At 38.3% G+C, this 101593-nt stretch carries 82 protein-coding genes; 71 read left to right on the top strand and 11 right to left on the bottom strand.

Going from position 1 to position 101593, the window contains the following annotated elements; genetic code table 11:
• Positions 1-116 precede the first annotated feature (116 nt).
• From araA to NQ185_RS15690, 12 genes are all read left to right on the top strand, one after another.
• Complete coding sequence (araA, locus tag NQ185_RS15745; protein WP_257582945.1) at positions 117-1601, top strand: L-arabinose isomerase; 1485 nt, start codon at positions 117-119, stop codon at positions 1599-1601.
• 30 nt (positions 1602-1631) lie between these two features.
• Positions 1632-3197 carry a glycoside hydrolase family 43 protein gene (locus tag NQ185_RS15740; RefSeq protein WP_257582944.1) on the top strand — a complete coding sequence of 522 codons (1566 nt, stop codon included), beginning with the start codon at positions 1632-1634 and terminating at the stop codon, positions 3195-3197.
• A gap of 39 nt (positions 3198-3236) precedes the next feature.
• Positions 3237-4724 carry an alpha-N-arabinofuranosidase gene (locus NQ185_RS15735; protein ID WP_257582942.1) on the top strand — a complete coding sequence of 496 codons (1488 nt, stop codon included), beginning with the start codon at positions 3237-3239 and terminating at the stop codon, positions 4722-4724.
• A 10-nt stretch (positions 4725-4734) separates the two neighbouring features.
• Positions 4735-4995 (top strand): DUF6171 family protein, encoded by a 261-nt coding sequence (locus tag NQ185_RS15730; protein ID WP_257582941.1) that lies wholly within the window; start codon positions 4735-4737, stop codon positions 4993-4995.
• 45 nt (positions 4996-5040) lie between these two features.
• Positions 5041-6546 (top strand): arabinosylfuranosidase ArfA, encoded by a 1506-nt coding sequence (arfA, locus tag NQ185_RS15725; RefSeq protein WP_257582940.1) that lies wholly within the window; start codon positions 5041-5043, stop codon positions 6544-6546.
• 464 nt (positions 6547-7010) lie between these two features.
• On the top strand, positions 7011-8375 hold the full coding sequence (locus NQ185_RS15720; RefSeq protein ID WP_257582939.1) for an ABC transporter substrate-binding protein: 1365 nt from the start codon (positions 7011-7013) through the stop codon (positions 8373-8375).
• Between the two features lie 223 nt (positions 8376-8598).
• Positions 8599-9543: a carbohydrate ABC transporter permease gene (locus tag NQ185_RS15715; protein ID WP_257582938.1), complete on the top strand. Its 945-nt coding sequence runs from the start codon at positions 8599-8601 to the stop codon at positions 9541-9543.
• Positions 9544-10383 (top strand): carbohydrate ABC transporter permease, encoded by an 840-nt coding sequence (locus tag NQ185_RS15710; protein ID WP_257582937.1) that lies wholly within the window; start codon positions 9544-9546, stop codon positions 10381-10383.
• Positions 10384-10455: 72 nt separating this feature from the next.
• Complete coding sequence (locus tag NQ185_RS15705) at positions 10456-11088, top strand: YesL family protein (RefSeq protein ID WP_257582936.1); 633 nt, start codon at positions 10456-10458, stop codon at positions 11086-11088.
• A 114-nt stretch (positions 11089-11202) separates the two neighbouring features.
• On the top strand, positions 11203-12699 hold the full coding sequence (locus NQ185_RS15700) for an alpha-L-arabinofuranosidase family protein (protein ID WP_257582935.1): 1497 nt from the start codon (positions 11203-11205) through the stop codon (positions 12697-12699).
• Positions 12700-12877: 178 nt separating this feature from the next.
• Positions 12878-14779 carry a glycoside hydrolase family 127 protein gene (locus NQ185_RS15695; RefSeq protein WP_257582934.1) on the top strand — a complete coding sequence of 634 codons (1902 nt, stop codon included), beginning with the start codon at positions 12878-12880 and terminating at the stop codon, positions 14777-14779.
• Between the two features lie 205 nt (positions 14780-14984).
• Positions 14985-17810, top strand: coding sequence for a lipocalin-like domain-containing protein (locus tag NQ185_RS15690; protein WP_373370819.1), 2826 nt, complete (start codon positions 14985-14987; stop codon positions 17808-17810).
• A 133-nt stretch (positions 17811-17943) separates the two neighbouring features.
• Here the strand turns inward: NQ185_RS15690 and NQ185_RS15685 are convergent, their stop codons facing one another.
• The 5 genes from NQ185_RS15685 to NQ185_RS15665 form a co-directional block, all read right to left on the bottom strand.
• Complete coding sequence (locus NQ185_RS15685; protein WP_257582933.1) at positions 17944-19002, bottom strand: anti-sigma factor domain-containing protein; 1059 nt, start codon at positions 19000-19002, stop codon at positions 17944-17946.
• Positions 18999-19751, bottom strand: coding sequence for an RNA polymerase sigma-I factor (gene sigI, locus NQ185_RS15680; RefSeq protein ID WP_257582932.1), 753 nt, complete (start codon positions 19749-19751; stop codon positions 18999-19001). Before sigI ends, NQ185_RS15685 begins: the two co-directional genes overlap by 4 nt.
• Positions 19752-19841: 90 nt before the next feature.
• On the bottom strand, positions 19842-20681 hold the full coding sequence (locus tag NQ185_RS15675; protein ID WP_257582931.1) for a hypothetical protein: 840 nt from the start codon (positions 20679-20681) through the stop codon (positions 19842-19844).
• A gap of 399 nt (positions 20682-21080) precedes the next feature.
• The gene (locus tag NQ185_RS15670; RefSeq protein WP_257582930.1) at positions 21081-21518 is read right to left on the bottom strand and encodes a hypothetical protein; all 438 of its coding nucleotides are present in this window, start codon (positions 21516-21518) and stop codon (positions 21081-21083) included.
• 16 nt (positions 21519-21534) lie between these two features.
• Positions 21535-22023 (bottom strand): hypothetical protein, encoded by a 489-nt coding sequence (locus NQ185_RS15665; RefSeq protein WP_257582929.1) that lies wholly within the window; start codon positions 22021-22023, stop codon positions 21535-21537.
• Between the two features lie 307 nt (positions 22024-22330).
• On the opposite strand from NQ185_RS15665, the gene NQ185_RS15660 reads away from it, so the two are divergent.
• The 8 genes from NQ185_RS15660 (at position 22331) to NQ185_RS15625 (ending at position 29629) form a co-directional block, all read left to right on the top strand.
• On the top strand, positions 22331-23410 hold the full coding sequence (locus NQ185_RS15660) for a family 4 glycosyl hydrolase (protein WP_257582928.1): 1080 nt from the start codon (positions 22331-22333) through the stop codon (positions 23408-23410).
• Positions 23385-23660: a family 4 glycosyl hydrolase gene (locus tag NQ185_RS15655; protein WP_257582927.1), complete on the top strand. Its 276-nt coding sequence runs from the start codon at positions 23385-23387 to the stop codon at positions 23658-23660. The genes NQ185_RS15660 and NQ185_RS15655 overlap by 26 nt, the downstream gene beginning before the upstream one ends.
• Before the next feature lie 308 nt (positions 23661-23968).
• Positions 23969-24916: a carbohydrate ABC transporter permease gene (locus NQ185_RS15650; RefSeq protein ID WP_257582926.1), complete on the top strand. Its 948-nt coding sequence runs from the start codon at positions 23969-23971 to the stop codon at positions 24914-24916.
• Positions 24917-24936: 20 nt separating this feature from the next.
• Complete coding sequence (locus NQ185_RS15645; protein ID WP_257582925.1) at positions 24937-26268, top strand: ABC transporter substrate-binding protein; 1332 nt, start codon at positions 24937-24939, stop codon at positions 26266-26268.
• A gap of 47 nt (positions 26269-26315) precedes the next feature.
• Positions 26316-27176: a carbohydrate ABC transporter permease gene (locus NQ185_RS15640; protein ID WP_257582924.1), complete on the top strand. Its 861-nt coding sequence runs from the start codon at positions 26316-26318 to the stop codon at positions 27174-27176.
• Positions 27177-27269: 93 nt separating this feature from the next.
• Complete coding sequence (locus NQ185_RS15635) at positions 27270-28046, top strand: helix-turn-helix domain-containing protein (RefSeq protein ID WP_257582923.1); 777 nt, start codon at positions 27270-27272, stop codon at positions 28044-28046.
• 117 nt (positions 28047-28163) lie between these two features.
• Positions 28164-29060: a phytanoyl-CoA dioxygenase family protein gene (locus tag NQ185_RS15630; protein ID WP_257582922.1), complete on the top strand. Its 897-nt coding sequence runs from the start codon at positions 28164-28166 to the stop codon at positions 29058-29060.
• Positions 29061-29230: 170 nt separating this feature from the next.
• On the top strand, positions 29231-29629 hold the full coding sequence (locus NQ185_RS15625) for a VOC family protein (protein WP_257582948.1): 399 nt from the start codon (positions 29231-29233) through the stop codon (positions 29627-29629).
• A 76-nt stretch (positions 29630-29705) separates the two neighbouring features.
• Here NQ185_RS15625 and NQ185_RS15620 read toward each other — a convergent pair whose 3' ends face one another.
• Positions 29706-29840, bottom strand: coding sequence for a YuzL family protein (locus NQ185_RS15620; protein ID WP_257582921.1), 135 nt, complete (start codon positions 29838-29840; stop codon positions 29706-29708).
• 142 nt (positions 29841-29982) lie between these two features.
• On the opposite strand from NQ185_RS15620, the gene NQ185_RS15615 reads away from it, so the two are divergent.
• From NQ185_RS15615 to NQ185_RS15460, 32 genes are all read left to right on the top strand, one after another.
• Complete coding sequence (locus NQ185_RS15615; protein WP_257582920.1) at positions 29983-31440, top strand: alpha-L-fucosidase; 1458 nt, start codon at positions 29983-29985, stop codon at positions 31438-31440.
• 33 nt (positions 31441-31473) lie between these two features.
• Complete coding sequence (locus NQ185_RS15610; protein ID WP_257582919.1) at positions 31474-32571, top strand: mandelate racemase/muconate lactonizing enzyme family protein; 1098 nt, start codon at positions 31474-31476, stop codon at positions 32569-32571.
• Between the two features lie 12 nt (positions 32572-32583).
• Positions 32584-33399: an SDR family NAD(P)-dependent oxidoreductase gene (locus NQ185_RS15605; RefSeq protein ID WP_257582918.1), complete on the top strand. Its 816-nt coding sequence runs from the start codon at positions 32584-32586 to the stop codon at positions 33397-33399.
• Positions 33396-34169 (top strand): SDR family NAD(P)-dependent oxidoreductase, encoded by a 774-nt coding sequence (locus NQ185_RS15600; protein WP_257582917.1) that lies wholly within the window; start codon positions 33396-33398, stop codon positions 34167-34169. The genes NQ185_RS15605 and NQ185_RS15600 overlap by 4 nt, the downstream gene beginning before the upstream one ends.
• Before the next feature lie 21 nt (positions 34170-34190).
• A complete protein-coding gene (locus NQ185_RS15595; RefSeq protein ID WP_257582916.1) occupies positions 34191-35081 on the top strand; it encodes a fumarylacetoacetate hydrolase family protein in 891 nt (296 codons plus the stop codon).
• A 4-nt stretch (positions 35082-35085) separates the two neighbouring features.
• Positions 35086-35499 (top strand): RbsD/FucU family protein, encoded by a 414-nt coding sequence (locus tag NQ185_RS15590; RefSeq protein ID WP_257582915.1) that lies wholly within the window; start codon positions 35086-35088, stop codon positions 35497-35499.
• A 475-nt stretch (positions 35500-35974) separates the two neighbouring features.
• Positions 35975-36934, top strand: coding sequence for an AAA family ATPase (locus NQ185_RS15585; protein ID WP_257582913.1), 960 nt, complete (start codon positions 35975-35977; stop codon positions 36932-36934).
• Positions 36935-38032, top strand: coding sequence for a DUF58 domain-containing protein (locus tag NQ185_RS15580; RefSeq protein WP_257582912.1), 1098 nt, complete (start codon positions 36935-36937; stop codon positions 38030-38032).
• An 18-nt stretch (positions 38033-38050) separates the two neighbouring features.
• On the top strand, positions 38051-39346 hold the full coding sequence (locus NQ185_RS15575) for a DUF4129 domain-containing protein (protein WP_257582911.1): 1296 nt from the start codon (positions 38051-38053) through the stop codon (positions 39344-39346).
• A gap of 52 nt (positions 39347-39398) precedes the next feature.
• Positions 39399-40361 (top strand): acetylxylan esterase, encoded by a 963-nt coding sequence (locus NQ185_RS15570; RefSeq protein ID WP_257582910.1) that lies wholly within the window; start codon positions 39399-39401, stop codon positions 40359-40361.
• Positions 40362-40439: 78 nt separating this feature from the next.
• A complete protein-coding gene (locus NQ185_RS15565; protein WP_257582909.1) occupies positions 40440-41330 on the top strand; it encodes an AraC family transcriptional regulator in 891 nt (296 codons plus the stop codon).
• Between the two features lie 115 nt (positions 41331-41445).
• Entirely contained in the window at positions 41446-42954 is a 1509-nt protein-coding gene (locus tag NQ185_RS15560) for an alpha-glucosidase/alpha-galactosidase (protein ID WP_257582908.1), read from the top strand.
• 527 nt (positions 42955-43481) lie between these two features.
• Positions 43482-45275 carry a sensor histidine kinase gene (locus NQ185_RS15555; protein WP_257582907.1) on the top strand — a complete coding sequence of 598 codons (1794 nt, stop codon included), beginning with the start codon at positions 43482-43484 and terminating at the stop codon, positions 45273-45275.
• The gene (locus tag NQ185_RS15550; protein ID WP_257582906.1) at positions 45253-46842 is read left to right on the top strand and encodes a response regulator transcription factor; all 1590 of its coding nucleotides are present in this window, start codon (positions 45253-45255) and stop codon (positions 46840-46842) included. The genes NQ185_RS15555 and NQ185_RS15550 overlap by 23 nt, the downstream gene beginning before the upstream one ends.
• A 54-nt stretch (positions 46843-46896) precedes the next feature.
• The gene (locus tag NQ185_RS15545) at positions 46897-48234 is read left to right on the top strand and encodes an ABC transporter substrate-binding protein (protein WP_257582905.1); all 1338 of its coding nucleotides are present in this window, start codon (positions 46897-46899) and stop codon (positions 48232-48234) included.
• A gap of 313 nt (positions 48235-48547) precedes the next feature.
• Positions 48548-49513 carry an ABC transporter permease gene (locus NQ185_RS15540; RefSeq protein WP_257582904.1) on the top strand — a complete coding sequence of 322 codons (966 nt, stop codon included), beginning with the start codon at positions 48548-48550 and terminating at the stop codon, positions 49511-49513.
• A 16-nt stretch (positions 49514-49529) separates the two neighbouring features.
• Positions 49530-50435 carry a carbohydrate ABC transporter permease gene (locus tag NQ185_RS15535; RefSeq protein WP_257582903.1) on the top strand — a complete coding sequence of 302 codons (906 nt, stop codon included), beginning with the start codon at positions 49530-49532 and terminating at the stop codon, positions 50433-50435.
• Between the two features lie 71 nt (positions 50436-50506).
• Positions 50507-52057: an ABC transporter substrate-binding protein gene (locus NQ185_RS15530; RefSeq protein WP_373370820.1), complete on the top strand. Its 1551-nt coding sequence runs from the start codon at positions 50507-50509 to the stop codon at positions 52055-52057.
• Positions 52058-52077: 20 nt separating this feature from the next.
• Positions 52078-53514 carry a glycoside hydrolase family 32 protein gene (locus NQ185_RS15525; protein WP_257582947.1) on the top strand — a complete coding sequence of 479 codons (1437 nt, stop codon included), beginning with the start codon at positions 52078-52080 and terminating at the stop codon, positions 53512-53514.
• Between the two features lie 67 nt (positions 53515-53581).
• Entirely contained in the window at positions 53582-54559 is a 978-nt protein-coding gene (locus NQ185_RS15520) for a carbohydrate kinase family protein (RefSeq protein ID WP_257582901.1), read from the top strand.
• 45 nt (positions 54560-54604) lie between these two features.
• Complete coding sequence (locus NQ185_RS15515) at positions 54605-56155, top strand: glycoside hydrolase family 32 protein (protein WP_257582899.1); 1551 nt, start codon at positions 54605-54607, stop codon at positions 56153-56155.
• A gap of 746 nt (positions 56156-56901) precedes the next feature.
• Positions 56902-58065 (top strand): MFS transporter, encoded by a 1164-nt coding sequence (locus tag NQ185_RS15510; RefSeq protein ID WP_257582898.1) that lies wholly within the window; start codon positions 56902-56904, stop codon positions 58063-58065.
• Between the two features lie 54 nt (positions 58066-58119).
• Positions 58120-59727: an extracellular solute-binding protein gene (locus NQ185_RS15505; protein WP_257582897.1), complete on the top strand. Its 1608-nt coding sequence runs from the start codon at positions 58120-58122 to the stop codon at positions 59725-59727.
• A gap of 70 nt (positions 59728-59797) precedes the next feature.
• Positions 59798-60811, top strand: a complete 1014-nt coding sequence (locus NQ185_RS15500) for a zinc-binding alcohol dehydrogenase family protein (protein WP_257582896.1) — start codon at positions 59798-59800, stop codon at positions 60809-60811.
• A 156-nt stretch (positions 60812-60967) separates the two neighbouring features.
• Positions 60968-62146: a sn-glycerol-1-phosphate dehydrogenase gene (locus NQ185_RS15495; RefSeq protein ID WP_257582895.1), complete on the top strand. Its 1179-nt coding sequence runs from the start codon at positions 60968-60970 to the stop codon at positions 62144-62146.
• A gap of 41 nt (positions 62147-62187) precedes the next feature.
• Positions 62188-64098: a glycoside hydrolase family 127 protein gene (locus NQ185_RS15490; protein WP_257582894.1), complete on the top strand. Its 1911-nt coding sequence runs from the start codon at positions 62188-62190 to the stop codon at positions 64096-64098.
• A 295-nt stretch (positions 64099-64393) separates the two neighbouring features.
• Positions 64394-65089 (top strand): ABC transporter ATP-binding protein, encoded by a 696-nt coding sequence (locus NQ185_RS15485; protein ID WP_257582893.1) that lies wholly within the window; start codon positions 64394-64396, stop codon positions 65087-65089.
• Positions 65058-66107, top strand: a complete 1050-nt coding sequence (locus NQ185_RS15480; protein WP_257582892.1) for an efflux RND transporter periplasmic adaptor subunit — start codon at positions 65058-65060, stop codon at positions 66105-66107. The genes NQ185_RS15485 and NQ185_RS15480 overlap by 32 nt, the downstream gene beginning before the upstream one ends.
• 13 nt (positions 66108-66120) lie before the next feature.
• Complete coding sequence (locus NQ185_RS15475) at positions 66121-68994, top strand: ABC transporter permease (protein WP_257582891.1); 2874 nt, start codon at positions 66121-66123, stop codon at positions 68992-68994.
• Positions 68994-69893, top strand: a complete 900-nt coding sequence (locus tag NQ185_RS15470; RefSeq protein ID WP_257582889.1) for an ABC transporter ATP-binding protein — start codon at positions 68994-68996, stop codon at positions 69891-69893. Before NQ185_RS15475 ends, NQ185_RS15470 begins: the two co-directional genes overlap by 1 nt.
• A 475-nt stretch (positions 69894-70368) precedes the next feature.
• Complete coding sequence (locus NQ185_RS15465; RefSeq protein WP_257582887.1) at positions 70369-71538, top strand: AGE family epimerase/isomerase; 1170 nt, start codon at positions 70369-70371, stop codon at positions 71536-71538.
• 103 nt (positions 71539-71641) lie between these two features.
• On the top strand, positions 71642-72655 hold the full coding sequence (locus NQ185_RS15460) for a substrate-binding domain-containing protein (RefSeq protein ID WP_257582886.1): 1014 nt from the start codon (positions 71642-71644) through the stop codon (positions 72653-72655).
• A gap of 29 nt (positions 72656-72684) precedes the next feature.
• Here the strand turns inward: NQ185_RS15460 and NQ185_RS15455 are convergent, their stop codons facing one another.
• On the bottom strand, positions 72685-74850 hold the full coding sequence (locus NQ185_RS15455; protein WP_257582885.1) for an alpha-galactosidase: 2166 nt from the start codon (positions 74848-74850) through the stop codon (positions 72685-72687).
• A gap of 204 nt (positions 74851-75054) precedes the next feature.
• On the opposite strand from NQ185_RS15455, the gene NQ185_RS15450 reads away from it, so the two are divergent.
• The 10 genes from NQ185_RS15450 to NQ185_RS15405 all read left to right on the top strand — a co-directional run bounded on the left by NQ185_RS15450 (position 75055) and on the right by NQ185_RS15405 (position 87225).
• Entirely contained in the window at positions 75055-76017 is a 963-nt protein-coding gene (locus NQ185_RS15450) for a glycoside hydrolase family 113 (protein WP_257582884.1), read from the top strand.
• A gap of 18 nt (positions 76018-76035) precedes the next feature.
• The gene (locus tag NQ185_RS15445; protein ID WP_257582883.1) at positions 76036-76650 is read left to right on the top strand and encodes an SGNH/GDSL hydrolase family protein; all 615 of its coding nucleotides are present in this window, start codon (positions 76036-76038) and stop codon (positions 76648-76650) included.
• 23 nt (positions 76651-76673) lie between these two features.
• Positions 76674-79145: a beta-mannosidase gene (locus NQ185_RS15440; protein ID WP_257582882.1), complete on the top strand. Its 2472-nt coding sequence runs from the start codon at positions 76674-76676 to the stop codon at positions 79143-79145.
• Positions 79146-79251: 106 nt separating this feature from the next.
• Positions 79252-80871 carry a spore germination protein gene (locus NQ185_RS15435; protein WP_257582881.1) on the top strand — a complete coding sequence of 540 codons (1620 nt, stop codon included), beginning with the start codon at positions 79252-79254 and terminating at the stop codon, positions 80869-80871.
• Positions 80872-80886: 15 nt separating this feature from the next.
• Positions 80887-81999, top strand: a complete 1113-nt coding sequence (locus NQ185_RS15430) for a GerAB/ArcD/ProY family transporter (RefSeq protein WP_257582880.1) — start codon at positions 80887-80889, stop codon at positions 81997-81999.
• Complete coding sequence (locus NQ185_RS15425) at positions 82000-83235, top strand: Ger(x)C family spore germination protein (protein ID WP_257582878.1); 1236 nt, start codon at positions 82000-82002, stop codon at positions 83233-83235.
• 24 nt (positions 83236-83259) lie between these two features.
• Positions 83260-83454, top strand: a complete 195-nt coding sequence (locus NQ185_RS15420) for a CLC_0170 family protein (RefSeq protein WP_257582875.1) — start codon at positions 83260-83262, stop codon at positions 83452-83454.
• Positions 83455-83568: 114 nt separating this feature from the next.
• On the top strand, positions 83569-84369 hold the full coding sequence (locus tag NQ185_RS15415; RefSeq protein WP_257582874.1) for an SDR family NAD(P)-dependent oxidoreductase: 801 nt from the start codon (positions 83569-83571) through the stop codon (positions 84367-84369).
• A 21-nt stretch (positions 84370-84390) separates the two neighbouring features.
• Positions 84391-85593 (top strand): enolase C-terminal domain-like protein, encoded by a 1203-nt coding sequence (locus NQ185_RS15410; protein WP_257582873.1) that lies wholly within the window; start codon positions 84391-84393, stop codon positions 85591-85593.
• Between the two features lie 459 nt (positions 85594-86052).
• Positions 86053-87225, top strand: a complete 1173-nt coding sequence (locus tag NQ185_RS15405) for an MFS transporter (protein WP_257582872.1) — start codon at positions 86053-86055, stop codon at positions 87223-87225.
• Positions 87226-87313: 88 nt separating this feature from the next.
• Here NQ185_RS15405 and NQ185_RS15400 read toward each other — a convergent pair whose 3' ends face one another.
• Complete coding sequence (locus NQ185_RS15400; protein ID WP_257582871.1) at positions 87314-88684, bottom strand: APC family permease; 1371 nt, start codon at positions 88682-88684, stop codon at positions 87314-87316.
• A 20-nt stretch (positions 88685-88704) separates the two neighbouring features.
• Entirely contained in the window at positions 88705-89607 is a 903-nt protein-coding gene (locus tag NQ185_RS15395) for an acetamidase/formamidase family protein (RefSeq protein WP_257582869.1), read from the bottom strand.
• Between the two features lie 275 nt (positions 89608-89882).
• Between NQ185_RS15395 and NQ185_RS15390 the strand changes: the two genes are divergently transcribed.
• From NQ185_RS15390 to NQ185_RS15375, 4 genes are all read left to right on the top strand, one after another.
• Positions 89883-90299: a VanZ family protein gene (locus NQ185_RS15390; protein ID WP_257582868.1), complete on the top strand. Its 417-nt coding sequence runs from the start codon at positions 89883-89885 to the stop codon at positions 90297-90299.
• A complete protein-coding gene (locus tag NQ185_RS15385) occupies positions 90292-90753 on the top strand; it encodes a low molecular weight protein-tyrosine-phosphatase (RefSeq protein ID WP_257582866.1) in 462 nt (153 codons plus the stop codon). Before NQ185_RS15390 ends, NQ185_RS15385 begins: the two co-directional genes overlap by 8 nt.
• A gap of 14 nt (positions 90754-90767) precedes the next feature.
• The gene (manA, locus tag NQ185_RS15380; protein ID WP_257582865.1) at positions 90768-91715 is read left to right on the top strand and encodes a mannose-6-phosphate isomerase, class I; all 948 of its coding nucleotides are present in this window, start codon (positions 90768-90770) and stop codon (positions 91713-91715) included.
• 151 nt (positions 91716-91866) lie between these two features.
• Positions 91867-91971, top strand: coding sequence for a YjcZ family sporulation protein (locus NQ185_RS15375; RefSeq protein WP_257582864.1), 105 nt, complete (start codon positions 91867-91869; stop codon positions 91969-91971).
• Between the two features lie 78 nt (positions 91972-92049).
• On the opposite strand, the gene NQ185_RS15370 is transcribed toward NQ185_RS15375, so the two are convergent.
• Both NQ185_RS15370 and NQ185_RS15365 read right to left on the bottom strand, forming a co-directional pair.
• Complete coding sequence (locus tag NQ185_RS15370) at positions 92050-93231, bottom strand: M14 family metallopeptidase (protein WP_257582863.1); 1182 nt, start codon at positions 93229-93231, stop codon at positions 92050-92052.
• Between the two features lie 91 nt (positions 93232-93322).
• Positions 93323-94534, bottom strand: a complete 1212-nt coding sequence (locus NQ185_RS15365) for an ROK family transcriptional regulator (protein ID WP_257582862.1) — start codon at positions 94532-94534, stop codon at positions 93323-93325.
• 147 nt (positions 94535-94681) lie between these two features.
• Here NQ185_RS15365 and NQ185_RS15360 point away from each other — a divergent pair, with 147 nt between their 5' ends.
• The 5 genes from NQ185_RS15360 to NQ185_RS15340 all read left to right on the top strand — a co-directional run bounded on the left by NQ185_RS15360 (position 94682) and on the right by NQ185_RS15340 (position 101355).
• Positions 94682-95854 carry a galactokinase gene (locus NQ185_RS15360; protein WP_373370818.1) on the top strand — a complete coding sequence of 391 codons (1173 nt, stop codon included), beginning with the start codon at positions 94682-94684 and terminating at the stop codon, positions 95852-95854.
• A 12-nt stretch (positions 95855-95866) separates the two neighbouring features.
• Positions 95867-96856, top strand: coding sequence for a UDP-glucose 4-epimerase GalE (gene galE, locus NQ185_RS15355; protein WP_257582861.1), 990 nt, complete (start codon positions 95867-95869; stop codon positions 96854-96856).
• A 524-nt stretch (positions 96857-97380) separates the two neighbouring features.
• On the top strand, positions 97381-98907 hold the full coding sequence (gene galT / locus NQ185_RS15350; protein WP_257582860.1) for a UDP-glucose--hexose-1-phosphate uridylyltransferase: 1527 nt from the start codon (positions 97381-97383) through the stop codon (positions 98905-98907).
• A 95-nt stretch (positions 98908-99002) separates the two neighbouring features.
• On the top strand, positions 99003-99878 hold the full coding sequence (locus tag NQ185_RS15345) for an ROK family protein (protein ID WP_257582859.1): 876 nt from the start codon (positions 99003-99005) through the stop codon (positions 99876-99878).
• Positions 99879-100092: 214 nt separating this feature from the next.
• On the top strand, positions 100093-101355 hold the full coding sequence (locus NQ185_RS15340; protein ID WP_257582858.1) for an ABC transporter substrate-binding protein: 1263 nt from the start codon (positions 100093-100095) through the stop codon (positions 101353-101355).
• Positions 101356-101593 lie beyond the last annotated feature (238 nt).

The raw sequence follows: 101593 nt of genomic DNA, 5'->3' as shown, positions 1-101593 counted from the left end.
GCCAGGCACTCAAACAACTCCCAATCAATTCCCGCAATTGCAAATAGATAGAATTGTTTCAGAGTTGTTCCGGTGCCTGGCACTCAAACAATTACAAATTAGAAAGGGTGAAGTTTATGTTGAAAACGAGGTCTTATGAGTTTTGGTTTGTGACCGGCAGTCAGTTGCTTTATGGGGAGGATGTGCTCGTGCAGGTAGAGGAGCATTCGAAAACAATAGCTGCTGGAATTGATAGTGATGGGTCTGTTCCGTATAAGGTTGTTTTTAAATCGGTCGTTAAGGAATCTGATGCGATTCGCAGGTTGTTTTTGGAGGCGAATGCGGATGAAAATTGTGCAGGTGTCATTACGTGGATGCACACTTTTTCACCAGCCAAAATGTGGATTGCTGGATTGAAGGCATTAAAAAAACCACTTCTCCACTTACATACTCAATATAATCGTGACATTCCTTGGGACAGCATCGATATGGATTTCATGAATTTGAATCAATCGGCTCATGGTGACCGTGAATATGGTTTTATCGGTTCGAGAATGAATGTAACTCGAAAAGTCGTTGTGGGGCATTGGGAAAGCGAAGATGTGTGCAAACGTATTGGCGGTTGGATGGGAACGGCAGTCGCCTTTAATGAGAGTCAACACTTAAAGGTTGCTCGTTTCGGGGACAATATGCGCCAAGTAGCCGTTACTGAAGGCGACAAAGTGGAAGCTCAAATTCAACTAGGCTGGACTGTGAATGGTTATGGAATTGGTGATTTAGTCCAGCTTATCAACGCTGTGACAGAACAACAAGTAGATGAACTGATGACGGAATACGAAGATCAATACAATATTGTTGAAGAAGGAAAGCAAGATGGTCAGATTCGAGATGCTATTCGCTATCAAGCAAAAATTGAAATCGCTTTAAAGGCATTTCTAGTTGAGGGCGGCTACACAGCATTCACGACTACGTTCGAAGATCTGCATGGCATGAAGCAGCTTCCGGGTCTTGCTGTCCAGCGTTTAATGGAACAAGGCTATGGTTTTGCTGGTGAAGGTGACTGGAAAACGGCTGCCCTCGTGCGCTTAATGAAAATCATAGCAGGCGGGAAAGGAACTTCCTTTATGGAAGATTATACGTACCACTTTGAGCCTGGAAATGAAATGGTCCTCGGTTCTCATATGCTTGAAGTATGTCCAACGATCGCGGAGACAAAACCGACGATTGAAGTTCATCCACTGGGCATTGGCGACAGGGAGGATCCTGCCCGTATCGTATTCAATGGAGCGAGCGGCCAAGCGTTAAATGCATCGATCATCGACTTAGGACATCGTTTCCGACTTGTAATCAATGAAGTAGACGCTGTAAAAGTAGAAAAAGAAATGCCAAAACTCCCAGTTGCTCGTGTTCTTTGGAAGCCACAGCCATCACTCAGCCAAGGTGCTGAAAATTGGATTATGGCTGGTGGAGCCCATCATTCAGGCTTCTCATACATCGTGACGGCAGAGCAATTAAAAGATCTTGCCGCATTGCTAGGGATCGAATCTGTATTAATTAACAATGAGACAAAGACTTATGCCTTTGAAAATGAACTTCGTTGGAATGGACTTCTCTATAAATAATAACAATTCGCATAGAAAAGGGTTGTTGCAATGGAAAAACAAGGCTATCAAGGTTTTGCATTAAAGGTTGAAAATCCCATTCTCTGGTCAGATGTTCCGGATATAGATGTCATTAGAGTTGCCGATGTTTATTACATGTCTAGTACAACCATGCATATGAATCCTGGTGTTCCGATTATGAAATCCGAAGACCTCATTCAATGGGAAATTGTCAATTACGTATACGACATCTTGGAAGAAAATGATGAACAACTTCTTAACTATGGAAAGAATGAATATGGACAAGGCTCATGGGCGAGCAGTCTCAGATTTCATAACGGTACATTTTATTTAGCAGTCGCGTCCTTCAGTGCTGACCAAACTTATATTTTTCAAACGAATGATATTGAAAATGGAAAGTGGAAAAAGTCCTCCCTTACAGGCGTATATCATGACATGTCCCTGCTTTTTGATAAGGGACATGTGTACATGATTTATGGAGGTGGAGATATTAAGGTAATTGAGCTTACTTCTGATGCCACTGCGGTAAAAGAAGGTGGGCTTAATAAAGTAATTATCCCGAATGCTAGTTTGATTACAGGGCCAAATATTGGGTTGCCTGCTGAAGGAGCCCACATTCAAAAGATAAATGGACAATATTATGTCTTCCTCATTACTTGGCCAAAGGGAGAAGGGCGCACGCAATTAATGTTCCGATCAGACAGTATTGATGGGAAATATGAGGGACGCATTGCTTTAGATGATGCTGGAATTGCACAAGGTGGAATTGTCGATACCGTCAATGGGGATTGGCATGCGATGTTGTTTCAGGATTGTGGGGCGGTAGGGCGAACCCCTTTTATCGTTCCTGTTGAATGGCAAGATGGGTGGCCGATCCATAAAAATGTTCATGATATAAAACAAGCTTCCGCAAACAGTGTCATACCAGATATTGTATCATCTGATGAATTTGATCAAGCCATAGAAAATCGTAATCCTTCATATCTAAAAAATATTGAAGTTTTACAAGATCAAGGATTAAAACTCCCGCTTGTATGGCAGTGGAATCATAATCCAGATCCCGCATACTGGTCCTTAACGGAACGACCTGGTTATTTAAGACTTAAAAATGGAAGATTAAGCGGCAGTATCCTTCATGCTAGAAACATATTAACCCAGAGAACGTTTGGGCCTGGGTGCTCGGGGCAAGTTGCTGTAGAGATTAACCATATGAAAGATGGGGACTTTGCGGGTCTCGCAGCATTACAAGAAAACTATGGGTTTGTTGGTGTGAAAACTACTTGTGGTGGACATCATATCGTTATGGTTTTAGGAAATTCCAACGAAAAACAAGAAGTCGAAACGATACCCATTGATAGTGATCGGACCTACTTAAAAGTAGATTTTGATTTTAAAAATATGATAGATCAGGCTTATTTCTATTACAGTCTGAATGAAGAAGAATGGCATTCGATTGGAAACCCTTTGCAGATGAAATATACAATCCCGCATTTTATGGGGTATCGATTTGCATTATTTAATTATGCAACGAAAACGAGTGATGGATTCGTTGATTTTGATTATTTCCGTGTGAATGAAACGATCACAAAGAAATGAAATACTATTAAACAATACGTTTTCGAAAAGGAGAAATCAATGGGAAACAACGTCATTATTAACGCTGATGTAGAAAAAGCTACGATTAACAAAAATATTTACGGTCATTTTGCAGAACATTTAGGAAGAGGAATTTATGAAGGGATCTGGGTTGGAGAAGATTCACCGATTCCGAATACAAATGGAATACGAGAAGACGTGCTTGAAGCTTTGAAAAATTTAAACATTCCTGTTTTACGTTGGCCTGGCGGTTGCTTTGCAGATGAATATCATTGGAAAGATGGTATTGGTCCACGTGAAAATCGTAAACGTATGATCAATACGCACTGGGGCGGTGTTGTAGAAAATAATCACTTCGGAACGCATGAGTTCATGATGCTTTGTGAAATGCTTGAAACGGAACCTTATATTTGCGGAAATGTTGGAAGCGGTACCGTACAAGAAATGTCTGAATGGGTTGAATATATGACATTTGACGGAGAATCTCCGATGGCGAACTGGCGAATAGAAAATGGCCGCGAAGAGCCTTGGAAATTAAAATATTTCGGTGTTGGAAATGAAAACTGGGGCTGCGGCGGTAATATGCGCCCAGAATATTATGCAGATTTATACCGTCGTTATCAGACGTATGTACGTAATTATGGAGATAACCGCATTTATAAGATTGCAGGCGGTGCCAATGTTGCCGACTACAATTGGACAGAAGTGTTAATGAAAAATGCCCACTGGATGATGGATGGATTAAGCCTTCATTATTACACTATTCCGGGTGAATTTTGGACAGGGAAAGGATCTGCAACTGATTTCCCTGAAAGTGAATGGTTTACAACATTAAAGAAAGCACTTCATATGGATACACTCATCACGAATCATAGCACTATTATGGACAAGTATGATCCGGCGAAACGAGTGGGCTTGATTATCGACGAATGGGGTACATGGTATGATCCAGAGCCAGGTACAAACCCAGGATTCCTTTATCAACAAAATACAATTCGTGATGCTCTTGTAGCTGGAATCCATTTTAATATTTTCCACTTGCATGCAGACCGCGTACAAATGGCAAACATTGCCCAAACGATTAACGTATTGCAGGCGATGATCTTAACGGAAGGCGAGAAGATGCTGCTAACGCCGACATACCATGTATTTGAAATGTTCAAAGTTCACCATGATGCTTCCTTGCTATCGGTTGATTCAACATTTGAAAATTATGAACTAGATGGAGAGACTTTGCCGCAAGTTACGGTTTCCGCTTCAAAAGATTCCAATGGAAAAATTCATATAAGTCTATGTAATCTCGACCATCAAAGTCAATCAGATATTGACATCGATCTGCGCGGAATTGATTTATCATCCGCTACTGTAAGCGGACGTATATTAACAGCTGATAAAATGAATGCTCACAATACATTCGAACAGCCTGAAAATGTAATACCATCAGAATTTACGAATGTTAAAAAAGAAGAACAATCCTTATCTATCACACTTCCACCAATGTCTGTCGTTGTCCTGGCAGTAGAATAAGATAGTACTGATGAGTATTTGTAAAGGTTGTACTCATAATGTCATAGTTTCACAGGAAATCCTGCAAGAATTGGTACAAGACGCCGAAAAAGAAGGCAGAAAAATAGTTTCAGAAGAAGTATTTGAAAAACGTCTCAACATGTGTAATAGCTGCCCTTCTCTACAATATGGAACAACTTGTATGCATAGCGGCAGTCTCATTCATTATAGAGCAAAGCTCGAAGCAAGCACTTGTCCATATCCACACGGTTCAAAATGGCTCGGGGCGTAAAATACGCCCATGAGTCTTGCTAATAAAAAGGAGAGGATGAAAAAAATGAGCAGTAAAAAAGCTAGTATGATCGTTGAAAAGGATTTTAAAGTGTCAGAGGTAGATAAGCGAATTTATGGTTCTTTCGTAGAGCATCTTGGACGAGCTGTCTATGGCGGGATTTATGAACCAGATCATCCAGAGGCTGATGAAAATGGATTTCGTAAGGACGTTATCGAACTAGTGAAAGAACTGGATGTGCCTCTAATCCGTTACCCAGGCGGAAACTTCGTATCAGGTTATAACTGGGAGGATGGGATTGGACCAAAGGAAAATCGCCCTCGCCGTTTAGAGCTTGCTTGGCGTACGATTGAAACGAATGAACTTGGTACAAATGAATTTGTTGATTGGGCAAAGCTTGCGGGTGCAGAAGTAAATATGGCTGTTAACCTTGGAACGAGAGGAATTGAAGAAGCTAGAAATCTACTGGAATACTGCAACCATCCATCAGGTACATACTACAGTGATTTGCGTATTTCTCACGGCTACAAGGAGCCACATAAAATTAAAACATGGTGTCTCGGAAATGAAATGGACGGTCCATGGCAAATTGGCCATAAAACCGCACATGAATACGGAAGACTAGCAAATGAAACGGCAAAGGTTATGAAGCTTGTCGACCCATCCATTGAGCTAGTCGCCTGCGGCAGCTCGCACCGTAATATGCCGACATTTGCCGAATGGGAAGCAACTGTCCTTGACCATACGTATGAAAACGTCGAATTTATTTCTCTTCATCAATATTACGGAAATCGTGACAACGATATAGCTAACTACCTTGCACAATCGCTTGGAATGGATGATTTTATTAAATCCGTTATTTCAATTGCCGACTATATTAAAGCGAAAAAACATAGCAAAAAGACAATCAATCTTTCATTCGACGAGTGGAATGTTTGGTATCATTCCAATGCGGCAGACCGTAAAATTGATCCTTGGACGATCGCACCGCCTCAACTTGAAGATATTTATAATTTTGAAGATGCTTTATTAGTAGGTTCAATGTTGATTACTTTACTTAAGAATGCTGACCGTGTCAAAGTTGCATGTATGGCTCAGCTTGTTAATGTTATTGCACCAATCATGACAGAAACTGGAGGGCCTGCTTGGAAACAAACAATCTTCTATCCGTACATGCATGCTTCAAAATTCGGAAGAGGGGTTGTATTGAATCCAATTGTTTCAAGTCCGAAATATGATAGTAAAGACTTCACTGATGTGCCTGTTCTTGATACGACGGCTGTTTATAACGAGGAAAATGAAGAACTTACAATTTTTGCAGTAAACCGCGATCTAGAAGATAGTCTTTTATTAGAATGTGATATTCGTAACTTCGAAGGCTATAAAGTGGCAGAACATATCGTGCTTGAAAATAATGATTTAAAACAAGTCAATACTGCAACATCACAGGCAGTTTCTCCTCACAATAATGGCAATGCGACTAACGATAATGGTCGAATAACAGCAACCCTGCCAAAACTGTCTTGGAACGTTATTCGTTTGAAAAAGTAAATTTTACAGAGGAAGGGATATCCCCTTCCTTATTAAACTTTTTGATGCCCCTTGGTTGCCCTAGCCTTCCATCTTTGCATTTACCTATTATGTATGGGCAATGATACATGATTAGACTCCCTGAAAGACTTCTACCAATCTATTATTTATTTTGAAATGTATACTGTTACGTATAAGTTTTCATTTATTAAATTCTTTTTCCTAATATTATTAAATAATATTAACCCTGGATTTCTGCAGTAAAAGTTTGAAAATGTCGAAATAAGTTATATCTAAATTGCCTGATTATTACCTATAAATAGTTGACTGAATTTCCGTCAAGTGATAACATGTTCGTACAGGTTATAATATCATCTTTGCTACTTGTACACCTTTATGATGAAGAAACAACTGAAAAGGAGGAGGAGTTAACCTTAAATTATTATGTAAGTGCTTTCAGTCGCTTAAAAATAGGGGGGGAAATGATGAAAAAGAATAGTCTGCTAGCATTGTTTTTTGGAGTAATGGCTTTGTTATTAGTAGCTTGCGCAGGTGAAGGTTCAAGTGGATCAGGTGATTCAGGTGGTTCAGGTGGTTCTGAAGGCGCTGAAGAATCGATTGTTATTGGAGATGACGTTGAGGATGCGACTGAATTATCATTCTGGACATTCGCATCATTGCACATGGAATTTTTTGAGGATGCAGTTCCACGTTGGAATGAAGCGAATCCAGACAGGCCCATAAAATTGAAGGCGGAAACCTTCCCTTATGATCAAATGCACAACAACTTACTACTAGCCTTGCAATCTGGCACAGGTGCCCCGGATATCGTTGATATTGAAATTAGCCGTTTCCCTAACTATTTGCAAGGGGAACCACAACTGCTGCCAATGAATCAATTTGTCGAACCTGAAATAGATAATTACGTTCAATCTCGTTTTGAAATTTACAGTAAAGACGGTCAGTATTATGGTATGCCAACCCATGTCGGTGCTTCCGTAATGTATTATAATACTGAAATTATGGATGCAGCTGGTGTCGATATTGATTCAATCAAAACTTGGGATGATTTTGTAGAAGCTGGTAAAAAAGTAGTCGCTAATACAGATTCTATGATGTACAACGTTGTGACTGATGACTATATTCCGTTATGGTCAATGATTAGTCAACGTGACTCGGATTGGTTTGATAAGGATGGCAAACTTACGCTTGATAATCAAGCTAATATTGACACACTTCAATTCTTACATGACATGCTTTATGTGCATAAAATTGCTGAAATCACCCCAGGTGGTCAACCACATGCTGAAGAATTTTATGCGTATTTTAATGAGGGTGGAGCGGCTGCTATTACAATGCCGATGTGGTATATGGGTAGATTTATAGAGTATATGCCAGACCTTAAAGGTAAAATTGCAGTTCGTCCAATGCCAGCTTGGGAACCAGGCGGAAAACGTTCAGCTGGTATGGGTGGAACAGGTACAGTTGTAACAAACCAAACAAAGCACCCTGACCTTGCAAAAGAATTTTTAGCTTTCGCGAAACTATCTAAAGAAGCCAATATCAAATTATGGACAGTTCTAGGTTTTGATCCTCCTCGCTGGGATGTTTGGGAAAGTGATGAAGTTAAAGCAGATAATAAGTTCTATCAATACTTCGGGGACAACATATTTGATGTATTGTTAGAGGTTAAAGATGAAATTAATCCGGTTAAAATCACGGAATACACTCCTGATGTCGCAACAGAAATAAATACCAATACAGTAAACAATGTAATTCGACAGCAAACACAAACGGCTGAAGAGGCATTAAAACAGTCGCAAAAAACGATTGAAGCTAATATGCAGTAATAAAAAACTAAATTGCAAGGCACATATTAATGTACCTTGCAATTTTGCTGATTTGTGAAGAACCCTAGAAATAGTTTATCCATAAACTTTACGTTGGGAAATTCAGAAGAGACAAATGTAATTTAATTTAAATAACTTATCCGTACAATGTGAAAAATGTGCGTGTAAAAATGAGAGCGTATTCAATTTGAGGTCCGATTAATCTATCTAAGGAGGGATATCCATGTTGGAAACATCAAGAGGTACAGCGACTCAATTACCACCTGTTAAAAGTCCTAATAAATTCCTAACCTTTTTAAACTCCAAGAAAGTCGTCCCATATGTATTTATTGCACCATTTGTCCTTTCGTTTTTAGTTTTTACCTTTTATCCATCAATTAAGGGAATTATGATGAGCTTTCAAAAAGTGTTGCCCGGGCAGGTGACATTTGTTGGATTAAGCAATTATCGCAGAATTTTTAATCCAACTTTTTATAAAGCACTTTCCAATACGTCCATTTATGTAGTCCTAACCGTAGTAATATTAGTCATTGTACCAATTATATTAGCTGTGTTGCTAGATTCAAAGTTTGTTAAATTTAAAACCACTTTCCGAGCTTCCTTATTTCTCCCAGCCTTAACTTCAACGATTGTCGCGGGTATGATTTTTCGGTTAATGTTCGGGGAAACGAATTCTGCAGTAGGTAACCAAATTATTGGTTTATTTGGATTTGCACCTATCGAATGGAAATATCATGCTTGGTCAGGAATGTTTTTGATGGTTGTCCTTTGTTGTTGGCGCTGGATGGGGGTTAATATTCTATATTTCCTAGCTGCATTGCAAAACATTCCAGATGAATTATATGAAGCGGCCGATATAGATGGTGCAACAAGATTACAAAAGTTTCGATTTGTTACACTTCCCTTCTTAAAACCAATCACTATATTCGTTGCGACGATTTCAGTTATTGGCGGGTTTCGAATGTTTGAAGAAAGTTTTGTTTATTGGACGTCTGGATCACCGGGTAATATTGGTTTATCAGTAGTCGGTTATATTTATCAACAAGGAATTCAACAAAATGATATGGGATTTGGTGCTGCAATTGGTGTTGTCCTGATGATCATTATTTTTATAGTAAGCGTGATTCAATTGTTACTTACCGGAGCGTTTAAAAGGAGTGATGAATAGATGAAGAAAAACAATAATATGGGACTAAAATGGGTCGCCAATATGAGCTTTGTTATCATTTCCTTAATCGCGTTGTTTCCGATTCTGATTTTATTGCTATCCTCCTTCAGACCATCATCAGAGTTGATGCGTAACGGGATTAGCTTAACATTCGACGTCAGTTCATTAAACTTAGCAAACTATACTTACATATTTTCACAAGCAGGGACATATTGGGGATGGTATGGAAATAGTTTAATTATTTCAGGCCTGACGATCGTACTTTCGTTATTTTTCTCAAGCATGGTTGGATATGCATTAGCTATGTATGATTTTAGAGGAAGGAACTTTTTCTTCATCCTTGTTTTGTTTATATTGATGGTGCCATTTGAAATTTTGATGTTACCTCTTTATCAAATGATGATTGGCTGGAAATTAATTAATACATATACGGCCGTTATGTTACCAGCTATTGTTTCGCCAATTGCCGTCTTTTTCTTTAGACAATACGCACTTGGTCTTCCGAGGGAATTAATGGACTCGGCTAGAATTGATGGATCAACTGAATATGGTATTTATTTTAAGATTATGTTCCCATTAATGGGACCTTCCTTAGCTGCGATGGCCATCCTTCTAGGATTAGGGAGCTGGAATAACTTCCTATGGCCATTAATTGTGCTGCGCTCGAATGCTATGTTTACGTTGCCAATTGGTCTTGCTACACTTCTAACACCATATGGAAATAACTATGATATTCTCATTGCGGGCTCGATGATGACAATCGTTCCTATCATTATATTGTTTATTTTCTTCCAACGTTATTTCGTTGCTGGGCTAACTGTTGGAGGAGTAAAAGGATAGAAATTATGAATAAAAGTATAAATTCAGATGCTAATTTTCATTTAATTAAAACAATTTAAGGGGTAATAAGGAGTGAAAGCAACCATGGATGGTAAACGGATTGTATCTACACTTGATCGTTTATTTCAATGGATTATGCGCCTCGCAGCAGTGAATGGGCTATGGATTCTGTTTACTATTTTTGGCCTTTTTGTAGGTGGGATTTTTCCGGCTACAGTGGCAGCATTAGGAGTATCCAGAAAGTGGATTATGGGGGAACAAGAACTAAAGCTTTGGAAAACATTTAAACAAATATATTTCCAAGAGTTTGCAGGTGCAAATATATTAGGCTGGATTTTGTTGGTTGTCGGGGGCTTGCTGTATCTTAATTACAAGGTGCTTGCTGAAGCAGCAGGTGAAATCTTATTTATCATACCATTCATGTTCTACCTTATTCTCTTTTTCTATTGCATTATCATTTTATGGACATTCCCATTACTTGTCCATTATAAGGCTTCATGGTTTCAGCATTTGAGGAATGCTCTTATCATTGGATTATCTAAAATACATTATACTGCTGCAAGTGGGCTAGTCATTGTAGGCGTCATTTTCTTTTCTTTGGAGTTCCCTGGAATGATTCCGTTCTTTTCAATTAGTATTGCCGCTTTAGGCTGCATGTGGTTTTCGTTGCAAATATTTCAAAAAATGGATACTAGGGTTTCTTGAATCGAATTTCAAACATCAAGAGAATTAAATATGTCATGAAACTAGCAATCCTTTTTTTGTTTTAAAAAGGTGGAATAGCATTCATACTCCATTTAATAAACTCGAGGTGAGAAAATGAAAAAAGAGACAATTATTGAAGTGAATACAAAGCGAGTATGTGGGAAAACAAATCCAATGATTTATGGCCATTTTATTGAACACTTTCATCGACAAATTTATGGAGGTATTTTTGACCCGAACACTCCCCTATCAGATGAAAGAGGGTTCCGTAAAGATGTGTTGGATGCATTAAAGAATATTGGTACACCAATTGTAAGATGGCCCGGTGGGTGTTTCGTTTCTAATTACCATTGGAAAGATGGTGTTGGTAAGCGAACACCGTTTTTTGATAAGGCATGGAGAGTCGAAGAACCTAACCTTTTTGGAACGGATGAATTCATTATGTTCTGCCAAGCGATAGGAGCAGAACCATATATTTGTACGAATGCTGGTACAGGCACAGCGGAAGAAGCTAGTAACTGGGTTGAATACTGCAACTTAAGGAATGAAGGAAAGTTTGCAAAAATGAGAATCGAAAATGGTCATTATGAGCCTTATAATGTGAAATATTGGAGCATCGGGAATGAAAATTATGGCTATTGGGAAATAGGGGCTAAGGAACAAAAGGAATGGGGGCGTTTTGTTCTAGAATCAGCTAAAATGATGAAGCGTGTCGATCCTAGCATTGAATTACTTGCAGCCAGTATTTCTGATTTGGATTGGAATATTAATCTACTCAAAGAGGCCGGTGAGTATTTAGATTGGATTTCAATCCATGGTTATTGGGACAGCTTACAACAAGTAGATAACCCATCCTCTTATGAATCCTGTATGGTTTATACGTTACAGATAGAGGAACAGATTTTAAAAACTAAGTATATCCTTGGATCTTTAGGATATTTAAATAAAATAAAAATTGCGTTTGACGAATGGAACCTTCGGGGGTGGCACCACCCCAATATACATGGAGGGGATTGGTTAGCGGATAACATCATTTCAGCCAGGGATCGGAATGACATTAACGCTACTTATACCATGGCAGACGCAATCTTTAATGCGTGCTTTTTGAATCTTTGTTTAAAATATAGTGATCTTGTTGGAATGGCAAACTTTGCCCCTGTTGTTAACACTCGCGGAGCCATTTTCACACATAAGGAAGGGATTGTACTGCGTTCAACCTATTATGTATTTGAATTATATTCTAAATACATGGGTGATACCATTATAGATTCTTGGACCTCGGATTCGGACTTTTTTGAAGTTAATCATGGTGGGAAAACGTACAAAGTGCCATCAATAGACGTAATTGCGACTACTAAAAAAGGATCGGAAAACCTACGGATTTCTATCGTAAATAGAAATCCAAATCAAGCACAGGTCGTAAGGATTAAAAATAATTCAAAATTTGAAAAAGGAGTGATGTACTCCTTAATCTCCTCTTCCAAAGATAGCTATAATGATGTTGGTCAACCGGAAAGCTGTAAAACAGTTGAATATTCAATCCAAATTAATTCTTTTGAGGCAGCGGTCGAAGTAGGGCCTCATTCAGTAAATGTTTTAGTGCTTAGCTAGACATAGCTATGTTACCCAATTGTCACTTCATCATTGCCAAAACTATCAAAGCGCGTGGTTCGTTGCAAAAATAACTAGTATACCAGATTTTCACTATTTTTGTTAGCGCATACAAATTTCTAATATAAGTCAGAAATGGAGGAGCTAAAAGGTGCAAACTAAGCAAAGGGGATCCCAAGTGAAAATTTCCGATAAGTTTTGGCGCAGATACATGGATATTGTGAGAGACGAGGTGATTCCCTATCAATGGGAGGCATTGAACGATCGGATTGAGGGAGCGGAACCAAGCCATGCTGTGGAAAATTTTAGAATAGCTGCTGGAGATACAGAAGGTGAATACCATGGATTTGTTTTTCAAGATAGTGATATTGCAAAATGGATCGAAGCAGTCGCTTATAGTTTAGTATCCGATCCCAATCCGGAACTTGAAAAAACAGTTGATGACTTAATCGCATTAATTGGCAGGGCGCAACAAAAAGACGGCTATTTAAATACTTATTTTACAGTAAAAGAACCCGATGCACGATGGACAAATTTACGAGACCAACATGAGCTATATAGTGGCGGCCATATGATAGAAGCTGCAGTCGCGTATTTTGAAGCAACTGGAAAACGTGAATTACTTGATATAATGGTAAGATTCGCGGAGTATGTTGACTCGGTCTTTGGAGGAGGGGAAGGGAAAATAAAAGGGTATGACGGTCATCAGGAAATTGAATTGGCTCTTGTTAAATTAGCTGAGACAACAGGTGAGGATAAATATTTGAAACTCAGTAAATTTTTCATTGATGAACGTGGAAGACACCCGCACTTTTTTGATCAAGAGGCAGAGTCTCGAGGAGATACGAAACCATTTTGGTATTATGGACATGAATATAGTCAATCACATCTGCCGGTTCGGGAACAAAAAGAGGCAGTGGGACACTCTGTTCGGGCCGTTTATATGTATTCGGCCATGGCAGATCTTGCTGTAAAAACAGGTGATGAATCACTTGCTGAAGCATGTAAAACGCTTTGGGAAAATGTAACGAATCGACAAATGTATATTACGGCCGGTATTGGATCCAGTGCATTTGGCGAGTCATTTAGTTTTGATTATGACCTTCCGAATGATACTTCTTACACCGAAACATGCGCTTCGATTGGATTAGTCTTTTGGGCAAAAAGAATGTTAAATCTCGATAAAAATGCTAAATATGCAGATGTGATGGAACGTGCTCTTTATAATGGCACTATTAGTGGAATGGACTTAGACGGGAAGAAGTTTTTCTATGTCAATCCACTGGAAGTTTGGCCAAAGGCATGTACTCGACATGATCATGGTCATGTAAAATCGGTACGACAAAAATGGTTTAATTGTGCATGTTGTCCGCCGAACTTGGCAAGATTGGTTGCTTCAATTGGGAAATATATTTACACCCGATCGGAAAATGAATTGTTTATCAATCTATATATGGGGAACGCGGCGGAATTTGAATTTGGCGATGAAAAAGTAAAAATCACTCAAGAAACCAATTACCCATGGGATCAAAATGTAAAAATGATCATATCCACAACAAATCTAGTTGAATTCACACTGGGGCTTAGAATGCCTGGGTGGTGCAGAAAAGCCCAATTGACCGTCAATGGAGAACATATTGATGTAGAAGATGTACTTAAAGACGGCTATATATATTTAAAAAGGCAATGGAAAGATGGGGACACAGTTGAATTAGCATTATCAATGCCGGTCGAAAGAATTAAGGCACATCCACAAGTAAGGGAGAATGCTGGAAAAGTTGCATTACAAAGAGGCCCGATTGTTTATTGCATTGAAGAAGTGGATAATGGCCCCAACTTGCCAAATATCTTTTTACCAAAAAGTTCTGACACTGAAATGTTTTTTGATTCTAGTTTACTAGGTGGTGTGACAATAATTAAGGCACAAGCAAACCGTACAGATGGGTCCAATTGGGGACAGCAACTCTATACATTTGATGAACAAAAATTTGAATCTACTACAATAACTGCTATCCCTTATTTTGCCTGGTGTAACCGTGAACCGGGAGAAATGCTTGTTTGGATTAATGAAACACTATAAAAGGATTGTCCTAAATGAGGCTCCAGTTCAGAAACTGATACGAGGGGTATTGACGAAGCTAGGAACCTACTTGAATACTGCAACTTTCCATCACGTACATACTACTGTGCTTTGCGTTAGAGAGGGGAGTTCACTTTCTCCTAATAACTTCTCCAGTCATAATTCCGTCACAAATATTTAAAAAATTATATCAAGGAGGTTTCCTATGTTAAAAAAATCAGTGTACAAACTGATGCTTGTTTTCCTAACCCTTTTATTAGTAATTCCAAGCAGTGTAATGGGAGAGGAAACGGAATCCAATCAAATCGAAGGGGAAGCGCCAGTGTTTAATAATGTATCAGTTCACGATCCTTCTATTATAAAAGAAGGTGATATGTATTATGTTTTTGGGACACATATTGAAGCAGCTAAATCAAAAGATTTAATGAGTTGGACACGTTTTACGAATGGGTATAGAACTCCGGGCAACGCACTTTATGGCGATCTTTCCGCTAACCTCGCAGAATCATTTAAGTGGGCTGGTGAAAATGATTCAGATAGTAAGGGCGGCTTTGCTGTCTGGGCTCCGGAAATCTTTTGGAATGAGCATTACATTAATGAAGATGGATCGAATGGTGCTTATATGATGTACTATAGTGCATCTTCCACATATATTCGTTCCGCCATAGGCTATGCCGTTTCTAAAAATATTGAAGGACCCTATACGTATGTCGATACAATAATGTATTCCGGTTTCACGAGAGACGAGGCTTACGATATTGATAGTGAAGTCAATAAAAAATGGGATAATACGAATATTAAAGATTTGATTGATGATGGTAAGCTATCGGGCATTAGAACAGGATGGTTTAATAGTAATGGAGCGTATAATAACGGAAACTTTCCAAATGCTATCGATGCGAATCTTTTTTATGACGAATCCGGTAAGCTTTGGATGACCTACGGTTCTTGGTCCGGAGGAATTTTTATCCTCGAAATTGATAAAACAAATGGAAAAGCAATCTACCCAGGCGAGGATGGCACTACTTCTGATGGAAGATTGATTGATCGCTATTTCGGGACAAAAATATCAGGTGGGTACGGGAAATCGGGCGAAGGTCCTTATGTTGTGTATGATCAGAAAATGGACTACTACTATTTGTACTTGACGACTGGATGGCTTGCAGCTGACGGCGAGTATAATATGAGGGTGTTCAGATCAACGAGCCCAACTGGCCCTTATGTAGATGCAATCGGGCAAAACGCGGTCCTGCCAGGAAACGTCGACCATTCTCCTTATGGCAACAAAATTATGGGACATTTCCTGTTTGAGAGAAATGTTGGAGACCCTGGTACAGGAATTGGCTATGGATATTTATCGCCAGGACATAATTCGATCTTCTATGATAAAGACATAGATAAGCAATTTTTAGTATTCCATACACGATTCCCACAACGCGGGGAAACTCACGAGGTGCGCGTACATCAATTATTTATGAATAAAGATGGCTGGCCAGTTGCGGCACCTTATCGCTATACTGGAGAAACACTTGAAAAGGTTAATAGAGAGGATATCGTTGGGGATTATCAATTTATTAACCATGGAAAAGATATCTCCAAAACGTTGAAAAAGGCGATTACGATTACTTTAAACGGGGATGGCACTATTTCCGGAGCAAATGGTTCGTGGGAGTTATCGGATGATAATCGTGCAACGATTACCATCGATGACAAATCTTATAATGGTGTATTTTTGCGTCAATGGAACTCGGTCGTTGATAAAGTAGGAATGACATTTACTGCGTTGTCTGGCGAGGGTGTTTCCATATGGGGAATCAAAACGATCGAGCGAACTGACGAGGAAATAGTCGAGATTATTAAAAATCAATTAAATCTTGGTGATACAAATGCCGTGATCGCCAATCTAGAATTACCGACAGAAGGTGCTCGCGGTACAGAAATCTCTTGGCAGTCTTCCAATCCTGATGTCGTATCGGCACAAGGAGTTGTGAATCGCCCAGCCGCAGGAGCTGGGAATGTAACAGTCACCTTGACTGCTACCATTACGAAAGGTGAGGCAGCCGCAAGCAAAACATTTACGATTATTGTGCTGGCTGAAAAGGATGCTCGATTAGTTGCTTATTATCCTTTTGAAGATGACTTATCTGATCGCACTAAAAATGCAGCGGCAGGAACTGTTACAGGGAATCGAATCGATAACAGTGGCGGAGAAATTTCATATGGGGACGGAATTACTGGAAAATCTGCTGTTTTTGATGGAGTATCTGGTGTCAGGCTGCCTAATGGTTTAATATCTAGCAATCAATATTCAGTCTCTCTTTGGCTCAATCCAGAAGAGCTCACTAATTTTACAACAACCTTCTTCGGCTCGAGAACAATTGATAGCTGGGTGAGCATTGTACCGAAAGGGCCAGTTCGTGATGAAACGATGGTTTGGTCTGGATCTGCATGGTACGACGCAAATACTGGAATGCAGATTCTGGAAAACGAGTGGTCTCATATCGCCTTTACAGTGGACGAAGGTAAAATCAATGTGTATGTAAATGGTGTAAACAAATTTTCAGGAGCAGGCTTCCCGAATGTGTTTACTTCAACAAACGCCGCCTTTGCCTTAGGTGTCAATTATTGGGATCTTCCATTTAAGGGCTTAATGGACGAGTTGCTCGTATACGATGGAATCGTTTTATCAGAGGAAGAAATACGGGCATATTATGAAACGGGTGATATCCCGGGATACGAGAAACCAAGTATCAAATTGATCCAAGAACGAATCCAACAATTTGTTGCGAACGAGGGAATTCGGCAATCATTAACAGTTCAATTGAAAAATGCCCAGCGTGACTTTGAGCAAATGGTCAAGTTTCAGAAAGAGGGCAAGGAAAAACAAGCGGAGCAAGCAAAAGGTAATGGTTGTAAAAAATTAGAACTTGTTAAAGAGCGGATTGAACAGCATTCTGGAAAACATATTGACGTGGAACATGCAAAGCAGTTGATCAGTATGTTGGAATATATTCTAGAAAATCGGGACTGAATCCTTAAACAGACCTAAATAAATCAGGTGGAGAAAAAACATATTGTTTTTCTCCACCTGATTTTATCGTTAGGAATAGACGCTTTTCTCGGTCGAAACCGTCTAGTTAAAAGATTATATAAATTATTTATTATTACGGGTTTTTATTATTATTTGGGTTATTCTCTCGCCCTTTCCCTTTAGGTGGAAGGTCTGGTTTTGTCTTTTTTGCTTTATTTTTTGCTTCAGGCGGATCTGGTTGTGGCACTTTCTTCTTAGGAGGAACATCTTGATTCTTAGCTTTATCTACTTTAGGATTATTCTCTTTAGTATTTTGAGCCTTTGTTACTTTTGAATTGCTCGGCTGCTCGTTTTCTTTCTCACTTTTACTAGATGGAATATCTAGATCTGTTTCCTTATTTGATTGTTCCTGGATGTCTTGTTCCTTCTGCAGTTTTTCAGAATGTTGCTTGTTCTCTTGTCCCTTTTTTTGAATTACTGGGTTTATCTTCTTTTGTTGTTCGGTTTCCGGTAATGCATCTTTTTCTACGGGTATATCAACTTGTTGTTTACTTTTTATAAATTCGTGGACGGACATTTGCTGCTCATCCGCCATTAACCTGTCTTCAGAAGTGCTTTCTTTAATTTCCAAGGTCAATTCTTTATGCGATTTTTGAACACCGCTTACTGCATTATCCACAATTTCATGAACTTTATCGTTTCTCTCACTGTCGGGAAAAATCGTCGTAATCATAATTTGTACGTCACTCGGTTGTTTCGATGATTCCTTTAATGCATTTTCCAATACAGTGCGTATAGGTTTACCTTTCCACTCATCAAAGCTGTCCCAAAATTCAGTAGACGCATCATTCAATTGTCGCAAGGAAATAACATGCCCTTTTTGATTAACACCAAATTCCAAAGCCCTATCTGTATCCAATTGGACATAAGCCATCACCTTGTCTGTATTCGGAACTAAAGATGCAACGATGAAAAAGAGAAACACTGCAGCCATCATAAGCGATCCTAGTAAAACGGGCTTTGTTTTTCTAACGAATAAAGAAGGGCGAGAAACTTGGAGAAATTCCACTTCATCTCCTATTTCTGCTTTACCAGCCAATGGGGTCCCGGGTAAAAATTCCCCGTTATTCGTTAAGAATATCGTATAATACTTTTTCTTTTCGCAAACAATGCCTCTCTTTTTCCGCATCATATAAGTTCCTCTCGTATGTATTCCTTTAAGTACACAAAATCACTATTGAATAGCAGTGTAACCGCAATAATATATCTTCTATGTCGTTCAATCGTCTTTCTTGAAACCTTTGCGATAGACGCAAGTTCCTTTATAGGTAATTTTTTCTTTTCCATAAGATAAGTATAGTACTTGGGTGTTTCAGCGATGATTTTTGCAATCTGAAAAGCTGTTTTTCTTGAATCAGCATGTTTCGGTGAAGAAATGGCTAACACTTGAAACGACATGCCATAGTCTTTTAATAGTTTAGAATACTCCTTTATTTCTTCACGGCGTTCTGCTGCTTGCTGTTCTTTTAAAAATGAAGAAATCGAAATTTCATTGAATACATGATGCTGATCAACTGCACCTGCTTCCCCGTTTTCCTCTTTTAAAGTAAAAAACGTTTCATTTCTCGTTGATTCACTTCGGATATAATCAATGAGGCGTCTCCTCATGATCAGATGAGAAAAAGTCTTCAACGACGTATTCTCTTTAGGATTAAAGTGTAGTACAGCTTCATGAAAACCTTTTAAGGCTACACTAAATTCATCATCATGCTCATTAATGAATCTTTTACAAACTAATGAAGCCGTTTTTTTCATGAACGGAGTATATGCGATAAGAAGCTCATTCATGACCTTCTCATCGCCTTTCTTTGCCTCCAATACAAGCTCATTCAATGTTGTATCAGACTTCTTGTTGAATCCTTGTATGATAGACAAAAGCATAAGTACCTCTCCGTTCTCATTAGATCAATACAACTTAACTGTAAAGGGTGAAATGAAAATTGAAAAGCTGTTTGCTGAAATAAGTCGATATTATTTCTTTTTTTCTTGCTTTTGTTGTTCCTTTTTTGCCTTGCGCTCAACCTTTAAAGCTTCACGCTCAGCTTTTTGGGCCGACTTTAATTCTTTTCTCTCTTCTAATTGCTTTGCATTAAATTGTGCTTGCGGAGCTTTCACCTGATTTTCTTTAGCAGGCTTTTCCTGTTTTACTGGTGATTCGTCCTCAATGGTTTCTTCTTTTTCTTCTGTTTGCTCAGGGGTTTCAGCTTTCGGTTGCTTGCTTTCCCATTTTTCAACAGAACGTTCCATATTACGTTTAATGGCAGCTTTTGCTGTTGGATTTTTTACTTTTTCATACGCGTTTCCAAGAGCAGCAAGATTACCAGCCTTATACCCTTCTGGAGTTGCCGGAAGTGAATCTTCCTCAGTATCAGTTGCTCCTTCTTCTACTTCGCCATCTTCTTTATCTGTTTCCTCTAAGTCTTCTGTTTTTTCCTCAGTTTCTCCTAAGTCTCCTGTTTCTTCCTCGACTTCTCCAATGTCAGCTTCCTCTGTTGAATCGTCTTTCTGAACCTCTTCATCATCGGCATCTTCCGTTGTTCCTTGCTCGTCGTCCGCCTCATCCACTGCTGCATCTGAATCATTCTCTACTTCTTCTGTACCAATTTCTTCATCTACATCTACTTCATTTTCAATAACTTCATTTTCTTCTGCAGGTAGGTTCACTGTTTCAGGTAATTCTGCGACTACATAAGAAGAATCTTTTTCATATGAATCTAGCGCTTGTCCATTTGCCCAAGCATAGCCTGTTCCTGTTACAGTAAATCCCGCGACTAGCAAAGCCGCACCAGTTTTTTTCAATTTGTTTTTCATCCATAATCACCTCGTCATTTTTTGTCCATTTTTGTAGACATATAGTTATTCGGAAGAACAACTTTTTTTGAGGGGGTCGACAAAAAAATATGTCGAGATGAAATTATTACTAGTTGGCTTAACTTTTAGCAAAGTTGTTAGCTAGCTTCCAAGATTATTTAATCAGTCCTTTTTTACTAGAAAAAAAATTTCATTAAATTAGCACGGAGTGTTTTTAAACCAAAATCACCGTCTTTTTCGCGCTATTCAGTTTGACTTTGCTATTCTGGGTTGAATCGGCTAGTCTCCAGTTTGCGCTTGTGATTTTATCGCTGGGTTGAACGTTGTTTTGATATTGATTATTTTGGCGATGAATATCAAGCCAATGTGAACATACTGTTCCTTGATAAGAGGACAGCATTATCTCTCGTTTTGGAAAAATGCTTCAAAGCAGGACTGAGATGATAAAAAATATAGGTTTCCGTTTGGATTCGGAGCTAATCGCACCGGTAAAAGAATACAAATAAGCTTTCCGTTGCGATACGGTGTCAATCGCCCCGATAAAAGGATAAAAGTCATCATTCCGTTGCGATACGGGGTCAATCGCCCCGGAAAATGGATAAAAGAAGTCCTTCCGTTGTGATTCGGTATCAATCGCCCCGATAAAAGGATAAAAGTCATCATTCCGTTGCGATACGAAGTCAATCGCCCCGATAAAAGGAAAAAAGTCATCTTTCCGTTGTGATTCGAGGTCAATCGCCCCGATAAAAGGAAAAAAGTCATCTTTCCGTTGTGATTCGAGGTCAATCGCCCCGATAAAAGAATAAAAGTCATCTTTCCGTTGTGATACGGAGTCAATCGCCCCGGTAAAAGGTTAAAAGTCATCATTCCGTTGCGATACGGGGTCAATCGCCCCGGAAAATGGATAAAAGAAGTCCTTCCGTTGTGATTCGGTATCAATCGCCCCGATAAAAGGATAAAAGTCATCATTCCGTTGCGATACGAAGTCAATCGCCCCGATAAAAGGATAAAAGTCATCTTTCCGTTGTGATTCGAGGTCAATCGCCCCGATAAAAGAATAAAAGTCATCTTTCCGTTGCGATACGGAGTCAATCGCCCCGATAAAAGGAAAAAAGTCATCTTTCCGTTGCGATACGGAGTCAATCGCCCCGGTAAAAGGATAAAAGTCATCATTCCGTTGCGATACGGAGTCAATCGCCCCGATAAAATGAAAAAAGTCATCATTCCGTTGCGATACGGAGTCAATCGCCCCGGAAAATGGATAAAAGAAGGGATTAATGGTATTTGGATACTCATTTTTTAAGTATTTAATATAATCATAAAAAAGAAGATTTGCATTCAAAAAATGCTGTTTCTCTAGTATGGAGGAACAGCATTTTTTGTTAAAAATAGTTTAAACTTTCTCTGCATAATCTGCATCACAGAAACTGCTTTTTTAAAAGACTATATATATTGGGACTAATTTACCAAATTAGAAATATGCTGTTTTTCAATAAATAAAATGACGTTTCGAGCAAATACAAAAGATTGAGACTTATTTATAATTAGGAATAATTGCAAAAAATTGCAAAAAGACTAAAAACTCATCAACATTTATTTTCCATCTATAAAAGCAATTATAATAATTTAGTTTTGGGGGTCAAACTATAATGGCAAAAATAACTTTTATAGGAGCTGGCAGTCTAGTTTTCACTAAAAATTTAGTGCGCGATTTATTAACATTCCAGGCATTTGAGGATATTACTATTTGTTTAATGGATATCGACGAGGAAAGACTAGGTTTTGCCAAAAAGATGGTTGAAGGGATTTTTGAAGCAGGTAATTATCATTCGGCAAAATTAGAATGCACGATGGACCGTCCCGAAGCATTAAAGGGGGCGAATGGTGTTGTATGTACCATTCTAGCCCATGATCTTGAAGTTTGGAGAAAAGACATAGAAATACCTAAGGAATATGGTGTGGATATAAATATTGGGGATACAAGGGGCCCTTCAGGAATATTCCGCTTTTTACGCACAGTCCCAATAATGTTAGAAATTTGTAGGGACATTGAAAGGTATTGTCCGGAAGCAATATTTCTTAATTACACTAATCCAATGGCTATGCTTTGTAGGGCAATGCAGGGTGAAACACAAGTTCAAGTAACTGGATTATGTCATAGTGTACAAGGCACTGCGCAAATGTTGGCAAGGTGGATTGGTGCACCAATGGAGGAAATTACATATGAATGTGCCGGAATCAACCATCAGGCATTTTATCTAAACTATAAATGGAACGGAAAAGATGCTTATCCACTTATTCGAAAGAGTATAGAAAATAACCCGGAAATTTATAATGAGGAACAGGTTAGGAATGAGATGTTCCTCCATTTAGATTATTACGTTACAGAATCTAGTGGGCATAATTCCGAATATAATGCTTGGTTTAGAAAACGTCCAGATTTAATAGAAAAGTATTGTACTCATGGAACGGGATGGAATCCTGGTTTGCATGCTATGATCGTTAAATCTTATGAAGCAAATAGAAAGAACTCAAAAAAACAACTGATTTCTTGGAGAGATGAACCGATTGATTTAAATAGAGGAAATGAATATGCCTCCTATATTTTTAATGCCGTTTTTGGAGATCAAACAATGTTTGATCTCCAAAAACGGCAATGTACGCAATTTAGGACTAATCGACAATTTGCCGGAAGGATGCTGCGTGGAAGTGCCTGTAATAGCTTCTAAACGTGGATTAAGTCCACTTAAGGTAGGAAATTTACCTGAGCAATTAGCCATTTTAATCAATACAAGTGCCAGATGCGAGGAATTAGCTGTAGAAGGAGCCTTAACTGGCGACCCACGTAAAATTTTCCATGCTATTTGTTATGATCCCTTAACTTCTGCAGTTCTTAGCCTAGCCGAAATTAAATCAATGGTGGATAAGATGTTTGAAGTAAATAAGGATTGGTTACCCCAATTTCAACATCTCACATAAAATTATGGATAAAAGGTCATAGGGAATTTATACTATTTTCCGATAAAATAAATAACTTTAAAAAACTCGATAAATTCCTGTTAATGCGAGTTTAAACATGTGTTTTCAACCCAAGTATTTAGGTTTTTTGACATATTTCCCTATCATGATTTGTCGATATAAAAATACAGGATTAAATCTATTATTATCGAAGTATTTTATAACAAATTATTCTTTAGTTTAGGAGGAGAGGCTTTAAATATTGAGAAAGGAATATCCAGTTCAAAAATCTCATTAACGGATTCTGATTGCATACTGGGGGTATAACTTTGACTAGTCCGCAGAAATTTTCGTTAGAAAAGACATCAAAAGAAATGGTTGTTAAACAAAATAGGCTTACACATCAAGAGAAGCAAAATTTAAAAAAAGGCTTAATTTTTATTTCACCTTGGTTAATTGGTTTCCTTGCATTTACTTTAACGCCATTTGCGATGTCTCTATATTATAGTTTTACAGATTACGATATTATCCAGTCACCCAAATGGGTGTGGTTTAAGAATTTTAAAGAACTGATGCACGATCAATTATTCTGGAAATCTCTTTATAACACATTTTATTATACTCTGTTTTTTTGCCCTTTAGGCGTCGTTGTAGGTGTTGGGATCGCATTATTACTTAATCTAAAGATAAAGGGAATGGCGATTTATAGAACAATATTCTATTTACCATCCATAGTACCTTTTGTCGCATCCTCTATTCTTTGGTTGTGGTTGCTAGACCCGCAATTTGGAGTAATCAACGCTGTGCTGGAGTATTTTGGCATTATGGGGCCGGGATGGTTAGTTGATCCACAATGGTCAAAACCCGCCTTGATTTTGATGGGGTTATGGGGGGTTGGAGGACCAATGATTATTTACTTGGCAGCATTACAAGATATTCCGAATGATTTATATGAATCAGCAGATATTGATGGAGCAACCTGGTGGCATAAAATTTTATTTATCACCATACCAATGCTTACTCCTGTCATATTATTTAATCTAATAATGGGCTTAATAGGCTCCTTTCAATACTTTACACAAGCTTATATTATGACGGGCGGCGGCCCAAATGATTCCACATTATTTTATGCACTGTACCTATATAATAACGCTTTTTCTTATTTCCATATGGGGTATGCGTCGGCAATGGCTTGGATTTTATTCGCTATTATCATGTTAGTTACCTTATTAGTATTTAAATCTTCAGCACGCTGGGTTTACTACGGTGGAGAATAATAAAATTTGGGGGGATTAAAGTGGGAATACGCAAAAAAAATCTTTTCTTCATAGTAATAATGAGTGTCATGCTATTAAGCTTAATGGCTTGTAGTTCCAATGGTTCGTCGAAAAACACAGCTAAAGATGGAGTAGTCGAAGTTACATATTGGCATATGTGGACTGGTGATTGGAAGAAGCTGATTGATAGTCTAGTAGATGAATTCAACGAAAGTCACCCAGATATTCATGTAAAGGCATTGTCCATTGCGGGTGACGCAAATTCAAAATTTTTAACTGCGCAGGCGGGCGGGGATCCACCTGATGTAATGACCCAATGGAATCAAGTTATTCCGTCTTGGGCAGAAAAAGGAGCAATCAAGTCCCTAGATCCATATATCAAAGCCAATGCTCCCGATTTAGAGGATTGGATGTACCCAATAGTAGCCGAAATTGGAAGATATAAAGATGAAATGTATGCGGTTCCGTTTTCGATGAATTCTTTTATGCTTTATTATAACAAAGATGTATTTAAAGAGGTTGGGCTCGATCCTGAAAACCCTCCAAAAACAATTCAAGAGCTGGATGCGTTACAGGACAAATTATGGAAAATGGATGATAGGGGCTTTATTGAGAGAATAGGTTTTATGCCAGGATGGTTAACTCAATGGTATACAGCTTTTGGTGGTCAATGGGTTGATGAAGAAGGAAACCCAACTGCAACAAATGAAAAAAATCTGGAAACATTAAAATGGTTTGAATCATATGCGAAAAAGTACGATCCCAAAAAAATTGCTTCTTTTCAAAAGAGTTTAGAGTCTAATACCACAAACAGTACTTGGCCATTTTTAACTGGAAAAACAGTATTTTCTGTTGACGGAATGTGGCGATTGTTAGACTTGCAGAATTACGCTCCCGACCTTGATTACGGTGTTGCTCCCTTGCCTTACCCAGAAATAGATGGAAAACCTAACGCATCTTGGATTAATGGAAATTATAACATTATACCAGAAGGTGCAAAACACCCTGAAGAAGCATGGAAATTTATCCTTTGGCTGACAGGATATAAAAACGAAGAATGGGCAGGTAATATGTTAGCAAAAGGTGGTTGGATTCCTGCCTCACCAAAAATTACTGAACAAGCAGGCTACCAATCATATTTAGATGAAATTCCATACAGAAACGGATTTGTTGATCTTTTCAATAGTGAGAATGTTCAAATTACCCCTGTGATACCTGTACAGCAGTATTATTGGGATCGCATAGGTGCGGCGGAAGAATCGGTAATGACTGGAAGTAAATCCCCTGAGGAAGCATTAGAAAATGTCCAAAAAGAAATAGAGAAAGAAATCGAAAAGATAAAATCTGAATAAATAAGAAAGGGAATGATTTTCCCTTTCTTTTAAAAGGAGATGGGTGAATGGGGTCTTACAACACGGGACTAAGCAAGAAAAAAAGACAAGCCATAAAGCAAGCAATAGCACACCTTTGTTTAATAATATTTGGTATTTCTTTTTTATTTCCGTTTGTCTGGATGTTGTCAACTTCCTTAAAACCTGAGGCTCAGATTTTTAAATGGCCGCCAGAATGGATACCAGATAAATTTATGTGGGGAAACTTTCCGGAGTCATTAACTTTTGTTCCTTTTGGTCTATACTTCCAAAATACTATGGTTATCTGCATTTTTACGGTATTAGGCACTATTTTATCGGCTGCAATTGTTGCCTATGGTTTCGCAAGAATTGAGTGGAAGGGCAGAAATGTTTTTTTCTTTATTATGCTAACAACGATGATGTTGCCATACCAAGTAATTATGATACCTCTTTTTTTAGTTTTTAAAGAAATTGGCTGGGTCGGTACATTTAAACCATTAATTATTCCCGCATTTTTTGGTACCAATGCCTTTTTTATCTTTTTACTAAGACAGTTTTTTTTAACCATTCCTTATGAGTTGTCAGATGCCGCACGAATTGACGGCTGTTCAGAATTTCGTATTTTTTGGCAAATTGTTCTACCATTATCAAAGCCTGCTCTTGCTACTGTTGGTTTATTTACTTTTATGAATAGTTGGAATGACTTTTTGGGACCATTAATTTACTTGAATGATGAATCTAAATATACAATAGCCCTTGGTTTACAACAATTTATTGGGCAATATGGAACTCAATGGGGGATGTTAATGGCTGCTTCAACAGTTGCGACCCTACCAATAATACTAATCTTCTTCTTTGCACAAAAAACCTTTATTCAAGGTATATCGACTACCGGAATAAAAGGTTGAATTGGACGGGATTTTATTGTGCAATCGCCTAGATATTGTGAAATCGTTAATAGAAATTTATTAGATCATCCAATATGGGAAGGTGAAGCATTGGTGTTAATAAATAGTAGTATAAATACTCACTCATCTAGATGGGATATGGGATTCCATAAACATCAGGCTTATGAAATATCGATATTACTTGAAGGGGATGCTGTGTTTCAATTTGAAAATACAGAGTATTTTTTACAAGAAGGTAATGTAGTGATCATTCCTCCAAATGTACCGCATCGTTTTTATGCGACTACTCCTGTTCGATGGGGCGTTATTGAGGCAACATTTATCCCAAAAGAGTTAAAAAAATTATTTTATCAATTAACTCATACAGAATTTCCACGAATTATAACGTTATTACAAATTTACAGGGAACAGTATGAAGTGCTGTTTAGGAATTGGCTGAAAATGAAATCACAACCTTTAATAGAAGAAAAAAAAGTAGTATGTACATGGGTAGAAATTTTTTTGCTGTTTTTACTACAACATTCTAAGACTAGTCATGTTCCAATTACGATAGAGACCACGGCAACATATATCCGCTCAAATCTTCATCAAGAAATACGAATGCGTGATTTAGCAATTCTATCTGGTTTTTCTGAATCAAATTTCAGGCGTAAGTTCAAAGACTTATACGGGGTTACCCCAAAACAATTTCATCAATATTATAGAATGGCAGAGGCAAAATGGTTATTAGTTTATACTAAAAAGTCTTTGCAAATTATATCTGAGCAAATTGGCTTTTCAAATATACATTCCTTTTCATCTTGGTTTAAACAAATTGAAGGATTATCACCTTCAGAGTGGAGAAAAAATAAAGGAGAGCTCGTTGTTTAATTAAAGTTCAACAATTAGGATAGTTGTATTAGATTTTTAGATTCGTAAGTATTTGACTATTATTTGATAGGGCAACATATACATATATAAAATAAATGAAGGGATAGGACAATTAAAATGATATTAAAAATGGGAAAACATGAATTGGAAATGGGAAGTAAATACCTAACAAATTTAAGAGATTCAAATGATATCTTAGATCAAACAGACAAGCTTCGAAAAAGGATGGAAGAGGAAGGGTATTTATTGTTTCGGGGATTTCATGATAGGGAAAAGGTATTAGCTGCTCGAAGGAATATTCTAGAAAAGTTGCAACTTGAAGGGAAATTAGCGGATGGCGAACCTATTGATGAGGGGATTATTGGACCACAAAATAAGGGAGGATTTTACGGAGGGGGAGGACTAGACTTCGCTTTAGAATTCCCTGATCTTCTTGAACTTGTCAATTCCCCAAAAGTTATGAGTTTTTTCAATGATTTTTTAGAAGGAACTGCAACCACTTACAATTATAAATGGCCACGTGCTGTGGGACGGGAAGGATTTACAGGAGCTCATTATGATATTGTCTACATGGGTAGAGGAACAAGAAATCTCTATACGATGTGGACACCATTAGGTGATACCCCCTTAGAACAGGGGCCTTTAGCAATTTGCTTAGGCTCTCAAAACTTTGAAAAAATAAAAGAAACGTATGGAAAAATGGATGTAGATCGGGATAGAGTTTCAAATGGTTGGCTATCAACAAATCCAATAGAGATTGTAGATAAATACGGTGGGCAATGGGCTACTACTCCATTTAGTGCTGGTGATGTTATCATTTTTGGTATGTTTACACTACACGCCTCCATTAATAATACTACTAATCGCTATCGAATTAGTGTTGATACACGTTACCAGCTAAATACAGAGCCTATGGATGAGAGATGGGTTGGAACTGAGCCTTTAGGACATACGAAACAGGATCCAAAAGAGCAGGTTACAATGGAAGAATCCCGTATTAAGTGGGGAATTTAAACGCTTGTTTTCCACCTGTTTTGCTTATGAAAAAAGACAGCTTTTTGATTCCGGGTTTTTCATATACAGACAAAACTCTTTTAAGAGAAATTGGAAAATACCAAGGATTCTAGTAAATGATGAAGAATATTATATATAGCTTAATTGGAAAGGAAGACTAATTGAAAATTATGGAGAAATTTAATGTTTTGGGATTCGGTCATGTGGGATTAAGTGTACGAGATGTTGAAGTATCCCGAAAGTTTTATGAAGATATGTTGGGTTTCAGTGTTGTTTGGGAACACTTCAATGAAGATGGTAGTCGAAGTCTTCTATTTATGGGGAATCAGTCCTGTGTTATCGAGTTTCTAGATGCGAAGCATGATAGGGTAGACGGGCTCAATGGGCCTATCAACCATTTATCTATTCTTGTAGATGATATAGAGGCAGCAGTGGCAGAACTTAAGAGTAAAGGCATTGTATTTGAATTAGACATAACTTTAGATCCAAATCTTTATCAAAATGGGGAGAAGTTCGCCATTTTTCGTGGACCAGACGGGGAGCGCCTCCAGCTAGAGCAAATTTTGTAAGGAATCATTTTTTAAAAATAAGCAAAACAGGCAGAATACATTTCCGCCTGTTTTACTTATGTAAATGATATACATATTAAAGTTCTTTCTTATTTTTCTTTCTTGCTGAATCCTTTTTGATCCCAGTTTCCCTTGCTGTCGTTCCTTGTCCCATCGTTTGTGATGATCCTAAACCGATTGTTGATGGGTCAGCTTTTCTTCCTTTCGACACGCTCCTCACCTCCAAAGAGTAGTATTCCTTAAAAATATTTACGTATACAGACAAAACTCTTTAAAGAAAAGTCGTAAATTATCAAGGATTCTAACAAAATATGAAGAATACTATATATAGTTTAATAGGAAAGGATGACATAATGGATAAACGCGAATATTTACAGAGGATTGACGACACGATTGCCAAAGGACGATTCAAAAATGATTGGGACTCATTATCGCAAATTCAAGTTCCGGAATGGTACAAAAATGCGAAATTCGGGATATTTATCCATTGGGGAGTATACTCGGTTCCTGCTTTCAACAACGAATGGTACCCGCGAAATATGTATATTCAAGGGTCAGATGAGTATAAGCATCATCTCGAAACGTACGGAGCGCATAAAGATTTTGGCTATAAAGATTTTATTCCGATGTTTCAAGCGGAAAACTTCCATGCTGTAGAATGGGCGGAGCTTTTTAGGAAATCTGGTGCGAAATATATTATGCCTGTTGCAGAACATCATGATGGATTTCAACTATATAGAAGTGAAATTTCCTCATTCAATGCACATGAAATGGGCCCAAAACGAGATCTGCTTGGGGAAATGAAGGAGGCCTTTGAAGAGCAAGGTTTAGAGCTTACGGTTTCGTCCCATCGAGCAGAACATTGGTTTTTTATGTCAGGCGGGAAGGAATTTGACTCTGATATTAAAGAACCTCTCGTTTGTGGGGATTTGTATTGGCCATCTATGCCAGAAACGGATCTTCATGATGTTCATTCACCAAAACCAACGGAAGAATTTTTAGAAGATTGGTTGATTCGCTGTTGTGAACTCATCGATCACTATCAACCAAAAGTTTTTTATTTTGATTGGTGGATTCAAACGGAAGCATTTAAACCGTATTTGAAAAAATTTGCCGCCTACTACTATAACCGCGCGGAGGAATGGGGCGTACAAGTCGCAATTAATTATAAATTTGATGCCTTTGTTTTCGGCAGTGCGGTGCCTGATATGGAAAGAGGCCACTTTGCAGAACAAAAGCCTTATTTTTGGCAAACATGTACGTCCGTCGCCCGGAATTCGTGGTGCTATACTCCAGGCAATGATTATAAGTCATCTATTGAAATCATTCAGAATCTAGTTGATATCGTTAGTAAAAATGGGGCGCTTTTATTAAATATCGGTCCAAAAGCGGATGGGACGATTCCAGAAGAAGATAAAGAAATTTTGTTGGCTGTTGGCGATTGGCTTAAAGTGAACGGCGAAGCGATTTACGATACGACTTATTGGAAAACGTTCGGAGAAGGACCGAATAATATTGAAGAAGGGCAATTTACGGATCAAGCGGCTAAATTTTTTACGAGTGAAGATATCCGTTTTACGAGAAAAGGAAGTCATTTATATGCAACCGTGCTCGTATATCCAGAAGATGGCCAAGTTCAAATCAAGTCGTTAGGAAAAAAATCATCATTTTTCCATGGATTGATTGAAGATATATCTATTCTAGGATTTGATGAAAAGCCAATATGGAATCAGGAAGAAGATGCGTTATTGCTGCAAACGTCAACAGTAAAAAGTGCAACCCCTGTCGTTTTTAAAATTGAATTAAACTAAAAAGTGAAGGCGTTAACTAAAGGAGGAATTTTATTGAAGATTACTCACGTTGAAACGTATTTACTTGATGTCCCTTTAAAGCAACGAGCCATTACCGATTCGCAAACTAGACTTGAGGGTGTTGAATTTATCGCGATTCGCATTGATACAGATGAAGGGATCAATGGCTGGGGTTTTAACTGGAATTATACGAAGGGAACAAGGGCCGTCCAAGCGATTATCGATGATACATATGCTCCAAGATTAATAGGTAAAGACCCAGCTCTCTATAAAAATGTTTTAAAAGAGCTTCATTATACGAATCATTTTATTGGGCAAGTCGGTGTTACCCGCGTTGGGCTCTGTGCCGTTGAAATGGCTCTATGGGATATAAAATTAAAGGTTGCTAATTTGCCGTTATGGAAATACCTCGGACCAGTCAAAGATAAGGTGAAGGCATACAACACGGATGGCGGCTGGCTCCAAGTGACGCAAGATGAACTGATTCGTGATATGACGGCTTTGATTGAACGCGGATTTGATGCTGTAAAAATGAAGGTCGGATTGCCTAATCCACGAGAGGATTACGAAAGAGTGAAGGCGGTCAGAAAAGCGATTGGCGATGACATCAAATTAATGGTCGACGTCAATACAGTGTGGGATCTTAAAACATCGATCGTATGGGGCCGAAAGTTTGAGGAGTTCGATGTGTACTGGCTGGAAGAACCGATGAATCCATTTGATAAAAAAGCCCATGCGGAATTGGCTCGCACTCTAGACCTGCCAATTGCTGTCGGTGAGACGATTTATACGAAATATGATTTCCGTGATTATATTGAGATGGGAGCGGTCGATATCGTCCAAGCGGATGCTACGAAACTATCAGGAATTGATGAATGGCTCGATGTTGCAGCTCTCGCTCGTTGTTATAATCTCGAGGTTATCCCACATACAAATGTACAGCAAAAATTGCATGTACAGTTAGCGGCGGCTTCAATGAATGTTCCGATGGTTGAATATTGCTATGAGTCGATCGCCGACATTTGGGAAAATCCCATTTCAGTTGTAAATGGCTATTATACTTTGCCGGAGGAGCCAGGATTAGGGTGTAAATTCACGGATAAGGTGCTTTCGGAATGCCGAATTGGGTAAGGAGGATTACAAGTGAAAAGACTAGAAAACCGGGTGGCGCTCGTAACAGGAGCAAGTAGAGGAATTGGTGCGGCCATTGTAGAGCGGCTTGCCGAAGAAGGTGCTTATGTCGCCATCAATTATAAATCGCCGGAACAGAAAGAAGAAGCGGAAAAGGTCCTTTCCAGCTTACAAACTCATTTTTCAGGAAAATATATGATCGTTGAAGCAAATGTAGGCGTGAAAGATGAAGTAGATCGTATGGTTAACGAGGTTGAAAAGACACTCGGTCCAGTAGAAATTTTAGTAAATAATGCAGGTATTGCTCCCTTTCAGCCATTTTTAAATGTCACCGAAGATATATGGGATGCGACATATCAAACAAATGTAAAATCCATTTTTCTTACCTCTCAGAGAGTAGCACCTCAGATGATACAAAAGCGATATGGCAAAATCATTAATATCGCATCAACGGCTAGTTTACTGGTGACGAGCCCAATTGTACCTCATTATATTTCATCAAAGGCAGCAGCGCATCAATTGACAAAGGCTCTCGCCATTGAACTTGGCCAATATAATATTAACGTGAATGCAGTCGGACCGAGTACGATCGATACAGAGATGTGTCGTGAATATTTAGCGGATCCAGCTATACGTGAAAAAGAAATTGAAGCAAATCCAATGAAAAGATTAGGAACCGAAAAGCAAATCGGCGATGCCGTCGTTTTCCTAGCATCTGAAGAAGCGATGCAAATTAATGGTCACCTTTTAATGGTGGACGGAGGTTTAACGGTAAAAGCAGCGCAACCGGAAGATCATATGCAGCAGGAGCGGGAGGCGTTAACGTGAGATTAACTGGAAAAATTGCTGTTATAACCGGTTCAGGAAGCGGAATCGGGAGAGCAACGGCTCTTCGTTTCGCCTCTGAAGGTGCTCATGTGATTGTCAATGATATTAATCAGAAGCATGGTGAAGAGACAGTCGAGGAAATCAAACAGAATGGCGGAAATGCATCATTCTTTTTGGGAGATGTGACAAAGCCTGACGATGTTCAAGCTTTAACCCAATTCGTGATGGAGAAGCATGGAAAAATTGATATTTTATTCAATAATGCAGGAATCAGTAATGTAGGAAGGGTAGATGAGGTCGAACCAGATGTATGGGATAAGGTGATGAACGTCAATGTAAAGGGCGTTTATTTGCCAAGTAAATATATTGTGCCTCATATGATGGAACAAAAAAGCGGGTGCATCATTAATATGTCATCGTGCGCTGCGGAGATTGGGCTTTTAAGAAGAGCTTTATACTCAGCGACAAAAGGAGCGGTTCTTGCTCTGACAAAAGCGATGCAGGTCGACTACGCCCCATATAATATTCGTGTGAATGCGATTCTGCCAGGTACAATTTTCACACCATTTGTAGAAAACTATTTAAAATCCGCCTACGATGACCCGACAGAAGCAATTGCTGGGATTAAAAAAAGACAATTAAGCGGTGATCTAGGAAAACCAGAGGATGTTGCAAATGCTGCATTATTTTTAGCGTCAGATGAAGCATCATTCATGATGGGCTCACCCCTTTATATTGATGGCGGAGCAACTTTTGGTAAAAATGCATAAGATTTGAGAGGAGAATGTAAAGTGAAACTATTAACTTTTGTAGACCAAGGGGAACAAAAACTAGGTGTAAAAACGGATCATGGAATCATCGATATTTCTGCATCCGTCAAAAATGGCATTAATTTTGATATAAAAACGGATATGATGGATGTTATTTCCGGTTTTAAGGAAGAAGTGGCAAGACTTCAAGATTTTATTGACTATTCGATTAGTGAAAATAAAGCTGTTTTTGTGGATGAGGAGGAAATCACTTGGGGGCCAAGCGTCACGAGGCCGCATAAGATTATATGCATCGGCTTGAATTACAGAAAACACGCCGATGAAACGAACGCTCCTTATCCGGAAGTCCCTATTTTATTCAATAAATTCGACAACACGTTAACGGGACATAAAGACGAAATTCCAGTTCCGAAAGTGACGAAGAAACTAGATTACGAGGTAGAGCTCGGAATCGTCATTGGTAAAAAAGCAAAGTACATTAATGTAGATTCTGCATTGGACCACGTTTTTGGGTATTGTACCGTAAACGACCTGTCAGCAAGGGATTTGCAATTGAGAACACCACAATGGCTGCTCGGAAAGTCATGTGATAAATTTAGCCCGGTCGGACCTTACTTAGTTACGGCGGATGAAGTAGGAAATCCCAATGACCTTTCATTAAAAACATATGTAAACGGGGAATTGAGACAAAATTCCAATACATCGGATATGATTTTTAATTGTGCAGAAATCGTGAGCTATATTTCGCAGCATATGACATTGGAGCCTGGTGATATTATTTTAACAGGTACACCAGAAGGCGTCGTCATGGGCTATCCAGAAGGCGAGCAGCATTATCTTAAGCCAGGCGACGTTGTTACAGTTGAAATAGAAAAACTAGGTTCACTTACGAATTACTTTACCCGGGAGTGAGAAAATGCTAAAAGGGATCCCTGCCATTCTTTCGCCCGACTTAATGAAAACGTTAATGGAAATGGGCCATGGTGATGAAATCGTATTGGCGGATGGAAACTTTCCATCTGCCAGCAACGCCAAGCGACTTATTCGCTGCGACGGTCACGGTATACCAGAATTATTGGAAGCCATAATGCAGTTCTTTCCTTTAGATACATATGTTGATCGCCCTGTAGCGTTAATGGAAGTCGTACCCGGCGACCCATATGAGGCAACGATTTGGAAGGAATATGAGAAAACAATCGGGTCAACCATTTCCATTGAATACGTTGAAAGATTCGCCTTTTACGAGCGGGCGAGAAATGCATTTGCCATCGTGGCAACAAGTGAAAAAGAACTGTACGCGAATATTATATTGAAAAAGGGTGTTATTTAGTTGAGGGCTTGCATGTAGATGCAAGCTTTTCTAATTCGTGGTCTGTTCTGGCATGCTCTGCTAGATGATTCGGCGATTCTATTAGAAGATTGGTGACTTCTATTAGACGATTCGGCGATTCTATTAGAAGATTGGTGACTTCTATTAGACGATTCGGCGATTCTATTAGATGATAGCGGGCTCTTATTAGACGATTCGGCGATTCTATTAGATCATAGCGGGCTCTTATTAGACGATTCAGCGATTCTATTAGATGATTGGGACTCCTATTAGACGAATCAGCAATTCTATTAGATGATTGCCGCACTCTATTAGCCGTCGCGCGAATCTATTAGCCGTCCCGGCGAATCTTTCGCCTATCTGAATCTATCATTATTCCTGAATCACATTCAATAAAAAAATAGTGTATAATTAAAATAATCTAAAACTTTCGTATAATAATCTCAATACAGGTATGGAAAAGGAGTCGTGTTTCATGGAATTATCAAAAATAAAAGATCTTGCCGATCAGGTAAAACAGAATATTCAACAAGTAATTGTCGGGAAGGAAGAAACGATTGACCAGCTGCTTGTAGCGTTGATTTCCTCAGGACATGTGCTGCTTGAGGATGTGCCGGGTACAGGAAAGACGTTGTTGGCGAAGTCATTGGCGCAATCGCTTTCTTGTTCTTGTAAACGCATCCAGTTTACCCCCGACTTACTTCCGTCCGATGTGACAGGGATCAATTTTTATAATCAAAAAATAGGAGAATTTGAATTCCGCCCAGGACCTATTTTTTCGAATATCATTCTTGCCGATGAAATTAATCGGGCTACTCCTAGAACGCAGTCGAGCCTTCTCGAATGTATGGAGGAGCAGCAGACGACGATTGATGGTGAGACGCATATACTAGAAAAGCCTTTTCTCGTCATTGCGACTCAAAACCCACTTGAGAGCCAAGGAACGTTTCCTTTGCCGGAAGCTCAGCTCGATCGCTTCTTATTAAAATTAAACTTAGGCTATCCTTCTAAAGAAGAAGGCATTGCCATTTTAAAACGGTTTAAGGAAAAAAATCCGATTCATGAATTGTTGCCGATTGCAAGCAAGGAAGCGATTGTTGACGCGCAAAGACTGTATTCAAAAGTATATGTAAGTGACGATATGCTGAGCTATATCATGGAAATTATTGATAAAACACGAAATCACGAGCATATTGAATTAGGTGTCAGCCCGCGGGGAAGTCAGGCACTGCTCAAAGCTGTCCAAGTATATGCATTATTAAAAGGAAGGGACTATGTCATTCCGGATGATGTAAAAGCGATGGCTAAGCCAGTTTTAGCGCATCGACTCATTTTAGCCCATACGATGAGGCTGCGGGAAAATCAAGCCCACCTATTATTAGATGAAATCATTGATCAGGTGGCGGTTCCGGCAGAAGAATTGACGGTGAAGTAAATGAATATTGCGTGGTTTATTTTGATTACGTTTGCGGTAGTCGGCATTCAAGCGTATATCTACCATAAATGGGGTCTACTGCGAATTGAATATACGCGGTCATTTAATGAAAAAGCAGTTTTTGAAGGCGAAAAAATTGAAATGATTGATGAAATTTCCAATAAAAAGTTGCTTCCGATTCCGTGGCTTCGGCTTGAATCGAAAATAAGTGCAAACCTGCAATTCCAAAGAAATTCCGCCACTGATAATGAAATCGATAGCGGTGATTACCACCGAACGTTATTTAGTTTAATGCCCTATCAAAAAGTGAAGAGAAGACAGTTTTTGACGTGTACGAAAAGAGGGCATTACCAATTTAAAACGGTGTCCTTATCAACGGGCGATGCATTCGGAATAAGTGAAAGGTTTAAAAGTGTCTCATCTGCTGCAGAAATTATTGTATATCCTCGTTTAGTTCCGATGGATCATATTCCGTTGCCCGCCCATAGCTGGTTAGGAGATATTATCGTGAGGCGTTGGATTATTGAGGATCCGTTTTTGACGGCGGGTGTTCGTGATTATGCGTATGGGGATCCTTTAAACTCGGTTAATTGGAAGGCGACCGCACGGACGAATCGTCTTCAAGTGAGTAAAAAAGATTATTCTGCAGATCATCACTTAATGATTTATGTGAATTTTAATCAAACAGAAGATTTTCGGATTCCGATTATCGATGAAACCGTGATGGAAGAAGCACTTTCCTATGCTGCCTCCATTGCCCAATATGCGATTGCAAATGGGATTGAGACTGGCTTTGGCTGCAATGCCTATTTTGATGAAATGGATAAAAAGCCGATTCGAATTGAACCTGAAAATAGTAAACAGCAGCTTAACTATCTATTTGAAACACTGGCAAAAGTAAAAATAGGGACAAGTACATTTTTTGACTTTTTCTTTCAAGAAGACGTAGATCGTCATTTGGAAGGAACGGATATTCTCCTAATTACAGCGATCGTAACAGATGGAATGAGAGAAACAATCAAAAAGCTAGAGGCGCAAGGAAATTCTGTGGAAGTTCTTCCTTTGGAATCTGACATTTTATTAAAAAAGGCGAATTGATAAGGAGGTATACGACTTTTGAAAACATTTATCATTACTATCATTCAAGGTTTATTTGAATACCTTCTTTTCTTTCCGCTTGTTCTAATGGCTGGAATTTTAATTATGCCTGAAAGGTTATGGACTTGGATCCCTGTTCTTTTTTGTTTGTTTATAGTTGGTGTTCTATTTCGAACGCTTTTTTCTGAGCAAAAATGGTGGGTATATGCTGTTTGTGCATTTGTATTTGCACTGATACCAACTATTATGTTTGGTGAGCATATTTTTACATACATATTATTAGGAATCATTCATCCTATTTTTATTTACCGGGGAATGATGTACGTGGGCCGTAATTGGGAAACAATACTCCCTACATCCTTTATGTGGTATGGAGGATTTGCCATCTATTTTGTCGGCTATCTTCTTTTTCGGTATGTTGATAAATTCCAATCCTATTTGTCTATTATTTCAATATGTGGAGCGGCAATAGTCATCATGATTCTTTTTATATCGAACGGCGAGCAATTGCGTGCTTCAACGCTCTCAAAAGAAAAGAAACCATTTATAAGCCGAGCCATCAAAAACCAAAACAGGGTTTATCTTCTATTGACGACTGTTGTTATTCTTCTCTTGACGAATGGAAAAGTGGTGCAAGAAGCTGTTTTTCATGCATTTAAAGGTTTGATTCAAATGATTTTATGGCTAGTTGGGACGGACGAAGGGAAGTCTGTCGCCCCCGAATCAAAGCCTCCTGCTCAGATGGGGCTCGGATTAGAGAAAGGTGAGGCTAATCCCTTTTTGAAGTTTTTAGAAATGCTGTTCATGTATGTATTTTATGTTGTCTTGGCGGCACTAGCAATTGGAGTTCTGCTTTTGTTTATAAAAAAGGTGAGGATGCTAGTAAAGCAATGGATCAGCAAATTCATCGCATTTTTGAAAACTATCATTTTCAGGTCAACTGACTTAGCGGAATCAACGCAATATATAGATGAAAAAGAGAGTGTCTTTGATTGGAAAGAATGGAAAGAGTCGCAACAAGAAAAAGCAAAAGGACTTTTTGAGCAAATATTTAAACGCGAACCACGGTGGGATTCCTTAACAAATGAACAAAAGGTCCGGTATGTATATAAACAATTTTTAAAGCAAAATAAAAAAGAGGCGGAATTCAAGCCCTCGAAAACTCCTCGGGAAACAATAGAGATATTAAAGACCTTGGTGAATGAAAAAACAACAGCTGAGGAATTGCGGGATGCATATGAGCAGGTAAGATATGGTGAGCGTGATGTGGAAGAGAGTAGAATTAAGGATTTGCGATTGCTTATTAAGGAGTAGGGCAGGAATGCACCTAGCATACAATAACAATATATAGATGGAGGCAAAAGATATGCATATAGATATGCCGATACATGAATTAGAAACGTATATGGGGAAAAACCCGAAACCATCCGACCACGAGCAATATTGGGGACGAGGTCTCGCTGAACTGGACGAGCTGCCGCTTCAATATGAGCTTGTTCCTGCTGATTTTCAGTCCAATATTGCGGATTGTTATCATTTATATTTTACGGGTGTAGGCGGTGCAAGGGTACATTGCAAATACGTCAAACCGAAAAATGTGATGCAAAATGGACCCGGTTTAGTTATTTTTCATGGATATTCCGGCAGCAGCGGAGAATGGATGGATAAAATCTCCTTTGCTGCAGAAGGCATTACCGTTTTAGCGATGGATTGCCGGGGGCAAGGAGGCTTATCGGAGGACAATTTGCAAGTACAAGGTCCGACGATAAGAGGACATATTATTCGTGGCTTGGAGGATGCAGATCCTGATCGTCTTTATTATCGAAACGTCTTTTTAGATACAGTGCAAACAGCAAGAATCTTAATGTCGATGGCCCACATCGATCCGAATCGAGTCGGTTCATACGGTTATTCCCAAGGTGGTGCACTTGCAACAGTTTGTGCGGCATTGGAACCAAGAATAAAGGAACTCGTTGCAGTTTATCCGTTTTTATCAGATTACAAGCGTGTATGGGAAAACATGGATATTAGTAATTCTGCATACGAAGAGATCTCCTACTATTTTAGAGTATGCGATCCCAACCATTTAAGAGAAAAGGATATCTTCGAGAAGCTTGGATATATCGACATTCAACATTTAGCTGACCGAATAAAAGCCAATACCCTTTGGGTGACAGCACTTAAAGATAACGTTTGTCCACCATCTACACAATATGCAGCCTATAATAAAATAAAGGCAAAAAAAGAAATATTATTATTTCATGAGTTCGGCCATGAGCATTTATATGGTTTAGCAGATAAGGCATTTCAAATTTTTCGTTCGTTATAATAAGGAAAATGTTAAGGCAGGTTCTTCCGGGGCCTGTCTTTTCTAATAGTAGATACACTAATCAAGGGAGGGTTGCACATGTCCATCACCAGCATCTTTCACCCAGAATTAGTACAAGAACACTATTTCCCTAAAGTGAATGCTTACTATTTTAAGCAATGGGAAGATTATGAAATGGATTATCATGCACATAAAGATGTGGAGATCATGTATGTCATTAATGGAGAATGCATTGTAGAAACATTATCGGAAGCAATTTCTTTAAAAAAGGGCGATTTTATTTTGCTGGATTCGAATATACCTCATCGGCTCATTGTTGCTGCAGGCCTACCGTGCAGAATGTTAAACGTGGAATTTACCTTCATAAATTCGAGCGGGAGTTTTCCATCCATTAAAGAAGTGGCTCTTGAAGACACAGCTTTATCCGATTTTTTAAACATGAATATTCCTTATATCGTATTAAAGGATCCGAACGAGATCTATCATACTCTTAAAAATCTTGTTCTTGAAAGTGATAAAAAAGAAGAAAAGCAGATGATGGTTCAGCTGCTTTTATCTCAACTACTTATCCAGATTGCGAGGATGGCTGTTGAAGATAGCGAAATCAAAAAGGGAAATCAGCAAGCGAATGCATATGTCAACCAAGCGATTGAATTTCTTCACCATAATTATGACTGCGATTTGAAACTGGAAGACATCGGGCGTGAAGTCAATTTGCACCCTGGTTACCTACATAGGATTTTTAAAAAAATCATGAAATGCACGATTATGGAATATTTATCTACATTGCGAATGGAGAAGGCGAAGGCACTTTTAACTCATACAGACATTCCTATTATTGAAATCTCGCAATATGTTGGGATCAATAGCAGTCAATATTTTAGTCAACTTTTTAAAAGATATACGAGGATGACACCTATTGATTTTAGAAGAAATTTCTCAAGTCAAATAGAAAAGTATAGAACGTAGGAAGTTAAGATTTTAAACATTACGACCGTTAAAAAAGTTATAATCCTGCAATATTTTGAATTGAATGATTGTTATGATGAAAGAGTCTTATTTTTATGAAAAGGAGATATGCCTAATGTCATTTAAAGTAGCTTTCATTGGTGCAGGTAGTATTGGCTTTACGCGGGGACTATTACGCGACCTTCTCTCAGTGCCTGAATTTCATAATATTGAGGTAGCTTTTACAGATATTAACGAGCACAATTTGGACATGGTAACTCAGCTTTGCCAAAGGGATATTGACGAAAATGGACTGAATATTAAAATCCAACCAACACTTGATCGCAGAGAAGCGTTTAAAGACGCAAAATACATTTTTTCGGTTGTGCGCATCGGGGGACTTGAAGCGTTCCAAACGGATGTCGATATTCCATTAAAATACGGTGTTGACCAATGTGTAGGTGATACATTGTGTGCAGGTGGAATTATGTATGGGCAGCGTGGAATTGCGGCAATGTTAGATATTTGCAAGGATATACGCGAAGTAGCGGATCCGAATGTGTTGCTGCTCAATTATGCGAATCCAATGGCGATGATGACATGGGCTTGCAATAAATACGGCGGGGTAAGGACGATCGGCCTTTGCCACGGTGTACAAGGCGGACATTGGCAAATCGCGACGGCTCTTGGTTTGAAAAAAGAAGAAGTAGATATCATTTGTGCAGGAATTAATCATCAAACATGGTATATCAGTGTTAAACATAATGGAGAAGATTTGACGGGAAAAATCCTGGAAGCGTTTGAAAGCCACCCTGAATTTAGTCAAACGGAAAAAGTTCGTATTGATATGCTTAGACGATTTGGCTATTACAGTACAGAATCGAATGGTCATTTAAGTGAATATGTTCCTTGGTACAGGAAACGTCCAGAAGAAATCAATGACTGGATTGATTTGGGCGTTTGGATTAACGGTGAAACCGGTGGATATCTCCGCGTCTGTACGGAAGGAAGAAACTGGTTTGAAACCGACTTTCCCAATTGGTTAAAAGAAAAACCAATGGAGTACAAACCGGAGAGCCGCAGTGAAGAACATGGCTCATGGATTATTGAAGGGCTTGAGACAGGACGAGTTTACCGCGGGCACTTCAACGTCGTCAATAATGGAGTTATTTCCAATCTTCCGGATGACGCCATCATTGAAGCACCTGGGTATGTCGACCGCAACGGAATTAACATGCCACATGTCGGCGATTTGCCATTAGGCTGTGCAGCGGTTTGTAACGTAAGTATTTCTGTTCAAAGACTCGCGGTGGAAGCTGCCGTTCATGGGGATGATCTTCTGCTTCGTCAAGCAATGATGATGGACCCTCTGACTGGTGCAGTCTGCAATCCGAAAGAAATTTGGCAAATGACAGACGAGATGCTCGTGGCCCAGGAAAAGTGGTTGCCGCAATACGGTAAAGCGATCGCGGAGGCAAAAGAGCGCCTTGCATTAGGCAATCTTCTTCCAACGAAAGACGATTATAAAGGGGCTGCACGCATTAAGGTAAAAACGGTTGAAGAAATGGCGCAAGACCGAGAAGCCTCAAGTAAAAATGCCGTGGAAGCGGATAAGGCGAAGGAGCGGCCGGCTGAGGTGAAGTAAATATATAGTTATTTATAGAGTGATACGCAGAAATATACTGCGATCACTCTTTTTTATCGTTTACCAAGAAACTAAGGTAAACTATAAATCGGGAAGTTTGTGGATAACTTTCATAGGCTCCTATCACTTTGCTTGTTTTAGGGCGAACCTAAGAGAAGAAGTTCTTTCGGTAAAAAAAGTATAGGAAAAGTAGACGTGTAAGAATTTATTTCACGTTTAACTCATCATATGCCAGATGAGCGTTTTAAATAATCAAACCTTATGGAAAGTACTAAAGGTGAACGGAAAATGATTTAGTGTACTTTTATTCGACAAGAAGGAATTTTTTTAAAACAGTAATTTTAATTGAAGAAAAAAATGACCATTGTAAATATAATAAATAATTTATAATATATGTGATTGTGAGTATATAATTTAACTTGAAAAATACTATTTTTGTCATGGTCGCTATTTAATCATATGGTGAGCTATAAAAGATAATTGTTGGCTTATAAGTAAAAATGCCTTCCCTTTTAGGAGGAGATAATATGCTATATTCACTAAGGAATCGCTTTTTAATTATATTTACTTGTCTATTAACAATTCCGTTTGTTATTTTATCTTTAATCATTCCTGCTTGGTTTATGTCCTATATTAAAGACCAGACTCAACAATTAACAATAGAAAAGATGGAACAGTATTCTTTTTATGTGGAGTCAATCACTGCACAAGCACAAGATATTGGTAAGCAAGTCCTTTATAATCAAACAACTCAGGATTGGATCAAAATGGAAGCAGAGGGTAGTAACGTATCTAAAGAAGAAAAATTATTAATGAAAAATAAACTGAATACTTTTCTTTCTAGCATTAGGATAAATAACTCATATAATATGTATATTTCAGTGTTTTTAAATAAAGACTTGATAGATTTGCAAAATAAAGAACCTTATATAGCAGATTGGTATATAGATTATCTGAAAAATGAACAATCATTTCCTAAATCTCATAAGGAGCACAAATCTTCAAGCGGTCCTTATATTAATAGTTTTATTATCCCGCTTTTCAACATAAATACATTAATTGAGAGCGGTATTATTAAGGTGAATTTCCCTTCCTCATTGTTTGAATCAGCAATTAATAACATTTCAGTTGGGAATAAAGGAAACGCATATTTGATTGATAGTCAAGGGTCTAATGTTTTACATGGAAAAATAAATACACCTAACAAAGTGCTTAGCCAAGCCTTATTCAAAATATTAAATAACCCTGATCAAAAAGGCGGCTTAACAGAAACATCTTATGATAAGGATAATTACTTTATTTTTTTTCAAAAGTTACCTATAGGAAACTGGGTTCTGATTAGTGAGGTAAAAGAATCAGATTTATTTTCGAAAGTAAATCATTTAAAACGCAACTTACTGTTTATTAGTGCTATGGTTTTTCTTTTGACTATAATTTCTTCTTTTTTACTATCATCAAATATAACAGGTCCTTTGGAGAAACTCACAAAGGGAATGAGTTATATTGAACGTGGGGACTTTTCAGACGCAAAAAAATATATGTCAACTATTAAATCCCATGATTATGAGGTTGATTACTTGATAAAGGTGTTTGCCCATACCATTGACCAATTAAAAAAACTCATTGAAACCGAGTATGAATCAAATATTAGGCGTAAAGATGCGGAATACAAAGCTCTATTGCTTCAGATAAACCCTCACTTTCTTAATAATACTCTTGAAATTGTTGGTGGATTAGCTGCTCAAGGTAAAAATAAAGAAGTAATGAAGATTAGCGTTTATTTGGGACGAATGATGAGATATTCCTTAGATACAAAACGTAATCTTGCTCCATTAGGAGAAGAACTAAACTATATTCGAAGTTACACCGATATACTAAAACTTCGGTATGAAAATAATATAATAATAAAAATAGAAGAAGATCAGAATGCGAGTCAATTCCCAATCATTAAGTTTATATTACAGCCCCTAGTTGAAAATGCAGTGAAATATAGTTTTCTAGAGAAGAATATTGCTGAAATTTATATAAGTATTCAAAAAGTTAAAGATAAAGTCTTTATTATTGTAGAAGATAAAGGAATTGGGATGTCCGACGAAGTCATTAAAAACTTACCAAAACATGGCCAAAATAATGAATCAAATAATGTATTAGAGAGTAAAGGAAGTAGTATTGGCTTGAAGAATGTAATTGGACGATTAATGATCTACTATGGTCAAAATTTTTTCTACCAGATTGAAACAAAAAAAGGTATTGGAACAAAAGTTATTTTATGTATTCATTTAAAAGAGGATGATACAGATGTTGAAGGTAATTATTACTGATGATGAGATACAAATTCTTAAAGGCTTAAAAATGAAGGTGGACTGGGAACAAGAAGGATTTCAAATTGTAGGAGAAGCACTTAATGGGCAAGAAACATTAGATTTTTTGCAAACAAAAGAGATAGATATAGTGATCACAGATATTAGAATGCCTGTTATGGATGGGATGGAATTGGCTAAGCGTTGTCATGAGGATTACCCAGATATAAAGGTAATCGTATTATCAGGTTACTCTGAATTTGAGTATGTACGCCATTCGATGCAGGAAGGGGTTAAGGATTATATATTAAAGCCTGTTGACCCAGACGAACTTTTGGAGACGCTAAGAAAAGTACGGATGGAGATTGAGGAAGAGAAAAGAAAAGAAAAAGAGACTGCCCGTATTCGATGGGTTGCAAATAGTCGTATTCAAGAAGTACAAGAACAATATATTCTTCATATAGCAACAGGTGAACTGTTAGAATTTCATATGATTCAAGACAGGCTATTGCAGTTACAATTAGATCATCTTGCAAATGATGATATTAATGTCATTTTTCTAACTGTAGAGGTAAGAGAAGGAAATGAGGATATTTCCTATTTAAAGAGTCGATGGCTTCCCTTTCAAATGTTATGCAAAGAATTAGCGACATATTATCCAGGAACCTATTACTTTAATAATCCTAGTTACAGAAATCTAGTTCATTTTATGCAAATAATTGAACCAGAACAAGAAAATTTGGTTACCCATTTTATAAGAGATTTTCAGATAAAGGTGAAAACCTTATTGAAATTGGAAACGGTTATTGGAGTAGGTAGTGTTGTTACCGGTCTAGTTAATTTTAAATCTGGTTATATTTCAAGTCTTTATTCATGGGGGCAAAGTAAGCTGGGACCTATGTCGCAAGTAATTGATGAAAAGCAACTTCAAAAAGAGGTATTGCAAATATCTGAAGATATTGAAAAGAAATTGACGATTGCAATTGAAGGTCTAGATATAGAGATGTTTAAATCAACCCTTGAGTCAGTAACGGGGGTAGAAAATCAATCCATATTTTCATTTTATTTTGTTGCTAATAGAGTTTTAATTCTTGTAAGCTCCTTTACAAAAAAATATGACATAGAAACAAGAGAAATCCAAAAAACAATTTGGGATTGTCAACAAAGTATTTCAGGGCTTGATGCACCTCAAAAAGTAATTGCCTATCTTGTTGAATTGGCTCTCATTATAATAGAAAAGATTCGCTTAACACGTTTTTCTAACGGAAAGATAATGATTGATAGCATACAACATTATTTGGATGTCCATTATGCAAATGAAATTTCATTAACTTTATTATCGAAGACTTTTCATATAAATAGTTCCTATTTATCTGAGATATTTAAAAGTCATGTTGGGCAAAATTTTAGTGAGTATCTTGTTGAGTTACGAATGAAGAAAGCAAAAAAGTTCCTTGAGGATCGGGAGCTTAAGGTAATTGATGTAGCAAATTTAGTTGGTTTCTTAAGTTCGGGTTATTTTAGTACAGTATTTAAAAAACAATTTGGACAAACTCCAGTGGAATATCGTGATCAACTGATAAAGTAATATATTTGTTGTGAGATATGGAATATCTGTAAAAAACTGAAAGAAGGAAAGTAGATGAAAAAAGGGTCTATTCTTATTATTCCAACACTGATTTCTATAAGTATTATAGGTGCTGTTTTTATTTTCATTAATCAGTTTTTCGGTCAGCAGACAGAGAAAAAGGATACAACAGATAGCGTTGAAAAAAAAATTGAATTAACATTTTGGAGGAATTCAGGCAATCAATCGGAAAATAAGGCGTATGAAGAATTAGTTTCAAAATTTCAAATGTCTAATCCGAGTATTAAAATTAATATGGAATCTATTCCTTACGGTGACTATGAAGTGAGATTGCGCACCGAATTTGCTGCGGGATCTCCTCCGGATATTATGACGATAGATAGTCCCAACTTGGGATTGTATGCAAATGCAGGTTCATTATTATCTATAAATGATTATATGAAAGAAGAAGGGGGAATTTTTGATTTTCCTAAATCAACAATTAGCGGTATGAGCTTTAATAACGAAATTTATCTTGCTCCAATCGTAGAATCTAGTATTGCCTTATTTTATAACAAAAAAATATTTAAAGAGGCGGGTATCCCTTTACCCTCTAAAGATCCGAATAACCCTATGACGTGGGATGAAGTGTTAGAAATAGCCAAGCAATTACATAATCCTGATGAAGGAATTTATGCTATTGATCCAGCCCAAGGTTTTGGTGATGGCGAAGGTCCTGCCTATTTTAAAATTCCATTGTTGTGGCAGTTTGGTGGGGATGTATTAAGTCCTGATGGATTAACGGCAAAAGGATATTTAGATTCCCTTGAATCTCTGAAGGCACTACAGTTTTACCAAGAATTATATAATAAGTATAATATAGCGGAAGTAGAATTACCTCCGGAGTCATTTGAAACAGGACAACTTGCAATGACTGTTCTTGGCTCTTGGGTTTTAGAAGACTTGAAAAAAAATTATCCAGATTTTATTTTAGGTGAAGATTTTGATGTTGCTCCCTTACCAAAAGGAGTTAAGCAATTAGCCCCTAATGGGGGTTGGGCTTTAGGAATATCCGCCAAAACTAAGTATCCTGAAGAAGCATGGAAATTTGTTAAATACATTACAAGTTATGAAGGGGTAAAAACTTACGTTAGTTTTACAGGAGACCTTCCTGCAAGGCAATCAGTTGCTAAAGAATTTCCAGAATTAAATGAGTACCCCAAAAATATCTTTCTACAACAATCACAAAAGTTCTCGAAAAACAGGCCAGTTTCTCCTGTATATCCGGTAATAAGTGAGACAATAAAAGTATTGTTTGAGGACGTGGGAATTGGAAACAAAGATGTAAAAAAATCAGCCGAGGAAGCTGTAAAGAAAATTGATTCTAGTATCTCGAAAATATCGAAGCCCTAAATAAAGAGAAATTGGAATTAAAATTAATTTAGGATTTTACTAATTTCTAACATAATATTTCATTATTAAAATCGAATCTTTTTAATGCTTTACAAAGCATTAAAAAGATTTTTTTATTTGTTGCACTATAGATACCAAAAATATTAAACGTGTTGACCCAATAATATTGAAATAGTTCTGTAAAATCATCTGCTATATTATTTTACAGGTAACGTGTTTGTAACTAATACGTTTCATTACTTTGTTTGAAAGCAGGTAGATAACAAAAAAACTAACTAAATAGACATACAGAATCAATGAAGGAGGAAAATTCATGGAAAAGGCATTGGGCTCTGCATCAGATAAAACTAATATAATTGCAAAAAAAAATAAGAAAAAGCAAAGCTTCTTACAGTATTTCAAAAATAATTATATATTATATCTGTTTCTAGCACCCGCAGTTATATCAGTCTTTATCTTTAATTATGTGCCGATGTACGGAGTGCTAATCGCATTTCAAGATTTTAGTGTGACAAAAGGGATATGGGAGAGTGATTGGGCTGGGCTTTCTCATTTTACCGGTTTCCTAACTTCTCCTAATTTCCTGCAAATCTTTTCAAATACAATAAAACTTAGTGTATATGGTCTCATTATTGGATTTCCTGTTCCTGTTATTTTGGCAATTATGTTAAACCAGGTTAGACGAGCAGGTATTAAAAAAAATATTCAATTAATCATTTATGCACCTAATTTTATTTCGACGGTTGTCATAGTGGGTATGATCTTTATCTTTTTATCACCTGCTGGTCCTATTAATGGAATTATTACTGCATTTATGGGCAAGCCAATCTCATTTATGTCGGATCCAGAATATTTCCGGACTATTTTTATTGCATCGGGTATATGGCAAGGAGCAGGATTTTCTTCAATTGTTTATGTAGCGGCGCTTTCGAATACTGACCCTCAACTACATGATGCAGCAACAATTGATGGCGCATCACTTTTGCAAAGAATATGGCACATTGATGTCCAAACTCTTAAACCCGTAATGGCTGTATTATTTATTTTAGCCATTGGAGGCATTATGGGTGTAGGTTTTGAAAAGGCATACTTGCTCCAAACAGTTAGGAATATCCCAACATCTGAAGTTATTGATACTTATGTTTATAAAAGGGGTTTATTAGCAGGTGATTGGTCGTTTGGAGCGGCAGTTGGTTTGTTTAATACGATTATCGGTTTAATACTATTAGTCACTGCAAACCAGGTTGTTAAGAAATTGAAAGGAGAGACCCTTTATTAAGGAAGGAGGTAGCAAGTTGAGAAAAAAAAATTATAGAAACCAAATAATTAATAATTCAAAAACAGATAGATTCATACTTTTAATCAATAAAATTTTATTAAGCATAATCGTGATTGTTGTTATAGTTCCTCTATTGTATGTATTACTTGGTTCTTTTTTACAGCCCAATATTTTATTGACAAAAGGTATATCACTGAATCCTGACCATTGGACCCTTGATGGCTATATACGTATTTTTCAAGATGGCTCAATTATAAGGGGTTTTTTAAACTCCATTTTTTATGCAGTTGGGTTCACTTTCGTGTCTATCACATTTACAGTTTTAGCTGGTTATTCATTATCAATTGACAATTTAGTCGGCAAGAAATTCTTCACCATCTTTTTTCTCTTTACAATGTTTTTTAACGGTGGAATGATTCCTTCATATTTGGTTATTAGATCGTTAGGTTTACTTAATACACCATGGGCGATCATTTTACCAGGAGCAGTTAGTGTATGGAATATTGTTTTGACTAGAACATATTTTAAAGGGTTGCCAAACGAGCTAAAAGAGGCGGCAAAGATAGATGGAGCATCAGATTTAATGATTTTTATAAAAATTATTCTACCATTATCAAAGCCTATTATTTTTGTAATCGCTCTTTTTGCTTTCATCGGACAGTGGAACGCTTATTTCCAAGCTATGATATATCTTGATGATCGTTCACTATATCCGTTGCAGTTGGTTCTCCGTGAAATCTTAATCCAAAATGAAGTACAACCTGGAATGATTGCGGATCAACTTGCAAGGGCTGAGATGCAAAGGATTGCTGAAATGATTAAATACTCATCCATAGTTATAGCAAGTCTTCCATTATTAATTATGTATCCTTTCTTCCAAAAGTATTTTGAGAAAGGTGTAATGGTTGGTTCATTAAAATAAATTTAAATGAGGGCTTAAAATTGAAAAAGACAATTAAGGTAATTTCTACAATTTTGTTAGTAAGTATTTTAATGTTAGTGGGATGTGGTAAAAAATCCGAACAAACATGGTCTGATGATTATGGTTTATCGAACATTAAATTTCCGCTAGAAGAAAAGGTATCATTGAAAATCATGACGTCTAGTTCTCCTTTAGCACCTGATAATCCTAATGAGAAGTTGATCTTTGAACGTTTAGAAGAAAAAACAGGTGTTCATATCGATTGGTTAAACTTTGTAGGCGATACATTTGGTGAAAGAAGGAATTTGGCTATGGCTACTGGTGAAATGCCAGATGCTATTATGAATGCTGGATTCAGTGATTATGAATTATTGAACTATGCAAAAGACGAAGCAATCATTCCACTAAATGATTTGATTGATAAGTACATGCCAAATTTACAAAAAGTACTCGATGAAGCACCTCAGTATAGAGCTATGATGACGGCTCCGGATGGAAACATATACTCATTCCCATGGATTGAGGAATTAGGGGAAGGCAAAGAAAGTATTCACTCTGTTGATAACTTCCCTTGGATAAATGTGAAATGGCTCGATGAATTAGGGCTGGAAATGCCGACAACTACTGATGAATTAAAAGAAGTGTTAATTGCATTTAAAGAAAATGATCCTGCTGGTGATGGGCAGACAATCCCAATGTCATTCATCATTAATGATGGTGGACAAGATCCCGGCTTTTTATTTGGCTCTTTTGGATTAGGAGACAACTGGGACCGCACCGTTGTAACAAATGATGGAGAAGTAAAGCTAACGGCTGCTGATGAAGGCTACGTAAATGCAATCAAATTTATGAATGAGTTATATGAAGAAGGACTTATTGATATTGAGGCATTTGAACATGATTGGCCGACGTATGTTGCCAAAGGTCAAGAAGGCCGATATGGTTTATATTTTACGTGGGATAAAGGAAATATTACGGGTATGGATGACACATATGATTTAATGCGCCCTTTATATGGTCCAGATGATCATATTAATGTGACACGAACTAATGGAATGGGATTTGATCGTTCTAGAATGGTCATTACCAGTGCAAATAAAAACTTAGAATTAACAGCTAAGTGGATTGATCAACTCTATGATCCTCATCAATCCGTCCAAGATAACTGGGGAACGTATGGCGATGAGGAAATTCAAAATATTTTTGAATGGGATGATAGTGCCCAAATGTTAAAACATCTTCCTTTAGAGGGCACGGCGCCTGTTGAATTGAGGGAAAAGACTTCTGTAGGCGGTCCTTTAGCAATATTAGATAGCTATTATGGCACAAAAACTACAAAACCTGATGATGCGGCTTGGCGATTGGATCTGATGAAGAAAGTGATGGTTCCTTATATGTCAGCTGATAATATTTATCCAAGAGTATTTTTTAATAAGGATGAACTAGATAAACTTTCTAAGATTGAAGCTGACTTTTATCCTTATATTAATCGAAAAAGAGCAGAATGGATTACAAATGGAAAAGTAGAAGATGAATGGGAAGATTATTTAGAGGAACTTGATCGTTTAGGTTTTAAAGAGTGGTTAGAAATCAAACAAGCTGGCTACGATCGCTCAAAATAAGGGAGGTTAGTAGATTGACAATGATTGATTTAGAAAAATATAGACCCAAGCTTCACTTTGCTCCTGAAAAAAATTGGATGAATGATCCAAATGGTATGGTTTATTTTAAAGATGAATATCATTTATTCTATCAACATAATCCTAATGATAGTATATGGGGGCCTATGCATTGGGGACACGCTGTCAGTAAGGATTTAATTAAATGGGAGAACTTGGATATTGCGCTCTATCCCGATGAACATGGTACTATTTTTTCCGGAAGTGCCGTTGTAGATTGGAATAATTCAACTGGTTTTTTTCCAGATGAACCTGGGATTGTTGCTATTTTTACTCACCATAAAGATGAGACTAAAGGGAAGCCAGCAGTTCAAACTCAAAGTTTAGCCTATAGTCATGATCAAGGAAGAACTTGGATTAAGTATGAAGGAAATCCTGTTCTTGGTCATGAATCAAAAGTAGATTTTAGAGATCCTAAAGTGATTTGGCACCAAGATAGTGAAAAATGGATCATGGTGTTAGCGACGGGTCTAACTATATCCTTTTATTCTTCACCCAATTTAATTGATTGGAAATTTGAAAGTGAATTTGGAGATAATAATGGCTCCCATGACGGAGTTTGGGAATGTCCTGATCTGTTCAAATTGAAAATAGAAAATACTAATGAAGAAAAATGGGTTCTATTTGTGAGTATTGGAGATAATCCAAAACTTGATGAGGGATCACGAACGCAATATTTTATCGGGACGTTTGATGGTTCAACATTTTTACCTGAGCATGATGATATTAGATGGTTAGATTTTGGAAGGGATAATTATGCAGGTGTGAGTTTTTCAGATATTCCTATAGAAGATGGCCGACAAATTTATTTAGGGTGGATGAGTAATTGGCGCTATGCAAACCAAGTCCCTACAGAAGGTTGGAGAAGTCAAATGACTCTTCCTCGAACACTCACCCTTCGAAAAACAAATAAGGGATATAAGGTTATCCAAAACCTTGTTAAAGAATTAGATGCTTATTTTTCTGAACGCAAGGAAATAAATGAGGAAATAACAAACCAAACAATACATGTTGAAGCAGAAGGGGACTACGTAGATATTCTATTAAATATTGAGAATATAGATGCCTCTACCTATGGTTTTACTTTGCAACATACTGAAAATCAATATACAACAGTCACTTTTGATGTAAATGAAAATAAATTAATATTAGATAGACATGCATCAGGCAATGTGCAATTCTCAGATATGTTTGTAAATAAACAGGTCGTCAACATAAATAATTTAGAAAAAGTACAATTACGTACGATAATTGACTCTTCCTCTATTGAACTACTTGTAAATGAAGGGGAATATGCTTTGACTAGTTTAGTCTATCCAGATCGTCCTTGTGAAAGAGTTTCTTTGTTTGCCTCTGAGGGAAAAATAATAGTAAAAAACAGTTATATATCAGTGCCCTAAAAGATAAGGGGGAAGCAGTTAATTACTTGTTTCCCTCTTTTTTTTACAGAAAGAAGGAGATGAAAATATGAATCACAACTCATCAGTTATTTGTATCGGAGAATTATTAATAGACTTTTACTGTACAGATATAGGGAATGATCTATTAAATGGTAGTAACTTTGAGAAACAAGCGGGAGGAGCACCTGCAAATGTGTGTGCAACAATTGCTAGATTAGGTGGTAATGCGTTATTTGCCGGAAAGGTAGGCAATGATCCTTTTGGCCACTTTCTTAAAAATACGCTAGATTCAGAAAAAGTTGATACATCCATGTTGCAATTAGATAAGAATTATCCAACCACACTTGCATTTGTTTCTTTAAAGGAAAATGGTGAAAGAGACTTCGTTTTTAATCGTGGAGCGGATGCCTTTTTATTAGATGATGAGATAAATTATGAGAAATTGAAAAATGCATCAATCCTTCATTTTGGATCTGCTACCGCTTTATTAAGTGATCCATTCCAATCAACTTATTTAAACACAATGAAGTTTGCTCAGGAAGAAGGAAAGCTAATATCCTTCGATCCTAATTTCCGAAAAGATCTCTGGGGCGGCCACCAAAATGAATTTGTAAACCTTGTCAAAAAATGTTTATCTATTGCTAATTTTGTCAAAGTGAGCGATGAAGAATTAAGTATTATCTCTAGTGAAAAGAACATATCAAAAGGTGTGGAGTTTTTCCACAATTTAGGTGTTAAAGCTTTAGCAGTTACATTAGGAAAAGATGGAACTCTAATTTCAAACGGAAATCAGGAAGAAATAATTCCAAGTATCAATGTGAATTCTATTGATTCAACTGGCGCAGGGGATGCTTTTGTCGGTGCGATGTTGTTTCAACTAGCTAAGGAAACGGAACCTGAACTAATATTAAATGATTTTTCTAAAATGAAAGAAATCACAACTATGAGTAATAAAGTCGGAGCACTAGTTTGTACTAAAATTGGAGCAATTACCTCCATACCAACAATTGATGAGGTTATTAATATTAAGCATATTATTCTGTAAAAATTACTTGATGGCATTGCACTTTTCATAGGGGGTTTTCAGACAATGAAAAAGATTTATTCAATTATAGGATTGTGTATTTTAATTATAGGTGTGAGTCTTTCTATACTTTTTATAAATACCGCTAAGTCTAAAAGTTATTATACAGAAGACTATCGCCCACAATATCACTTTACACCTGAAGAAAATTGGATGAATGATCCCAATGGTATGGTTTATTACAAAGGGGAGTATCATCTATTTTATCAGCATAATCCACATGATAATAAGTGGGGACCCATGTATTGGGGTCATGCAGTTAGCAAAGATATGATATCTTGGGAGCACTTCCCAATTGCTTTAGAACCGGATGATTTAGGAACTATTTTCTCAGGTAGTGCTGTTGTAGATTGGAATGATACCTCGGGATTCTTTGATGGTGATGAGGGTTTAGTTGCTATTTTTACACATAATGGTGATGGTCAAAAACAAAGCATTGCTTATAGTAAAGATAAAGGTAGAACATGGAAAACGTATGAAGGCAATCCGGTAATTCCAAGTGACCCTGAGATTAAAGATTTTAGGGATCCGAAAGTATTTTGGCATGAAAAAACGAATAAATGGGTAATGGTTTTAGCAGCCGGGAAAAAAATAATGTTTTATGGGTCACCCAATTTAATAGATTGGGAATATTTAAGTGAATTTGGTAACGAAGGTGCACTAGGTGGAGTATGGGAATGTCCAGATTTATTCGAATTGCCGGTGGATGGTGATCCGAATAATACGAAGTGGGTCTTAGAGGTAGATATTGGTGATGGTGCGATTGCAGGAGGATCAGGTGCCCAATATTTTATTGGTGAATTTGACGGAACCACCTTTGTAAATGATAGTGATCCAAAAAATGTTAATTGGCTAGATTATGGTGCTGACTTTTATGCTGCACAATCTTTTTCTGATATCCCCGAAAGTGATAATAGAAGAATTATGATTGCATGGATGAGTAATTGGTTATATGCCAATCAAGTACCTACTGAAAATTGGCGAGGAGGAGCTTCTTTTCCAAGAGTTATGGAATTGAAAACAACCATAGATAACCAAATTAAACTTTTTCAAAGGCCAATAGATGAAATCCAATCAATTGTTGGTGAAGAAATATTAAAAATCGAAAACAAAGTGATAAGTAGTTCAGATGCTTCAAACCTATTATCGGAAATTGAAGCAGATTTATATTTATTGAATGTGGAAATAGAATTAGATAAACCAGCAGATTTTGGTTTTAAAATAAGAAAATCATCAGAGAATGATGGAGAAACTACTTTAGGGTATACACATTCAAAAAATGAACTATTTGTCAAAAGAATTCAAGCAAAAGTTGATTATTTCAGTCCTTATTTTAATGGTCGTCATTTTGTTGATATTGGAGAAGCTTCTACGATAAAATTAAATGTATTAGTAGATAAATCATCTATAGAAGTATTTGCCCAAGACGGTGAATTTGTTATTACGGACCTTATCTTTCCATCAGACAACGATAGAGGGCTTGAATTTTTTATTGAAGGTAATGAAGTATTGATCCGTCATCTTGAAATACATGAACTAAAAACGACATGGAGATAAAGAAGGTATTGATAGGCATACACTTTATAAATTTGGACCGGATTCGATAAGATAAGCAGTAATTATACAGTTTATTGGTGATTGTTTACTTCTTTGAGCTAAAACGAAGAAGCCAGTTCTTAAACAGAATTCATTTGCTCCTTAAATAAACCTTTAAAATATTGAAGATTAATTATTAACTTCGGAAAAGATAGACTACCTCATCAATCATACTTAAAGGTAGTCTATTTTTTCATGTCAACCCGCTACTCCTAAAATCCTTATATCCAAATTCTTGCACTACTTCAACACCTTCATCAACAGTAATTTAAAACAGTAGCAGCCAAATTAACTCCTTTCAATCTATTAGTATTTATTTTCGTCATAGTATATTTTCATTCCCATATAAGGCTAATTATGAGATTCAATGGCATCAATATGCAATAAATACATGCATTATTATTGGGATTTCCAATATAATTTATGTTTATACTTGGAATGGTTATTTTATTAAAATGAGCTATATATTTTTCATTATAAATTTCCGCGATCAATTTATTCTTTAATGACAAGTTTGATGTGGGTTTCCATGCAAGTTTTTAAAATTATGGATAAGAACACAGAAGCTGATTATTCTCCCTTTCCTTATCGACTTTCTTCTGCTATCCTAAAATTAACTAAATTCAAAAAATTAAATAAACATAAATGAAGTCAGTCCCTTCCGATTGTTCGGTAAGGGGCTGACTCCTATGTATGGGGGAAAATGTATGAACAGAAAATTATTTACGTACGCCATTAATTTCACCATTTTAGTATTTGGCTTGCAAATGACGATGCTTGGCCCACTTATTGAAAAAATGTCTGATTCTTTCCATCTATCTATTGCGCAAATGGGTTCTTTCTTTTCAGTTTCTGCCGCTGGATTTACGGTGGCGATTATTTTTGGCGGCATCCTTTCGGACCGTATTGGGAAAAAGCGGGTCGTTGTCTGGTCAGGATTCGGATTTGCAACTGCACTTCTATTATTCTCTATTTCTCCGTATTTTTCACTTTCAATCGTAATGTTCTTTCTTGTAGGAGGGTTTGGGGGAGTCATCGAAAGTACACTTAGTGCCATTGTAGCAGATGTCAATCCTGGCAACGAAAGGCGCGCAGTGACTTTTACACACGTATTTTTCGGAGTTGGAGCGATTGTAGGTCCTACCTTTTCCGGTTGGTTAGTCGATTCCAATTATTCTTGGAATACTGCTTACATAGTCGCTGCAATTCTTGCTTTTACTGCAGTTATTTGGGTAACGAGATATGAATATCCTAAAGTAGAGACAGACGGGAGTTTTGATTTTTCATCATTCAAAAATATTTTAGGGAATAAAAGCTTTATCTTGCTTTGTACAGCGATTGCTCTTTATGTTGGTGTGGAAACAACAGCTTGGGGCTGGACACCAAAACATTTAACCGATTTGAATTATGATCAAACATTTGCTGGTTTTATGGTTGGGTTGCTTTGGTTTGGGATTACAATTGGAAGATTTATTTCCGCGTGGTTAGCGGAAAGATTTTCAAATAAAATTCTTGTAAGTGGTCTCTGCCTTGTTTCGATTGCGGGTCTTGTGGCTCAAGTATTTCCTTTGTTGAACTCCATCGCTCCAGTGACATTATTTTTAATGGGGCTCGGTTTTTCCGGAATATGGCCGCTCGTTGTTTCGCAGGCTGGGACGATGTTTTCATCGAAATATACTGGAACTGCTTTCGGACTCGCAGTTGCCGCAGGGGGAGTAGGAGGGATGACCATTCCGTATTTGTTCGGATTTATTGCTGAGCATGTACAAATGGGTGTTTTATTTGGAATATTATCATTGCCGCTTATTTTAATAATTTTGATTAGTTTTTCTTTAGAAAGATCTGAAAAGGTTGAAAAGTCAGCAGCGTAGACTGCCAAAACTTGGTATCATAAAAGTAGTAAATATGAAAAGAGGGGGGAAGCCGTGAAGAAGAAAATTACTGCTTTTTTAATGATAACCATTAGTGCGTTCCTGCTGGCAGGCTGTATTGGCATCGGTGTCAGTAATAAAACGAAAGTAAAACTAAATGCGATTATCGTCAAACATCCACTTACCCAAGATGTAGCCAATATGGATTGGCTAAAAGAAGCCGAGAAAAATGCCGGGGTGGAAATTGAATGGCAGGAAGTGTCCTCATCGGATTGGGAAAAAATAAAACATGAATTATTGTTCAGCGGAGAGATTCCGGATCTTATCATTGGTTCTAATGCTATAAAAGATGCTGAATTTGCCCAATATCCTGCTGTGTTTCAAGATCTAACTGAATTAATTGAAAAGCATGGTCAAAATGTTCAGCAGATGTTTCAAGATAAGCCCGAAACAAAGGTGATTGCGACTCAATTAGATGGAAAAATTTACGGTTTGCCGAAATACCAGCCTTTCGGGATGGAAACCGCGACTAGACAATTTATTAATAAACAATGGTTGGATCATTTAAACTTGGAAGTACCAACAACATGGGATGAATTATTTGCTGTTTTAGTTGCTTTTAAAGAAAGTGATGCCAATGGAAATGGCGATCCTGATGACGAAATTCCGATGGATTTTGCCCCGCTCGGAATGGGAGGCTTTGAATTTTTCACTCCTACTGTGTTGTTAGGCAGTGTCGGAATTACAATAACGAACGGTGGCGGCCAAGGGTATTTTGTGGAAGACGGTATTGTGAAAAATTTTTTCGTAGATGAACGTGCAAAAGAATTGATTACTTTTTTACATAAGTGTTGGGAAGCAGGTGTACTGACCGAAGATATCATTTCTCGTGATTATGCAACCTATCAATCCGTTGCACGCGGAAACGGAGATGCAGCAAATGTTGGTTTTACATGGGGCTGGGAGATTTCGGAGAGATTTGGCAATACACTTGCCCCACAATACGTTTCACTGCCTCCATTGCAAGTTTCGTCGAGCTCAGACAAACAGCTATCTTGGAGTTATGATTACTATGGATTGACGTATGGTACGAATATGGTGCAAATGTCCGAATCCGCTAAAGATAAAGACGCAGCCATGAAATTCATTAATGAACTATATGATCCAATTGTCAGCATGCAAGTATTATTTGGTTCCATCGGATCGAATATTTCCGATAATGGAGACGGAACGTATACGGTACTTCCACCAGAAGATCTTGGAATGGACCCCGCTACATGGAAATGGACAACGACTTGGGGCGATAATGGTCCATTATATATTCCAGAGTCATTGCAACTGACACCAAGTGCAGATTTAGAAGCCGTCATCGATCAAACAAAACCGTTGAAACCTGCACTGGATTCGATTGATAAGGAAAAAGACGTATACCCTGAGATTTTTATAAAATATAGTCCCGAAGATTACTCTGTGTTAACACAACTCAATACCGCTTTAATGAATATTTCAATGGGTGCATTTGGCAAGTGGATAACAGAAGGCGGAATGGAAGAAGAATGGGATGTTTATGTACAACAATTAGAAAGCATTGGTATTGCCAGGACAATTGATATGATGCAGAAGTATTATGATGATTATCAGCAAAATAAAATAGATTTTTAAATAGAATGAAGGGGAAGACAAATGTGGTCTTCCTCTTGTTTTTCAATAATTCCTAGGGAAGGTGAAATGGATGAAATCAATCGTATGCCATGAGTCATATCTATTTAAAATGATAAATGGTGAAAAACCTAAATGTCACCCTGGAGAGGCGCTAGTGCAAATAAAAAGAATTGGCATCTGCGGGACCGATCTCCACGCTTATAGAGGAAATCAACCATATTTTTCTTATCCTCGGATTCTTGGACATGAACTATCCGGAATTGTGGAAAAAGTGAATGGTGACAATTCCGAAATAAAAGTCGGAGATCATGTATCTGTTCTCCCTTATTTGGAATGCGGAGAATGCCCCGCTTGCCGGTCTGGTAAAACAAATTGTTGTTCAACATTATCCGTACTTGGGGTACATCAAGATGGAGGAATGAGAGAATATATCTCTGTTCCAGCAGATCATTTAATAGAAACGAATAAACTAACACTAGACGATGCAGCAATGATTGAGCCTTTAAGTATTGGGGCTCACGCAGTAAGAAGAGCGCATTTGCGCAAAGGGGAAAAAGTTCTTGTTATTGGTGCTGGGCCAATTGGATTAGCTGTGATGTCATTCGCAAAATTGGAAGGTGCAACTGTCATTGCAATGGATGTAAACAAGGAACGATTGACATTTTGCAAAGAGAATATTGGTATAGACGATGTGATTGTCGCAAATGAAGAAAGCATTACAACATTACGGAAAATGTTTAATGGAGAACTGCCAGAAACAGTCTTTGATGCGACGGGAAATGTTCATTCGATGAATTCTGCTTTTCAATATCCGGAGCAAGGCGGCAAACTTGTCTTTGTTGGTTTAGTAAATGATCAAATTACTTTTTCGGATCCTGAGTTTCATAGAAAAGAGTTGACATTATTGAGCAGTAGAAATGCAACGAAAGAAGATTTTTATTTTGTAAAGCAGTCTTTAGAAAATGGATACATTAATATAAGTAAATTTATCACACATCGCTGTAAGTTTGAAAACATGCCATCAACATTCAATGATTGGTTGAACCCGGATTCTAATGTTATTAAAGCGTTAGTAGAAATTTAGTCCGAATATGGATTGGAATGGTTATGCGTACAGGTGAAGTTATCTTTTACTTTTATTGTAAAATGACGATATGAAATTCCTTAAATAATTGAATTAATTAGCTTAAAATGATAACATGTTCGTACAAGTACTGAAGAAAAGGAGGGGTTTTTACATATGAAATTAGAAGAAATGATTGGCGAAATAGAAGCTTTAAGTACTACATGCAGCTGTGGACATGACCATCATCATATTCCGATTGAAAAGATGGTTATTAGCTCCGATGCTTTTTCAACATGCACGTCATTTCTTTTAAAAAAAAGCTTTAAGCGAGTTCTTCTCGTAGCGGATCATAACACATTTGAGGCTGCGGGGGAAAAGCTTGAAGAAACGATACGAAATGCCAATATTGAATGTTCTGTTTGCCTAATCGAACCGAATAAAATCGGCGACGTCGTAGCAGATGAAGTGTCGATTGTTCAAGCCCTCTTAGAAATGGATGAACATACTGATGCCCTTCTTGCAGTAGGCTCAGGGACACTGCATGATATTACTAGATTTTGCAGTGCTAAATCAGGAAAACCTTTTATATCAATTCCAACAGCTGCTTCCGTTGATGGTTTCACTTCCATTGGAGCTCCATTAATAATTCGTGGTGTTAAAAAGACGTTTCAAACGGTATCACCCATCGCCCTTTTTGGAGATATCGATGTTCTCGTAAATGCCCCGAAGGAGATGACAGCAGCTGGATTTGGTGACATGTTAGCGAAATATACATCTCTTGCTGACTGGAATTTTGGTAGATTCATAGCTGACGAGCCTTATTGTCCACTTGCCGCATCGATAACGAAAGAAGCTTTGGAGAATTGTGTAGATAAAGCAGATAAAATTGCTGCAGGGGACGAAGAAGGCATTCGAATTTTACTAACTTCCCTTATTCAATCAGGGCTAGCGATGCTAGTATTTGGGCAATCCCATCCTGCTTCAGGTGGAGAACACCATCTATCGCATTATTGGGAAATGGAATTTTTACAGAAAAACCGCCGTCAAGTATTGCACGGTGCAAAAGTAGGTGTCAGTTCTGTCTTACTAGCAACGCTTTATCACAAATGGTGTGAATCGGGTGAACTATTACCAAAAGCATTAAACGATCGAAGCGATAAAATTGCTGAGATCGTAGAGAGAATTCCAAATGAAGAGAAGCTAACTGCCCTCCTAAAACAAGTCGGAGGTCCAACAACGCCAGAAGAATTAAACATTAGTGGACAACTAGTTGAAAGAAGTTTAAAGGAAGCCCATTTATTGAGAGACCGTTTTACAATGTTGAAGTGTTATAACATCAAGCTCAGTCAGTAAGAAGAATTTTGCAAGAATAAAATTCAAAGGAGCTGAAAATAATGTTAAGTCAACCAAAAGTAACGGATACGTTCTGGCGCAGGTATATGGATATTGTTCGAGATGAAGTAATTCCTTATCAGTGGGAGGCTTTAAACGACCGTATTGAGGGAGCGGCGAAAAGCCATGCAATCGAAAATATTCGAATTGCAGCCGGTGTAGCCGAAGGGGAGTACCACGGATTTGTTTTTCAAGATAGTGATGTGGCGAAATGGTTGGAAGCGGTTGCGTATAGTTTAGCGACTGATCCAAATCCGGAGTTGGAAAAAATTGCGGATGAGTTGATCGCATTACTCGGAAAAGCGCAACAAGAAGATGGATATTTAAATACATATTTTACCGTAAAAGAACCTGAGGCAAGGTGGACGAATTTACGGGATCAGCATGAGCTATATTGCGCGGGTCATATGATGGAGGCAGCGGTTGCTTATTATAGAGCGACTGGTAAACGTGAATTATTGGACATTATGTGCAGGTTTGCGGATTATATTGATTCTGTTTTTGGCGTGGAAGAAGGGAAAATCCAAGGGTATGATGGACACCAAGAAATTGAGCTCGCCCTTGTGAAGCTATATGAAGTGACAGGAAACGAAAAATACTTAAAATTGAGTACGTTTTTTATAGAAGAACGCGGGAAGCAACCGCACTTTTTTGATAAAGAAAGTGAAGCGCGTGGCGACAATAATCCTTTTTGGTACTTTGGCAGTTATAAATACAGCCAATCCCATCTACCTGTGCGTGAACAAAAGGAGGCGGTTGGCCACTCTGTTCGTGCTATGTATATGTATGCAGCAATGGCAGACCTTGCTGAAAAAACAGGAGATGCCACTCTTAAGGAAGCATGTAAGACGCTGTGGGATAATGTAACGAATAAGCAAATGTACATAACAGCTGGAATTGGGTCAAGTGAGTTCGGTGAAGCATTTAGTTTTGACTATGATTTGCCTAATGATCTTTCTTACACGGAAACATGCGCTTCAATTGGATTAGTATTTTGGGCAAGGCGAATGCTGAACCTGGAAGTGAATTCTTCATATGCAGACGTGATGGAAAGAGCGCTATATAATGGAACGATTAGCGGAATGGAACTTGATGGGAAAAAGTTTTTTTACGTAAATCCGCTTGAAGTCTGGCCGGAAGCTTGTTCTCGGCATGAAAAAAGACATGTAAAACCGGTTCGGCAAAAGTGGTTTAACTGTGCTTGCTGTCCGCCGAATCTTGCTAGGTTAATTGCTTCAAACGGCCAATATATTTATACAGAGCGTAATAATGAGATTTTCGTAAATTTATATATGGGGAACGAAGCATCATTTGAGTTTAATGGAAAAAAAGTAAATATTGTTCAAAAAACAGAGTATCCGTGGGATGGCGCTGTATTGATTTCTGTTTCACCTGAAGCAGCTACCGAGTTTACGGTCGCCTTAAGAATTCCAGGTTGGTGCAGAAAAGCAGATTTAAAAGTAAACGGAGAAAATGTAGCAGTTGAAAATACTGTTAATGGATATATGTATTTGACGCGCACCTGGAATCCGGATGATCAAATAGAATTAAAATTTGACATGCCGGTGGAACGAATGAAAGCCCATCCGCGTGTAAGGGAGAATGCGGGAAAAACTGCTTTGCAAAGAGGCCCAATCGTTTATTGCATAGAAGAAGTAGACAATGGAGCGAACTTACCGAATATCTCTTTGCCACAAAATGCTAGATTAGAAGCATATTTTGATGGGGATCTTTTAGGAGGGGTTGTGGTCATTCAAGCAGAGGCCGCTAGATTGGAAGAATCGCATTGGGGGCAAGCTTTATATAAAGCAGCAGAAGAGAAATATCAATCTCATACATTAAAAGCTGTTCCATATTTTGCTTGGTGTAATCGCAAGCCAGGTGAAATGCTTGTTTGGCTTAATGAGAATTAAGTCTTGATATCAAAGGCTGTACCCTTGAATTTAAAATGTAAGTATTTTAGATTAAGGTGCAGCCTTTATATAAATGTAAAATACTTGTAAAATCACATTGACGTTTGGATTCATCAATAATATGATAAAGTTATGCGAAAACTGACATAATTTTATGACTAAAGTATGATATTCATTAATTCATTGTAAAAAATACATTGTAAGCGCTGACTTCATAGGTTTCGTGCGTTAAAAGGGGTGGTCATCTAAGCATGTGGGGGTAAGCATCCAGAAATGATAGAAAGGTGCTGTAAAAATGGAACCAGTTGTAAGAATTGAAAATATAAGCAAGTCTTTTGGATCAGGAAATAAAAAAGTAGAGATTTTGGATCAAATTAATTTATCAATTGAGCCATACCAGTTGGTAGCACTTAGGGGAAGGTCTGGATCAGGAAAAACAACTTTGTTGAATTTAATTGGTGCTCTCGATAAACCAACTGGTGGAGAAATATATATAGAAGGAAGTCCAATCAGTAAATACAATGAAAAGCAGCGTTCTGAGCTGCGTAGAAATAAAATGGGTTTCGTGTTTCAGTCTTATGGACTCGTCCCACTCATGACAGTGGAAGAAAATATCGAGTTTGGACTTAGAATTGCAGGAGTACCCCGCGCAGAATGGGCAGATAAAATAAAGGAAGCGATTGAACTCGTTGGATTATCGAAGCGTATTAAACACCGCCCATTTGAAATATCCGGTGGAGAGCAGCAAAGGGTTGCCATTGCAAGAGCGATCGCAACAAAGCCGGCTTTATTGCTGGCGGATGAGCCTACAGCTGAATTAGACACGAAAACAGCCTTTAATATTATTAGCGCTTTTCAGGAACTGGTGAAAAGTAGAACGACGACGATTGTAATGACAACCCATGACCCTGGCATTCTCGAAATAATAGATCATGTTTATACATTGGAGGATCGGAAAATTGCAAAAGAACAACAGAAAATTATCATCTAATAGACTAAATGTTTACTATTTATTAGGGGCTTTAGCATTAATTTCGATTTTTTTAAGTGGTTGTACTTTTTTACCTAAGGAAGAACCGGTATTAGCTCCACCGCTCGTTGAACCAGCTAAACTCGACTATGAAACAGCTGAAGTGAAAAAGGCTGAGATCATTAAAAGAGTTAAAGGCTCTGGGACATTAGTTCCAACAAGTCATCAAGATTTATACTATACAAAAGATGGCGGGCGCTTAAAAAAGGTCCATGTAAGAGAAGGAGACTTAGTTAAAAAAGGACAAACTCTAGCAGAATTAGAAACTGGAAACCTCGCTTTTGAAATCGATCAAGCCTATATTGATTTGAAAAAAGCCCAATTAAGGCTTCAGCAAATGGAAGCACATGAAGACGATAAATATTCCATTGAAATGGGAAAATTAGACGTCCAAAGTATTAATAATCGTCTTTATTTTATGAATAATCAGATGGCCGAATCGAAAATTGTATCTCCGATTGATGGAGTGATTACATTTGTTACTGAAATTCGTCAAGGACAAGGCGTTCCTGCCTATGAATCCTTATTCCAAGTAGCAGAAACAACGCAGCTGCAAATTCAATACACGGCTATGAATGCAAATGATTTAGCAGATGTAAAGCTTGGAATGGATACTGTAACGAATATTAAAGGTGAAGAAATAAAAGGAGAAGTGGTACAAACACCTAAGGATGTTCCTGCGGATATTTATGAACAAAATCCAGATTTATATAGCAAATCTATCCTTGTAGAAGTTGAAAAGCTTCCTAAAGATGTAAAAGTTGGAGACATCGCTGGTATTGAAATTATAACAGCTAAGAAAAAGGATACGCTTGTCATTCCGAAAAATGGCCTTCGTACAACAGTGGGTAGAAACTATGTTCAAATTATGGTTGATAATACAAAGCGTGAAGTAGACGTGGAAGTCGGAATTATTTCTTCTACAGAAGTGGAAGTGCTAAAAGGACTCGATGAAGGGGACGTCATCATCTTAAAGTAGGAGGGATAAGTCCGTGGCTATCATAAAGTTAATTTTTCGTAAGATGCTAAATAATCGCTGGCTGACCGGAAGCTTATTCCTCGGTTTAATCATAACCGTTTCACTTGTTTCAAGTATTCCAACTTATACATCCAGCGTTTTACAAAAGTTATTGGTTCGAGAATTAGAAGATCATCAAGTGAAAAAAAATCAATATCCTGGTGAATTTTCATTTTCTGATACCTTTGCAAATTCTATAGTAAAAAAACCAGCTGAATCACTTGCTAAGGTAGAAGATATTAAGAAGAATATTGTAGAAAGTGCTGGAATACCAGTAGTAGCGGATGTTAATTTAATTGCTACAACCCCGCTTAGAACAATGTTTGAAGAAGAAGAAAGAAGAGGACAGTCTCAAAATGCAGCCAAATTGCTGATGATAACCAGTTTTGAGGAGCATATCAAAATTACCGACGGTACATATCCTAGTGATAAAGCTGTAGATGGGGTCGTTGAGGCGCTTGTTTCAGAAACGGCATTAGTTAAAAGGAGCATGGTGCTTGGGACTACATTTGTCGTCGGCAGTGAAAAAGATCATCAGTTTATTATAAAACCTGTGGGGACATTCCAGCCGAAATCAGTTGAAAATCCATTTTGGTCCCTTATTCCGCAATCATTTAACGATGATTTCATTGTTAATGAAAAATGGTTTAGAAGTGAATTGATACAAAAGCATGAAGAGATCTTAGGAATTGGCAGATTTAGCTCTGCCTTTGATTACCATAAAATCGAGGACAGTCATTTTCCAATGTTGCTTCGTATGGAATCAAAGTTGAAATCTGAAGTATCAAGTGTTAAAAAAGCTACTATTTTATTTAATTTCCCAATCAAAAATATTCTAAAATCATATGACAATAAAGGAAAGCAAATGACGACCATGCTATGGTCGCTGAATGTCCCGGTACTTATTATGCTTGCCATTTATTTATATATGATTTCTCGTTTAATCATTGAACGGCAATTAAATGAAATCGCAGTCTTTACTAGTCGAGGAGCAAGTCGTTTTCAGATTCTCGGAATCTACTTTATTGAAATTGCCATTTTAGGAGCAATTGCGCTATTGATTGGCCCACTCATTGGCTTGCAACTATGTAAATTACTCGGCGCTTCCAATGGATTCTTGGAATTTATTCAACGATCGGCATTGCCAGTGAAACTTTCGATGAAATCATACACGTATGCATTAGTAGCAGTATTGGCTTCTATCATCATGATTATGATTCCAGTTTATAGAGCTTCTGGGCAAAGCATTGTTAATCATAAGCAACAATCAGCCCGAGATGTAGGAAAAGTACCTTGGTATACAGTAATTTTTGAATTGGCCGTTTTGGGAATCTCTATTTATGGGCTAATGGCTTTCAACCGCAGTCAAAAGGTACTACAATCAATCGATGTTGAGAGTTCTGATATAATGATTGACCCGGAACTATTTTTCATGCCTGCTCTTTTCATCATCGGCTTAGGGCTAGTGGCTTTAAGAATTTATCCGTTGATTTTGAAGTTGATTTATAAAATTGGCGAAAAGTTCTGGCCGGTATCGCTATATAGTACATTTTTACAAGTAAGTCGATCTACAAAACAATACCAGTTTCTAATGTTGTTCTTAGTTATGACGATTGGGATGGGTGTGTTCAGTGCAAGTGCTGCCCGAACAATCAATACAAACTTAGAAGAACAATTATTATACAAAAATGGTTCGGAAATCCGTATGCTGCTAAGATGGGAAAGCAGCCGACCTTTGAACAGCGGTTATACTCCGCCAAGTCCGAGTGGACCTGAAGGGGGCGGTGGATCGGATGCTGCTATTGAAGAAATCGAACCGATAGTTTATACGGAACCACCGTTTGATCCGATTCAAAAATTAGAGCAAGTGGATAAAGCGGCTAAAGTGTTTAAAAAGGATTCCGTTTCTGTTACAACACCAAGTGGAAAAAGCATCCATTATCCAACATTAATGGCAGTAGAACCGAAGGCATTTGGAGAAACAGCATGGTTTAAGCCTTCTTTATTGCCGCATCATTGGTTCCAGTATTTGAACCTTATTGCCAATGAGCCTAGTGCCGTCCTTGTTTCAAAAAAGGCAGCCGAAGCGTTGGATCTTAAGCAAGGCGATTATATTTCCATGCAATGGGCTGGATCCGATTACGCTGAATTTGTCGTATATGGAATCATTGATTATTGGCCATCCTTTAACCCTCTGGAAAAATTGGACGAAAATAGATCAGAGGGAGCACTAATTGTTGCCAACCTGCCATTTGTCCAGAATATGCTCGGACTTGAGCCGTATGAGGTTTGGCTAAAATTGAAACCAGATACACCTCGGGCTGAATTTTATCAAGCAATTAAAGATGCTAAAATTCCAGTTACAGTTATGAATGACGTCAATCCACAAATTACAGATTTGAAAAATGGAGCCTTATTGTTAGGATTAAATGGTACAATGACACTAGGTTTCCTTATATCATTATTGATTTCATTTATCGGTTTCCTTTTATACTGGGTACTGACAATCAAGTCGAGAACATTGCAATATGGTATTTACCGGGCAATGGGGATTCCAATGCCGAAATTAATTGGGATATTAGTTTCTGAACAAGTTTTGACCTCCGGATTTGCATGTATTCTCGGAATCATTGTAGGTGGAGTGACAAGTCAATTATTCGTACCATTGTTCAAGCTTTCGATGAATGTTAGAGACTTGATGCCTCCATTTACTGTCATTTCGGATGCAAGCGACGAAGCGAAGATCTATATATTCTCGGCGCTAATGCTCATCCTGGGATCCGCCATATTAATTGGCTTCTTGAGAAAAATAAAAATTCATCAAGCCATAAAGTTAGGTGAAGATTAATGATCGATTGCCAAAATTTAATGAAAATCTATAAGATTGATGATGATCATGAAGTTATTGCTTTGCAAGGTCTTGATTTAAAAGTGGAGCAAGGCGAAATGATGGGCATTATCGGAAGTAGTGGTAGTGGTAAATCCACATTGCTGAATATGCTCGGTGGCTTAGATCGTCCAACAGCAGGTAAGCTAATGGTGGGCGGAAAAGATTTGCTTCGTCTGTCCGATAAAGATTTAGTGAAATATAAACTCGAAACAGTCGGCTTCGTTTGGCAAAATAATGCGCGAAACTTAATTCCGTATTTAACGGCGGTTGAAAATGTTGAGTTGCCCATGCTCATTAAAGGACGCCATAAACGTGAACGTGCAAAAGAATTGTTGGAAATGGTCGGAATGGGACATCGCTTAAATAGTAAATTGAATTCTCTATCCGGCGGGGAGCAGCAAAGGGTCGCCATCGCGATCTCCCTTGCCAACGATCCAAGATTAGTGCTAGCGGACGAACCGACAGGAAGTGTCGATGTAAAAACAGCAGATATTATCCTGGACGTCCTGCGAAACTTAAACCGCGAACTTGGAGTTACGATCGTAATCGTTACCCATGATACGCAGTTAACAAGAAAAATGGATCGCGTCGTCGCCATCCGAGATGGGAAAACATCGAGTGAAATTTTGCGTAAATCCTACTACTTAAATAATGACGACAACGAAAGCAGCGATGACGGTACAGAGGAAGATACACACGTAGAGCTAGCTGTTCTCGACAGTGCAAGAAGAATCCAAGTTCCTGAAAGCTATTTGGAAGCAATCGGAATTTCCGAAACAAATAAAGTCAGAATGGAACTGGAAGACGGAAAAATCGTCATCGTTAATCCAAATGAAATAAAATCAAAAGTTGTGTAGAGATTATTTGAAGAAACGGCCATCCCTTTTGTCATTGGGGTGGTCGTTTTTGGAGTGGATTGGTCCTGAGAAAGCGCCAATCTCTGTTTACGGAACGAATACGAAGTGAATTCGTTCTGAACAAGTGTCAATCTCGGCTTACGGAACGAATTAGTAGTGTATTCGAACTGAAAAAGCATCAATCTCAGATTACGGAACGAATCATCAGTGAGTTCGTCCAGAAAAAGCGCCAATCTCGGATAACGATTCGAATAACGAGTAGTACTGCCCAATAAATTGTCCATCATCGATTATATATATAATGCTGTCCGTCCCAACAGCGTAAGATCGTCCTCACTCTAATAATAACCACCTTCAGTCTCCAGCCATCACAATATTTAAAAATACACGTTTTGACATTGTATATGCCAAGAAGTAATATAAATTTATAAAGTTATCGATTAATTAATTCTCCTTATGGGGTGGAGGGAATCTTATGAAAAAAATAAGAAATGAAGTTGAATTGGAACTGACTGAGCATATTCTTCCATTTTGGCTAAAGCTACAAGACCCTGATTATGGCGGGATATATGGTCAAGTTGATTATGATTTAAATTTGGATAAAAATGCCGATAAAGGCGGTATCGTTACAGCCAGGTTCCTTTGGACATTTTCGGCTGCTTTTCGTGAAACAGGAAAACAGGAATATCTTGAAGCCGCTAATAAGCTTTTCAAATTTTTAAAAGAAAAGGTATACGATCATGAATTTGCTGGGCTTTATTGGCTCGTCGATCATAAAGGAAATCCTAAAAATACGAGGAAGCACATATACACTCAATCATTTGGGGTGTATTCATGCAGTGAGTATTATTTAGCGTCTAAAGATGAAGAAGCGCTTGAGCTTGCGAAAAGTCTTTATTACACCATCGAAGAAAACGGGTTTAACCGAGAGAATAATGCGTATCGTGAAGAGTTTGATAGGGAATGGCACGAACAACCTAACCAAATGCTGAGTGGAAACGGGCTATTAGCAGATATTACGATGAACACCTATATTCATGTTCTCGAAGCGTATACTCTTCTTTTTAAAGCGTGGCCAGCCCCTGAACTGAAAGAAAGAATCGAAAATCTTCTGCATATTTTACACGACAAAATTTACAATCAGAGTACTACGTTTCTTGGAGTATTTTTCGATGAAAACTGGAACAATCTCATTGATATAAAATCATTCGGTCACGATATTGAAGCTAGTTGGCTAATTGACGAAGCGATTAAAACGATTGCCATCAATAATCCAACTTATAATCAAATGGTGATTGATATTGCCTACAATATTGCAAATTACGCTATTGAGGAAGATGGGTCTCTCATTAATGAACAAGTGAATGATGAAGTTGATCGGACTCGCGTCTGGTGGGTGCAAGCGGAGGCGGCTGTAGGTTTTTACAATGCTTATGAACGTACAGGTGATGAAAAGTTTCTTAAGCTCACAAAAGGATTATGGCAATACATGAAAAATAATATCATTGATCAGCGTGAAAATGGTGAATGGTATGCTGAGGTAAATGAAGAAGGCGTCCCGAAAAAGATGAATATTGTCGATCCGTGGAAAGCTTCCTATCATAATGGCAGATTTTGCTTGGAGTTCATGAAAAGATTGAAATAATAGATTATCGAGACAAGAATAGAAGAAACTGCTAAAATAAATGCAAATAAGTATATAAAAAATGATGATGAACGGCTGCATGCTGGGCATGTGAGGGATGTCAATGAAAAGTAATGTAACGATGAGGGATATCGCTGAAAAAATTGGAGTCAGCAGTGTGACCGTTTCGAAGGCACTGAATGATAAAGAAGGGGTCAGCGATGAATTAAAGGAAAAAATTAAACAGTTGGCTGAAAAAATGGGGTATCGCTTCAATACAGCAGCGAGATCGATGAAAGATGGGTTGTCATTCAATATAGGGGTTATCATTCCTGAACGATTTACAGGCTTGAATCAATCCTTTTACTTGAATTTCTACCAATCCATTTCAAAGGTTTTAGAAGAGCAAGGATATTACGGCATCCTCCATATTTTACGATCTGAAGATGAGGATGGATTGAAACTTCCGAGAATTTATTTAGAGCAAAAGGTTGATGGCTTTATCATTCTTGGGCAAATCAAAAAACATTATATTAAAAAACTGCAAACGGTTGAGCATCCAACCGTCTTCATGGATTTTTATGAAGATGAGGCGGACATCGATGCCGTCATTACCGATAACTTTTATGGGGCGTATGATATTACAAACTACTTGGTTCGGAATGGTCATGAAAAAATTGCGTATGTCGGTAATATTTATTCTACGAGCAGCATCCAAGATCGATTTCTCGGCTACTATAAGTCCTTGCTTGAACATCAAATAAAATTGAATGATGATTATATTTTAAGTGATCGTGACGAGGATGGAACGTATATTGACATTGAGCTTCCCAAAGATCTTCCTACCGCATTTGTATGCAATTGCGATCAAGTCGCCCATAATCTAATCACAAAATTAAAGGACTTGGGTTATCATGTCCCGGATGATTTTTCTGTTGTCGGGTTTGATAATGATATTTATGCAACCATTACGGAACCCGGCCTTACTACAGTAGAAGTGAATATTGAAGAAATGTCGCGGACGGCAGTCGGATTTATTCATGAAAAAATCCGTGATAGAGATAAAAATCACGGCAGGGTGCAAGTAAAGGGGAATATCGTTTATCGTGATTCAGTGAAAAATATAAAGAAAAATTAACAAAGAGAGAGGGCATCCTCTCTCTTAAATTATTGTGCTTTTAGTTTAAACCAAACACTACTATAGTCCCCGTGCAGCTTTGGTAAATAAATGCCTGCCGCCAGCAGCTGATCTCCACCGTATTCAACACCATCGGGCTCTAAAACATAGTTAAATTCAGGATTCAATCCTTTCAGAACGAGTCGCTTGCTTAACATATGAGGTTCCGCCAATACTTTAAAATAAAAGACTAAGGCTTCACGCTGATCCTCAGACACAAATATCCATGCCGCTTCATTTCCGTTGAATGGGTTTTTTAATCGATAAAATTCTCCTGTTTGTACGAGAGGCCGAATTTCCTTATACATCGCCACTTGCTGCTTTGCAATTTCTTTTTCATCATCCGTAAAGGTGCGTAAATCCATTTCATATCCGAAGTTCCCTGACATCGCGACATCTCCGCGCGTTTTAAGTGGAGTCATTCTTCCGACTTGATGGTTGGGCACAGATGATACATGAGCACCGATCGAGCTGATTGGATAAACAAGGCTTGTCCCATACTGAATTCTTAAACGTTCAATCGCGTCTGTCGTATCACTCGTCCAAGTTTGTGGCATATAGTACAGCATGCCTGGATCGAAACGACCGCCGCCGCTTGAACAGCTTTCAAATAAAATATGTGGGAATTTTGTTGTGAGGCGTTCAAGCAAATCATACAACCCGAGCACATAACGATGGGCAATTTCCGTTTGGTTATCTGCTGGCCAGCCTTCCGAACCAATTTCCGTTAAATACCGGTTCATATCCCATTTAATATAAGTAATTGGGACCCGCGAGAAAATATCACTTAATGCATTAAATATATAATCTCGAACTTCTGGGCGGGAAAAATCAAGAACGCTTTGCGTCCGTTGCAAGCTTCTCCGTCTTCCTTCAACATGAATACACCAATCCGGATGTTTTTTATACAGTTCGCTTTCAGGTGACACCATTTCGGGTTCAACCCAGAGACCAAATTGCAATCCTGTTGCTTTTACACGCTCGGCTAAATCTTCAAGTCCATTCGGAAGTTTCCTGCGATCTTCATACCAGTCGCCAAGCGATGTCGTATCGTCGTCTCTTTTACCAAACCAGCCATCATCTAAGACGAACAGTTCAATGCCGAGTTCCGCTCCCGCTTTTGCAATTGCTTCGATTTTCTCCGCATCAAAGTTGAAATAAGTCGCTTCCCAATTATTGACGAGAATTGGACGTTCTTTGTCGCGGAATTCTCCTCTTGCTAATCGTGTACGGTATAACTTATGATACGTTCTGGACATGCCTCCAATCCCATCTCCTGAATAAACCATAACTGCTTCAGGAGTTTGGAAGCTGTCACCAGGATTCAGAGTCCAGCCAAAATCAAATGGATTAATTCCAATTGACACCCTCGTATTAAATAACTGATCTACTTCTGCCTCGGCGAGAAAACTTCCACTATATACTAAACTAAATCCATAAACATCTCCGTGATTTTCGTCCGCTTCCGGGCGCATTATGGCAACGAACGGATTATGCTGATGGCTGCTGACTCCGCGCTTACTATCGATTGCAGTGTGCCCGGGCAATAAAGCTCTTCTGCGAACTTGCGCTTCTCTAGCCCATGCACCGGAAAGATACATCATCTCGTAATTGGAATCGTGAAAATCAACAGAGGCACTTAGAGCACGCCAAATTTTAAGCGGATGATTACCGCTATGGACAAATTTTACAGACCTTGCTATGGCGTTATGATCAGCGAAAATCGTGTAGCTTAAGTAAACGATCAATCCACTATACTCATCGTGCAATTCAAGCTCAAGTGTCTCTGCTTCACCCTCATCCTCTACGTACACTGCAGGCAGCCCATCTAACTTTGGCTTTCCTTTGATGATTTGATAATTTTTAAATACAAGTTCTGTTATCCTGCTTCCATCTGCAAGTTGAACTTGATACGCCGGGCTTCTAAAATCACCCGTTCCGTATTGGGGATATTCTTGTGGCAGCCCGTCTAGCGGAAGACTATTATGTGGATCCTTCCAACGCGGTGCCATGAATTGCTCCAAACTAGCTTCATTGCGCAGCTTTTTACCCCAATAAGCATGGGTGGGAGTACCGTTTACAATCTGGATGATATAGCTCATATCTTTTGATTGAAGATGGAAAATGTTTGATTGACGATCGTAATGGATAGTCATTTCGCAGCTCCTTTTTATATAGGTTTTTTCAACATAAATTAGTATGTGTAATGATACAAAACTCATGTTTTAAAGTGCTTAAATATTAGAAAAACTAATTGCTTAAAGTTAACGATTAAGTTATCATTTATTATATAATATGATGATTTTTTTCAAAAGTAAAAATATAAAACTATATTAAAAAAGAGAATTGGGGGGAGAACAATGAAGGAGTTATTTGTGAAAGGAATGACATATGGTTGGAATTCATCGAGAGGTGCATATCGGACTCCCGAGGCAGTAGAGTCCATGAAAAAATTAAAAGACACAGGCAGTGAATGGATTGCCTTATCATTTTATACATACCAAAACACAATATTCTCGACCGACATTCCTTTTGACTACGGTTTCACCATGACAGATAGTGATATCATGTTTGCGGTGAAAAAGGCTAAAGAACTTGGTTTGAAAGTATGTTTGAAACCTGTTGTTAACTCTAAAGATGGATTATGGAGAGCAAGAATCGGTTTTCCAGAAGAGGCCTTTGATTATTGGACGCAGTGGTTTGAGTCATATACGAACTTTTTGGTCCATTACGCTGAATTAGCAGAAGATCTTGAATGTGAAATGTTTTGTGTCGGCTGTGAAATGGTGGGAACGGAAGCTCAGACAGAAAATTGGATAAAAGTAGTGGAAAAAGTAAGAGAGGTTTACACTGGTCCAATTATCTATAATGCAAACCATGGCAAGGAAGACGGAATTAAGTGGTTTAATCATGTCGATATTATTGGGACGAGCGCCTATTATCCTGTTGGAGAAAAACCGAATGACAGCGAAGAAACGATGATGAAAAATTGGGAGAAAGTAAAAGTAAGAATTGAAAATCTTCATAAAAAGTTCAATAAGCCGATTTTATTTATGGAAATTGGATGTAGAAGTGCTGAGGGCTGTGCGACGATGCCATGGGATTTTGAACATCGTGATCTACCTTTTAATGAGGAAGAACAGGCCAACTTTTATAGTTCTGTTATGAAAACATTTTGGGATGAGCCATGGTTTGCCGGATTCTTCTGGTGGGACTGGAGTACGAAATTATATCCGCTTGAAGAGGCTAAAAACAATCGAGGTTTTGATATTTACGGTAAAAAAGCAGAAGAAGTGTTAAAAGATTGGTATATTAACAAATAAATTAGAGGAGAGGCGACGATGAAGGATAAAGCGCGAATTTTATTTATTGGCGACAGCATTACTGAATGGGGAAGAAATGAAGATCCAGAAGGTATTGGTTATGGATACGTTCGAATATTACACGATTATCTCGTCACAACTTTTCCAGAAAAGAAACTAGAAATCATCAATAAAGGAATTGGCGGCAACAGAGCGACGGATTTAAAGAACAGATGGGAAGATGATGTTCTTGCCCTGAATCCTGACTATGTTTCAGTTTCGATTGGAATCAATGATGTGTGGCGTCAGCTCGATAACCCAGATATGGAACAAGTCTACCCAGAACAGTTTGAAGAGATTTTGACTGGGCTTTTAGAAAAAACAAATGCACAGCTTATTTTGATGGAACCTACAGTCATCGAAGAAGATGTCAATTCTGAAGGAAATCAAAAGCTTGTACCTTATGTAGAGATCGTACGCGCACTTGCCAAGAAATTCAACGCAATCCTTGTTCCGACTCATCAAGATTTTATTGATTATTTAAAATCAGGTACAGCATACAAACTTACGACCGATGGTGTTCATATGAACTCTGCGGGAAACATGCTTATGGCTAGATCCTGGCTTAACGCATGTGAAAGTTTACTAAAGTAATATAACATCAAGGAGTGAACAAAATGATAAAAGTAGATTTAAACGGACAATGGAAAATGCAAGAAGCAGGAGCCGCAGATTGGCTTGAAGTTCAAGTGCCGGGCTCTGTTATGAATGATTTACTGCAAAATGGAAAAATTGAAGACCCATTTTATCGTGATAATGAAAAAATTGGGCTCGAAGTTGCTGCAAAAGATTTTGTATATACAAGAACATTTTCAGTAGATGAAGAACTTTTAACACAAGATAAAATCCTTCTTATTTGTGAAGGTCTCGATACTCTTGCTGAAGTTTCCGTGAATGGAGAGCTAGTCGAGAAGACTAATAATATGCACCGTATTTATGAAATCGATGTAAAGTCTTTTGTAACAAAAGGTGAAAATGAAATTTCAATCAAGTTTAATTCTCCTACAAAATATATAGAAGTTTTACAAAACGAAGATCCACTTGCACCTCTTGACGGCGGTGATGCGCTCCCAGGATTCCCATATTTAAGAAAAGCCCACTACATGTTCGGATGGGACTGGGGTCCGAAAATCCCTGATATGGGAATTTGGCGTAATATTTCAATCCAAGCGTGGAGTTCTGTAAAACTTGATGATGTGTATATGACACAGGTGCATAAAGACAACGAAGTACAACTTGATGTGCGGGTGAATGTTGAGAGATTGAATGAGGAACAAGACTTACAACTTGAAGTATCGTTGACTAATCCAGCTGGTCAAGTTGAAGTAAAAACAGTTCCAGTTTCAGCTTTACAAGAAATCATCACATTCAATGTGGACAATCCCGAATTATGGTGGCCAAATGGATATGGAAAACAGTCACTATATCAAGTAGAAGTTTCATTGTTAGATAAGAACGGTTCTAAGCTTGATGCAAAAGACTATAATATAGGTCTTCGCACAATTGAAGTGAAATCTGTTCCAGATGAGTTTGGAAGATCATTTGAATTTTACGTAAACGGGATTTCGATTTTTGGGATGGGTGCAAACTACATTCCGGAAGATAACATACTTGCTAGAAACTCTGTTAAAAAAACAGAGCGACTTTTAAAAGACAGCGTTGAAGCGAATTTTAATATGGTCCGGATTTGGGGCGGCGGTCATTATCCAGAAGACTATTTCTATGATCTTTGTGATCGCCTTGGTCTCATCGTGTGGCAGGACTTCATGTTTGCGTGTGCTTCGTATAAACTGACCGATGAGTTTTTAGATACTGTAAAAAAAGAAGTTACAGACAATGTGAAACGCCTTCGCCACCACGCAAGCCTTGGGATTTGGAGTGGAAATAATGAAGTTGAAGAAGGTTGGGTGCATTGGGGCTGGCCTCAGGATCCAATGCGCAAGACAGATTATATAAAGTTATTTGAATACATTATTCCAGAGATGATTAAGGAGCTTGACCCGCAAACATTTTACTGGTCGTCTTCTCCGTCTTCAGGCGGCGGTTTTGATCAACCGCGCGACCCAAATCGTGGAGACATGCATTATTGGGAAGTATGGCATGGATTAAAACCTTTCACAGAGTATCGGAAATACTTTTTCCGTTTCTGTTCTGAGTTTGGGTTCCAATCCTTCCCTTCATTGAAAACAGTGGAAAGCTTTACGATTCCCGAAGATCGCAATATTTTCTCACGTGTGATGGAGGCGCATCAGAAAAATTCAGGAGCAAACGGAAAGATTCTCTTCTATTTATCTGAGAACTTCCTTTATCCGAAGGACTTTGATTCGTTGCTTTATGTATCCCAACTTCTGCAAGCTGAAGCTATTAAATATGGGGTTGAACATTGGCGTAGGAATCGCGGGCGCTGTATGGGTTCGTTGTACTGGCAGTTAAATGATTGCTGGCCAGTTGCTTCATGGTCAAGCATTGACAGCTTTGGCCGCTGGAAGGCACTCCATTATTTTACGAAAAAGTTTTATGCACCTATTCTTCTATCCATTGAGGAAGAAGGAAAGACTGCTTCTATTCATGTAACAAATGATTCATTGGAAGATATTCAAGGGCGAATTGAATGGAAATTGTGCAAGAATACATCAGAAGTTTTAAAGGAAGGCAGCGTTGAAGCAAAAGTTGGAAAACTATCTGCTGAAAATTGCATCGAACTTATCTTTGAGGAAGATCTATCAAAAGATGATATGGTAAATACCTATCTTGAAGCTACATTCGTAATGAATGGTGAAAATCACTCCAATGCAGTAGTTCTATTTGTAAAACCGAAGCACTTTGAATTCCTTGACCCACAAATTACATTCGATGTACAGGAAGAAAATGATCAATTTATTCTTTCAGTCGAAGCTAATGGCGGGTTGGCAAAATATGTGGAGCTTGATTTACAAAAAGCTGATTGCAAATTCAGTGATAATTACTTCGACCTCTCAGCAGGGGACACGAAAAAAGTGACGATCATGAAAGATAGCTTAAGTGTAGATGTAAGCTTGGAAGAATTAAAAAGCAATTTATCTGTTCGCAGCATCTATAATACGTTCTAATTAAAAGACAGGCTCACAATGGGCCTGTTTTTTTAGTTTTACATAATCACCACTAAATTACACATACTGACATTAATATATTTTGGTAAGTAATGAGGGATACAGTATGTCAGGCTGGAAGTGGAAAAAGAAAACTAAACAACAGGAGTTAAGCAACATTCCGCACGTAAAAGTAGAGAAACGAGATCTACAAATATTAAATGGTAATCTTGAAGAGACTATTGACTTCATTACAAGTATTTTAGGAAATAATGACGACTTTATTACTCGAAAATTTAAAGTTTTAGGGAAGTTTCCCGCAGCTATTTTTTATATATCAAGCATGGTGGATCCTCCTGTGATTAATCATGATCTTTTAAAACCGCTCATGTTTCCGCCGGATCACCTAGATATTAAAGAAATTCAGCCAAATCATTTATTAAAAGTCTTGACGGAGGAAGTTTTATACCATAGTGATGTCAAGCTTGAATCAAATGTCGCAAATTTAATAGATGTCCTACTGGTTGGGGAAACAGTGATTGTCATCTCTGGTTCCCTGCAAGCTTTTCACCTTGATACGCGTAAAATCGAGAAAAGAGCTCTTACCCAACCAGAAACCGAACAAGTCATCATCGGACCACGGGAAGGTTTTATTGAGCAAATCGATGCAAATATTGGTTTAATTCGCTATCGCTTGCCGACAGCGGACTTTTGTGTAAGAACGATGAAAATTGGCCGGCTTACGAAATCGAAAGTAGCCATTTGTTATATGAAAGGCATTGCGGACCCTTCTATAGTTGATGAGGTTGAAAAACGTTTATCACAGATTCATGTGGATGCCATTTTGGATGTCGGGTATATTGAGCAATTTATTGAAAATTATCAGTTCTCCCCTTTTCCGCAAACGATATTGACTGAACGGCCTGATAGTGTAGTCGGAAATATCATTGAAGGGAGAGTAGCCGTTCTTGTTGACGGATCTCCGTTTGTATTGATGGTCCCAGTAGTTTTTAATCAGTTTTACCAAACGACGGAAGATTACTCGACACGTTTTTTGCTGGCAAGCTTTACTCGTCTTGTTCGGATTTTGGCGCTTATCTTTTCGTTAATTTTTCCTGCCCTATATGTTTCGTTCATTTCGTTCAACCCCGAGTTATTACCCACCGAATTTGCCGTAGCGGTTGCTGGAGGCCGGGCAGGAGTGCCATTTCCCGCAGTGATTGAAGTATTGATGATGGAAGTGGCGATGGAAGTATTACGAGAAGCAACTGTTCGTTTGCCGAAGCAAATTGGTGGTGCATTATCAATAGTAGGTGTGTTAGTTATTGGGCAGGCCGCAGTAGATGCTGGCCTATCAAGTCCGATTACAGTTGTCGTCATTGCGATAACAACGATTGGCTCATTTGCTACCCCCGTTTATAATGCTTCTTTCGCTTTACGGATGCTTCGGTTTCCATTAGCTATTCTCGCTGGGGTTTTTGGACTTTACGGACTAGTAGTAGGAATTATTATCATATTTAACCACATGCTGTCGTTAAAATCATTTGGGGTGCCATATATGAGTCCTGTTTCTCCTGGAAATGCCCAAGGGATGAAAGATGTTATCATCAGGATACCTTTTAGATGGATGCCGGAAAGACCTGAATTTCTTCATCCTAATAATAAAAAGCGGATTGGAAAAAATGAAGAAGTATTTTCAGCAAGCGCAGCAAATGCCTCAAATCAAACGAAGACAAGCAAAAAGTGAGCGGAGGGATATTAGATGGAGCATTCACGTCAAATAACCGTTATCCAGGTAACGTCTATACTCATTAGTACAATCATTGGTGTAGGCGTTTTAAATCTGCCGCTTATTGCTGTTAAGGCTGCTGGCACTAGTGCTCCTTTCCTAACTTTCATAGCGGTCTTAATTAGTTTTGGAGGGTTGTATCTCGTCACGAAGCTTGGAATACGTTTCCCGGATCAAACCATCATTGGTTACAGTCAGGTCGTACTTGGGAAATGGATTGGCCGCATGTACGGCATTTTATTGATCCTATTTTTTACTTTTTTAACTGCTATGGCGTCAAGAGAATTTGGTGAAGTTGTCGTTGCCGCAGTCCTAAAAAACACGCCAATTGAAGTGACCGTCATTGTTATGTTATTGATGGCCGCCGTCTTTACCCGTGATGATCTTAATACCTTTGCATATATTCATAACTTTTATGTTCCTGCTATTATAGTACCAGGATTATTGATTGTCATATTATCATTTAAAAATGCAAATCTGCTGTATTTTCAACCAATCGTTCAATCTCTTTTTACGAAAGATATAGATCATTTGTTCATTGGAATGTTGACAGTCGTTGCTTTGTTTCAAGGGTTTTTTATTATGACCATTCTAATCCCTTCCATGAAAAAGCCAAAAAAAGCGATGAAGGCGGCTTTTTTTGGATTGGGAATATCAGGGGCTTTTTATGTCATGGTTGTACTAGCCACACTTTCGGTTTTTGGGGTGGAGGAAATGAAAAACTTAATGTGGCCAACATTGGAATTGGCAAGAGCAACATCTTTACCTGGCAACCTTTTACAGAGATTAGATGTTGTGTTTCTAGCTATTTGGGTAACTGCTGTTTTTACGACGATTTTTTCAAGTTATATGTTGACAATACATTCCTTAAGTCAATTTTTCCGTTTACAAGGCCACAAAACATTTTCTTTCTTTTTACTGCCTATTGTTTTTTTGGTCGCCATGATTCCTAGGAATGTGCTGCAGATGTACGATGTGATCAAAGTCGTTGGGAGACTAGGCCTTATAGTTACAATTGGATTCCCTTTTATCATATTATTTACCGCGATCATTCGCAAAATACCCGGCAAAAAAGGGGGGCAATAAATGGATAAAAAATGTTTTCATCTTCTATGCATCGTTTGTTTATTCATCCCTCTTTTATCTGGGTGCTGGGATAGTTTAGATATAGAAAAAAGAGCAACTGTACTGGCTATCGCCATTGACAAAGCAGAACCAGACCACGGATTGGAGCATGAAAGTGAAGAAGAAAAAAAGATCACCAATGTTAAAGGTGATACTTCAGAGGATGATAGGCAATTAATTCGATTGACTGCCCAAATTGCTGTTCCCGGGCGCATCCCATTAGGGCCGCAAATTGGTGGGGGAGGCGGGGATCAGAAACCAGTTTGGGTATTGTCTGTAGTAGGCTCTACGATTGATTCCGCGATGACAAATCTTCAGCAAGAGTTATCGGATAAATTATTTTTGGGGCATCTACGGATTATTATCGTTAGCGAAGAAATAGCTAAGGAGGGCGTTAGTCGATTTAATGATTATTTACGAAGACAGTCAGAAGTTAGAAGAACAGCTTGGCTCGCCATATCAAAGGAAAAAGCATCTAAATATATGTCAGTTGCACCAGAATTAGAAAGAGTTCCTGCCTTATATCTTAATGTTATGGTTGAAAATACAGTTAAATTAGGTAAATTCCCTAACAACCCAATTGGCGTGTTTTGGAGAATTCATACAAGCAAAGGACAAGATTCCTTCCTCCCTTTTCTTGAAATAAAGCGAGGGGGAAATATTAACCTTGAGGGACTTGCGTATTTTAAAGGGGACAAAATGAAGGGGGAAATTGCCCCCATTCAGATAGGGCTTCTGATGGCTATCATTCAAAAGGGAGAAGGTGGCTATGCGGCATTTTACAACATTCCAGGTTCAGATGAACAAGTATTGCTTCGTGCCATGAAACGAAGGGCAAAATTTAAAACGGCAATCCATAACGGGAAACCTGAAATACGAATTAGAATCCGTTATGAAAATGAAATTGTCGAAAAAGAACATGGGAAAATACCGATAAATAATCCAGAAGTTATTCAAAAACTTGAGCAAAGCTATAATAATGATGTGAAGATAGCGGTAGAGAAATTAATAAAGAAAATGAAGAAGGAAAAGTCGGATATCTTTGGCTTTGGTGAACATATAAGGGCAAAACATCCTAAATTTTGGGACCAACATGTAAAAACGAAAGAAGATTGGGAAGAGATTTTTAAAAATGATTTAAAAGTTAGCGTACAAGTCGAGTCGCAAATACTAAGAATAGGCATGAAAGCGAAATAAAATTAGCTAAGGGAGTAGACTTCATTGCATTATTTATACTATCTTGTCGTCCTATTCATTATGACTGGAATCTTCATCTTATTCGTTGACGCAAAAACCTTTAAGAAAATTAAAATGGATAGAGAAAAGAAATTCTCCCTATTTTTAGGATGGACGAATGTAATTGGGGGAACTGGGTTTTTTATCGTGTACTGGGCATATCAGAGGTGGTTTTGGTAATTGGCCTTGCTAATTTTAAAAAAGTTTTAACTTAATATTTAAAAAAACAGGACACTTACACTCAATTATCGAATGTTGTACAAACAAAACTTATTGAGGGGTGTCCTAAGAGTTATGGAAACTTATGAAAGCTCCAAAACAGTATTGGTAACAGGTGCTAGTCGTGGAATCGGAAAAGGGATTGCATTAAAGATGGCATCGCATGGTTACGATGTAGCTATCACCTATCGTTCCGAAAAGGAGGAAGCAGAAGAAGTCGCGCATTCCATTGAAAAAGATTATGGGAGGAAATGTATTATTTTTCAAGCAGATTTATCTGACGAAGATACTGCTAAGAAACTTGTTGGAAAAACAATAGAAGAATTCCGCTACCTTAATGTGTTAGTTAATAATGCGGGGTTAACAATTAAAAGTACACTTGCAGAAATGGAGATTGAGAAGATCAATTTCCTTCTAAACCTAAATTTGAAAGCGCCATTTCTATTAATGCGAGAAGCGGTAAGGCATATGAAAGAGGAGAAAATTTCAGGAAATATTATCAACATCGCTTCCACAAGAGGGAAAAGAGCCTATCCAGATGATGCAGTCTATGGAGGAACAAAGGCTGCACTCATTCGTGCAACGGAATCTGTAGCATTAGAGTGTGCCCCTTATGGAATACGCGTTAATTGTATTGCACCAGGTGCAACAAGGGTCCGCGCGGGAAATGATCAATTCTATGAAAAATTAGGCAATAAAATACCATTAAAAAGATTGGGCACCCCAGAAGATATTGGACAAGCGGCAGCATGGTTGGTTTCCGATCAAGCTTCCTATATAACAGGCGAAACGATTAAAATTGACGGCGGACTCATTTTACCCGGCATGCCGGAAGATGTGAGCCCTGAAGCTGGCTACGGCTGGGGAAATATGTGATAGCGAGGGAGAGGGTAAATGATGTCATCAATTACAATTAGAGATGTGAAAACAATTCTAACGGCACCAGAAGGAATTAATTTAGTTGTTGTAAAAGTCGAAACATCTGAGCCTGGACTATACGGACTCGGTTGCGCTACTTTTACTCAAAGGTATTTAACTGTTAAGACTGCAGTAGATGAGTATTTAAAACCTTTTTTGCTTGGGAAAGACCCACTGCAAATTGAAGATATATGGCAATCAGCAATGGTAAGCTCTTATTGGCGCAACGGACCCGTTTTGAATAATGCACTTTCCGGAGTCGATATGGCCCTGTGGGATATAAAGGGCAAACTTGCCGGAATGCCCGTATACCAGCTATTAGGTGGAAAGTGCCGTGAAGCTGCTGCTGTATACAGGCATGCTGACGGAAGGGATGTCCAGGAACTCGTTGAGAACGTTCAATTTTTTAAAGAGCAAGGAGTTCGCTATATTCGCTGCCAATATGGTGGATACGGTGGGCAGAATCATAAGATACAATCCCCAGAAAATGCACAGCCTGGAGCCTACTATGATCCAGATGCATATGTACGTTCAGTCCCCAAAATGTTCGACTATGTAAGGGATAAGGTTGGATATGAGATAGAACTTATTCATGATGTTCATGAACGAGTTGCGCCTATCGAGGCGGTACGACTCGCCAAACAATTAGAGCCATATCGATTATTCTTCTTAGAAGACCCATTAGCGCCTGAGCAAATCGAATGGTTTCAAATGATACGCCAACAAAGCTCTACACCAATTGCAATGGGAGAGCTCTTTAACAATCCTAGAGAGTGGACTCCACTAATCGTGAATGGATTAATTGATTTCATTCGAGTCCATATTAGTCAAATTGGCGGACTGACTCCTGCAAAAAAACTAGCATCACTCTGTGAGGCTTTTAGTGTACGGACAGCATGGCATGGCCCTGGAGACGTATCACCAGTAGGGCATGCCGCCAACATCCATCTTGATGTAAACAGCCCTAATTTCGGTATTCAAGAGTGGTATGGCTTCTCAAATATTATTCAAGAAGTTTTTCCAGGGTGCCCGGAATTGCGAGATGGCTATGTCTATCCGAATGATCAACCTGGGTTTGGGATTGATATTGATGAAGAAAAAGCCGCTAAATACCCATGTTCAAACGAATTGCCAAGGTGGACATTAGCAAGAATACCGGATGGAACTTCTGTAAGGCCTTAAAAGAGATTAGTAGATTTTTATTAAACCAAATTTCCAAGATGCATGTATCCGAGACAGCATGTATTAAATTTCTAAAAAATTATATAATAAAGATTGCGAACTGTTTTTGAATTGCTTTATAATCCCCAATAATTAGGCACTATACAAACGATGACCACCAATGTATAGTATAACAGTAGCCATAACTGGCCAGTCCTCATATGCAGGGCTGGCTCATTTTAGTGAAGGCTATTTTCTTAAAGTTTGTTGTTTGTAAAAGCCCAAGAACTGGCTTTTACACCTAATAAGGAAGTTTTGCATTTCTTATTAAGCGTGTATCTCTTTTCTCATTTTAATATCATTTCTAAGGGTAAAATCTATTTCTTTTTATGTAGATTCGATCAAATAGCAACAATGTTTGGGAAAAGAGCCTTAGTGAAAAACTACACAGAAATTTACTTGAAAAGGAAGCACACTATTATGCTACGAAAAAATCCTCTCTTGTCTCTTAAAATGTTTTTGTTTTTTGGTGCGGCAATCAGTTCATTGGTCGTTAGTTTTTTGCCTTTATATTTTCAAAATAATGGGTTGTCAAAATCGGCAATCGGGATGTTTTTTGCGCTAGGAACAGCAGTCGGTCTTTTTGCTCAGCCTGTTTGGGGCTTTATGAGTGATAAATTTAAAACAGTAAAAAAAATCATCAATATAGTGTTAATTGGTATTTTAATAGGAATCTTTTTGATTTTCAAACTTAGCTCTCTTGTTTGGCTTTATGCGGCAGGCGCCTTATTTTTCTTCTTCTTTACTGCCTTAAACCCATTATCAGATAATTTAGCTAAGCGTGTTGCGGATGAATATAAAGTTTCATTTGGCTCGATTCGATCTTGGAGCTCCTTTGGTTTTGCAATTCTTTCGTTGGCTAGCGGGTTTTACTTTAATAAGATGGGAGTAGAATCACTTGCCCTTCCGATGATGACCGTTGCCGGAATTACCTTTTTGTTATCGATGACGCTGACGGATGCGAAATCTGGTGCGAAAAAAGTAAATTTAAAAGAAGTGGGTCAATTTTTCAAAAACAGAACGCTGCTTATTTTCTTTTTATTATGCTTTTTTATTTTCCTGACACATCGTGTGAATGATAGTTTCATTAGCTTATATTTATTTGAAATTGGCGGGAACGAGATGCTTGTTGGCTGGCTCTGGTTTATAGGCGTTCTTAGTGAGGCCATCCTTTTTATTACAAGTGCCATTTGGTTTCGGTCGGAAAGTCCCATTAAATACATGATCATAGCCGGTTTCCTTTTTACAATTAGGTGGATCATGATCGGATTTATTACAGACCCCACAGTCCTGCTTTCAATACAATTATTGCATGGAATTTGTTTTGCAATTATGTATATGGGCGCCATTGAATATTTATATAGAGCCCTTCCTGTCGAAATGCAGGCCACTGGACATATGGTGTTTATGGGAATTGCGTTTAGTATAACGAATATTATTGGTTCTTCCATTGGCGGCATTATCTTTGACGCTTTTAGTGGTTCGACTCTTTATTTTTTAATGGCCGGTAGTTCCTTTATTGGTACGGTAGGTTTTATCTTATTTTCTATTAAAGAAAAGTCTAGTAGAAAAGTAGAAATGGTACGAGGATAATAGAAAAGGTGCAGACCCGTTCGGGATCTGCACCTTTGTTTCATCCAGCGTAAGTGCCTGTTGATGAACAGACGCTTGTTCTTTGTAATTACAACTCTACCTTAGTATCCTTTTTACTAAATTTCAAATAAGCATAGTAAATTACTCCAATTCCAAGCCACATAAATCCAAGTTGCTTAGCGAGTATGTCCAGATTAAGCCAAACATAGCCAATTATCAGAAAACCAATAGCAGGCAACACTAAGTGACTGAAATAATTAGTACTTTTCTTCTTTCTAATATAGAAGTTAATAACAGAAATATGCAATATTAAGAAAGCAGAAAGTGCACCAAAGTTAACGATCGATGCAAGTTGTCCAATTTGTGCAGAGAAGAACATTGTTACAATAAATGAAATAACAGCAACAACAATCGTTGCGACAAATGGTGTTTTAAATTTAGGATGAACTTTTGATAACGCATGTGGAAGCTTGCGGTCACGAGCCATACTAAATAGAATACGAGAAATGGCTGCTTGTGCAACGAGTGCATCCGCAATACCCCAGGCTATAACTGTAGCAATGATGGTAGTCCATTTTAGCCAAGTACCACCGGCTAATTCTGCAATTTGATAGAATGCTGTATCAACATTTTCAAAAGTAGTAAAATCAGGCCAAATTAGTGCTGCTACCCAAGTTTGGATAATGAACATAACTCCGACTAAGAGCAACGCACCAATAATCGCATTACCAATTGCTTTTCGGCCGCCTTTGGATTCTTCGGCAAGTGTAGAAACAGCGTCAAAACCAAGGAAGCTTAGAACTGCAATCGAAACAGCACCCATGACTGTTGCCATTGAAAAATGTTCTTTATCATATAAAGGCTTAAACGTAAATTCTGCACCGTTCACATGCTGCGCGACGGCAATAATTCCTGCTACTACGAAAATAACTAATACTATAAGTTCAGCAATTAATATATATTTGTTCGTTTTTGCAGTAAATTCAATACCTAATACGTTAATAAATGTATTTATTCCAATGAATATGAGGAGCCAAACGATGATCGGCACTTCTGGAACAATATCTGCAAGTGCAGCCGCACTCACTAAATATAAAAGTGCAGGTACGAAAATATAATCCAGAAGGATGAGCCATCCTCCAAAAAATCCAGCTGTTTCATTAATCCCGTGCTGTGCATAAGCGTAAACAGAACCTGAATAAGGAATCGCTTCTGACATGCGCGCGTAGCTCAGCGCAGTAAAAATCATCCCAATCATCCCGATGACATATGCAAGGGCAACCATCCCTTTTGCTCCCGTTGCAACCTCACCATAAATACCGAATGGCGCAATTGGCACCATGAAGATCAAACCGTAAATCATTAAATCCCAAAAGGTTAATGCACGTTTCAGTTCCTGTTTATATGCAGGAGCTTTCCCATTTAAATCAGCCTCTTGGCTTAGTTTTTCTATTGCCACTCAAATTTCCCCCTAAACGATTAAAATAAGTCTATATTATAAGCATCTAAAAATGATTGTGGTACAAAGAATCTAGCTGTAAGAAGGGGATCTACGATTTGAGAAATCTGTGAATGCCCTATTGAGCTCATCAGCATAGTCATTTCCGCCACATCCATATCTGTGTATGGCATCAATAAATCAATCATCTCTTCAACAGCAAGCTTTGCAGCCTCATCTAGTGTTTCAGCACTTACCAAAATGCAAAGGCCATCCTTATTTTTTACAAGTGGATGTTTTATACTTTTTCCTTTTTTCACTTCAAGCGACAAATCAGCTTGTCCAGCAACTTCAATTCCTGAAACGCCAATTTCTCCGTCCCCCATTGCAGCATGCATATCACCAAGACCAAACAGAGCACCTTCGTGAAAAACAGGAAAATAGATTGTTGCACCTTCCGTAATTAAAACTGTGTCTAAGTTTCCGCCGTGATTTCCCGGTGTTCCACACGGTACAGCTTCATTTTCTGGAGCGACGCCAATCACACCAATCATTTTATTGAGTGGGATGCGGACTTTCTCGTTAAAAATAGCTTCGTCCCCTTCAAGCGGAATCATTTTGACTGTGAACTCATCAATCCTATGTCCCATAACTCCAAGGTTTTGCCCTGTAGCGAGCACACCAGGCCCCTTAATATCAAGACCATGAATTGTTACAGCAAGCACATCTCCAGGTTCAGCTGATTCCACATAAATAGGCCCAGTTGCTGGATTAATCCGTTCCCAATCGATTGCATTCATCGTTGTTTCGCTAGATGTAATTTGTCCTTCGAAACAATCATACGAATCAACCGTAATGCGACTTCCGGATGCAACAGTCGCAACAGGTGTATGTTCTTTGCTGAATGAATATATGGGAGTCCCTAAACCAACCGTTTGCGTCATCTTTCTACCATCCTTTCTGAATTGTATAAATATTCATGTCATAATGTTACGACATATTGCGAAGATTATAACATATTGAAAAATAAAAGTGAATGTTTTGTGAAGTTTTTCCTATTTTATTATTTTAATAGCAAGGTTTCTCAGGAAAAATGAAACAAAAATGGTTCAATTATACTATTTTTTTGAAAGTGTATAGGATATTCATATTTTTGTTGAGTGCATGCAATGGGGGAATTAGATATAATAATAGAAAACTATATTAAAAGGAACTTTTTATGAAAAAAAGATACTTTTGGCTAATTGCATCTATCGCTTGGTGCACGGCCATTTTTATTGCAACAGCTTCCCCTTCATCTACTGGGGGTCATACCCAATCAATACTAGCAAGGTTTTTTCATTTAACCTCAGGCGAGGCGCAAATGTGGAATGTAATTTTCCGTAAATTCGTTCATTTAGCCGCGTTTGGATTTCTTGCCATCCTATTTTACAATAGTTTACAAAAGAAACGATTTTGGATGGCTTGGATGTTGACGACTATATATGCAGCGACTGACGAACTGCACCAAGTGTTTATTCCCGAGAGAACGGGAGCCTTGCTTGATGTCGGGTTGGATTCTTTAGGAGCAATTGTTGCGCTCGTTGGAACGAAACTATTGTTAAAGGGAAAAGAGGGGAGAAAGATTCATGGTTAAAGTTTTGTTTGTCTGTCTAGGGAATATTTGCCGCTCTCCAATGGCGGAGGCAATATTTAGAGATATGGTTGAGAAATATTGCCTTGGCGGGGAGATTCTTATTGATTCTGCGGGGACAAGTTCGTGGCATGTCGGTGCTCGTCCACATAAGGGAACATTAAGGAAATTGGATGAATATCGCATTTCATCTGAAGGAATGTTCGGAAGGCAGTTTATAAAAAAGGATATAGAAGAATTTGATTACATCATTGGCATGGACGAAATGAATATTCGCGATATTTACGATATATGCGGCAAGCCCAAACATCCGAAGGTGATGAGATTGCTTGATTTGACAGATAAGAAAGCAGATGTTCCCGATCCTTATTATACGGGTGATTTTCAGGAAACGTATGATCTTTTGTTAGATGGCTGCCAAAGATTGTTAGAAAAAATAAAATCTGAAATGGAATAGGGAGGAAGAACATCATGAGCGAACCATTATTTTTAAAACCTGTTTTTCAGGAGCGGATTTGGGGAGGAACTGCATTAAAAGAGAAATTTGGCTATAATATTCCGAATGACTATACCGGAGAATGCTGGGCCATTTCAGCGCATTCAAATGGACCCTCTATTGTGAAAAATGGTCGATTTGCCGGCAAAACGTTAATCGAACTTTGGAGCGATCATCCCGAACTATTTGGAAATCAGGAATCGAAAGTTTTTCCTTTATTGACGAAAATTTTAGATGCGAATGCCGATCTGTCTGTTCAAGTGCATCCAAATGATGAATATGCGAATGAGCATGAAAATGGCGAGCTTGGTAAAACGGAATGCTGGTATATTATTGACTGCAAAGAAGGAGCGGAGTTGATCTACGGTCATACTGCTCGTACAAAAGAAGAATTTGTTTCCATGATAGAAAATAATGAGTGGGACAGGCTATTGAGCAAAGTAAAAATTAAACCTGGTGATTTCTTCTATGTACCAAGTGGCACAATCCATGCTCTTGGAGAAGGAACGTTAGTCTTGGAAACACAGCAAAGCTCCGACACTACATATAGGTTGTACGACTATGATCGCCCCGGACAGGATGGAAAACCACGGGAACTTCATATTGAAAAATCAATTGACGTGTCTACAATTCCTCACCGTGCTCCTGACTTTTCGCATGAAGTAAATTCAATTCCAGGAGCAGTCGTGACGACATTCGTTGAAGCTGAATTCTTTACTGTACAAAAATGGGACATTGACGGAACAGCAAAGTTTGAACAAAATCAACCATTCATGCTCTTAAGTGTACTCGAAGGAAACGCGGTCCTAACCGTGGCAGAAAAATCATACCCTGTAGAAAAAGGAGATCATTTCATCTTGCCTGCTGAAACAGAAACCTTTGAAATGAAAGGTAACGCAATGTTGATTGCGTCGTACATATAGAATTATTTGGTCGAAACAATTCTGAATTGTTTCTAAATTGTTTGAGTGCCTGGCACTCAAACAATTCGTGTCCCAGGCATTCCAAACGTCCACTCGAATTACAGTCCACTATCATATGATAAATCATCCTGTAATAAAGGTGGTGTAATGTATGAGTGGTGGCGGTTATGGAGCTGGAGGCTTCGCGTTAATTGTTGTCCTGTTTATTTTGTTAATTATTGTAGGGACGGCTTTTGTTGGCGGAGGTTATTATTAAGAGGTTTTTCAAGGGGATGGACTATTTGTCCGTCCTCTTTCCTTTCAAGAAAAAAGTCCTCCGATAGGGGAGGACCAGTTAGATCAATGCCCTGACCAACAATGGTTTTACGTGGGCATAAATCTCATCAAATTGAGAAATAGGGAGAGGGTTTTGGCCGAGTCCAAGCTCAATTGTAAATCCTGGCCTGCGAAACTCTTGGATGAACCAATCTTTATATCCGGCATAGCTATCCACATAACGAACCGCTGTATAACCGCTTAATCTTGCGAAATCATTGGCGAGCGTTTCCGATTCTGGGGGCTCCAGTCCTTCAAAGCCCCAATATATTTCTCTTCCTTGTGTGTGCAATGCTAGAAGGCGAGCAAAATTTTCATTCGTGACAAGCCCCGCCATCGCTTTTGTTTCCGGTTCAGATAATGGGGTAGGGCCTGGATAATCACGGGGACCCGGAACTTTAGGCTTTCGTTCTTTCTCGAATTCCCAATTTGCCGGAAACTGTTTATTTAAATCAACCCCTCGAATATTTGCCTTCCATCCTGAAAAGTCTGTACTCCCCCGATTCAACTGAATGACTTCATCGCGTTTTGGGGCAGGTGGGCCGTTTAAAACAAGACTGACGCCGTCTGGATTCACCATCGGAACAGCGGAAAGTTGGGATTGTTGATAGATGGATAACGCTGAAACACCGCTAATATTTTGACCATTCGTTAATGCCAGCAAATACTCATTTAAAAATTTCATTAAAATAGGCGATGTAATCCATTCATTTGCATGGAAAGAGGCATTCATTTGGATTTTGCGATTGTTTTTTCCAACCCGCAAATCATACAGAGGTAAATTGTCCACACTTTTTCCAGCTTCTCTTCGTCGCACGAAAGGATAGATGGTCAATAACTTTTCAATATCATTTTTCATTTTTTGAAAATCGTAATGATCCCTATCACTCATGGTTAGTGTCGTAACTCTTAAAGGAAGGCGAATTTTTTGCCCAAGCTGAAGTTGACTTGGATTTATATTTTGATTCATTAGCAATAATGCATCGATATTAAGATGGTGTGATTGCGCGATTTTCCAAAACGTATCACTCGAGCGAATGGTATAAGCTTGTTCAGTAAATCCAGGAATTTTTATCGGTTGCCCCACTTGGAGAGCATTCGGATTAATACCCGGATTGGAATCAACGATCAAAACTGTCGGAATGAAAAATAACTGGCTGTAATGCCAAAGTGTATCTCCTGACCGGACTCGTATCTCCATTTGCGTCCCTCCAAAAAACCTTTATCATTTTAGTAGTATGTGAAAAGCTAAGAAAGATGACAGAAGTGGAGCTTTGAATTCGATATTTAATTTATTCCGCAGCAGAATAATCCCCTTCAAAAATTTCGCCAAGAATTAAAGCACATGCCCCGATGGCTGTTCCATATGACCCTAGTTTGGAACAATAAATTGGAGTTGTTTTTGCCTGGCTTGTCAGTCCCCGTTGCAAAATGGTTTCCTTAATTTTAGGCAAAATAAAGGGACTCGCATTTGCCACTCCGCCTCCAATAATAATTTTTGCTGGATTCAATATGTGAATTAAATTTGTGAGTCCAATTCCAATGTATTCCCCTGTTTTTTCTAAAATTTTCTTTGAGAGTGCATCTCCTGCGATGGCTCCTTCAAATACAGTTTTCCCTTCAATTTTAGTTAAGTCGCCTTCAGCCATTTTAAAAAGAATACCATCTGAATGAAGTTCGAGCTGTTTTACAGCTATTTCCGCAATGGCGGGTCCGGAAATTAGAGTTTGCCAGCAGCCGATATTACCGCAAGAACAAGGATTTCCATTCAGGTCAATCGTCATATGGCCAATTTCCCCGGCCAAATCGTACTTTCCGTGAAAAATCCTTCCATTTAAAACGATTCCTGCACCAACACCATTTCCGATATTGACGGTTACAATGTTTTCATCCTTTTTTTCTTCCATAAACCAATATTCACCAAAAGCCATCGCCCTTACGTCATTGTCTATTTTAACCGGAACATCAAATTCTTCTTCAAGTGTCTTTTTTATCGGAATATCCCTTAAATGCAAGCCCGGTGCAAATAAACTTGTCCCCGTTTCCACATCAACGGCACCATGCATTCCAACTCCAATCCCGATCACTTCTTTTGCTTCATGTGTTGAAGTCAAATTGGAGATTGTTCCTTTTATGAGCGTCAACAAATCTTCATTAGAAATCGATGAAGGAATAGGCGTTTGCGTTTTATCGATTGCTTTTCCGGATAAATCAATAAGAATAGCACGAATCTTTTTCGCTCCAACGTCCAATCCTATAATATAGAAGCGTTCACTGTTGATGACTAATAATGTAGGCTTTCGACCGCCAACGGATTCACCTTGCTCACTTTCAATTACTAACTCTTTATCAATCAACTCAAGCACCAGGCTACTGACAGTCGGCGGAGTCAATTTTGTTTCTTTCGCAATTTGGGCACGAGAAATCGGTCCATCCGTACGGATTTTATTTAAAATAATGGTTCGATTCAAAGATTTCATCCATTGAAAGCTACCTTTTTTCATGAAAAAGCACTTCCTTAATATTGAAAATATTTGTTGCAAAACAATTATTCTTATAATACCATATAAGTAAATTAAATTAATTAACAAAGTCGTTTTTCATGCAAATTTTTTAAAAGTAGTTCATCATAAAATAAGAGGTGACATGTTATGGAAAACATGAAAGAATTGCGCGAAAAATTTACCGAAATCTTTGGGGAAGATGGGGAAATCAGAACTTTTTTTGCCCCTGGCAGGGTGAACTTAATTGGGGAGCATACAGATTATAATGGAGGCCATGTTTTTCCATGTGCACTAGATATCGGAACAACGTTATTGGCGCGAAAAAGAGATGATAACCTACTCCGTTTCTATTCAATGAATTTTCCTGATATTGGTGTGATTGAATCTCGCTTGGACAACCTTTTATATGAAGAAAAAGACGATTGGGCGAATTATCCAAAAGGTGTCCTAGATGTATTTCAAAAAGAAGGGATATCCCTTCCATTAGGAGTAGATTTACTTTTTTACGGGAATATCCCTAATGGGGCCGGCCTATCCTCATCTGCTTCCATTGAACTCGCAACAGGTGTGATGCTAAATGAATTGTTCGAATTAAAAATTGATCAAGTCCAGCTCGTTAAATATGCCCAAAAGGCCGAGAATGAATTTGTAGGCGTAAACTGCGGCATTATGGACCAATTTGCAAGCGGGATGGGCAAGGAAGGGCATGCGATTTTACTCGATTGCCAAACCTTGGAATATACATATAGCCCCCTGCAGTTATCAGATCATGTGCTCGTCATCGCCAATACAAACAAACGCAGGGGATTGGCTGACTCGAAATATAATGAGCGCCGCTCTGAATGTGAAAGAGCCCTCGCACAATTACAAACGGAACTTGATATTCAATCACTCGGCGATTTGACAGTGGATGAATTTGAAGCTCATAAGTATATCATTGAAAATGAAACCGACCGCAAACGTGCGAAACATGCCGTGTCTGAGAATGCACGTACTCTCGTTGCTGTTGAAAAGTTAAATGAGGGTGACCTCGAAGCATTCGGAAAATTAATGAATGCATCTCATTTATCCCTTATGAAAGACTATGAAGTGACAGGCGAAGAGTTGGATGCATTAGTGGAAGCCGCTTGGAACGAGGATGTATTAGGTGCAAGAATGACGGGTGCAGGCTTTGGGGGCTGTACGATTAATCTTGTTAATAAAGAAAAACTCGATGATTTTATAAAAAATGTCGGAGATGCTTACGAAGAAGCTACTGGCCTAAAAGCAGATTTCTACGTCGTGGGAATCGGTGACGGAGCGAGAGAAATAAAAAACTAAGGAGGAATTAGGATGGCAATTTTAGTTTGCGGTGGAGCGGGGTATATTGGAAGTCACGCGGTAGCGGAATTACTTGCCCGCGGAGAAAAGGTGGTCGTAATCGACAACTTGCAAAAGGGTCACTCAGCGGCACTCTCTGAAGGTGCAGTATTTTACGATGGCGATTTAAGGGACGAACCGTTTCTAGATCTTGTTTTTTCCGAAAATAACATCGATGCGATTATGCATTTTGCTGCCGATTCCTTAGTTGGAGAGAGTGTCCAAATACCGCTGCAATATTACGATAATAATGTTGGGGGAGCCATTTCTCTTGTAAAGGCAATGAACAAATACAATGTGAAAAATATTGTGTTTTCGTCAACAGCAGCGGTGTACGGGGAGCCTGAGGAAATTCCAATTCTTGAATCTTCCATAACGAATCCAACGAACCCGTATGGCGAAACGAAACTTGCGATTGAAAAAATGTTGAAATGGTGTGAAGGGGCTTATGGCATTCGTTACGTCGTACTTCGCTATTTTAATGTAGCAGGTGCACATATGAACGGGATTATCGGAGAAGATCATAATCCCGAAACACATTTAATTCCGATTATTTTAGAAGCGGCACTTGGAAAACGTGACGAAATTGCCATCTTTGGCGATGATTACGATACATCTGACGGTACATGCATCCGCGACTATATTCACGTCATGGATTTAGTCGATGCCCATATTTTAGCAATTGAAAAATTACGAAAAACCGAAACTAGCGGCACGTACAATTTAGGCAACGGAAACGGCTTCAGCGTGAAGGAAGTCATAGACGCATCTCGAAAAGTAACTGGAAGAGAAATCCCGGCAACCGTCGCACCAAGACGCGCAGGCGACCCTGCTAAACTCGTCGCATCGTCTGAAAAAGCTAAAAAAGAACTCGGCTGGAAGCCTAAGCACGATTCACTTGAATCCATGATTGAAAGTGCCTGGGCATGGTTCCAAAAACATCCGAATGGATACGTGGACTGATTTAAGTCCCGGGAGAGAAGTTTTTTGCAGCCATCCTCTTGCAGGTGGCCTTTACTCTTGTATGGTGTAGTTTTACTCTCGCATGGGGGCGCATTATCCCCGTATAGTGTAGGTTTGCTCTCGAATACGAGAGCAATACTCCCGTATGGTGGCAATACTCTCGTATGGTGAGGTTTTACTCCCGCATGGGGGCGCATTACTTACGTATAGTGAAGCTTTACTCTCGGATAAGCGAGCAATACTACCGTATGGTGGCATAACTCTTGTATGGTCGGGTTTTACTCTCGCATGTGAGGGATTTACTCCCGTATAGTGAATCTTTACTCTCGTATAAGCGAGCAATACTCCCGTATGGTGGCATAACTCTCGTATGGTCAGGTTTTACTCTCGCATGTGAGGGATTTACTCCCGTATGAAAAAGTCTTACTCTCGAATAAACGGATATTACTCCCGCATTGTATTTTTAGCCGTAAAAGCATTTCTCTCCATACGGAAGACATAGAAAAAACGAAAGGGGCGGCAACATGCATATATATAAATCTTTGGAAGAGCTGATTCAATATGGATTGAAAAAAAGACTGATTGAGACGTGGGATGTGGATTTTGTACGGAATGAACTGCTGGCCACGTTAGGTCTTGATGAGTGGAAATCCGTTGATGTGCAGACTCCGGATGACAATTCGCCCGCAAGGATTCTTGCATCTATTTTGGATTGGGCGGCGGAACACGGGAAGCTGCCTCATAATACGGTTACGTTTCGTGATTTGCTCGATACTGAATTGATGAGCAAGTTTATTGCTCGCCCGTCAACGGTCATTCGTACTTTTTATGACAGTTACAAATCAGAAGGAGCGGAGGCAGCGACGAGTTTCTTCTATCATTTAGCCCAGGATTCTCATTATATTCGAACAGATCGTGTCGTTAAAAACGAACATTGGTTTTCGCCGACTCCTTATGGGGATCTCGAAATTACGATCAATTTATCGAAACCGGAAAAAGATCCCGTTGCGATTGCTGCGAATAGAAATAAAAAGGAAGCTGCTACATATCCAAAATGTTTACTTTGTAAGGAGAATGTCGGATATGCAGGGAGAGTCGATCATCCTGCGCGGCAAAATCATCGAATTATTCCCGTTAACTTAAATGGTGAAGAATGGTTTCTGCAATATTCACCATATGTTTATTACAATGAGCATGCGATTGTTTTTTCAGGTGAGCATCGTCCGATGAAAATATCTAAAGCTGGTTTTGAACGACTGCTTGCTTTTGCTGAACAGTTTCCTCATTATTTCATCGGATCGAATGCCGATATTCCAATCGTCGGTGGATCCATATTGAGCCATGACCATTTCCAAGGCGGAAATCATATTTTTCCGATGGCGAAAGCGGAAATGGAAGAAACTTTTACATTTCCGGGATATGAAGAAATAGAAACGGGAATTGTGCGGTGGCCGATGTCTGTCATTCGCCTTCGCGGAAATGATCGCAGCCAAATTGCTGATCTAGCGGCCTATATTTTAAATTCGTGGAAATATTATAGTGATCCTAACGTCGAAATCCATGCAACAAGCGGGGCCGAACCTCATAATACGATTACTCCAATTGTTCGCAAAGTAAATGGAAAGTTCGAATTCGACCTCGTTTTAAGAAATAATAGAACGAGTGAGGAACATCCGCTCGGGATTTTTCATCCACATGATGAGGTCCACCATATTAAAAAAGAAAACATCGGCCTAATTGAAGTGATGGGACTTGCCGTTTTACCTGGAAGGTTAAAAGAGGAGCTCCAACTCGTAGGGGAATATCTACTTAAACCCGACTTTAAAACCCGACTTTATGAAGATGATATGACAAATAAACACGCTGATTGGGCTTGCAAAGTAATTGAAAGGCATCCACAATTAAACGAAACGAATGTTCACAATCTTTTACGCGCGGAAGTAGGGCATGTCTTTTCTACTGTCCTTGAACATGCTGGTGTTTTTAAAAGAACGCCCGAAGGTCAAACAGCATTTAAAAAGTTTTTCGACCACATGATAAAAAATTCTTAAGTCAGCCTCCGAGCTGACTTTTTCTATGAACAAGAGTCCCATCATATGGTAAACTGTAGTGGATAAGAAAATTATTGGGGATGGAGTGTTACGGTATGCTGGGAGCTATTGAAGCTGGCGGCACGAAGTTTGTTTGTGCTGTCGGGACAGAAGACGGAACAATCATTGAACGAGTTAAAATAGATACGTTAACGCCGGAAAAAACAATGCCGGAAGTGATCAGTTTTTTCAAAAAACATCATGTTAAAGCACTTGGAATCGGTTCATTCGGTCCGGTTGATATTGATAAAAACAGTCCTACATATGGAAATATAACTTCAACACCAAAACCAGGATGGGCTAATTTTCCTTTCCTCAAAACGATGGAAGAGGCGTTACATATACCGATTGAATTCAATACGGATGTGAATGTCGCTGCATTAGGCGAATTGACACATGGAGCTGCTCAAGGTCTGGACAGTTGCTTATACTTGACAGTCGGTACTGGAGTTGGAGCAGGAGCGGTTGTTCAAGGGAATTTGCTTCAAGGCCTTTCTCATCCTGAAATGGGGCATGTTTTAGTAAAAAGACATCCTGAAGATACATTCGAAGGATTTTGTCCATACCATAAAGACTGTTTAGAAGGAATGGCTGCAGGACCTGCTATTGAAAAGCGTTGGGGCAAAAAAGGTCATGAACTTCAACATCAACAAGAAGTTTGGGAAATGGAAGCATTTTATCTTGCCCAAGCACTGATGCAATACATATTAACAATCTCCCCGAAAAGAATCATTATGGGCGGCGGGGTCATGAAGCAAGCACAAATTTTTCCACTCGTTCGAAAACAGGTTCAAGAATTATTAAATGGGTACGTTCCGCTGCCGCAAATCACAGAACAAATTGATGAATATATCGTCCCGCCAGCACTTGGGGATGACGCGGGGATCACTGGAGCGCTGATGCTTGCGAAGCAGATTTTAGAAAAAGAATAATATACTTTGAACAAGCATTGTGTTATTCATGATGCTTGTTTTTATTTTGCCATTGTAGAAAAAAATCGCATAGTAAGTGAAATTAGCAATTGATGTGAGACTATGTCGAATATTCAAAATTATCAAAAAATAAATTGATTTTTGCTGATATATCTTCTATTATTCATGTAGGAGGTCAATGATAATTTAAAATAAAAAAAACGGGGTGCAGAGGATGACAAAGAAAAAAGTTTTTAGTTTTTTGGCAATCATTATGTTAGTGCTTTCAATGGTTGGATGTAGTAAATCTAGCTCCGGCGAAAAAAAGGATGGAAAAATCACACTTACTCTATGGTACTGGAATCGATCGATTGATGACGAAATGATTAAAAAGGTAAGCGAGGAGTTTCCGAACATAACAATTAAAGCTCAAAAAATTGATGGTTCGGAATATAAAACAAAACTTCAAACAGCTCTTACTTCAGGAACGGGTGCACCGGATATCGTTGGATTAAATGATTGGGTAACTGAGTTTCTTCCTAATCATGATAAGTTTGTGAATCTATTAGACTATGGCGCTGATAAAATAAAAGATCAATATTTAGAGTGGAAATGGAACTTTGGATTAACACCTGATCAAAAGAACTTAATCGCCCTTCCTATGGATACTGGGCCAACAGCTTTATTTTATCGTGAAGATTTCTTTGCAGAAGCTGGTTTGCCGACTGACCCCGAAGAAGTATCAAAGGAATTGGCAACATGGGATGATTATATCGAAGCTGGCGTAAAATTAGGGGCAGCTACGGATGCAAAAATGTTTGATACGATTAATAGGGTGTATAACCAGACTCTAAGTCAAAGTGATAAAAACTATTTTGACGAGAATGATAATTTCATAGGAGATAGTGGAACGGTTAAAGAAGCTTGGGATAGAGCTGTTACTGTCCATCAAAAAGGTTTAAGTGCAAACCTTGATGAATGGACACCAGAGTGGAATGCAGCAGTGAATAATGGTGAGGTTGCTTCCTTTATTGGGGCCGTATGGATGAAGAATATTTTGAGGGATGCAGCACCCGATACAGCTGGGAAATGGCGCATTGCAAAAGCGCCAGGTGGAGATGGAAACAATGGTGGGTCATTCATTGGAATATTAAAAAGTTCTAAGCATCCAGAAGAAGCCTATAAGGTTATCGAGTGGATGATGAATCCAGAAAACCAATTGCAGTCCTATACAACTATGGATTTATTCCCTTCCACACCAAGTATTTTTGAAGATGAAAAAATGAGCAGTCCAGAAGAATTCTTTGGTGGACAAGAAACAACTAAAGTATTTACTGAATCCGCAAAAAATGTAAAACCGAGATATTTTGGAGTTGATTTTTCAAGGGTTAACTCCATATTCTCAGAGGCATTGACGGATATAGCAAGACAAGGTGACGATCCAGTTAAGAAGTGGGATGAAGTACAAGACCAAGTTAAAAAAGAACTTTCTCGTTAATGGAATATTTCAGGGGAGCAGGTGGGGGATTCCCTCACCTGTAGTATTATTTCCCATATATATTTTTCTAGGGAAATGGTTTTAGGATATTTGCTAGCACCGGACTGTCAAGGTAGTGTCAAAAGTTCTATGAAAACTCAATAGATACTCAGTTCCCTTTCCAGTTATTAGTGGAATGACTCCGCAATCGCCCTTGACAAACACGCCAATGGTTTGAATTCAGGGTAACAAGGGCGAA

The organism is Lederbergia panacisoli, assembly GCF_024626525.1.
GTDB lineage: Bacteria > Bacillota > Bacilli > Bacillales > Bacillaceae_C > Lederbergia > Lederbergia panacisoli.
Note: the sequence above shows the minus strand (reverse complement) of the source record. Positions and strands in the feature narration are given on the sequence as shown.

Bases quoted from the DNA above. Each gene is read 5' to 3' on its own strand.
- araA (WP_257582945.1), top strand. From the start codon at position 117: ATGTTGAAAACGAGGTCTTATGAGTTTTGGTTTGTGACCGGCAGTCAG.
- NQ185_RS15740 (WP_257582944.1), top strand. From the start codon at position 1,632: ATGGAAAAACAAGGCTATCAAGGTTTTGCATTAAAGGTTGAAAATCCC.
- NQ185_RS15735 (WP_257582942.1), top strand. From the start codon at position 3,237: ATGGGAAACAACGTCATTATTAACGCTGATGTAGAAAAAGCTACGATT.
- NQ185_RS15730 (WP_257582941.1), top strand. From the start codon at position 4,735: ATGAGTATTTGTAAAGGTTGTACTCATAATGTCATAGTTTCACAGGAA.
- arfA (WP_257582940.1), top strand. From the start codon at position 5,041: ATGAGCAGTAAAAAAGCTAGTATGATCGTTGAAAAGGATTTTAAAGTG.
- NQ185_RS15720 (WP_257582939.1), top strand. From the start codon at position 7,011: ATGAAAAAGAATAGTCTGCTAGCATTGTTTTTTGGAGTAATGGCTTTG.
- NQ185_RS15715 (WP_257582938.1), top strand. From the start codon at position 8,599: ATGTTGGAAACATCAAGAGGTACAGCGACTCAATTACCACCTGTTAAA.
- NQ185_RS15710 (WP_257582937.1), top strand. From the start codon at position 9,544: ATGAAGAAAAACAATAATATGGGACTAAAATGGGTCGCCAATATGAGC.
- NQ185_RS15700 (WP_257582935.1), top strand. From the start codon at position 11,203: ATGAAAAAAGAGACAATTATTGAAGTGAATACAAAGCGAGTATGTGGG.
- NQ185_RS15690 (WP_373370819.1), top strand. From the start codon at position 14,985: ATGTTAAAAAAATCAGTGTACAAACTGATGCTTGTTTTCCTAACCCTT.
- NQ185_RS15685 (WP_257582933.1), bottom strand. From the start codon at position 19,002: ATGATGCGGAAAAAGAGAGGCATTGTTTGCGAAAAGAAAAAGTATTAT.
- sigI (WP_257582932.1), bottom strand. From the start codon at position 19,751: ATGCTTTTGTCTATCATACAAGGATTCAACAAGAAGTCTGATACAACA.
- NQ185_RS15675 (WP_257582931.1), bottom strand. From the start codon at position 20,681: ATGAAAAACAAATTGAAAAAAACTGGTGCGGCTTTGCTAGTCGCGGGA.
- NQ185_RS15660 (WP_257582928.1), top strand. From the start codon at position 22,331: ATGGCAAAAATAACTTTTATAGGAGCTGGCAGTCTAGTTTTCACTAAA.
- NQ185_RS15640 (WP_257582924.1), top strand. From the start codon at position 26,316: ATGGGGTCTTACAACACGGGACTAAGCAAGAAAAAAAGACAAGCCATA.
- NQ185_RS15630 (WP_257582922.1), top strand. From the start codon at position 28,164: ATGATATTAAAAATGGGAAAACATGAATTGGAAATGGGAAGTAAATAC.
- NQ185_RS15625 (WP_257582948.1), top strand. From the start codon at position 29,231: ATGGAGAAATTTAATGTTTTGGGATTCGGTCATGTGGGATTAAGTGTA.
- NQ185_RS15615 (WP_257582920.1), top strand. From the start codon at position 29,983: ATGGATAAACGCGAATATTTACAGAGGATTGACGACACGATTGCCAAA.
- NQ185_RS15590 (WP_257582915.1), top strand. From the start codon at position 35,086: ATGCTAAAAGGGATCCCTGCCATTCTTTCGCCCGACTTAATGAAAACG.
- NQ185_RS15585 (WP_257582913.1), top strand. From the start codon at position 35,975: ATGGAATTATCAAAAATAAAAGATCTTGCCGATCAGGTAAAACAGAAT.
- NQ185_RS15580 (WP_257582912.1), top strand. From the start codon at position 36,935: ATGAATATTGCGTGGTTTATTTTGATTACGTTTGCGGTAGTCGGCATT.
- NQ185_RS15570 (WP_257582910.1), top strand. From the start codon at position 39,399: ATGCATATAGATATGCCGATACATGAATTAGAAACGTATATGGGGAAA.
- NQ185_RS15565 (WP_257582909.1), top strand. From the start codon at position 40,440: ATGTCCATCACCAGCATCTTTCACCCAGAATTAGTACAAGAACACTAT.
- NQ185_RS15560 (WP_257582908.1), top strand. From the start codon at position 41,446: ATGTCATTTAAAGTAGCTTTCATTGGTGCAGGTAGTATTGGCTTTACG.
- NQ185_RS15555 (WP_257582907.1), top strand. From the start codon at position 43,482: ATGCTATATTCACTAAGGAATCGCTTTTTAATTATATTTACTTGTCTA.
- NQ185_RS15550 (WP_257582906.1), top strand. From the start codon at position 45,253: ATGTTGAAGGTAATTATTACTGATGATGAGATACAAATTCTTAAAGGC.
- NQ185_RS15545 (WP_257582905.1), top strand. From the start codon at position 46,897: ATGAAAAAAGGGTCTATTCTTATTATTCCAACACTGATTTCTATAAGT.
- NQ185_RS15540 (WP_257582904.1), top strand. From the start codon at position 48,548: ATGGAAAAGGCATTGGGCTCTGCATCAGATAAAACTAATATAATTGCA.
- NQ185_RS15530 (WP_373370820.1), top strand. From the start codon at position 50,507: ATGTTAGTGGGATGTGGTAAAAAATCCGAACAAACATGGTCTGATGAT.
- NQ185_RS15525 (WP_257582947.1), top strand. From the start codon at position 52,078: ATGATTGATTTAGAAAAATATAGACCCAAGCTTCACTTTGCTCCTGAA.
- NQ185_RS15520 (WP_257582901.1), top strand. From the start codon at position 53,582: ATGAATCACAACTCATCAGTTATTTGTATCGGAGAATTATTAATAGAC.
- NQ185_RS15515 (WP_257582899.1), top strand. From the start codon at position 54,605: ATGAAAAAGATTTATTCAATTATAGGATTGTGTATTTTAATTATAGGT.
- NQ185_RS15510 (WP_257582898.1), top strand. From the start codon at position 56,902: ATGAACAGAAAATTATTTACGTACGCCATTAATTTCACCATTTTAGTA.
- NQ185_RS15500 (WP_257582896.1), top strand. From the start codon at position 59,798: ATGAAATCAATCGTATGCCATGAGTCATATCTATTTAAAATGATAAAT.
- NQ185_RS15495 (WP_257582895.1), top strand. From the start codon at position 60,968: ATGAAATTAGAAGAAATGATTGGCGAAATAGAAGCTTTAAGTACTACA.
- NQ185_RS15490 (WP_257582894.1), top strand. From the start codon at position 62,188: ATGTTAAGTCAACCAAAAGTAACGGATACGTTCTGGCGCAGGTATATG.
- NQ185_RS15485 (WP_257582893.1), top strand. From the start codon at position 64,394: ATGGAACCAGTTGTAAGAATTGAAAATATAAGCAAGTCTTTTGGATCA.
- NQ185_RS15470 (WP_257582889.1), top strand. From the start codon at position 68,994: ATGATCGATTGCCAAAATTTAATGAAAATCTATAAGATTGATGATGAT.
- NQ185_RS15465 (WP_257582887.1), top strand. From the start codon at position 70,369: ATGAAAAAAATAAGAAATGAAGTTGAATTGGAACTGACTGAGCATATT.
- NQ185_RS15460 (WP_257582886.1), top strand. From the start codon at position 71,642: ATGAAAAGTAATGTAACGATGAGGGATATCGCTGAAAAAATTGGAGTC.
- NQ185_RS15455 (WP_257582885.1), bottom strand. From the start codon at position 74,850: ATGACTATCCATTACGATCGTCAATCAAACATTTTCCATCTTCAATCA.
- NQ185_RS15450 (WP_257582884.1), top strand. From the start codon at position 75,055: ATGAAGGAGTTATTTGTGAAAGGAATGACATATGGTTGGAATTCATCG.
- NQ185_RS15445 (WP_257582883.1), top strand. From the start codon at position 76,036: ATGAAGGATAAAGCGCGAATTTTATTTATTGGCGACAGCATTACTGAA.
- NQ185_RS15440 (WP_257582882.1), top strand. From the start codon at position 76,674: ATGATAAAAGTAGATTTAAACGGACAATGGAAAATGCAAGAAGCAGGA.
- NQ185_RS15435 (WP_257582881.1), top strand. From the start codon at position 79,252: ATGTCAGGCTGGAAGTGGAAAAAGAAAACTAAACAACAGGAGTTAAGC.
- NQ185_RS15430 (WP_257582880.1), top strand. From the start codon at position 80,887: ATGGAGCATTCACGTCAAATAACCGTTATCCAGGTAACGTCTATACTC.
- NQ185_RS15425 (WP_257582878.1), top strand. From the start codon at position 82,000: ATGGATAAAAAATGTTTTCATCTTCTATGCATCGTTTGTTTATTCATC.
- NQ185_RS15415 (WP_257582874.1), top strand. From the start codon at position 83,569: ATGGAAACTTATGAAAGCTCCAAAACAGTATTGGTAACAGGTGCTAGT.
- NQ185_RS15410 (WP_257582873.1), top strand. From the start codon at position 84,391: ATGTCATCAATTACAATTAGAGATGTGAAAACAATTCTAACGGCACCA.
- NQ185_RS15405 (WP_257582872.1), top strand. From the start codon at position 86,053: ATGCTACGAAAAAATCCTCTCTTGTCTCTTAAAATGTTTTTGTTTTTT.
- NQ185_RS15395 (WP_257582869.1), bottom strand. From the start codon at position 89,607: ATGACGCAAACGGTTGGTTTAGGGACTCCCATATATTCATTCAGCAAA.
- NQ185_RS15390 (WP_257582868.1), top strand. From the start codon at position 89,883: ATGAAAAAAAGATACTTTTGGCTAATTGCATCTATCGCTTGGTGCACG.
- NQ185_RS15385 (WP_257582866.1), top strand. From the start codon at position 90,292: ATGGTTAAAGTTTTGTTTGTCTGTCTAGGGAATATTTGCCGCTCTCCA.
- manA (WP_257582865.1), top strand. From the start codon at position 90,768: ATGAGCGAACCATTATTTTTAAAACCTGTTTTTCAGGAGCGGATTTGG.
- NQ185_RS15375 (WP_257582864.1), top strand. From the start codon at position 91,867: ATGAGTGGTGGCGGTTATGGAGCTGGAGGCTTCGCGTTAATTGTTGTC.
- NQ185_RS15370 (WP_257582863.1), bottom strand. From the start codon at position 93,231: ATGGAGATACGAGTCCGGTCAGGAGATACACTTTGGCATTACAGCCAG.
- NQ185_RS15365 (WP_257582862.1), bottom strand. From the start codon at position 94,534: ATGAAAAAAGGTAGCTTTCAATGGATGAAATCTTTGAATCGAACCATT.
- NQ185_RS15360 (WP_373370818.1), top strand. From the start codon at position 94,682: ATGGAAAACATGAAAGAATTGCGCGAAAAATTTACCGAAATCTTTGGG.
- galE (WP_257582861.1), top strand. From the start codon at position 95,867: ATGGCAATTTTAGTTTGCGGTGGAGCGGGGTATATTGGAAGTCACGCG.
- galT (WP_257582860.1), top strand. From the start codon at position 97,381: ATGCATATATATAAATCTTTGGAAGAGCTGATTCAATATGGATTGAAA.
- NQ185_RS15345 (WP_257582859.1), top strand. From the start codon at position 99,003: ATGCTGGGAGCTATTGAAGCTGGCGGCACGAAGTTTGTTTGTGCTGTC.
- NQ185_RS15340 (WP_257582858.1), top strand. From the start codon at position 100,093: ATGACAAAGAAAAAAGTTTTTAGTTTTTTGGCAATCATTATGTTAGTG.